This window comes from Bacteroidales bacterium (assembly GCA_035299085.1).
Classification (GTDB): domain Bacteria; phylum Bacteroidota; class Bacteroidia; order Bacteroidales; family UBA10428; genus UBA5072.
The window spans coordinates 1-115,343 of the sequence record DATGXG010000024.1; the positions used below are offsets into that span (position 1 = coordinate 1).

The 115,343-nt window shown below is 42.7% G+C and carries 76 protein-coding genes and 2 tRNA genes (1 of these 78 running past the window's edge); 36 read left to right on the forward strand and 42 right to left on the reverse strand.

Translation table 11 applies throughout. The annotated features are described in order from the left end of the window. The 3 genes from VK179_06560 to VK179_06570 all read left to right on the forward strand — a co-directional run. Positions 1–2,438, forward strand: a 2,438-nt coding sequence (locus VK179_06560) for a CheR family methyltransferase (protein ID HLO58385.1), incomplete at its 5' end; no start/stop codon positions are given. 70 nt (positions 2,439–2,508) lie between these two features. Continuing rightward, positions 2,509–4,182: a response regulator gene (locus VK179_06565; protein HLO58386.1), complete on the forward strand. Its 1,674-nt coding sequence runs from the start codon at positions 2,509–2,511 to the stop codon at positions 4,180–4,182. A gap of 291 nt (positions 4,183–4,473) precedes the next feature. Beyond that, positions 4,474–5,724: a PQQ-binding-like beta-propeller repeat protein gene (locus VK179_06570; protein ID HLO58387.1), complete on the forward strand. Its 1,251-nt coding sequence runs from the start codon at positions 4,474–4,476 to the stop codon at positions 5,722–5,724. Positions 5,725–5,992: 268 nt separating this feature from the next. On the opposite strand, the gene VK179_06575 is transcribed toward VK179_06570, so the two are convergent. The 3 genes from VK179_06575 to leuS form a co-directional block, all read right to left on the reverse strand. Next, a tRNA-Ser gene (locus tag VK179_06575) sits at positions 5,993–6,080 on the reverse strand. A gap of 214 nt (positions 6,081–6,294) precedes the next feature. Next, a complete protein-coding gene (locus VK179_06580) occupies positions 6,295–7,518 on the reverse strand; it encodes a peptidoglycan DD-metalloendopeptidase family protein (protein ID HLO58388.1) in 1,224 nt (407 codons plus the stop codon). Positions 7,519–7,636: 118 nt separating this feature from the next. Then, positions 7,637–10,291 (reverse strand): leucine--tRNA ligase, encoded by a 2,655-nt coding sequence (gene leuS, locus VK179_06585; protein HLO58389.1) that lies wholly within the window; start codon positions 10,289–10,291, stop codon positions 7,637–7,639. Positions 10,292–10,428: 137 nt separating this feature from the next. Between leuS and VK179_06590 the strand changes: the two genes are divergently transcribed. Next, the gene (locus tag VK179_06590; protein ID HLO58390.1) at positions 10,429–12,213 is read left to right on the forward strand and encodes a hypothetical protein; all 1,785 of its coding nucleotides are present in this window, start codon (positions 10,429–10,431) and stop codon (positions 12,211–12,213) included. A gap of 3 nt (positions 12,214–12,216) precedes the next feature. Here the strand turns inward: VK179_06590 and VK179_06595 are convergent, their stop codons facing one another. Then, entirely contained in the window at positions 12,217–13,506 is a 1,290-nt protein-coding gene (locus VK179_06595; GenBank protein HLO58391.1) for an NAD(P)/FAD-dependent oxidoreductase, read from the reverse strand. Between the two features lie 178 nt (positions 13,507–13,684). Between VK179_06595 and VK179_06600 the strand changes: the two genes are divergently transcribed. After that, the gene (locus VK179_06600; protein HLO58392.1) at positions 13,685–14,623 is read left to right on the forward strand and encodes a ring-cleaving dioxygenase; all 939 of its coding nucleotides are present in this window, start codon (positions 13,685–13,687) and stop codon (positions 14,621–14,623) included. Positions 14,624–14,633: 10 nt separating this feature from the next. Continuing rightward, the gene (locus VK179_06605) at positions 14,634–15,254 is read left to right on the forward strand and encodes a dienelactone hydrolase family protein (GenBank protein HLO58393.1); all 621 of its coding nucleotides are present in this window, start codon (positions 14,634–14,636) and stop codon (positions 15,252–15,254) included. Here the strand turns inward: VK179_06605 and VK179_06610 are convergent. The 8 genes from VK179_06610 to VK179_06645 form a co-directional block, all read right to left on the reverse strand. Next, positions 15,251–15,976, reverse strand: coding sequence for a hypothetical protein (locus VK179_06610; GenBank protein HLO58394.1), 726 nt, complete (start codon positions 15,974–15,976; stop codon positions 15,251–15,253). The genes VK179_06605 and VK179_06610 overlap by 4 nt on opposite strands. A 234-nt stretch (positions 15,977–16,210) precedes the next feature. Then, positions 16,211–17,779 (reverse strand): MASE1 domain-containing protein, encoded by a 1,569-nt coding sequence (locus tag VK179_06615; protein ID HLO58395.1) that lies wholly within the window; start codon positions 17,777–17,779, stop codon positions 16,211–16,213. 36 nt (positions 17,780–17,815) lie between these two features. Continuing rightward, positions 17,816–18,283 carry a chemotaxis protein CheW gene (locus tag VK179_06620; GenBank protein ID HLO58396.1) on the reverse strand — a complete coding sequence of 156 codons (468 nt, stop codon included), beginning with the start codon at positions 18,281–18,283 and terminating at the stop codon, positions 17,816–17,818. Between the two features lie 16 nt (positions 18,284–18,299). After that, positions 18,300–20,300, reverse strand: a complete 2,001-nt coding sequence (locus VK179_06625) for a methyl-accepting chemotaxis protein (protein HLO58397.1) — start codon at positions 20,298–20,300, stop codon at positions 18,300–18,302. A 26-nt stretch (positions 20,301–20,326) separates the two neighbouring features. Further along, complete coding sequence (locus tag VK179_06630; protein HLO58398.1) at positions 20,327–20,725, reverse strand: response regulator; 399 nt, start codon at positions 20,723–20,725, stop codon at positions 20,327–20,329. Between the two features lie 68 nt (positions 20,726–20,793). Then, positions 20,794–21,069, reverse strand: a complete 276-nt coding sequence (locus VK179_06635; GenBank protein HLO58399.1) for a histidine kinase dimerization/phospho-acceptor domain-containing protein — start codon at positions 21,067–21,069, stop codon at positions 20,794–20,796. Between the two features lie 115 nt (positions 21,070–21,184). After that, positions 21,185–21,826, reverse strand: coding sequence for a response regulator transcription factor (locus VK179_06640; protein ID HLO58400.1), 642 nt, complete (start codon positions 21,824–21,826; stop codon positions 21,185–21,187). 10 nt (positions 21,827–21,836) lie between these two features. Beyond that, positions 21,837–23,936 carry a PAS domain S-box protein gene (locus VK179_06645; protein HLO58401.1) on the reverse strand — a complete coding sequence of 700 codons (2,100 nt, stop codon included), beginning with the start codon at positions 23,934–23,936 and terminating at the stop codon, positions 21,837–21,839. 128 nt (positions 23,937–24,064) lie between these two features. Here VK179_06645 and VK179_06650 point away from each other — a divergent pair, with 128 nt between their 5' ends. From VK179_06650 to VK179_06735, 18 genes are all read left to right on the forward strand, one after another. Then, a complete protein-coding gene (locus tag VK179_06650; protein ID HLO58402.1) occupies positions 24,065–24,625 on the forward strand; it encodes a DUF6144 family protein in 561 nt (186 codons plus the stop codon). 104 nt (positions 24,626–24,729) lie between these two features. Then, positions 24,730–26,526, forward strand: a complete 1,797-nt coding sequence (locus VK179_06655; GenBank protein ID HLO58403.1) for a potassium transporter TrkG — start codon at positions 24,730–24,732, stop codon at positions 26,524–26,526. A 10-nt stretch (positions 26,527–26,536) separates the two neighbouring features. After that, positions 26,537–27,220 carry a TrkA family potassium uptake protein gene (locus VK179_06660; GenBank protein ID HLO58404.1) on the forward strand — a complete coding sequence of 228 codons (684 nt, stop codon included), beginning with the start codon at positions 26,537–26,539 and terminating at the stop codon, positions 27,218–27,220. Between the two features lie 183 nt (positions 27,221–27,403). Beyond that, positions 27,404–28,645: a PAS domain-containing sensor histidine kinase gene (locus tag VK179_06665; protein HLO58405.1), complete on the forward strand. Its 1,242-nt coding sequence runs from the start codon at positions 27,404–27,406 to the stop codon at positions 28,643–28,645. A gap of 42 nt (positions 28,646–28,687) precedes the next feature. Continuing rightward, positions 28,688–29,086: a hypothetical protein gene (locus VK179_06670; protein HLO58406.1), complete on the forward strand. Its 399-nt coding sequence runs from the start codon at positions 28,688–28,690 to the stop codon at positions 29,084–29,086. 103 nt (positions 29,087–29,189) lie between these two features. Beyond that, on the forward strand, positions 29,190–33,029 hold the full coding sequence (locus VK179_06675) for an efflux RND transporter permease subunit (protein ID HLO58407.1): 3,840 nt from the start codon (positions 29,190–29,192) through the stop codon (positions 33,027–33,029). Then, complete coding sequence (locus tag VK179_06680; protein HLO58408.1) at positions 33,016–34,434, forward strand: TolC family protein; 1,419 nt, start codon at positions 33,016–33,018, stop codon at positions 34,432–34,434. The genes VK179_06675 and VK179_06680 overlap by 14 nt, the downstream gene beginning before the upstream one ends. Before the next feature lie 10 nt (positions 34,435–34,444). Then, positions 34,445–35,671: an efflux RND transporter periplasmic adaptor subunit gene (locus VK179_06685; GenBank protein HLO58409.1), complete on the forward strand. Its 1,227-nt coding sequence runs from the start codon at positions 34,445–34,447 to the stop codon at positions 35,669–35,671. Between the two features lie 328 nt (positions 35,672–35,999). Then, positions 36,000–36,584 (forward strand): RNA polymerase sigma-70 factor, encoded by a 585-nt coding sequence (locus VK179_06690; protein ID HLO58410.1) that lies wholly within the window; start codon positions 36,000–36,002, stop codon positions 36,582–36,584. Between the two features lie 96 nt (positions 36,585–36,680). Beyond that, the gene (locus VK179_06695; protein ID HLO58411.1) at positions 36,681–37,718 is read left to right on the forward strand and encodes a FecR domain-containing protein; all 1,038 of its coding nucleotides are present in this window, start codon (positions 36,681–36,683) and stop codon (positions 37,716–37,718) included. A gap of 176 nt (positions 37,719–37,894) precedes the next feature. Further along, positions 37,895–41,203 carry a SusC/RagA family TonB-linked outer membrane protein gene (locus VK179_06700; GenBank protein ID HLO58412.1) on the forward strand — a complete coding sequence of 1,103 codons (3,309 nt, stop codon included), beginning with the start codon at positions 37,895–37,897 and terminating at the stop codon, positions 41,201–41,203. A 9-nt stretch (positions 41,204–41,212) separates the two neighbouring features. Beyond that, positions 41,213–42,733 carry a SusD/RagB family nutrient-binding outer membrane lipoprotein gene (locus VK179_06705; protein HLO58413.1) on the forward strand — a complete coding sequence of 507 codons (1,521 nt, stop codon included), beginning with the start codon at positions 41,213–41,215 and terminating at the stop codon, positions 42,731–42,733. A gap of 30 nt (positions 42,734–42,763) precedes the next feature. Then, positions 42,764–44,917, forward strand: coding sequence for an Ig-like domain-containing protein (locus tag VK179_06710; GenBank protein HLO58414.1), 2,154 nt, complete (start codon positions 42,764–42,766; stop codon positions 44,915–44,917). 133 nt (positions 44,918–45,050) lie between these two features. After that, complete coding sequence (locus tag VK179_06715; GenBank protein ID HLO58415.1) at positions 45,051–47,492, forward strand: fibronectin type III domain-containing protein; 2,442 nt, start codon at positions 45,051–45,053, stop codon at positions 47,490–47,492. Between the two features lie 155 nt (positions 47,493–47,647). Next, positions 47,648–48,994: a sugar porter family MFS transporter gene (locus VK179_06720; GenBank protein ID HLO58416.1), complete on the forward strand. Its 1,347-nt coding sequence runs from the start codon at positions 47,648–47,650 to the stop codon at positions 48,992–48,994. A 60-nt stretch (positions 48,995–49,054) separates the two neighbouring features. Continuing rightward, entirely contained in the window at positions 49,055–49,657 is a 603-nt protein-coding gene (locus tag VK179_06725; GenBank protein ID HLO58417.1) for a helix-turn-helix domain-containing protein, read from the forward strand. A 50-nt stretch (positions 49,658–49,707) separates the two neighbouring features. After that, complete coding sequence (locus tag VK179_06730; protein ID HLO58418.1) at positions 49,708–50,622, forward strand: ABC transporter ATP-binding protein; 915 nt, start codon at positions 49,708–49,710, stop codon at positions 50,620–50,622. 2 nt (positions 50,623–50,624) lie between these two features. Next, positions 50,625–51,404 (forward strand): ABC transporter permease, encoded by a 780-nt coding sequence (locus VK179_06735; protein ID HLO58419.1) that lies wholly within the window; start codon positions 50,625–50,627, stop codon positions 51,402–51,404. 80 nt (positions 51,405–51,484) lie between these two features. Here the strand turns inward: VK179_06735 and VK179_06740 are convergent, their stop codons facing one another. The 10 genes from VK179_06740 to VK179_06785 form a co-directional block, all read right to left on the reverse strand. Then, on the reverse strand, positions 51,485–53,839 hold the full coding sequence (locus tag VK179_06740; GenBank protein HLO58420.1) for a beta-L-arabinofuranosidase domain-containing protein: 2,355 nt from the start codon (positions 53,837–53,839) through the stop codon (positions 51,485–51,487). Between the two features lie 4 nt (positions 53,840–53,843). Continuing rightward, positions 53,844–56,273, reverse strand: a complete 2,430-nt coding sequence (locus VK179_06745; protein HLO58421.1) for a glycoside hydrolase family 127 protein — start codon at positions 56,271–56,273, stop codon at positions 53,844–53,846. Between the two features lie 33 nt (positions 56,274–56,306). Continuing rightward, on the reverse strand, positions 56,307–58,436 hold the full coding sequence (locus VK179_06750; GenBank protein ID HLO58422.1) for a family 43 glycosylhydrolase: 2,130 nt from the start codon (positions 58,434–58,436) through the stop codon (positions 56,307–56,309). 2 nt (positions 58,437–58,438) lie between these two features. After that, a complete protein-coding gene (locus VK179_06755; protein ID HLO58423.1) occupies positions 58,439–60,151 on the reverse strand; it encodes a CotH kinase family protein in 1,713 nt (570 codons plus the stop codon). Between the two features lie 2 nt (positions 60,152–60,153). Further along, positions 60,154–62,292, reverse strand: a complete 2,139-nt coding sequence (locus VK179_06760) for a DUF6055 domain-containing protein (GenBank protein HLO58424.1) — start codon at positions 62,290–62,292, stop codon at positions 60,154–60,156. A 35-nt stretch (positions 62,293–62,327) separates the two neighbouring features. Beyond that, positions 62,328–63,821 (reverse strand): DUF4859 domain-containing protein, encoded by a 1,494-nt coding sequence (locus tag VK179_06765; protein ID HLO58425.1) that lies wholly within the window; start codon positions 63,819–63,821, stop codon positions 62,328–62,330. Between the two features lie 49 nt (positions 63,822–63,870). Next, positions 63,871–65,616 carry a RagB/SusD family nutrient uptake outer membrane protein gene (locus VK179_06770; GenBank protein ID HLO58426.1) on the reverse strand — a complete coding sequence of 582 codons (1,746 nt, stop codon included), beginning with the start codon at positions 65,614–65,616 and terminating at the stop codon, positions 63,871–63,873. A gap of 8 nt (positions 65,617–65,624) precedes the next feature. Next, complete coding sequence (locus tag VK179_06775; GenBank protein ID HLO58427.1) at positions 65,625–68,870, reverse strand: SusC/RagA family TonB-linked outer membrane protein; 3,246 nt, start codon at positions 68,868–68,870, stop codon at positions 65,625–65,627. Between the two features lie 281 nt (positions 68,871–69,151). Next, entirely contained in the window at positions 69,152–70,291 is a 1,140-nt protein-coding gene (locus tag VK179_06780; protein HLO58428.1) for a FecR domain-containing protein, read from the reverse strand. A gap of 72 nt (positions 70,292–70,363) precedes the next feature. Next, the gene (locus tag VK179_06785) at positions 70,364–70,927 is read right to left on the reverse strand and encodes an RNA polymerase sigma-70 factor (protein ID HLO58429.1); all 564 of its coding nucleotides are present in this window, start codon (positions 70,925–70,927) and stop codon (positions 70,364–70,366) included. A gap of 276 nt (positions 70,928–71,203) precedes the next feature. Between VK179_06785 and VK179_06790 the strand changes: the two genes are divergently transcribed. Continuing rightward, positions 71,204–71,611: a heme-binding domain-containing protein gene (locus VK179_06790; protein HLO58430.1), complete on the forward strand. Its 408-nt coding sequence runs from the start codon at positions 71,204–71,206 to the stop codon at positions 71,609–71,611. A gap of 114 nt (positions 71,612–71,725) precedes the next feature. Here VK179_06790 and VK179_06795 read toward each other — a convergent pair whose 3' ends face one another. The 5 genes from VK179_06795 to VK179_06815 all read right to left on the reverse strand — a co-directional run bounded on the left by VK179_06795 (position 71,726) and on the right by VK179_06815 (position 84,365). Continuing rightward, complete coding sequence (locus tag VK179_06795; GenBank protein ID HLO58431.1) at positions 71,726–74,161, reverse strand: ABC transporter permease; 2,436 nt, start codon at positions 74,159–74,161, stop codon at positions 71,726–71,728. Positions 74,162–74,267: 106 nt separating this feature from the next. Then, positions 74,268–75,497: a hypothetical protein gene (locus VK179_06800; GenBank protein HLO58432.1), complete on the reverse strand. Its 1,230-nt coding sequence runs from the start codon at positions 75,495–75,497 to the stop codon at positions 74,268–74,270. A gap of 105 nt (positions 75,498–75,602) precedes the next feature. Next, a complete protein-coding gene (locus tag VK179_06805) occupies positions 75,603–78,041 on the reverse strand; it encodes an ABC transporter permease (GenBank protein HLO58433.1) in 2,439 nt (812 codons plus the stop codon). A gap of 99 nt (positions 78,042–78,140) precedes the next feature. Continuing rightward, entirely contained in the window at positions 78,141–84,077 is a 5,937-nt protein-coding gene (locus tag VK179_06810; GenBank protein HLO58434.1) for a T9SS type A sorting domain-containing protein, read from the reverse strand. A gap of 81 nt (positions 84,078–84,158) precedes the next feature. After that, positions 84,159–84,365, reverse strand: a complete 207-nt coding sequence (locus VK179_06815; GenBank protein HLO58435.1) for a hypothetical protein — start codon at positions 84,363–84,365, stop codon at positions 84,159–84,161. A gap of 184 nt (positions 84,366–84,549) precedes the next feature. On the opposite strand from VK179_06815, the gene VK179_06820 reads away from it, so the two are divergent. Then, on the forward strand, positions 84,550–84,852 hold the full coding sequence (locus VK179_06820; protein HLO58436.1) for a hypothetical protein: 303 nt from the start codon (positions 84,550–84,552) through the stop codon (positions 84,850–84,852). Between the two features lie 121 nt (positions 84,853–84,973). After that, on the forward strand, positions 84,974–86,305 hold the full coding sequence (locus tag VK179_06825; GenBank protein HLO58437.1) for an ATP-dependent 6-phosphofructokinase: 1,332 nt from the start codon (positions 84,974–84,976) through the stop codon (positions 86,303–86,305). Positions 86,306–86,334: 29 nt separating this feature from the next. Here VK179_06825 and VK179_06830 read toward each other — a convergent pair whose 3' ends face one another. Further along, positions 86,335–87,393: a hypothetical protein gene (locus tag VK179_06830; GenBank protein ID HLO58438.1), complete on the reverse strand. Its 1,059-nt coding sequence runs from the start codon at positions 87,391–87,393 to the stop codon at positions 86,335–86,337. Between the two features lie 403 nt (positions 87,394–87,796). On the opposite strand from VK179_06830, the gene VK179_06835 reads away from it, so the two are divergent. Next, positions 87,797–87,982, forward strand: coding sequence for a hypothetical protein (locus VK179_06835; protein HLO58439.1), 186 nt, complete (start codon positions 87,797–87,799; stop codon positions 87,980–87,982). Then, positions 87,969–88,547 (forward strand): GNAT family N-acetyltransferase, encoded by a 579-nt coding sequence (locus VK179_06840; protein ID HLO58440.1) that lies wholly within the window; start codon positions 87,969–87,971, stop codon positions 88,545–88,547. Before VK179_06835 ends, VK179_06840 begins: the two co-directional genes overlap by 14 nt. A 328-nt stretch (positions 88,548–88,875) precedes the next feature. On the opposite strand, the gene VK179_06845 is transcribed toward VK179_06840, so the two are convergent. The 8 genes from VK179_06845 to VK179_06880 all read right to left on the reverse strand — a co-directional run bounded on the left by VK179_06845 (position 88,876) and on the right by VK179_06880 (position 96,983). Continuing rightward, positions 88,876–88,949: transfer RNA gene (locus VK179_06845), tRNA-Arg, on the reverse strand. A gap of 82 nt (positions 88,950–89,031) precedes the next feature. Further along, entirely contained in the window at positions 89,032–90,219 is a 1,188-nt protein-coding gene (locus tag VK179_06850; GenBank protein HLO58441.1) for an alpha/beta hydrolase-fold protein, read from the reverse strand. A 77-nt stretch (positions 90,220–90,296) separates the two neighbouring features. After that, positions 90,297–91,466, reverse strand: coding sequence for an alpha/beta hydrolase-fold protein (locus VK179_06855; GenBank protein HLO58442.1), 1,170 nt, complete (start codon positions 91,464–91,466; stop codon positions 90,297–90,299). 89 nt (positions 91,467–91,555) lie between these two features. Beyond that, the gene (locus VK179_06860; protein ID HLO58443.1) at positions 91,556–92,194 is read right to left on the reverse strand and encodes a class I SAM-dependent methyltransferase; all 639 of its coding nucleotides are present in this window, start codon (positions 92,192–92,194) and stop codon (positions 91,556–91,558) included. A 114-nt stretch (positions 92,195–92,308) separates the two neighbouring features. Beyond that, positions 92,309–94,078, reverse strand: coding sequence for a family 43 glycosylhydrolase (locus VK179_06865; GenBank protein HLO58444.1), 1,770 nt, complete (start codon positions 94,076–94,078; stop codon positions 92,309–92,311). Between the two features lie 13 nt (positions 94,079–94,091). After that, positions 94,092–95,102: an aldo/keto reductase gene (locus VK179_06870; GenBank protein ID HLO58445.1), complete on the reverse strand. Its 1,011-nt coding sequence runs from the start codon at positions 95,100–95,102 to the stop codon at positions 94,092–94,094. Between the two features lie 2 nt (positions 95,103–95,104). Continuing rightward, positions 95,105–95,959: a VOC family protein gene (locus VK179_06875; protein HLO58446.1), complete on the reverse strand. Its 855-nt coding sequence runs from the start codon at positions 95,957–95,959 to the stop codon at positions 95,105–95,107. Position 95,960: 1 nt separating this feature from the next. After that, entirely contained in the window at positions 95,961–96,983 is a 1,023-nt protein-coding gene (locus VK179_06880; GenBank protein ID HLO58447.1) for a nitrilase-related carbon-nitrogen hydrolase, read from the reverse strand. A gap of 104 nt (positions 96,984–97,087) precedes the next feature. Between VK179_06880 and VK179_06885 the strand changes: the two genes are divergently transcribed. Further along, positions 97,088–97,876: a hypothetical protein gene (locus tag VK179_06885; GenBank protein HLO58448.1), complete on the forward strand. Its 789-nt coding sequence runs from the start codon at positions 97,088–97,090 to the stop codon at positions 97,874–97,876. 438 nt (positions 97,877–98,314) lie between these two features. Here the strand turns inward: VK179_06885 and VK179_06890 are convergent, their stop codons facing one another. The 5 genes from VK179_06890 to VK179_06910 form a co-directional block, all read right to left on the reverse strand. Next, positions 98,315–98,710 carry a GIY-YIG nuclease family protein gene (locus VK179_06890; GenBank protein HLO58449.1) on the reverse strand — a complete coding sequence of 132 codons (396 nt, stop codon included), beginning with the start codon at positions 98,708–98,710 and terminating at the stop codon, positions 98,315–98,317. A 282-nt stretch (positions 98,711–98,992) separates the two neighbouring features. Then, positions 98,993–99,991 (reverse strand): hypothetical protein, encoded by a 999-nt coding sequence (locus VK179_06895; protein ID HLO58450.1) that lies wholly within the window; start codon positions 99,989–99,991, stop codon positions 98,993–98,995. A 33-nt stretch (positions 99,992–100,024) separates the two neighbouring features. After that, positions 100,025–100,846: a hypothetical protein gene (locus VK179_06900; protein HLO58451.1), complete on the reverse strand. Its 822-nt coding sequence runs from the start codon at positions 100,844–100,846 to the stop codon at positions 100,025–100,027. Beyond that, positions 100,839–101,141 carry an ASPIC/UnbV domain-containing protein gene (locus tag VK179_06905; GenBank protein ID HLO58452.1) on the reverse strand — a complete coding sequence of 101 codons (303 nt, stop codon included), beginning with the start codon at positions 101,139–101,141 and terminating at the stop codon, positions 100,839–100,841. The genes VK179_06900 and VK179_06905 overlap by 8 nt, the downstream gene beginning before the upstream one ends. Before the next feature lie 28 nt (positions 101,142–101,169). Beyond that, entirely contained in the window at positions 101,170–102,720 is a 1,551-nt protein-coding gene (locus VK179_06910; GenBank protein HLO58453.1) for a VCBS repeat-containing protein, read from the reverse strand. Between the two features lie 72 nt (positions 102,721–102,792). On the opposite strand from VK179_06910, the gene VK179_06915 reads away from it, so the two are divergent. The 6 genes from VK179_06915 to VK179_06940 all read left to right on the forward strand — a co-directional run bounded on the left by VK179_06915 (position 102,793) and on the right by VK179_06940 (position 112,195). Continuing rightward, complete coding sequence (locus VK179_06915; GenBank protein ID HLO58454.1) at positions 102,793–104,985, forward strand: family 20 glycosylhydrolase; 2,193 nt, start codon at positions 102,793–102,795, stop codon at positions 104,983–104,985. Positions 104,986–105,071: 86 nt separating this feature from the next. Further along, complete coding sequence (locus VK179_06920) at positions 105,072–106,034, forward strand: DUF2807 domain-containing protein (protein HLO58455.1); 963 nt, start codon at positions 105,072–105,074, stop codon at positions 106,032–106,034. 224 nt (positions 106,035–106,258) lie between these two features. After that, the gene (locus tag VK179_06925) at positions 106,259–107,200 is read left to right on the forward strand and encodes a DUF6263 family protein (GenBank protein HLO58456.1); all 942 of its coding nucleotides are present in this window, start codon (positions 106,259–106,261) and stop codon (positions 107,198–107,200) included. 18 nt (positions 107,201–107,218) lie between these two features. Then, on the forward strand, positions 107,219–109,579 hold the full coding sequence (locus VK179_06930; protein HLO58457.1) for a TonB-dependent receptor: 2,361 nt from the start codon (positions 107,219–107,221) through the stop codon (positions 109,577–109,579). A gap of 161 nt (positions 109,580–109,740) precedes the next feature. Continuing rightward, on the forward strand, positions 109,741–111,342 hold the full coding sequence (locus VK179_06935; GenBank protein ID HLO58458.1) for an ATP-binding protein: 1,602 nt from the start codon (positions 109,741–109,743) through the stop codon (positions 111,340–111,342). A gap of 295 nt (positions 111,343–111,637) precedes the next feature. Beyond that, positions 111,638–112,195: a hypothetical protein gene (locus VK179_06940; protein ID HLO58459.1), complete on the forward strand. Its 558-nt coding sequence runs from the start codon at positions 111,638–111,640 to the stop codon at positions 112,193–112,195. Positions 112,196–112,338: 143 nt separating this feature from the next. Here the strand turns inward: VK179_06940 and VK179_06945 are convergent, their stop codons facing one another. Continuing rightward, positions 112,339–115,343, reverse strand: partial view of a multidrug efflux RND transporter permease subunit gene (locus tag VK179_06945; GenBank protein ID HLO58460.1) — the 3' portion only. Its footprint extends 181 nt past the window's final position; only the last 3,005 of its 3,186 coding nucleotides appear in the window; its start codon lies off the right edge, out of view — the gene reads right to left on this strand; its stop codon occupies positions 112,339–112,341.

The window sequence follows — 115,343 nt, forward strand, 5'->3', positions numbered from 1 at the left end:
ATATGGCTTTTGTGATTATCCAGCATCTCGATCCTACCCGAGAAAGTATTACATCCCAGCTTCTTCAGCGGGTAACGGTTATGAAGGTTTTACAGGCAACTGATGATCTTAAAGTAAGTATAAATCATGTTTATATAATACCTCCAAATAAAAGCCTTTCTTTATTGAATGGTTCCTTGCACCTTTTTGACCCGGTTGAACCGCATGGTTTAAGATTACCCATCGATATATTTTTCCGTTCATTGGCCAACGACCGGAAAGATAAGAGCATCGGCATTATTCTTTCAGGTATGGGATCGGATGGCAGTATCGGATTAAAAGCCATAAAAGAAGCGAATGGAGTTGTGCTCGTTCAGGATCCGTCAACTGCCAAATTTGATGCAATGCCACGGAATGCTATTGATTCGGTGATAGTTGATATAACGGCTCCTCCCTGGGAAATGCCGGTTCATCTGATCTCTTATCTTAAGTTTACACCCGGAAAAAGAAATTATCCCCAGGCAGATAAAGTAAAAAGTGGTACGGATAAAATTATCATCCTGCTGCGAGAACATTCAGGTCATGATTTTTCACAATACAAAAAAACCACTCTCCTTCGTCGGATAGAGAGGAGAAAAGGGATTCACCAGATTGCTAAAATACAGGATTACGTTCGTTTTCTGCAGGAAAATCCTAAAGAGGTTGAAATTCTATTCAGAGAACTCCTGATTGGAGTCACCAGCTTTTTTCGGGACCCCCCTGTATGGAAAAAGTTCAAAGACGCTATTCTTCCAAATCTTTTAAAGGAACTGCCCGATGGTTACCAGATGCGGGCCTGGGTGCCAGGTTGTTCCACCGGTGAAGAAGCCTATTCACTGGCCATTATTTTTAAAGAAGTAATGGATAAGATAAAGAAGAATAAAAATATCTCGTTGCAGGTATTTGCCACTGATCTCGATGGTTATGCTATTGAGAAAGCCAGGAAAGGGCTTTACGCGACCAATATTGAGGCCGATGTATCCCAGGAAAGACTAAACCGGTTTTTCAGTGCGGATAATGAAGGATATCATATTAGTCCTGCTATTCGTGAAATGATTGTTTTTGCTCCTCAGGATGTTATTAAGGACCCTCCGTTCACAAAACTTGATATTCTGTCATGCCGGAATATGCTTATTTATCTGGAACCTGAATTGCAGAAAAAAGTAGTTGCCCTGTTTAATTATAGTCTGAATACCAACGGGATATTGCTACTTGGTATTGCCGAAACAGTAGGTAATCAGAATGATATGTTTAAGGAACTGGATAACAAGTTGCGATTTTTCAGGAGATTGGAAACAACCACCACATCCGACCTGATTGATTTCCCCAGTTCACTTAGCTATAGTAAACCGGACTATGGTAAAATTAAAGAATCCTCCAAAGAAGTTGAAAGCATAGGAAAGATAGCGGAACAGATTTTACTGCAGCGTTTTATTCCTGCCAGTGTGCTTGTAAACAAACAGGGCGATATTGTTTATATAACCGGCAATATAGGAAAATACCTTGAACTGGTGGCCGGAAAAGCCAATTGGAATATCCATATTATGGCCCGTGAGGGCATTCGTGAACTCCTTCCGGTCGCATTCCGCAAAGCCCTGCAACTTTCAGAACCCGTAACTTTACGAAATATCAAGGTAAGTTATAATGGCGGGATACTGGTAGATGCAACTGTTCAAAGCCTCGAAAATCCTGAGGCGGTAAAGGGTCTTGTTTTAATTGTGTTTACGGATATACCATCCCGTCCTGAAGATAGAGAATTACCCGGTAACCGTTCTCATTCAAAAAGACAGAGAGAACTGGAAGAAGAATTGAAAACTGCCCGGGAAGAGCTTCAGAGTACTCGTGAAGAAATGCAAACCTCCCAGGAAGAACTCAGGTCGATAAATGAGGAATTGCAGTCGAGCAACGAAGAAATTCAGTCGGCCAACGAGGAATTGACCACCTCAAAAGAAGAAATGCAAAGCCTGAATGAAGAATTGCAGACCGTTAATATGGAACTGCAGAGTAAGGTAAATGACCTCATGCGGATGAACGATGACATGAAAAATCTTCTCAACAGTACAGAAATTGCAACCCTTTTTGTTGACCGCGAACTGAATATCCGCCGTTATACAGATCTGGTGGGAAAAATAATAAAATTGCGTGATACGGATATTGGCCGGCCCTTTACTGACCTGGTAACGCAATTACAATATCCCGATATAGGAGATATGGCTCGTCAGGTTCTCAGAACACTGATCACTGTTGAGAAAGCAATCACTACAGACAACGGGAAATGGTTTAATGTGCGAATTATGCCATACCGGACTCTGGATGATCATATTGACGGTTTAGTAATCACATTCCTTGACATTACCGAAGCCAAACGAATGGAAAGCGATTTGAAGGAAGCCATGAGGGAACTTGGAAAAAGTGCCTGAAAATATATTTATGTGTGAACTTTAATAAAAAAGAGGAGGTTTATGCAAAACATGGCCTAATGTTGAATTCATGAAATCCACCCAAGGAACAAATAACCCCGGACTCAGGCGCAAAGCCGAGCAAATGTTGGTAAAGAAGCCAAAAACCCAACCCACTGAAACGGAAAGTGAAAAATTCAAATTGCTGCATGAACTCGAAGTGCACCAGATTGAGCTGGAATTGCAGAATGAGGAACTTTCACGGGCCAAGACTGTTGCTCAGGAAGCGGCTGATAAGTATACCGAATTATATGATTTTGCACCATTCGCTTATTTCACACTTTCATCATCCGGGCGAATCCTTGAGATGAACCTCCCCGGATCGCAGCTTTTGGGCAAAGAACGTTCAAAGGTAATTAACACTCCATTTGATTTTTATATTTCCGAGGATACCCGTATTGTTTTCTTTGATTTTCTGGAGAAAGCCTTTAAAAGCCATGTTAAGGAATCCTGTGAACTGACTATAATTACAGGTGACAAGAAATCGCTTTTTATCCAGGTAAACGGTATTGCTATAGGAAATGCCAGTCAATGCCTCATTAACATTATAGATGTTACCGAACGTAAACAGGCGGAAAAAGCGCTGATAGAGAGCCAGCGGCTGGGAGCCATCGGGGAGATGACCTCCTCGATTGCCCATGATTTTAATAATTCACTTCAGGTGATTTGCGGAAACCTGGAGCTGGCCCTGCTCACAGACAACCTGTCGGAATCGGTAACCCGGTATTTAAAAACCATCCAGGTTACGGCACGGGATGCCACCAAAAGAGTGAAGATACTCAGGCGATTCGGTGACATTAAGACGGACAGGAGGAATTTTTCATTAACCGATCTGAATATTCTCATCAATGAAGTGATTGCCCAAATGCGACCGATATGGAAGGACGAAGCGGAAAGAAAAGGCCTCTCTGTTATATTGAAAACCAAGCTGCATGACATCCCCAGGATTGTTTGCGATCAAGGTGATCTGAGAACGGTATTATATAACGTTTTCATAAACAGCATCGAGGCCATGCCAAACGGCGGCGAACTCCTTGTAGAAACCGGCAGGAGAACTCATGAAGTATTTATCACCATATCAGACAATGGCATAGGGATGTCAGAGGAAATAAAAACAAGGATATTTCAGCCGTTTTTTTCAACCAAAGGACTTGACATTGGAAGGGGCCTTGGAATGAGTGGTGTTTTCACCATCGTGAAAGAGCATGGAGGAAACGTATTTGTAAAAAGTACGGTTCAGGGTAAAGGTACTGTGATTGAAATAACCTTTCCCGTTTCAGATGAAGAAACTGCCGAATCAAAACAGGATTTTGCGAAACCTGCCAATACCGGTAAACAGCTTTCCATTTTATGGGTGGATGATGAAGAGAACATCAGAAAGATGGCCGCCGAGATGGTGAAAATCCTCGGTCATACCATTGATACGGCAGGATCAGGCAAGGAAGCACTGAAATACCTAGGACAGAAAAAATACAACCTGGTGATCACTGACCTGGGTATGAATGAAATGAACGGGTGGCAACTGGCCGACACCATCCGGAACAAGTATGGAAAAAGTATGAAAATAGCCGTCATCAGCGGCTGGGGCGATCAGATCACAGAAGCCGATTTATCCTCCCACGGCATAGACTACAAGATTGACAAGCCTTTTACGCTCGTGCAATTGAAGAATACGCTGGAAGTAGTTCAGGGTGGAAAGACCTGACGGAGTTTGAAAAACCTGTCAGAGTTGGATAGGGCAATTTCAAACGAGCTTGGGTGCAAAATGGGATATTGACATCCTTAATGAAGTTGTATCCGGCACCTTTTTAAGCGGTCCTTTAATTAATTTAGCTATGAATTTGGAATTTATAGCTCAGGGTTGGAAATACTTCTCTCAAAAATACCGACTTTTGTTAGAGATAAACTGGTCTAAATTATTTATCAGATAATAATAAAACATCCCTTAAGGTTGGTAGCACTGATATCCAAAAAGTTCATACCATTCTTCATAGTTATGATTTTCGTAATAAGTTGCGAAAAAGATCCTGAAATTATTAAAGACGATAATGGTGTAATCATTAGTCAACCCTGGTTATGGAGGACCAATCTGACTGAAAGTTCCTTGATAGGAGCGATTGTGAGCGGTCCTGCATGGTATGATGGACAAGTTCTCATGGGGGCCATGGATGAGAATAATATAGCTTATCTTGCCTGCCTGGACATTCAGAATGGTAAAATAATCTGGAAACAGGATTATATTAAACAATACGATTTTTTTAGTTTTCAGGATTTCTATAAATATGATAATATTATTGTTCAACGGGATGGCACTAATCTTTTTTGTATAGATTTGAAAAATGGGGAGTATCTGTGGAAACAAAAAATGGAAGGAAATGCATGGAGATGGCCTTCCGGACTGGATAGTTTATTCTTTGTATTCAGTGTGGAACCATATCCGGAATATGGATATCCTGTAATGTCGGCTAATTTTGGAAGTATTAAGGATGGGAATACGCACCTCTTCCTGATACCTGATTTAGGAGATTTGCCTGTTCCAGATTTAAGCAGGGAAGATTTTATTGGGGGGTTCCGATATATCAAACCATTTTACGATGAAAATACACATAAAATCCTGTTGCTTTGTTATTATGAGAAATTTTATTATTTGGTTAACAGTGAAACGCAAGTAAGTCAGTCTTATGTTGGACTATATAATTTCAGCAAACGTGAATGGATATATGAACGGAAAGAGCTGGGTGACCATAATTTTCTGGAAGGATTAACTCCACAAGTGATTGGAGACAGGTTTTATCATACCTTGGGTAATGGGTTAGCAGAATGCCGGAATTTATATACCGGAGAGCTTGTCTGGAGAAAGAAGTGGGAAGGCGGCTTCTTTTCACCAATAGGATTTATCATTGTTGATAATAAGATGATCGTTATGGAGAATAATGGCCGACAGCTTATTGCGATAGATATTGTCAATGGGAATATTCTTTGGCATGAAACATCTGCACCAACTATAAGTCCTATGGTTACACTTAATGGAGTTGTTTATTATGCAAGCAGTGCAGATGGTCGTATTCATGCCGTGGACATTGAGACTGGTAAACATTTATGGCGTTTAATTTCACCGGATGCCAAAAATAATGAATCGGATTTTTTTATGCGACAATGTATGGCAGTTCCAGATAAGAATGGTGGAAAAGGAAAGATAATAGTTAGTTCATATAGTCATGGATATTGTTATGAGGCCGCTAATTAAGCTTTCTATTTTATTTGTTACACGTTTCCTATAAAAATTCAAGGAAGAGGGCAAAAAATAACCTCAATCATTTGATAAACCTTTGCGGAGAGAATGGGATTACTGGCGTGATCCCTTGGGGGAGTTCCCTGCAAAGAATGAAAATCAGGCCCCAATGCTTCGCATTGGGGTATTTTTAAATGAATACAGGGCAACCTCAAGCGAGCTTGGGTTGCCCTGTATTCATTTAAAAACCCGGGCGAGGGCCCGGGCCTGATTTCATTCTTTGCGGAGAGAATGGGATTCGAACCCATGAACCGCTTTTGGCGATTACACACTTTCCAGGCGTGCGCCTTCGACCACTCGGCCATCTCTCCTTAAAACGCAATTTTAAACGGAGCGTAAAAATAACAAAAAAATCGCTTATACAAGTTTTATCGCCAAGATTCCTCCTTTCAGTCGGAATGACAATTAAACGATATTTTAATGGTGGAGGGGAGGGACGGCTCCGCCGTCCCTCCCCTCCACCATTCTTCAATCACGATATGTTTGTCATTTCGAGCGAAGCGAGAAACCTAAAATATTGCATGATCAATTATCCAGTCTGGGGAAGAAACTTGATGTCTGAAGCGCTTTAGGAATAAAACCGGCTTCAGCTACCTGTTCCATCGACTGCCTCTGTTCAATATCATTCAGCATATCAACTGCCGCAATTTTTATATCTTCAAAGGCCTGCATGTTTTCAGGCTTTACCGGGTCAACCGAAGGCGATTCCATTTTAAGGGGATCAATAGGAGAACCGTTCATGTATACCCTGAAATCGAGGTGCGGACCTGTGGATAATCCTGAACTTCCTACATAACCAATCAATTCCCCCTGACTTACATACTTTCCGGATGTAATGCCCTTTGCAAAATTGCTCAGGTGCATATAAGTCGTCGTGTAAACCCCGTTATGCCTGATTTTAATCGTTCTTCCGCCGCCTTTCTCATATCCGGCCGATACAATGCGGCCATCACCGATTGAATGTACCGGTGTGCCCACGGGTGCCGCATAATCAACGCCAAAATGAGGCCGCCTGATTTTCAGAATCGGGTGATACCGGCTTGCCGTAAATTTTGAACTTATCCGGTTGAATTTAAGAGGGGCTTTCAGAAATGCTCTTCTGAGGCTGTTTCCTTCCGCATCGTAAAAAGCTTCCTTACCATCCTGAACAAACGGAACAGCAAGTAATTCTTTTCCTCCGTGATAAAAACTGGCGGCATACACCTTGCCTATTCCGATTGAAAAGGTATCCACGTAATTTTCGTCATACACAACCGAGAAATGATCTCCCTGCTGCAGCCCGAAAAAGTCAACGGTCCACGCATACATTTCAGACAACTGCAATGCAACCTGGGGATTAATATTGTTCTCCTTGATAGCATCCCAGAGTGAAGTTTTAATTTCACCGGTCACTTTGCGCTGTTTCGTTACAATATCCTTCGACTTCAGATCGATCTTTACATTTCGTGTGAAGTCAAAAACAACATACTCAACCGGTGAATGCTCATATACGAGGTACTGCAGACGGTTCACTGTATCTTTCGAAAGGAAGGCCGTGTACTTGTTACCCTGCCTGATTTTTCTGAAATCAAAAGAGGACGTGGAATGCTGCATTAATTCGATAAGCGCCTTTTCAGGCAGAATGAACTGTTCAAGAATACTGCCCAGGTTCTGATCGCGCCTGACTGTATTGCTCTGAACCGTGAAAGAATCAACCGGTATGCCGAATAACCGATGCACCGGTTTGTTTGTCAGTGAAGAATCAGTCATGTTTACAGACTGAGTGAACTGAGATCTTTTTGGAATAGCATTCCAAATGATGAGACCAACGTGAAAAGTGACTGCTATCGCAATCAGTGAAATTTTGAGATATTTTTTGCCCATTTTGTCAACCAACTACAACGTTAATAATTTTGCCCTGTACGAAAATGATTTTTTTAATTTCTTTTCCTTCAATCCATTTCCGCGATTGGGGGTCTTCTTTTACAGCTTTTTCCGCGTCTGCAGCCTGATAAGTTAAAGGCAACGTAAGCTTGAAGCGGAGTTTACCATTAAAGGATACCGGGTAATCAAACGAATCCTCATGAAGATAGGTTTCATTTGCCTCAGGAAAAGACTGTTCACTTATGCTGGGTTGGTTTCCGAATATTGCCCACAATTCTTCCGCAAGGTGCGGGGCGAACGGTGACAATATACAGTTGAATTTTTCGGCAGTGTCACGGGTTACATTACCCTTTTTAATGCAAAGGTTGGTGAATATCATCATCTGCGATATCGCTGTGTTGAACCGCAAGTGCTCAATATCCTGTCCCACTTTTTTTATCGATTGGTGAAGACTTTTCAATACTTCTTTATCCTCTTCCGCAGCTGTACTGTTTGCCGGATCACCAAAGAAACGGGCAACCCTGTTCAGAAAACCGTAAACACCTTTTACTCCGGTATCTGCCCATGGTTTGATCACATCAAGGGGACCCATAAACATTTCATACAACCTCAACGAATCGGCACCATACAGTTTTACCACATCGTCGGGATTAACCACGTTTTTCAGCGACTTCGACATTTTAGCCACAATCTGGCGCAGCTCTTCCCCGGTTTCCTTATGATAAAACTTTCCATCGCGATCCTCAACCAGGTCAACAGGAATTTTCGCCCCTGTTATGGTTTCATAGGCAAACGCCAGGATCATACCCTGATTAAACAGCTTCTTAAACGGCTCATCTGTGGAGACAAATCCAAGGTCAAAGAGCACCTTATGCCAGAACCGGCTATATAACAGGTGAAGTACCGCGTGTTCGGTACCGCCGATATACAGGTCAACCGGCATCCAGTAATTCTCTTTTTCCCTTGCAAAAGGCTCTTTTGTATTATCCGGATCGATATATCTCAGGTAATACCAGCATGAACCTGCCCATTGCGGCATAGTGTTTGTCTCCCGCCTTCCCCTGCGACCGTCTTTATTTATGTAAAGCCAGTCGGTGGCATTGGCAAGCGGCGATTCTCCATCGCTGCCCGGCTGATATACTTTCAATTCCGGAAGTTTTAAAGGCAGATCCTCATCGTTCAGTACTTCAATTTCACCATCCTCCCAGTGAATAACAGGAATGGGCTCGCCCCAGTAACGCTGGCGGCTGAATAACCAGTCGCGCATTTTATAATTATCTGTTGCTTTGCCAATTCCCAGTTTTTCAAGCCATGAAATTATAGTTGAAATACCTTTTTCCTTATTAAGGCCGTTAATTGTAATTCCCGAAACCTCACTCGCGGAATTAATGTATTTTCCGTCTTCGGTCCAGCAGGCTTTGCCAGCCAGTACGCGGCTTCTTAAATCGGTATCGGTTACATCCGGATCCATAATGCAGTCGATGGGAAGTCCGAACTTTTCAGCAAATTCAAAATCGCGGGTATCATGGGCCGGAACAGCCATGATGGCACCGGTTCCATAACCGATGAGCACATAGTCAGCCACCCAGACAGGAATTTTCTTTCCGTTAACCGGGTTAATGGCATAACGTCCTGTGAAAACACCAGTCTTTTCTTTTGCCAGGTCTGTCCTGTCAAGATCCGATTTCAATGAAGCGGCATGGATATAGCCGTTTACCTGGTCCGCATGTTCAGGAGTGCTGATTTCCCCGATCATTGGATGCTCCGGGGCAATAACCATATAGGTCGCGCCAAAAAGCGTGTCAGGCCGGGTAGTATAGACCCTCAGCTTTTCCGACAATCCCGGAATTTCAAAATCCACTTCGGCACCGGTTGATTTGCCGATCCAGTTGCGTTGCATATTCTTTACCCCTTCAGGCCAGTCAAGAGTATCCAAACCACTCAGAAGCCTTTCTGCATAAAGCGGAATCCGCAACATCCATTGTTTGAGGTTTCTTTTAATAACCGGGTTACCACATTTTTCATGCGTTCCGTCGGTAAGCACTTCTTCGTTGGAGCAAACAATTTTGCAGTGTTCGCACCACCAAACCTGTGCATTATCGTAATAAGCCAGCCGTTTGCTGTTTACAAATTCATCAATCGCTTCTTTGCCCTTAGCCTTAATATCGCCCGGAATTTCAAGTTCGCTGACAGGTCTTCCTTTCTGGGCTTTTTCATCAAACCAGGTATTGTAGAGCCTTATAAATATCCACTGGGTCCAGCGGTAATAGTCGGGACCCGAAGTGGTAATTTCACGATCCCAATCGTAACCCAGTCCGAGTGATTTGATCTGCCTTCTGAAAGTTGTACAGTTTTTTTCGGTTGTGATTGCCGGATGGGTACCGGTCTGAATAGCATATTGTTCTGCAGGGAGTCCGAAAGAATCCCAGCCCATCGGATGCAACACATTAAAGCCCTTCATTCGCTTGTAACGTGCTATAATATCCGTAGCCGTGTATCCTTCGGGATGTCCTACATGCAATCCGCTACCCGACGGGTACGGAAACATATCCAGCACATAGAACTTCTTCTTTGTGTAATCATCAAAGGTTTTAAAGGTTTTATGTTGCTCCCAGTATTGCTGCCATTTCTTTTCAATATCAGCGAAATTGTATTCCATTTGTTATTTGAGGCTTAGAGCCGGTTTTAAGGTTTTTTATCCGTGAACCGCAAATGTAAAAAATAATTATGCAGAAGTAAGCCGTGAGTTGTTAAAAATTGAATTCTTAAATTTGAGCAATCGATATACCCAAGTGAATGAACCCCACTGAATTTTATTCCGAACGAATTGAATATTTTTCGCAACAGGTTAACCGGTTGAAAAAACTTGAAAACCGGCTGGCCATTTCCCGTTTAATAACCTTCATTTCAGCCTTCTTATTCCTGTTCGCCTTGATCACATTTTCTGTTTCCCTGGCAGTAATGACTTCCATGTTATTATTCATTGCTTTTGGTTTTCTTGTAAAACGCCATATCCGTATTGAAAAGGAAAGGGAATTCAACCAGTATTTGGAAACCATCAACAGGAGAGAACTTGAATGCATACATGGCAATTTCAGTGTGTTTCCCGATGGAAACCAATATGCGGACTTAACACATCCCTATACATATGATCTGGATATTTTCGGTAAATCGTCGCTTTTCCAGTTTGTAAACCGAACATTCAGCAAACCTGCCTCTGATCTGATGGCTTTGTGGTTAAAAGCACCCGCAGAACAGCAATTGATCGCCGTCAGGCAGAAAGCGGTTGAAGAATTGAAACCGCTCGCCCACTGGCGTCAGCAACTGATAGCCTTAGGCTACAGCAATCCGGCCGGAAGAGATGATCCGCAAAACATACTGGAATGGCTTCAAAGCAGCGATTTATTCGCAAATCCTGTAAGGCTCAGAATAACTGCATACCTTTTAAGCCTGTTTACCTTAATTGTCCTGCTGCTTGTAATATTTGGTGCTCCATTGCAAATACTGGTCCCTGTTTTCGGAATCAATTTTCTTTATTATTTCTTCAAAGCAAAAAGAATAACCGGGCTTCACAACCGGGTAAGCCGCTCTTCGTCCATGATGGAAGGCTATGGCGAAGCGATCCGGTTAATCGAGGATCAGCCATTCAACAGTGACGGTTTGGTAAATCTGCACCAATTGTTTTTTCAGAATCAGAAAGCCTCGCAGGCTGTTTCAGGGTTGCGTAAACTCACCGGCAGGCTCGATGCGAGAATGAATATCCTTGTGGCCATACCATTGAATTTATTTTTCTTCTGGGACATCCATTGCTGCCTTGCCCTTGAAAAATGGAAAAGGGATCATGCAACAAGGGTTTCCTCATGGTTTGATGCCATGGCCGAGTTTGAAGTATTGTCGTCCTTTGCGAATACAGCTTTTAATAATCCCGGATGGACGATGCCGCTAATTCACAATGATTATTTTGTTTTAAAGGCAAAAGAAGCAGGACATCCCCTGATTGCCGCACATAGAAGGATTACCAATTCGTTTGAGATTACCGGATCCGGCAGGTCCGTTATCATAACCGGCTCGAACATGTCGGGTAAAAGCACGTTCCTCAGGACCTGCGGCATCAATGGCGTACTTGCCCTCGCCGGTTCGGTTGTGTGTGCTACTAAATTCGAAATTTCGTATGTTCATGTGCTATCAAGCATGCGCATTTCCGATTCTCTCGAAGACAACACATCATCCTTTTACGCTGAACTTAAAAAGCTGGCTTACATCATCAGGTATTCCGAAACCAATCAACGGGTATTGCTTCTGCTTGACGAAATTTTGCGGGGAACCAATTCAAATGACCGGTATATCGGTTCGGTGGCACTTATAAAACAGCTTGTACAATATGGAACTGCCTCGCTTGTTGCAACGCATGACCTGAGACTGGCCGAGATGGCGGGTGAACTGCCGGGGAAAATCGACAATTACCATTTCGATGTGAAAATCGAAGGCGAAGAATTGTATTTCGACTACCTGCTTAATCCCGGCATCTGTACAAGCCTGAATGCATCCCTGCTGATGAAGAAAATGGGAATTAAGGTTTGATCTCTATACCAGGTCTTCCCTGATCTTGGGTTTAATGATCAGCCGTAAACTCTGATCGTAAGTAAAATAATTGTATACCCAGTTGATGAAAATGAGGAACCTGTTTTTAACACCCACAATGGCCATCAGGTGAATGAACATCCAGAAAAACCAGGCCAGCAGACCGTGGAATTTCAGGTAGTGCAGATCAACAACCGCTTTATTACGGCCAACAGTAGCCAAAGTGCCAAGGTCAAGGTAAGAAAACGGTTTTGCGTCCTTGTTTTCATTCATTCTCTTAAAATTCCGGGCAAGGTTCTTAGCCTGCTGAATAGCGACCTGCGCGACCTGGGGATGCCCGTTCGGATAATCCTCTGTTTTCATTAAGGAAATGTCACCAATCGCAAAAATATTTTCATAACCGGTTACCCTGTTGTAAGCGTCAACTTCTATGCGGTTTCCGCGAACTTTCGTTTTTTCATCCAGTCCCTCAATATTATGACCCCTTATACCCGCCGCCCAGATCAGGGTTCGCGCTTGTATAACCGAATTATCGCTCAGTGTAACGGTCAGCCCGTCGTAATTTGTGACTGTTTTTCCGAGAATTACATTCACACCAAACCTGCGCAGGTAAGTCAAAACCTTTTCGGATGCGGTTTGAGACATTCCTCCAAGCAGCTTTTTACCCCCTTCCACAAGGTGAATATGCATGTTTTTAAAATCGAGTTCGGGGTAATCTTTGGGAAGTACATGCCTCTTCATTTCAGCAAGGGCACCGGAAACTTCAACTCCGGTAGGACCACCACCCACCACAACAATATTCATGTAGGAGGCCTGGTCGCAGACGTCGGTTAAATTAAGCGCTTTCTCAAAATTATTGAGAATCGTATTCCGCAACCCGAGCGATTCACCTGTGCTCTTCATGGGAAGCGAATATTTGGCTATGGAAGTATTTCCGAAGAAATTATTTGCCGCACCCATGGCAATGACAAGGTAATCATAGTGCAGGTTGCCTATGTTCGTTTCCAGTTCCTGCTGTTCAGGATTAACCTTTTTCACGCGGGCCATCCTCACATGGATATTCCTGTAATTCTGGAATGCTTTTCTAAGCGGAAAGGAAACCGCACTGGGTTCTATACCGGCAGTGGCAATCTGGTAAAAAAGAGGTTGAAACGAATGATAATTGTTTTTATCCAGGAGGACAACCTGGAAATTTGATCCGGCAAGATGGGTTGCCAGTTTGAGACCTCCAAAACCTGCTCCGGCAATGACAATTCTTTTTTGGCCTGTCTCAGGGATATTTTGCAAATACATAGTGAAAATTATGCTGCAAAATTACTCAAAAACAACTCTTAAATGCTTTTTTGGCCCCCTCCATTTTTGACAGATAATACATTAATGTAGATGAAGAGATAGGTTGGTGATGTTAAAACGCTGTTTTTGTAAACAATACTATGGTGTCGGATGTTTAGAATAGAAACAGACAAAACCAATGCAGAACAATCTGATCAAGGGATTGCATCATGTTTCGGCACTGGCTGATGATGCAGGTAAGAACGCAGAGTTTTACACAGTGGTATTGGGATTGAGAATGGTTAAAAAGACAATCAATTACGATGATCCCGGTGTATATCATCTTTACTATGGAAATGAAAACGGAGATCCGGGCACTATAATGACGTTTTTTCCCTATTCCGGTATGAGAAAAGGAAGACATGGAACAGGGCAGATGACGGTTACTTCATTCTCTGTTCCCGGAAATGCAATAGAATACTGGACCAGGCGATTCGACAGAATGGGAATCCGTTTTACAAAACCTACTGAACGGTTCAGTGAAATTTACATTGCATTTGAGGATGTGCATGGACTCGGACTTGAACTGGTTTTTAATGATAACGATAAACGGCCGGCTTTCAGCAATGGACAAATTCCTGTTGAATATTCGGTGAGAGGTTTTTATGGAGTGACACTGGCTGAGGACCGGCACGAACGCACTTCCCTGCTTCTTATGGAAGGGCTTGATTACAAATTGCTCAGTCAGAAGGAAAACAGGATACGGTACGGCGTGGAAGGAAAGTTGAATGAATTTGTGGATATTGTTTACTCTCCGGGTGCAGCACGTGGCCTCTCAGGCAGCGGAACCATACACCATGTGGCTTTTTCAACTGAAAACGATGCCGCACAGCTGGAGGCCAGGCAGCGACTGGTGCAACTGGGACGGGATGTAACGCCGGTGATCGACAGGCAGTATTTTCACAGTGTGTATTTCAGAGAACCCGGAGGTATCTTGTTTGAACTAGCCACTGTTCCGCCGGGTTTTTCGGTGGATGAAAATCCGAAACATCTTGGTGAAGAATTAAAGCTTCCGGTATGGCTTGAGCCTGAAAGGCAGATGATTGAAGATAACCTGGAACCTTTAAGACCCATCTGATATTTACAGGATGCATAAAATCGATTTTATTGAAAGCGGAGTTCCGACTGATAAAGCAACAGGCGCCCTTATTCTTCTTCATGGAAGAGGAGCTTCACCCGAGGATATTCTGGAACTTGGCGATAATCTAATTTTAAAGGACTTTCATATTGTTGCACCTCGTGCATCAGCCAATACCTGGTATCCTTATTCATTCATGGCGCCTGTTGAGAAAAACGAACCATGGCTTGGAAGTGCCCTGTCTTTAGTAAAAGAATTGACCGGCCGCCTGATAAATACAGGCATCCCTGCTTCAAGGATATTCCTTCTCGGCTTTTCACAGGGAGCCTGTCTTGCGCTTGAATTCTCTGCCCGAAATGCCATGCGCTGGGGCGGTATCTTAGCTTTCTCGGGCGGTCTCATCGGGGAAACCGTCAATGAAAAGAATTACTCCGGTAACTTTGAGGGAACTCCGGTTTTTATTGGGAACAGCGATACCGATCCGCACATTCCTGAAGAAAGGTGCCGGCAATCAGCCTCCATTATGGGTAAACTGAAGGCTCATGTTACACTTAAAATTTACCCGGGAATGGGGCACTCCGTAAACCGGGATGAACTTACCGAAGCCGATAAAATATTGAACCGGGTTTAAAAAAGCCCGTCAAGCCGTTGATAAGCTTTGTGCATGGTCAGCACAGCCTCATCTTTTGCGGTGTTGTCAGTGCCTGCCAGTTTCTCCTTGAGTGCAACTGTGGCATCATATAGATTTTTACGTGCAGCATCAAATTCAGTAAAGTCGTTATCCAGCCTTCTTTTCAGACGGTCATCATGCGGGTAATTCACAATGGCTTCAGCTTTCTGAATCATTCCATCCATAAGTCCGGCTATTGAAGCATAATCTTTTGACGGGTACAATTTATGAAAGATGATATAAAGTGACTGATGATAATTATCAATCACCTGTAATGCAGGCCTGATAACCCTTATCATCATCTCATAGTTCCGGTGAAGATCTTCTGCCGCATCAAGAAGTGCCTGTTGATTCTGTTGCTCACTGGCCTTATAATAATTCTCAGCTGAGGCATTGAGTTTGGCAAGCTGATTCTTCCAATCGGTTTCTTTTTCATGAAGAATTCCGGGCAGTGTTGCTTTATTAACCGCACTCATTTTATTTTTGATTTCCGGAACCAGGTTTTTAAGTGCCTGTATGTCTTTGGCAGGATAAGCTTCATGCCACATGGGGTATATGACTTCGTGAAATGCAGTTAAAGCGGGAACATCCGAACTTATTTCTGAAGAATCAATTTTCACCTGACCGATGCATAAAGGCAGAACCAATAATAACAGGGCATTCAGAATAAATAATCTTTTCATATTACAATGTTTAGGGTTTTAAAGGTTAAAACTAAACAAATTTAATTTACGATTTACGATTGATTCGATTTACTATTTACGATTTACGATTGATTCGATTTACGATTTAATTCTAAACGACAATCGTAAGAATCTATATCGTAAATTTCTTCTAATTGTAAATCGTAAATCTCTATATCGTAAATTTCTTCTAATCGTCAATCGTAAATCATTATATCGTAAATTACTTTTATTTTAGTTTACCGGGAATTCAATTAAGAAAGTAGTACCCTGTCCTACTGCGCTGTTCATTGTAATCCGGCCGCGCAGCATTTTAACACGTTGCTGAATATTATCAAGCCCCATCCCGCCTTCAGTCTTATCAATCCTTTGCATATCAAAGCCCTTGCCGTTATCGCGGTATGAAAGATTTACAATCCCATTGTCCTCAGAAAAAGAATAATCAATTGTAACCTCGGAGGCATTGGCATGCTTCATTGTATTGGTGATCATCTCCGTTGTAATCCGGTAAAGGATAATCTCACTCAGATTATCGTAACGGGTATTCGAATTGTAATTGAACCGGATGCTCAGCTGTTCAATTTTGTTAATTCCATCTATAAAATCGAGTAATGCACCCACATACCCATATTGACTCAGGTTAAAAGGTGAAATACCGTGCGCTATCTCACGCATCGTTCGGATGGCCGCTTTTACATTTTCATTGCTCTTTAGGGCAATAAGTTTTATCCTTTCCAGATCAGTTGTATAAAACAGGCTTTGAACATACATTTTAACCGTTGACAACAAGGGACCGAGACCGTCGTGCAACTCGCGGGAATAACGGTTTCGTTCCTTTTCTTCAATAAATGCCGTATTGATGAGAAGTTTCCGTTCAGCCTCCACAAGATCAAGATTGGCCTGGTTGCGTTCAGCTTTCATTGCTGTAATCAGCAATGAAATAACTACTATTGAAGCGATATAAAGCTGGAAAAAAGTGAAGTTTGTATGAGCAGAATGCACGAATGCATCGTTATTTACCCTCAAATTGAACACCATCACGCTTACCAGCATCAATAGCACAAGGGTCACAATTTTCATATCAAAACGCAAAATGGCCCAGATTATAAATGGGAAAGTAAGATAGTTGATGAAGAAGGTAAACAACAGGCCGTTCTTGTAATAAGGGTAAGAAAGAATGTTAAGCGTAAAAAGTGTGGCCATGAGGGCGGCAAGTTCAAGGTACCTCTTCATTTTCATTTCATTGAAATCACTTTTTGACAGGGTCGACCAGGCTGTCAGAAAAGGTACAATAAGCAAATTTCCCACACCATCAGCCACCCAAGAATAGAAGAAATTACTCAGGAAACTACTATCCGAAATAGTACTTGTATAGGCTCCCACTATCACTGAAAACACCCCGTTACACAGAACTACCGAAAGCAGGAGGTATTTGAGCAGCTTGGTACTTTTGTTGAGCCGGAAAGGATTGGAAATGAACCTTAGAAGTATCCAGGAGCTTAATACCGCATCGCCTGTGGACGTGAAAGCATAAAATATCTTGGAACTGATAGATATGCTGTAATGCATATCGGCGAAAAAATCGGCCATAAACAACAACCCGATAATAAAAGGCCTTTCTTTAGGTTTGGAAAGCAGAATCGCCGATATGAAAATTCCTACCGGCGGCCAGGCTATAGCAACTCCTTCTTCATTAACAAAGTACGTAAGACTGAAAACATTTATAATGTAATAGGCGATTGCCCATGCATTCACCCGTAAAAAACTGCCGAGGGTTTCCTTATTAAACAGGGTTGATCTCAATCAGGTATATTCTATCCACTGCAAGATAGAAAAATATTACTCAGGTTGAACGCTCAGCATGTCAGAAGAGGAAAACACTTTATCGGAATTAAGGATCATTGAAAATTTGCCGTCGATTTCTGCATAGCCTTCGAGAAAATCAGGATTATATCCGATCTCCGGTACCGGCTTTATATCCTTCCGGTTTAGTTCAACCACATCATTGACCTGGTTAACCAGGAGCCCTGTAAGAACATTTTTATTTTCATGATGAAGTTCAATCACAATGACCATCTTTTCCTCTTCACTTTCCTTGTAGTTAAACCTTTTGCTTGTTTTAAAAACAGGGACGACATTTCCCCTGAAATTAAAAATGCCTGCAATCATCTCCGAAGAATCGGGTACTATGGTAAGCTCTTCCTGAAGCAATATTTCAAGAACATTGTCCACTGCAATGGCAAAGTTCTCTTTCCCGGCAGTAAAAGTTACATAGCTTTTATTCTGTGCTTTATCTGGTGCATTCATGAGGAATATGATTAAATTAGAATCGTCCGAAATTCTCTGATAGTTCAGCCGGTTTTTCAACCACCGGTTTCTTATTAACTGATTTCCGGGTAGCTTTTTGACCAGTCTCCGGTATCTTTTTCGATTCAGAAGTTTTATGTACTTCCGTATCGTTTCTGAAAAATGAAACGACACCCTGCAATTCTTCTGCTTGTGCAGCAAGCTGTTCGGCACTTGAAGAAATCTGCTCGCTGGCTGAAACATTCTGTTGCGCTACAAGATTTAATTGCTGAACGGCTTCATTTATCTGAACTGAGCCATTCGATTGCTCAGTGCTGGCAGCTGATATCTCCTGCACCATTCTTGTCGTTTTTTCAAGTTCCGGCATGATCTCAGTCATCCGTTTTCCCGCACCTTCTGCAAGTTCAAGACTTGTGGATGAAAGTGTGTTTATTTCATCAGCGGCAATCTTACTTCTTTCAGCCAGTTTGCGTACTTCAGACGCAACTACGGCAAAGCCCCTTCCATGATCACCGGCTCTTGCTGCTTCCACTGCAGCATTGAGAGCAAGTATATTGGTCTGAAAGGCAATATCATTAATGATTTTTATTTTATTGGCAATGGTGTGTTCCGCATTAACTGTTTGATAAGACCTTTCAGCCACATCTTTCATTCCCTGGTAAGCCAGCATGGAAATCTTTTCGGTCTGAATGGCATTATCGCTTGTCTGGCTGATGTTGGATGTCATTTCTTCAATTGTGGATGAAACTTCCTCAACCGAGGCTGCCTGTTCTCCGGCACCGGTAGACAGTAGCTGGGCAGTACTGCTCAATTGCTGGCTCGCTGCAGCAATCTGATCGGCTCCTGAAATTACATTGGCTATAATTTCCCGCAGTCTGATTACCATATCCCTGAAAGCGCAACTCAGTAATCCCAATTCGTCTTTCCTGGAAGTATCGATATGTACCGAAAGATTTCCTTCTGCAATCTGCCTGGCAATTTCAATGGCATGTTTTACGGGCTTTAAAAAATTACTGCTCTGGTAAACTACCACTATGAACAATAACAATATTCCGATAATACCAATGCCCAACGCTTTTATGAAAACGCTATTGGCCATAGCAAGGGTTTCTTTCCTTGGAACAACGGTACACAGGGACCAGGGAGTGGATGAATTTCCAACCGTTACCGGGCTAACCGAAACGATCAGGTTTTCATCCGAATTTCTGGCAATCACATTCCGTGAAAGTTGGTTGCCCATTTTTATAGAAGTCAGAATTTCAGCATTTATAAAATCCGCGGCTGATGAGAGCTTTTTACTGATGAGCGATTCATCGGTATGCGCAGCGATCATTCCGTTGTTTGAAACAAGCATACTGTAACCCGACTGGTAAAGGCGCATATTGCCCAACACTTCGGGAAGTTTCTTCAGGTTCAGATCAATCCCGATTACACCCAGCGTTTTGCCATTTTCAATGACAGGCACCGCAATTGTAGTTTCATAAAACATATTGAGCGTGTCGTCCACATAGGAATAGTAATATGGCTCAAGTATGAGTTCCTTCTGGGTTTTAAAAGGTATCTGGTAATAATCTTCCTTGTACTGGCTGTCATCTACCTGTTCGTTTTTTATTTCACCATTTTCTTTATAAAAGGTAACGTTGAAACGTCCGCTTTCACCTTTTCCTGCATAAGCCCTGTCGTTTTTATCAAGAGCATTCTCTTCCCACATAGCCCAAATGGCAAGGTAGTCCTGGTTCTTTAACAGGGTTTCTTTTAAAAGGCCGGAATAAAACTCCCTGTTTCTGTTGCCTGAATTCCTGAGTGCATTAAAACTGTTAGCAAGGTCCCTGGCAGACTCCAGTGGCCTGCTTAAGAAAATACGCATCTCTGCTGCTTTTTCGACCGATTTGCTGGCTGTAAGTTCGGAAGCTGAATTAACGGCGTTCTTCCGTGCCGAAAGAGTTATTACCATTATGGTCATTGAATATATAACCATCGAAGATCCGAGCACACTCACCAGTAATCTGGTTTTCAAACTATTCCATTTCATTTTTATTGATATTAATTTCTATTTGAAGGAAAAGCAGGTTGGTTATTTACAACCTTTTCAATAATATTCGCTAAATCATCAAAAATCCTGTATTTTAAAACCATCCCCAGGAAGCCCGATTTTTTCAGGGTTTCAATATGTACAGTGTGATCGTACATGGTCATGGCGATTGGCCTGGTATTCGGGCCGGTTGATTTCAAGCATCCTGCCGTCTGAATGCCATCTAATCCAGGCATTTCTACATCCATCAGAATGATACAATGGGAATCACTGCTTATTCCGGCTATAAGTTTTTCACCCGATTCATAAAATGATAACTGATTATATCCGTTCCGTTTCAGGATAGTTAAAATGGCTTCCCGGAATATGGGATTATCATCAACAACTACTATTTCAATTGCATCACGCATGGTGAATTTTACGTGCAACTGAAAATGATGCCATAAGATATAATCTGAAAGAAAGTAAGGGTATTCCCTTATTTATAGGCTTCGCATTCTGTTTTTCGGCTGTCTGAAGGCAGGGTCATGACCACTTTCATCATCCGGTCAAAATACTCAAGCAAATACTTTGATTCGTTGAAAATAATCTGTGCATATTCCCTTGTCTCAGTATCCGTAACGGGTTGTTCATGGAGAATCTGTGCAAATCCCATAATGGCATTCATCGAATTCCGAACATCATGATTCATTGCAGAGCAAAATTCACCATTGCTTAGGGAAGACAAAAAAAGATCTGCCGGGATATTTTTCATAACTTGTTTTAGTTTAAGGAACGGCAAAAGTATACAGTTGCATTGAACGGGGAATACCCGTTCTTATCTAAACCGGCTAAAGTAATTTACCAAAATTTCTAAGGGAAAACCCTTATCAGATTTCTATATACCCGTTGCGGATAGCATAAATTACCAACTGAGCGGAGTTTTTAACGCCTGTTTTTTTGAAAATATTCGATTTATGCACTTCAACAGTTTTGGGACTGATAAACAGCTTATCGCCGATTTCGTTGTTTGACAAACCATTGCATACTTTTACAAGCACTTCAAGTTCGCGTTCTGAAAGGTATTGCTCCTTACCTGCTTTATTGCGGTTAATACGCATGGCCATTTTTTTCATGATCTCCTGGGAGAAGTAACTACCGCCGTCAAGAACTTCATGAATAGCTTTATCCAACTCATATTTGCCTGACTTTTTCAGAATAATGCCTTTCACTCCGGACTCGATCATCTGCATGCAGTAATTCTCTTCTCCGAACATGGTAACGGCAATTATTTTAAGGTCAGGAAACAGTTCAAGTGCCTGTTTGGTAGTTTCCCTGCCGTTCAGAACCGGCATATTGATATCCATTAGAGTAATATCCGGTATTTGATTCCGGATTTTCGAAAGATATTCCTGCCCGTTTGATGCTTCAGAAATAAGTGCATCCGGAAATATCTGGTTCACCACAAGCTTTAGTCCGTCCCTGAAGAGCTCATGATCATCTACAATTGAAATATTAAGCGGCATATACATGGTAAAAATTTTACAAAGGAATTTTCAGAACAGCGGTCATACCTTTATCCGGTTCACTTTCGATTTTTACCTGGCCCCTGAGAGCCTGGATACGTGCGTGAATATTGTGTAATCCTGACCCACCGGGTTTCTTATTTACAATACGATCAGGATCGAAGCCTTTTCCATCATCAATATAATGGATGCAAAGCTCCCCTCCATCCCTGCTGATCTTTACTTTAATACTACGGCACGCTGAATGTTTAACCGAATTATTTATTAATTCAGTAATAGCCCGGTATAACGTTATGCCATGATTTTCTGACAGCGGAAACTCTTCGGGGCAGGTAATTTCGATATTTACAAGTCCTGTTAATGTAATTTGGTGCGTAAACTCACGCAGTGCAGCATAGAACCCGTAATTCCGCAATACATGGGGACTTATATTATGCGAAATTTCCGAAATAAGCCGGATGGCCTCTTCAATTGTGTTTTTCAATTTCTCCATCAGAACGGATCTCTGCACCTCATCAGTAGTGTCGCTGTATACCTGGAAATAGATCTTAATGGTCGAAAGAACCGGACCCAGTCCGTCATGCAAATCCTGGGATATCCGGCTTCTTTCAGATTCCTCCGTATGGATCACCGCTTCCATGATTTTTTGTTCAGCCTGTCTCATATCGGTTATATCACGGAGCAACACGAGGAATGCATCTTCACCATTGTATTCCATTATGCTGGAATTGGTCTCCACAATGCGTAGACTGCCGTCACTGAATTTCACCCTCCATTCGCCAGGTCCGGTATCTTGTTGAGTGAGAAGAATCCGCAAACGTTTTTCAAGTTCATCATACTGATCAGGAAGAATAATGTCCTTCAGAGACATCGGCTTTTCAGCGTCATATCCTGAAAGATAAGTATACGCCCGGTTTCCTGTTATAATAGTCCCCTTTAAATCGGCAATAATGATTGGCTGCTTACTTTTGTCAAAAATAGTCCTGAATTTTTTTTCGCTTTCCATCAGGGCTTGTTCCACTTCTTTTCTTTCTGTAATATCACGTACAATGGCCAGAAGATACTTTCTGCTTTTCAGTTCGAGGCAGTTCAATGATACATCGGTATCAATCAAAGTGCCGTCTGATCTTTTATGTTTCCATTCAAATCGCAACGATTTACCCTGGCTGACCGTTTTAATTTTATCACGTGCCGAATCAAAGGATGACGATCCGTCAGGTTGATATGGTGGTGACAGGGCATATGGAGTTTTCCCTATGATATCGGTTTTATTTAAACCAAACATTTCAGTTGTTTTATAATTGCAATCCACGATCACCTCATCACGCATGATGAAGATAACGTCATTTGCATTTTCAAACAGGTTCCTGAATTTTGATTCACTCTCAACAAGTGCCGAAGTTTTGAGTTCCACCATTTGCTCGAGATGGCCCTTATATTTCTCCAGTTCGATGTTGTTTTGCTGCAGGTCTTTGTTTAATGCGGCCAGCGTTAACTCATACCTGGTATTCAAATCCTTCAGTGCATAAATGGTAACAATGATGAAAATAAATATTAAGCTTTGCGCCAGTTTATAAAAGAAATACCTTCCCGAAAGAAAATCGGGTATTTTCCGGCTTTCAGAAAAGAGAGTAAGCAGGTTATCGGAAAAGAAAGCAAGTAACAAACAGAATCCCACCAGTGCAATCAGGGTTTTCCGTTCCTTATGATCTGGAAATATCAACAGGGTGATTATGCCGAGAGTAAGACTGGCCAGAGGATAATAAAAATAATACTCCGTTTTTATTTCATGAAATACCGTTGGAAATACAATCAGAGTAATAGCTGGCAAAACTACTGACAGGATTTTTGCCATGTTGAACTTCCGCCTTGAAACGAGGTAGATACAATAAACATTGGATAGTGAAACCAGGAGTAATCGCCATGCCCCTATTCCCGGTGCGCTGCCATACTTTAACCATAATTCAGTTACAGTGAAAAGAAAACCGAGAAAGGTCACAGTAAGTCCGAACAGGTTAATCCGGTTGAGTATAATAATAATCCGCTTATCATGATCGGGAAGCCCTTGCGTACCGATGAAAGAAATCCGGTTCCATATCTGAAGCAGCCGGTTCATGATAATGATAAGATATTTTAATGTAAGTTAATAAGAATAAACTTAAAGCCAAAAAACAGATGATATAATATAGGGAAACAGGGTTCAGGACTGTCTTAAATACGACATCTAAAACCCTGCACATTATTATGAAAAGAAAAGATTTCCTTACAAAAAGCGCCTGTGCCTGCGTTGGTGCCGGAATGCTTACAACGGCCGCAAAGGCAAATTGCAACCGGGCATTAAGCGAAGGAACACCCTGTGAAGAAAAATACCGCTTTGCGCAAACTTATGTGAAACGGCTTATGGATATTCTGAACGACAAACTCGACGAAAAATCACGGGTCGAACTGGTTAGAACAATGGGAGAAACATGCGCAAAAGGAGCATACGGTGACAAAAATTCGGCAACCGATAAGATTCCGGTTGAAGAATTCGCGAATAATCTTAAAGCCCGAATAGAAGGAAACACGATTTACTGGGAATACAAAGGAAATCCCGACGGGTTGAAAATAGAGGATGGCTGGTGCCTTTGCCCGCTTGTCGAAAAGGGGCCCGAAGGACTATCCGGTTTATATTGTGAATGCTCGGTAGGATATGTCACTTATATGTTTGAAAGATACACCACGGCAAAGGTGAACGTTGAACTTCTCGAATCATTGAAAAGAGGCGGTAAAGCATGCAAATTCAAAATCACTGTAATCGATTGAATGACCAGTTTACTTAATTACAGATTGTTATAAATAAAATCGTTGGGCTGTATTTCCGGTTCTATTTCAATGTATATTTGCGCGCCATTTTCATATGAATTTGTATGTACGCCAACAGACCTTTCTTTGGCTCCCGGAATCGAACAAGGCTGGTAAATAAGAACATAAGGCCGCTGATTGAATATCTTCATCTTTTTGTTCTTCTTATCCTTTTATTTAAAGCCATTATGGTAGTGGGTTTTGAAAAGCAGGGCGAACTTACTCTTAAAGACTACCATTTCTATTACTCCCTGTTATCCGTTGTAACGGTTCTGTATTTACTGCGTTCCGTAATTTGCATAGGCTTTAAAAGTTTCCACGCTGACTTCTTTGTATACACTGCTTTAGGATTATTTCTTTTTTTCGCCATCATTCTTAACCTCGATAAGAACATCCATTTACTGAACAATGAATATTTCTATTCATTTTTAGTTGCGGGTCTCTTTATTTTCGAGTTCTCACGTTTTGATATACGGAATGTGGCGTTGGTACTCAATCCTGCCCAGCTTTTCATGATAAGTTTTGTGCTTTTGATTATTACGGGTACTGCCTTACTTGAATTGCCCAATGCAACAACCTCACACATTTCTTTTATAGATGCGCTGTTCACTGCCACAAGTGCCATTTGTGTTACCGGACTTACAGTGGTGGACACGGCTACACGATTTACTTCCCTGGGGAAAAGCATAATTCTGACTCTAATCCAGATCGGGGGCATCGGAATCATGACATTTACAAGCTTCTTTGGTTTTGTTTTCAAGGGAGGCGCCTCCTCCTTTTCAGAAAGACTTGTGCTGAGCGACTTTTTCAGTGAAAATAATGTAGCTGAAATACGAAAAACACTGGCTAAGATCATTTTCCTGACCCTCATCATTGAAGCGATGGGTGCTTGTTTTGTATATTTCAGTCTTGACATACAATACTTCACTACCATAGGATCCAGGGTACGGTTCGCTGTTTTTCATTCGGTTTCGGCTTTTTGTAATGCCGGATTTTCAACACTCACCGATAACCTCTATGATTACAGGATCAGAAATACATGGTCGATACTTTACATCCTTGGCTTCCTGATCATTTTGGGTGGTCTTGGTTTCCCGATTCTTTTAAACTTTTATAAATATCTTAAATACAATATTATAAGACTTGTTACTTTCTATCGGTATGGTCAGAAGAAGGATTTTGTACCCAAGATGATCCATATTAATTCAAGGCTTGTCATCTATACTACGATTTTCCTGATCATTATCGGCACAATCCTTTTTTATGTGTTTGAAAAAGATAATACCCTGCAGGGAATGCCCATAGCAGGTAAAATAGCACATTCTTTCTTTGGCAGCGTTACTCCCCGCACTGCCGGTTATAACACAGTAGAAATGGGGAGGCTGTCAGTAGCATGCATTGTAATGACCATATTCCTCATGTGGGTAGGGGCCAGTCCGGTTTCAACAGGAGGCGGAATTAAAACAAGTACTTTTGCTATTGCCATTTTGAATGTTTTCAGAATTGCCCGGATGAAAAACCACATCGAGTTTCACGGACGGGAAATCCATGAGCGATCCGTTGACAGGGCATTTGCGATTATAATCCTTTCCATAATCCTTCTGGGTTGTTCTGCTCTGCTGATATATATAATTGAACCCTCAAAAGGAGCTCTTAAAATACTTTTTGAATGCGTATCGGCTTTCGGAACCGTGGGCCTTTCACTCGGTATCACACCTTACCTCACGGATGCTTCGAAATTTATTCTTGTGTTGCTGATGTTTATGGGGCGAATGGGCATTCTTACCCTGCTATTTGCTTTTATCCGCAGGACAAAGACTTCTGTTTACCGATACCCGAAAGAGAATATTGTAATAACTTAATTACGGCATCATGAATTTTATTGTGATCGGACTTGGTAATTTCGGCGCTTCGCTGGCAAAAAGACTTACAGCACTTGGCCATGATGTAATTGGTGTTGATAAAGAACTTGAAAAAGTTGAGTTTTTCAAGGATGTGATTACAAACACCATCAGTATGGATATTACCGATATCCATGCATTGAAAACCCTGCCGTTGAAAGATTGTGATATGGTAATCGTTTGCATCGGTGATGATTTCGGTTCATCAGTGAAAACAACGGCACTGCTTAAAAAGCTGGGAGTTACCAACCTCTACGGACGTGAAAGCTCCCTTATTCATAAAACGGTTTTAAATGCAATAGGCGTTACGAACACGATCAATCCTGAATATGATACGGCATTTGTATTCGCAGAAAAACTCATAATGACAGGTGTAATCAGTATTTTCAGCATTACGGATGAATTGAAGATTGCTGAAATCAACCTTCCTGAAGAATGGATCGGCAAAAAACTCGATGAAGTAGACAAGACAAATATCCAGGGAATCGACATTGTATCGCTTAAATTTCCCGACCCCAAAGGGTCCCGGCAACTCCCTGAAAAATGGGTTGCGATCAGTGTAAACAAATGCAAGCCTGAAATGCTTCTGGAAAACGGGATGAGACTGGTTATCCAGGGAAGTAAAAAAGAGATCATGAATTTCATGAGAATGTAACTTCCTTGCTGAATATCAACAAAGCCAGTAAGGCAAATCACCGGTCCCCCGTTAACTCATTCAATTAACCGGCGTATAATCGGGGTTTTCAGAATATCCGGTATGCGCATTAAAGAGCAAAATTCGCTTTTATATCTTTTCTCTGTTTTACTGTTCTCAGTCTTTTTCTGCGAACTGGTAATCATGTTGTTTCTCAACCAATTCAATCTCAATATCTGGGAATACGGACTGATTGACTCGGTTCTTCTTGTTTTGCTGCTTTTCCCGGCTTTATATTTTGCTTTTTTTAAACCATTCAGAAAAGTACTTTCAGTGTATCATGAAGCTGAAAAGAGTATCCGTAAAAGTGAAGAAAGGTATAAGACAATATTTGAGAATGTGCAGGATGTTTACTATGAGGTAAACGCCACAGGTACCATTCTGGAAGTAAGTCCCTCTATCCGGGAATTTTCAAAAGGTCAGTATACCCGTGAGGAACTTATCGGAACATCGGTGTATGCTTTGTATAATGACACACACATGAGAGACGTACTTTTTGAATTGATAAAAGTAACCGGAGAACTCAGAGACTATGAAATAACGCTTAAAAACAAGGATGGCTCAATTTTGCAATGTTCGCTTTCATCGCGCTTGTTTTTTACCGAAACCGGGATCCCATCTAAAATAATCGGAATGATGCGTGATATCTCGGCAAGAAAGGAGATTGAACAAAACATCAAACAGAAGAATGAAGAGCTCCGTGTGATTAATTCCGAAAAGGACAAATTTTTCTCAATTATAGCGCATGATTTGCGCAGTCCCTTCAATGCTTTTATTGGTCTTACCGAATTAATGTCGCGTAAAGCAAAAAACATGAATGCGGATGAAATGCAACAGTTCGCCGTAACAATTAATTCTTCAGCACTTAATTTATACAGCCTTCTGGAGAATTTGCTGTTGTGGGCAGGGAATCAACAGGGAACGGTTCCATTCAATCCTCAATGGATGGTAATAAAACCGCATCTGAACCGCGCCATTGCCGATTTGAAACAGGCGGCACATTCAAAAGAAATATCCGTTTCAGTTCAGATCAACGATAAGCTGAAAATGTATGCTGATGAAAATGCTTTTCAGACCATAATCAGGAACCTACTTTCCAATTCAATTAAATTTACCTGCCGGGGAGGCAGCATCGCACTATCAGCCAGGTCGATCGATCAAAAAAGAATTGAAATATCCTGTGAAGATACAGGGATAGGAATGGATGCCCGTATTATGGAAAGGCTTTTCAAAATAGACAATAAGATAAACCGGCTTGGAACCGAAGGTGAGCTAAGCTCAGGACTTGGTTTATTGTTATGTAAGGATTTTGTTGAAAAGCATGGCGGCAGCATATCCGTTTCCAGTGAACCTGGAAAGGGAAGTAATTTTACATTTATTATATAGTTAATAAAGTTTGTATTAATTTTGTATCGTCATCGCTGTTAAATGAAGAAAGTTTCTACCATAGTGATTGCCCTGTTGCTTGCTGTAAGCGGCATGCATTTCACTATAGCTGCGCATTACTGCCAGGGAAACCTGTCGAAAACAATTATTTCACTTAACGGCAAAACAGCTGATTGCGGAATGGAGCATTCCCGCTCAGCATCTCATGTGCCTGTGTTTTCCAGAGAATGCTGTGATGATAGAATCACTGTGTACACGGTTGATAATGATTATTCTCCTTCTTTTATATCCCTTTTACTGGCTCCGGCAGTAACCGCTGTTCCGGTTCAATATATTACTGATCTTCTTTCTTTTTCGTTAAAAAAAAGACCAGAGAATCCACCGGGATATGACCTTATTACCTCTGTTGATTCTGCTGCAATCTGTGTTCTCCGTATCTGAAAACAGACATAGCTTTTATTTGTTAGTCTAAAGCCTATAGCCTTCAGGCCTATAGCCTGTTAGCCTATATCTATTTTTTTATCATTTTTTTTAATAACATGCTATGTTTTTTAACCGACTGGTAAGGTATTTCCTGTATAACCGGCTGATAACCGTTTTATTGCTGGCAGCTTTTATTGTACTGGGAATTATATTTGCCCCGTTTGACTGGAATGCAGGCTTTATGCCGCGCGATCCGGTTCCTGTTGATGCCATTCCCGATATAGGAGAAAATCAGCAGATCATTGCAACCGAATGGATGGGCAGGTCACCGAAAGACATTCAGGACCAGGTGACTTATCCGTTGACAACGGCATTGCTCGGAATCCCCGGTGTTCAGACGATCCGGAGTACTTCCATGTTCGGAATGTCGTTTATATATATCATTTTCAAGGATAATATTGAATTTTACTGGAGCAGGTCAAGGATTCTTGAAAAGCTTAATTCCCTTCCTTCCGGAACGCTCCCTGAAGGGGTACAGCCTTCACTCGGACCGGATGCCACAGCTCTTGGCCAGATTTTCTGGTATACCCTGGAAGGTAGGGATCCGGAAACAGGTCAACCCAACGGTGGCTGGGATCCGCAGGAGTTAAGGACAATCCAGGATTTTTATGTTAAGTATGGCCTGTCGTCGGCAGAAGGTGTTTCTGAAGTCGCTTCAATCGGCGGATTTGTCAAAGAATACCAGGTTGATCTTAACCCGGAAGCCCTTAAGGCATTTAGTGTAACCATTATGGATGTGATGAATGCCGTAAGGAAAAGCAACCTGGATATAGGTGCGGAAACAGTTGAACTGAATCATGTCGAATACATCATCCGCGGTCTCGGTTATGTGAAAAATCTTTCTGACCTTGAACTATCGGTTGTTGCTGTCAGAAATAACGTCCCCGTCAGAATTAAAGACATTGCCCATGTCAGTTTCGGTCCGGCCACAAGAAGAGGCGGGCTTGACAAATCGGGCAGTGAAGCGGTAGGCGCCGTTGTGGTGGCCAGGTACGGCTCGAATCCGATGGAGGTTATCAATAATATCAAGGAGAAAATAAAGGAAATTGATGCAGGACTTCCCCGTAAAACGCTGCCTGACGGATCGGTTTCAAAAGTCACCGTGGTTCCGTTTTACGATCGGACAGGATTAATAAAAGAAACCATTGGTACACTGCAGTCCGCTTTATCTCATGAAATTCTGATCAGCATCATTGTGATCATTGTCCTGGTTGTAAACCTCAGGGCATCACTTATAGTGGCAGGGTTGCTGCCTATAGGAGTTCTGATGGCCTTTATCCTGATGCGCCTGTTCGGAGTGGATGCCAATATTGTGGCATTATCCGGAATTGCAATTGCAATTGGAGTCATGGTGGATATAGGCATCGTGGATGTGGAAAATATATTGCGCCACCTTGAGATGCCTGAAAACAAAGGGGTAAAAGGTAAAAAGCTGATGGAGGTTATTTACAGTGCAACAACAGAGGTACGATCTGCAGTGGTTACCTCAATTGCAACTACAATTGTCAGCTTTCTTCCTGTTTTTGCCATGCAGGCAGCCGAAGGGAAACTATTCAGACCTCTTGCTTTTACGAAGACTTTTGCGCTGGTCTCTGCTTTTATCCTGGGCATAGTGGTGTTGCCCACAGCGGTTCATGTACTTTTCAATATTAAAGTCGACAGGAAAAAGATCAGGCAGGTCCTCAATTACCTGCTGATAGCAGCAGGCATCATTCTTACCTATTTATGGCACACAGGCCTGGCGCTGGCACTGACGGCGGTGGGTGTAAACAATCTGCTTGCATACAGGTGGACTTCTGAAAAGAAGGAATATCCCAACTATATCAATATTGGAATAGCCGTTTTTACTGCTGTTTACTTTTTAAGTATGGAGTGGCTGCCGCTGGGTGCACACAATAACGCGCTAGTCAATTTTCTGTTCGTCGCCGTTATTATTTCCTTAATTCTTTCAGTATTGTGGCTCATGGTCCATTATTATGAACCTGTTCTCCGCTGGGGCCTTGAAAACAAAGCCAAATTCCTTGCACTGCCTGCATTTGTTCTCTTTTTCGGAATCCTCGTATGGCTTGGTTTCGGAAGGGTATTCGGTTTCGCAGCCGCAGGTTTTGAAAAACTCGGTTTTAGAAATTTCAGGCAGACAGCATTGTGGCAGGCTCCAACCCGCGCTTTTCCGGGTACGGGTAAAGAATTTATGCCTTCGCTTAACGAGGGATCCTTTCTGCTGATGCCCACCAGTATGCCGCATTCAAGCATAGAAAAGAATCTTGAATACATTGAGACTCTTGATAAACGGTTGTCTGCCATACCCGAAGTGGACCTGGCAGTGGGAAAATGGGGAAGGGTGAATTCCGCCCTTGATCCTGCCCCTGTGCAGATGTTTGAAAATACGATCAATTACAGACCCGAATATATACTGGATGAACACGGCCATCGAATGCGGTTCAGGGTAGATGGTAACGGAAATTTCGTTTTAAGGAACGGTGGCGTTTACAATCCACACGACTATCAGTTTCGGGTGCTTCCTGCAGACAGCCTTATACCCGAAAGGAAGGGGGAATTTTTCAGGCAATGGAGGCCCGGGATCAAATCACCGGATGACATCTGGAAAGAAATCGTAAAAGTCACCCGCATTCCGGGACTTACATCGGCACCAAGGCTGCAGCCGATTGAGACGAGGCTGATCATGCTGTCAACCGGAATGAGGGCTCCGATGGGACTTAAAGTTTACGGGCCCGACCTCGAGACAATTGAGAAAGCGGGAATACAATTCGAACATGCTCTGCGTGATGTGCCATCAATCAACGCCCCATCTGTCTTTTATGACCGTGCGGTGGGAGCACCGTATATCGAAATTGAGCTGAACCGGGAGGCCATGGCCCGCTATGGAATGAGCATCAGTGACGTCCAGGAAATATTACAGGTTGCCGTAGGCGGCATGTCGCTCAGCAATTCCGTTGAAGGAAGGGAAAGGTTCCCGATCCGCGTCAGATACGCAAGGGAACTGAGGGACAATCCCGAAGACATCAGGCGCATCCTGGTTCCGGCGATGAATGGCGTGCAGGTGCCCCTGGGGGAAATTGCCAGTGTCAACTATTCCCGTGGTGCACAAATGATCCGAAGTGAAAATACCTTTCTCACCGGTTATGTCATTTTTGATAAACTCGAAGGAAAAGCTGAAGTAGATGTCGTTCATGAAGCGGACAGGATCCTTAAAGACAAGATAGCATCAGGCGCTTTAATTCTGCCACCGGGAGTTTCATACAAATTTGCCGGAAACTATGAGCACCAGGTAAGGGCTACAAGGCGACTGGCGATCGTGATCCCGTTAAGCCTCATCCTTATCCTTCTGCTCCTGTTTTTCCAGTTCAGAACCATAACGGCATCCGTGATTCACTTTTCAGGAGTATTCGTAGCTTTTGCCGGAGGTTTCATCATGATCTGGCTTTACAGTCAACCCTGGTTTCTTAATTTTTCAGTAGCCGGAATCGGAATGCGGGAACTCTTCCAGATGCATACGATAAACCTCAGCGTCGCCGTTTGGGTCGGATTTATAGCTCTCTTCGGAATTGCCACAAATGACGGCGTCATCATGGGCACTTATATTCACCAGGTTTTTGAGCAAAAGCATCCGTCAAGTGTGAGCGAAGTAAGAGAAGCAGTATTGGAAGCCGGTAAAAAAAGGGTAAGGCCTGCCATGATGACGACTGCAGTGGCGGTTATTGCCCTTCTTCCGGTTCTTACGTCAACAGGCAAAGGAGCCGATATCATGGTACCCATGGCCATTCCTACTTTCGGAGGCATGGTTATACAGGTGATGACCATTTTTGTGGTTCCTCTTTTCCAGGCTATCTGGAGAGAAAATGCAGTGAAAAAAAATCCATTACATCATGAAGACAGGTAAGTTCAAATTCAAAATCATAGGTAAACTGGCGCTGGCCCTGGGACTTTTTGCGCCTGCCGGTGCGTATTCGCAGGACAGCCTGATGAACTACCTGGCCATTGCGGCCCGCAACAATCCTGTTGTGATGCAGTACTATTATGAATACCAGGCATCCCTTAAAAAAGTGCCCCAGGCAGGTGCTCTTCCCGACCCTACAGTGAATGCGGGTGTATTTCTTAGCCCTATGGAACTCATCAGCGGAAACCAGGTGGCCGAATTCCAGCTCATGCAGATGTTTCCGTGGTTCGGGACTTTAAAGAGTGCTAAAGATGAAATGAGCCTTATGGCGAAGGCAAAATATGAAACCATGGAAGATGCCAAGCTCCAGGTATTCTATGATGTGCAACGGACATGGTATGAGATTTTTAAGCTGAAACGGCAGTATAACCTCGCAGCCAATAACCTGGATATTCTGAAATCAATTGAACGGATTGCGCTTATCCGGTATAAGACGGCCGGAGGCAGTAATACAGCCCAACAGGTCAATCCTTCACAGGCACTTCCCAATACTCAAAGTCCGGGATCATCCATGCAGGGCATGGGCTCTTCGGCGAGTGCACCACAGGCCGCAGAAAGCGCTGCGATGCAGACCGGTTCTATGTCAGGTTCATCGGCTGTATTCAGTCTTGCTGATTTATACAGAGTTCAGACAGAGATCGGCGAACTGAAAAACAGCATGGAACTGATTAAGAACCAGCAGAATGTTCTACTGGCCACCTTTAATAGTTACCTCAACCGTCCGGTTATGACTGCAGTGTTTGTTCCTGATTCGGTAATCGCGGATACCATCCCGGTAAACCTTGAGCTGATTGATGACAGCATGATGGTTCATAATCCCATGCTCAGAATGCTGGATTATGAGCAACAATCGCTTGAAGCAAGAAAGAAAATGAATACGAGGATGGGTTATCCGATGATCGGTATCGGACTGAATTATTCGGTCATTGATAAAAGTGCCATGTCAGAATCGGAAATGAACGGTAAAGACATGATTATGCCGATGGTGAATGTGAGTGTGCCTGTTTACAGGAAAAAGTACAGGTCGATGCGTGAAGAAACCGAACTGATGGCTTCAGCAACGGGTGAAAAAATCAGGGCTGCGGCAAATGATCTTCAGACGCAGTTGTACCTGGCTATTCAGACATACGAGGACTCACAACGCCGGATTGCATTTTATTCGGACCAGATAGTACTCACACGGAAATCGCTCAATATCCTGATGCAAAGTTTTGCCACATCGGGTACAGGTTTGACTGACGTTCTCAGAACACGGCAGCAACTGCTCGATTACCAGTTCAGGCATACTTCGGCTATGGCGGATCTGAACACTTCAGTAGCTTTATTAAAAAGATTATCGGGAGTTTAATTTAAAGATTATGAAAAACAAGAATTTTAAATACATCAATTATATCCTGTTTCTTTTGGCAGGAATTATTCTAGGCTGGATTGTATTTCATTCATCCGGGAAACACAATGCTGAACCGGCTCACGTTGCCTCATCCGATGAAATATGGACGTGCTCCATGCACCCCCAGATCAGGATGCATGAACCGGGCAAGTGCCCGATTTGCGGGATGAATCTCATTCCGCTTGAACACAATGACGAAGCCTATGATTCTCTGGCTGTTTATCTTACTCCTGAAGCGGCACAACTGGCCAATGTGATGACATCAAAGGTGACGCGACAGAACCCGGTAATGGAAGTACGATTATATGGTAAGGTTCAGGCGGATGAACGAATGATTCAGAGCCAGACAGCACATATACCAGGGCGTATTGAGGATTTACTTGTGAGTTTTACCGGTGAGGCTGTAAAAAAGGGACAGGCCCTTGTAGTGCTTTATTCTCCTGAACTGATTACGGCACAGCAGGAGTTGATTGAGGCATCAAGAACCCGGCAAAGTCAGCCTGAGATTTACCAGGCTGCAAGGGAAAAGCTGATGCACTGGAAACTTTCGGATGAGCAGATTGACGGTATTTTACAGTCGGGTATGACCATGCATGATTTCAAAGTCACTTCCAATACATCAGGCATTGTGACCAGGAAATTTGTAAACAACGGAGATCATGTGGCAGAGGGAACACCGCTTTATGAAGTGGCCGACCTCTCAAGGGTTTGGGTTATGTTTGATGCGTATGAAACCGACCTGTTGTTCCTGAAACCCGGAGATGTGGTGTCGTTCTTCATCCAGGCATTGCCGGGTATGAACTTCAGCGGAAAGATTGAATTCATTGATCCTGTGATTGACCCGGTAACCAGGGTAGCCAAAGTAAGAGTGGAATATAACAATGCAAAAGGACTGTTGAAACCCGAGATGTTCGCCACAGGACTCATCAAAACCAATGCAGGGTATCACGGAAAAGACCTTGTTATCCCAAAATCAGCAGTGTTATGGACAGGTACACGTTCGATTGTATATGTGAAAAAACCAGGAACTGAGCCTGTGTTCAGTATGCGTGAAGTCACCCTTGGGCCTGTGGTCGGCAACAGTTATGTAATCACGGCCGGTCTTAAGGAAGGAGAAGAAATTGTAACACAGGGAACATTCAGCGTAGACGCCGCGGCCCAGCTTGACGGCAAGCCCAGTATGATGTCACAATAAAGGTTTGAGGTTTTTTGTTTGAAGTTTGAAGTTCAGGTCTGGAAGTTGCGTTCAGGCTCTGCCCAGGTTTGGGGTTGGGCTCAGGCTCTGCCTGAGTCCAATTATACTTCCGGGCTCCAGCCTGGTTTTGTAAATTTATACAGGCCAGAGTCTGTAAAAATAGTCCGACTCACGCAGATCTTGAGCTTTTGCACAGCTTTCGGGTTGGAGGTCAATTTATAAAATTTAAAAATTTAATAAAAAAAACCTTCTAAATACATACCTGCTAACTTTACTCAAATAACAAATTCAAACAAAAGATTATTTTCGTAGTAATCATTCTCATGGCATGGCCAATCTTCCCAGCGAATATGAAAAATCAGTTCTTGAAAGATTAAGGAATGGGGATAAAAAATCCTTTACAATCCTGTTTAATCATTATTATAAGGATCTCGTCACCTTTGCGTTTGGTTTTTTACATAATCTTGCTGTCGCGGAAGAAATTGTACAGGAAGTTTTCATAAAGTTATGGGAGAACCGGTACCTTTTAGAAATTGACAGATCATTAAAGTCCTACCTGTTAAAATCGGTTCAGAATCGTTGCCTCAACTGGATCAATCATTTAAAAATCAGGTCAGAATTCAACAACCATATCCTGCGTTATCCTGTGTTGTCAGAAAATGAGACTGAAAATTACCTGCTGCATTCCGACCTGGAAGCCAGGCTTCAAATTGGTCTCGAAAAAATGCCGGTAGAAGCGGCACAGGCATTCCGGATGAACCGTTTTGAAAATTTAAGTTATCCTGAAATAGCAGAAAAATTAGGAGTATCAATAAGGACAATTGAAAACAGGATCAGTAAGGCATTATCGTTTTTACGGGATGAGCTGAAAGAATTCCTTATTTTAATTGCCCTTCTTTTTCGCATGTTTTAACCTGTTTCCGAAGAATTTTGAATAACAATTAAAAAAAATCAGTAACCCGAAGGTGGTATTTTAATCTACAAATGTCGTTTCATAAGAACCAGGAAAATGGAAAAAGATCACACCAGCGAAATAGATATCCTGCTTAACAGGTGCATTCAGGGAACAGGTTCCAGTGTCGATTTCGAAGCCGCTGAAAAGTGGATTTCCGAATCCCCGGAAAACAGGATACATTATCTCCATCTAAAAAATATATCTGATTCATCAGTTAATTTGCCGGTTTCAACTGAACAGGCTCTTGAAAAAGTTATCAGATCCGTAAGTCCGGTTAATAAACGCGCCTACATACTTACTCAATTCCGGAAAATTGCAGCCATACTGTTTTTCCCTCTCCTTGTCTACACAGTATGGTTGACTCTGAATTTTAACAGGGAGAACAAGATGCTGGAAAACTCCCGCCATACTGTATCAGCCGCTTTCGGTTCATATTCTTCCCTGACCTTGCCTGACGGATCAAAAGTATGGTTGAATTCAGGGAGTCAGCTTAGCTACCCTGAACGTTTTACAGGAAACAACAGGAATGTTTACCTGAAAGGTGAGGCTTATTTTGAGGTTCATTCGGACAAGAGCCGGCCTTTTTTTGTAAATACACCGTATTTTCGGGTGAGGGCAACCGGTACGAAATTTAACGTGGACACTTATAACAACCAGTCGATTGCTGCTGTAACGCTGGTTGAGGGACGGGTCTCCGTTGAACAACCAGATGAAAGGAGCCCTCATATAGCTGATCTGAAGCCGGGTGAATGCCTGAAGTATGATACACTAATGCATCTATCCTCAGTTTTTAAAACAGACACATATAAATACATAGCCTGGAAAGACGGGAAGCTTGTTTTCAGGAATGATCCGCTGAGTGAAGTAGTTCACAAGATAAGCATGCAGTATAATGTAGAGATTGAAATACTGGATAAAAAAACAAGCAATTACAGGTACAGGGCAACATTTGAAAATCAGCCCTTAAATGAGTTGCTTGAACTGTTGAAAATGTCGGCTCCTATCGATTACAGGGAAATAAGCCCTGTGACCCTTCCCGATCATACCTTTTCAAAAAGAAAGATTATAATTTACGCCACAACTGAGAATTAACCTTAACCATACTTATATGAAACAGCTTATACATAGTTCTCTTAACAGCGGCTGATTTTCAAATCTGATCCAAATTCTGATACTTTCTTTGATTTTATTGATTCAGGCAGTGTGAGTAATTACGCAATATTCCTGAACAGGTAGTTTTTTGTCTTAATTCACTAACAGAAAAAACAATGAGAATTTCCAGATTTTTTTATCTGCTGGCCTTTACTCTGCTCTTTCCGGTATTCTTGAATGCACAAACATCCCAGGTAACACTGAATATGACCAATGTGCCTTTAAACGATGTATTGAATGAGATTGAAAGACAGAGTGATTTCACATTCCTTGTAAATCAGGACATTGTTGAAACGACTTTGAAGGTAAATGCAGTGTTTGTTAACAAACCCATAAAGGATGTATTGGACGTGCTTTTTAAGGACCTGAACATCAAGTATGCGGTGAGTGGTCATCAGATTATACTAACGCAGAAGAAAACAAAGGATGGATCCGGTACCTCCCGGCTTAAGCAAATAGCGGGATGGGTTACCGACGACAAAAACAAACAGCCATTACCAGGTGTCACTGTTCAGATCAAAGGATCAGGCAGGGGAACCATCACTGATAATGAAGGTCATTATGCAGTTGATATTCAACCTGACGATTCTGTTCTGATCTATTCCTTCATAGGGTATGAACCACAGGAAGTACCTGTTAAAGACAATGGAATAGTCAACATTTCGCTTCAGGAAACCGCAATAGAACTTGAGAGCGTAGTTGTGACGGCACTTGGCATCAAACGTGAGAAAAAAGCGCTGGGCTATTCGGTACAGAATGTTGGTGGTGAAACCCTTCAAACTATAAAAACAGCGGATCCAACAACCTCACTTACCGGAAAAGTTTCCGGCCTTCTTGTTAAGAACAGCCCGAATTTTGGTACCGATCCCATTATGAACTTAAGAGGCGAACCCCCGCTGATTGTTGTGGATGGGGTTCCTTCGAGTAATGTAAAGCTAAACGACCTGTCCCAGGATGATATACAAAGTATTGATGTATTAAAAGGAGCCACAGCTTCGGCACTGTATGGTTACAGGGGAGCAAACGGAGCTATTATGGTTACTACCAAAAGGGGCAATAATACAAAAGGCATTACCATATCGGTAAATACCTCCACAATGTTTAATCTTGGATTCGTTGTTAAGCCTGATGTTCAGACATCCTATTCCTCAGGTTATAACGGCAAATACGGTAATGATTATATATGGGGTGACAAGCTTGATATTGGCAGAACAGCTACTTTATGGGATCCCTATAAAAAAATGTGGGTCGAAAATACTCCGCTGGTTTCAAAAGGTAAAGATAACCTTAAAAACTTCCAGGAACTTGGCTATGTTACAAACAATAACATCAGCCTGACAAGCCACGGCGAAAACGGGAATCTCAGATCATCTGTTTCCTATGTGTACAATAAAGGCCAGTTCCCGAACCAGAAATTAACCAAAATTACCTATTCATTGGGCGGGGATATGAAATTCAACCGGCTGACACTCGAATCGAATATTTCCTATTCAAAGCACACATCTCCCAATATCAGGGGAAGTCAGTATTCAGGGGGATATCTCTATAACCTGATCGGTTGGCTGGGCTCGGAATGGGATGTTCGCGATTACCGTGACTATTGGCTGGTGAAAGATCAGAGTCAGAACTGGTTTAATTATGAATGGTACGACAATCCTTATTTTCTTGCCTATGAAGTACTGAATACGGCTGACAGGGACATTTATAACGGACATGTTACAGCATCCTACACATTCAATCCATGGCTGAAATTATCACTGCGTTCCGGCCTGGACACATATATTGACCGATACACCTACAGGAATCCGATCGGATCAAGAAATGCCTATAGTTATTACGGGTATTTCGAGGATGATAAAAACTCAGGATACAGTACCAACAGTGATTTGATACTCACCCTCGACAAGAGTTTCGGCAAATTCAGAATAGAAGGACTGGCAGGAGGTACCCTGTTTTTCTCAAAAGATGATGAATTCAGTGCAAATACTGAAGGAGGACTTTCGATCCCCGGTTTTTATTCCCTGAAAGCTTCTATAGATCCTATCGGTTGGTCAACCTCACTATACAGGAAACAGGTAAATAGTCTTTACGGTCGTGCCGCATTATCGTGGAATAACCTTGCCTTTATTGACCTTACAGGACGTAACGACTGGAGTTCAACCCTTTCAAAAGACAGTCGGTCATATTTTTATCCTTCGGTAGCGGGAAGTCTTATTGTTTCAGAACTTCTGCCGAAAATGTCATGGCTTGATCTGTGGAAAGTTCGTGGATCCTGGACCATGTCAAAGACCCCTGCCGGTGTTTATGATATTCTGAATGCTTACATCGTCAGCAACGAAGTATGGGGAGGGTTTAATTCCGCCAGCTATCCTTCGGAATTAAGAGACAACAATGTGATGCCTCAAACTGCGCAGACTTTGGAACTGGGAACGGCAGGCAATTTTTTTCAGAATCGCCTGCGTCTTGATGTAACCCTGTTCAGGATGAGAATCTACGATTTTTTATCATCAGCCCCTCTTAGTGATGCTACGGGATTCACTTCAAAATATGTGAACACTGATGAAGAAAGAATTAAAAAGGGGATTGAAATTACTCTTGGACTTACGCCGGTGAAATCTGAGGATTGGAAATGGGATGTTAATTTCAACTGGTCAAAGGATGCAACCTATTACTCAAAACTTGACAAGCAGTATTCTCCTGATGAGCTATGGGTATACAAGGGTGCGAGAGTGGATGCATATACTACAAGTGATTGGATGAGGGATCCCCAGGGTCATTTGATAAACAATAATGGCTTCCCGGTACGTTCAGATTACAGCAGTGTTGTGGGGTACAGCAACCCCGACTGGATATGGGGTTTGAATTCGGATATCCGGTTTAAGAACCTCCTCTTGAGCTTCTCGCTTGACGGACGTGTGGGCGGTGTTTCATTCTCCAGGCTGGATGCCCTTTTATGGAATTCCGGAGCACATAAGGGAACCGATACCAAATGGCGTTATGATGAAGTAGTAAACGGGCTTAAGAATTGGGTAGGCCCGGGAGTCAAAGTTGTTTCCGGAGATGTGACATTTGATTCCTATGGTAAAATTACTTCGGATACCCGGGTTTATGCACCCAATGATGTACCCGTGTCCTATGAAAGCTATATGAAGGATAATTATCACAGGGGAGCCTGGAGTTGGTGTTCACAGGATATATTGGAAGAAACCTTTATCAAACTCAGGGAAGTCTCTCTTTCTTATGTAATTCCGAATAAACTGGCCACAAAGATTAAAATGAAAGATCTTGTCGTTTCAGCTGTCGGCCAGAATATTTTTTACTGGGGTAAGGAGTATAAAATTTCAGACCCTGACTATGGATCAGCATGGGACCTGATCTCACCATCCATCCGCTATGTGGGCTTCAATATCAAGTTTAATCTTTAACAAAGAAATATGAAAAATCTGATTGCCATACTATTGATTCTGGCAGTAAGTGCCGGCTTTTCGTCTTGTTCCAAATTCGACGAATGGAATACTGATCCTAACCAGACAACTTCAGTTATTCCCGAACTGCTGGCTACTGATGTGATTTTGGGAACCGTCAAATATCCTGCTGTCGGCAAGGATTTTCTCTATAAAGATATGCTTGCCAAGTATATTTCCTATATGGAGGGTATGACCGATTACCAGTATAATAAGTTCGACAGGACAAGTTTCGGATCACTCCTTAAACTTACAAACGTTGAAAAAATGGTTGAGCTTTCAAAGGGCTCCATTTATGAAGACTCATACCTGGCTCTTGCAAAGTTTATACGGGCTTACACTTTTTATAACCTTACCATGAGTGTTGGAGACATCCCCTATTCGGAGGCAGGAAAAGGAGAAAGCGGCGTATATAATCCTGTTTATGACACTCAAAAGGATGTGATTATCGGAATACTGGCAGAACTTGAGGATGCTGCCGGTCTTTTCGCATCGGGCCGTGACTTCCCCGGGGATCCGGTATATAACGGTGATGTCCTCAAATGGGAGAAGGCTGCTAACAATCTGAGACTTAAAATTTTGTCTCATCTCTGGAAAAAAACCGACGATAGCGAAATAAACGTGGCTTCAACTTTTGAACAGATTGTAGGTGAAGGTAACCTTATGGAATCGAATGATGACAACTTCCAGCTTGTGTATTCCGAGACTGAAGTGGAACATTATCCGTTCTATAACAGCAATTTCAGGAAATATCCCATTATGAGTTCTACAATTATTTCCAAAATGAGGGAATATAATGATTACAGGCTGTTTTATTTTGCTGAACCCGCGGAATTCCAGATTCTTGGCGGAAAGCAACCTTCAGACACTTCTGCTTATATCGGGGTTAATCCTGCGGATGATTACAATACAATCAGTGCAAAATATGCAATTGGTAAAATAAGTGCCATTAATAAAAGATATTATGCCCTGGCTTCCGGTGAGCCCACTTTCCTGTTAAGTTATCCCGAGCAGTGTTTCATCATATCGGAAGCGATTTTGCGCGGATGGTTAACAGGCGATGCCCAGGCTTATTATGAAAACGGGGTTCGTGCCGCATTGAGTTTTGTGGCTGATCATACACCTGATGATGTGCAATACCACCATGGCAGGAAAATCACGCAGGAAGTGATTGATAATTATCTGGCAGGCCCTAAAGTAGCTTTTACAGGTACAACAGATGAAAAACTTAAAAAGATATTCCAGCAACGGTATTTTCTCGGATTTATGCAGGATGGATGGAACAGCTATTTCGAATTCCGCAGGGTTGGCTATCCCGTTTTGCCGGTTAATGAATTAACCAACCTGAATGCCGTAAAAACGCAACTGCCTTTGCGATGGCTTTATCCTTCAAAAGAGCTCACGAATAACCGGGCCCAGGTTGAAGAGGCCATCAACCGCCAGTTTTCCGGGAATGACGATGTAAATCAAATATTGTGGATTCTCCAATAATCATTGCCTAATTAATTAAACTTTTTCCTTATGAAAAAAAATCTACTTGTACTCCTGTCACTGCTGTTAGTCGCTTTTACGGCTAATGCCCAATTACCTGATAGAATTGGATGGTGGAAATTTGATGATGCCGGGGATATGCTTAAAGCGGAAACCGGTTCGCCTTTAACGTTAACTGGTTCTCAGACTTCAGTAGCAGGTCCGGTTGAAACCAATCTTGCTGCAGAAATAGGACCGGGGAGCTTTCTGAGCATGCTGCACGGTATGACTGCAACCGGAGAGGATTCTCTTGTTAACGAATACAGCGTTCTGATAGACTTCTCTATTCCGGAAGCCGGAATCTGGCATTCGTTTATCCAGACAACAATAGCAAATGAAGACGATGCTGACCTTTTTACCCGGGCAAGCGACAATGCTATCGGAACCGGTGCTACAGGTTATTCGGATAATACAGTTTCGGCCTCCACCTGGTACAGAATGGTTATTTCAGTTAAAAACGGTGAATTTTTCAAAGTTTACCTGAACGGAGCGCTTTGGCTTGATGGAACTCCCCAGGATATTGATGGACGATGGGCACTCGATTCAACCTTGCTTATTTTTGCCGATAATGACGGAGATGACGGCACAATTGACTGTGCTGAACTGGCCATATGGGACATTGCGCTAACAGGCAGTGAAGTACTGCAACTTGGAAATGCATTCGGTGATAAACTGGTGACTGCAATTACGGTAACCGGTGAGGGAGATGCAAGTACTATTGAAACGGATGGCGGAACGCTGCAGATGATTGCTACAGTGGAACCGGCGGATGCCACCAATGATTCAGTTGCCTGGTCACTGACAGAAGGTGAAGACAAAGCCAGCATTGATGAAACAGGTTTGTTAACTGCCATTAAGAATGGTACAGTTACAGTTATTGCCACATCCACTGACGGTGGCAATGTATCCGACAGCATGGATATTGTCATATCGAATCAACCGGTTGTGGCTGTTACAAGTATTGAAGTTACTTCCGAAGGAGATGCTGAAACAATAGAAACTCAGGGCGGCACACTTCAAATGTATGCACAGGTATTACCTGACAATGCTACTGATAAGAGTGTTACGTGGAGCGTTGTTCCCGGAACAGGTGATGCAACAATTGATCAAACCGGACTGTTAACGGCAGTAAGCGATGGTACGGTCGGAGTAAGGGCAACTGCTAATGATGGCAGCGGGATCTTTGGTGGAACCGTTATTCAGATTTCAGGTCAGACTGTGATTCGCGAAAGAAAAGGTCTTTGGAAATTTGACGACGCTTCAGATATGCTTAAAGCTACCATCGGGCAGCCATTGACATTAACCGGAACCCAAACCTCCGTGGAAGGTCCTGCTGCAGGTAACCTGGCAACCGAAGTACCTCTCGGAAGCTATTTAAGCATGACCCATGGCATTGCAGCAAACGGTGGCGGTAGCCTTGTGAATGAATGGTCTTTACAAATTGATTTTTCATTACCTGCTATTGACACCTGGTATGCGTTCTTCCAGACACTTGACGGCGATGCCGATTTATTTGTCGCCAAAACAGCTGCAGGTGACATTGGCCGTGTGCCCAATTCAATTGGCTGCGGCAGCACTCTTTACAGCACCAACACAGTAAGCGCAAATACATGGTACCGGATGATCGTTTCGGTTAAAAACGGTGAATTCTTCAAACTGTATATCAACGGTGAATTGTGGTTGGACGCTGCAGCACAGGATATTGACGGAAGATACGGATTAGAATCTGTTCTGGGTATATTCCAGGATGATGACGGTGATGACGGAACCATTATATGCTCCGAACTGGGGATATGGGATGTAGCTCTCTCCGAAGGTGAAGCAGCCGGTTTGGGAAATCCTTTAAATTCAGAAGTTACCGGAATTCACAATATTGAAAATGAAAGCGGAAATCTGGATCAGAATTACCCGAATCCGTTCAGGCAATTCACCACATTACCCTACCAGGTAACAAAAGCCGGCGATGTAACATTCCGGGTACTTGATATGAGCGGTAAAGAAGTTCGTACAATCCGCGAAGGATACAAGACTCCTGGTAATTATAAAGTTGAATTCAGCAGAAGCAACCTTTCTGCAGGCGTATATTATGTACAAATGGCTGCAAATAATACATCAAAAACCATCAAAATGGTAATTACTGAATAATTACTGGTCCATGAAAAGTTGTTTTGAGAAGTTTGCTTCCCGAAACAACTTTTCTTTTTTATTTATGCTATAACCCACCATTATGTTGTTGAAGAAACTCTTTTCAGTATCTCTTGCTTTATTTTTCATATTCATGAATGCTCAGTCCACAATTCCTGCCAGAAAAGGCTGGTGGAAATTTCAGGATCCGGCAAATCTCACATCTCCTGAACAGGGCTATGGACAGCCGTTAGTTCTTACAGGCTCCCATACTGCAGTCGAAGGTCCCTGGGCAGACAATCACGCTGTAATGATAGGTTCAGGCAGCTATTATAAAATGAATCATGGCATACAACCAAACGGAGGCGGAAACTATGTAAACGAATATTCGCTGATGGTTGATTTCAAAGTTCCTGCCCTTGGAGTATGGCATAGTTTCTTTCAGACTTCGGTAAATAATGGAAATGACGGCGATTTCTTCATTAACACTACGGGCAATATTGGTGTTGCAGCCGTCGGTTACAGCGATTACGCCATTGAGCCCGACCAGTGGTACCGGCTTGTCATTTCAGTAAAAAACGGTAACCATTTTACCTGTTATCTCGACGGAAAACCTTTTCTTTCAGGAATCACGCAAGATATCGATGGAAGGTTCTCACTTGAAAATCAATTGCTTGTTTTCGCCGATAATGACGGAGAGGACGGAGAAATAGTCTGCGCAGAACTTGCTATATGGAACCAGTCGCTCACAGCCGCACAGGCCATGGAACTGGGAGGTTATGGCCATGAAGTCAACCCGGTTGTGATGACAAAAGTGCCCTTTTTACAGCAGGAAGGAACCAATATGATGACCGTTTGCTGGCATGATATTGATGGCTCTGCAACCATTGTAAAATACGGAACCGATTCATTACTTACTGACAAACTGGAAGGAACGAATGAATTGATCAAGGAACCCTACCGTTGGCATACAGTTAAATTAACCGGACTTCAGCCCGGTACGCGTTATTATTACAAAGTAGGAAATGGCACGGCTTTTTCACGAGTTTATTCGTTCAAAACGTTGCCTGACAAATCCTACACGGGAAAGCTTAGATTTATCCTGCTTGGCGATACTCATTGCCCTGACAGTACTGCCGTTAACCATGTGCTTAAAACAGCACGTGAAAAAATATCTGAGTTATACGGACCGGATATAGAAAATCATGTAAATGGTATTTTCCATTCAGGGGATATTGTTGTTGATGGAAGTATACTTGAACAATATACAACTGAATTTTTAAGACCTATATCCGTTTTGTCACCCTATTTGCCAACCATGGCTGTAGCCGGTAATCATGAAGGCGAAAACAGCTATTTCTACAGATATATGAAACTGGATGATTATTCAGCATTTCCTCAAAACCCTGATCTGAATGAAAAAATATGGTCGATCCAGGCAGGTAATGGCTTGTTCATCGGCATGAATTCAAATATTACCGGAACCTACGGCAACCAGGAAATAAACTGGCTGAAAAGCAGACTGAATGAAGCTGAGGCGGACACTTCAATTGACTTTGTTTTTCTTTTTATGCATCATTTTCCTTATTCCGAATTATGGAACGTTTCCGATGAGAGTATTGAGTGGGTTAAAAATTCGGTTGTTCCTGTTCTCAAAAATTTCCCGAAAGTCAGGGAATTACACTACGGACACACGCATGGTTATGAAAGAGGAACACTACTGTCGAATAAGGAAGATGGCGATTTCAATATCATTTGCGGTGGAGGTGGCGGTGGAGGACTGGATCCGTGGGAATCGTCCGACAATCATGATTACAATGATATAAACAAATCCTTTAGCACCCATTTTTTCCAGGTTTTGGAGCTGGATGCATCTAATCACTCCTATAGTACGACTGTTTATGATGTCGGTAGTGAAGGCAACTGGAAGGACGGTAAAATCATGGATGTGATTTACAGGAAAAACGACCAGCTTGCTCCCCAACAACCGGTTATTGAAAATATAACGACCCGGAATGATTCATTGTATATTGCAACATCTGAATACAAGGGCGTTGATTCCCTGATGTCGTTACATTTACAGGTATTCAGGTCAAATCAACTGCTTGTTGATACCGTGCTTCAGGGAATGAATATTTATGGATTGAACCAGGGCTTGCCTGTAAACCGGAATGCTTCTGTCGATCTGAACCGTCTTGCTTTACCTGTGTCTTCGCTTGAAACAGGTTCCTGTGTATTTAAAATCAGATACCGCGATCATAACCTGAAATGGAGTGAGTGGTCGGCTGACTATAATGTGACATTGAATTCATCCGATGCCGCATCTGCTGATGGCCTTGGTTATATGCTTTACCAGAATTTCCCGAATCCGTTTGATGACAGAACTTCAATTACCTATTATATCCCTGAAAAAAGTGATGTAAACTTCAGAATTTTCGATCTGAAAAGCTCACTTGTCAAAACAATTGATGAAGGGATGAAAGAAAGAGGGCTATATACACTTATTTTAAAAGATGAGGAGTTCCCTACCGGAACCTTGTCCTACCAGATGATTACATCAAACGGCGTATTAACCCGAAAAATGGTGAAGAATTAAAATCGTTTGAGGTTTATTGTTTGAGGTTTATTGTTAACCAATACTCCGCCGTTTGCCTTAAAACCTCAAACTTCAAACTTTAAACCCAAAACCTCAAACCTCAAACTTCAAACCTCAAACTTTTTTATTTACTTTATAGTACATTCCAAAATGACATGAATAAACGCCTGTATACCCTGCTTATCAGTATGGTGGCTGCTTTGGGTGGACTACTATTCGGTTTTGACATTGCCATATTTTCAGGAATCATTCCGTTTATCCAGCCCTATTTTCACCTGAATGATGTGCAACTAGGGTGGACAGGCAGCAGTTTATATATCGGGTGCATAATCGGTTCGCTGGCAACAGGACAATTGACCGACCGCTTTGGCCGTAAATTTCCACTGCTCGTTTCTGCATTGATCTTTTCGGTATCCTGTATATTCACCGGGTGGTCACAAACTTACTCCTCCCTCATCATCTGGCGGATTATCGCCGGTATCGGTGTAGGCTCTGCTTCGGTGCTTTCACCGTTGTATATTGCCGAAATCAGTCCGTCGGACATCCGGGGCCGAATGGTTTCATTGAACCAGCTTGCCATTGTAACCGGAATCCTGCTGGCCTATTTCTCAAACTACATACTGGCTGATTTTGCCGATAATTGGAGATGGATGTTTACTTCCGGAGCCTTTCCGGCCGGGCTGTTCCTGATATGCACGCTATTCATTCCCGAAAGTCCGCGCTGGCTTATATTGAAAGGAAATGAAGAAAAAGGAGAAAGGATACTGACACGCCTGATGGATAAAGAAGCTGTGTCCAGGGAATTGCAGGAGATTAAAATTACAGTTGCCGGTGAAGTCCGGGGAAAAGTCAGCGATCTTTTTAAAAAGGGTGTGCGTTATATCGTTTTTATCGGGATTATCCTTGCCGTTTTCCAGCAGATTTCCGGTGCCAATGCGGTTTTCTTTTATGCCCCCATCATTTTTGAAAAAGCAGGAATGAATATCAAAAGCCAGCTTTTTCAGCAGATTCTGGTTGGATTTACGAATTTCATATTCACCTTTCTTGCGATACGATTGGTAGACCGGCTTGGAAGGAAAAAATTAATGGTCGGAGGCTCCTTCCTGATCGGACTCTGGCTTTTGATCATTGCTGCCTTTTTTCATTTCGGGTGGTTTAGCGGATTCGGGCTAACCCTCTTTGTACTGCTTTTTATTGCCACCTACTCCACAACCCTGGCGCCGGTAACCTGGGTGCTCATGTCAGAGATTTTTCCGAACCGGATAAGAGGTACAGCCATGTCGGTTGCCACAGGAACCTTATGGATATCCTGTTTTGCCCTGACGTTCGGATTTCCTATACTTTTCGGAAGCAACAATGGCAAAGGACTCCTGAGCCCGATGTGGAATTTCGTGCTGTTTTCAGGGATCAACTTCCTGTATTTCTTTATTCTTCTCAGAATGGTTCCTGAGACAAAAGGGAAAACACTGGAAGAGATTGAGATGGAACTGACAAAAAAATAGATCAAATGGATTTGATTGAATGAATAAAAGTTGTACATTTGCATACCAAACGGTCGGTTTGTGAACGAGACGAAAGAACATATTTTAAGAACTTCATTGCTCCTTTTTCTTCAGAAGAGCTACAGGGATGTTACCATGCGGGAGATCGTTGAAAAAACGGGAATGTCGAAAGGAGCTTTTTACCATTACTTTACCAGCAAAGAGGAGCTTTTTAAAGAGATAGTTACCCGGTTCATGTCGTCGGGGGCGGCAAATTATGCTGCTTTCAATAAAACGTCCCTGAAGAAGTTTTATGAAGACTACATCGATTCGCTGGATACTTCTTTGAAACAACTAAGCAACATGGTGGATGAAAAGGAAAGGGAGTCATTCAATTTTAATTTCTTTCTGATCCTCTTTGAGGCTGTTGGCCGTTTCCCCGAATTTCTTAAAATGGAATTACAGCAACACCGGAAAGATATTAATGCCTGGAAAAAAATTATAGCTGTTGCCAGGAAGACAGGAGAAATCAAAAGCGAAAACACGGACGAAGAAATTGCACAGCTTTTTCTTTTCTGCTCCGACGGTGTTTTTCTAAGGTTCATAAACAGTGATAAACCGGTAACTTTCCCGGATTTCCTCAGGTCGGCATTCAATTCAATATATAAGAATTTAAAAACCTGATTTTTTTTTATTATCCAACATACCGACTGTTCGGTATTATAATAAGATCTATGGAAGAAGTAATCAGAACGGATAACATCAGCAAATTTTACAGGGATGTGAAAGCGGTTTCAAATGTATCGCTCAACGTAAGGAAAGGAGAAATATATGGCTTCCTGGGACTGAACGGTGCCGGAAAGACAACCACAATCCGGATGCTGCTTGGCATGATCAAACCCACATCAGGCACAGCTTACATAAATGGCCAGAAAGTCAAAGCAAATAGTACGAATATATGGAAAGACACCGGTTACCTGGTTGAAATTCCCTATTCATACCCGGAGTTAACGGTGAGGGAAAATCTCGAAATCATAAGGCGGCTCCGCTTTTTAAATGACAGAAAGTCTGTGGACACGATAATGGAAAAGCTATCTCTGAGCCGTTATGCGGATCGGAAAACAAAAAATCTCTCACTTGGAAATGCACAGCGTCTTGGACTGGCAAAGGCACTTATTCACCAACCTTCAATTTTACTACTTGATGAACCTGCAAATAGTCTTGATCCTGCCGGTATTTATGAAATCAGGGAGATGATGAAGGACCTGGCATACAACCACGGGGTCACTCTGTTTATTTCGAGTCACATCCTTGGAGAAGTGTCGCGGTTTGCATCACGGATCGGGATAATTCACAATGGTCGGCTTATACAGGAAATCAATAGCAGTGAATTGGAAAAGTTATGCCGGAAACGATTGCTGATCAATACAGCCAATAATAAAGCAGCCACGGATTTAATGGTATCCAGGGGCATCCGCATAAACGAAACACCCGATAAGATGATTGAAATTTCAGACAACCATTTCATTGATCAGCCCGACAGGATGGCCGAACTTTTGGTTGGTAATAATCTCCCCCTCCTGCACCTGCAGGTCACTGAAGAAGACCTCGAATCCTATTTTCTAAGAACAATCAGTCAATCCAATTAATCATGAAAGCCCTGTCAATTCTTCGTGTAGAAATTCTTAAAGTTCAAAAATCAAAAATTCTTTTTATTACCGTCGGCTTTTTCATACTCATTCCGCTTATGATGGCTCTTATGATGTTTGTATCTAAAAATCCGGATATTGCGGCAAAACTCGGATTATTCGGAACAAAAGCCAAAATGTTTAATGAAAATGACTGGACAGGATTCGGAACGGTGATCATCCAGTCAATGGCCTCTGTTGGGTTCATCGGGTACGGGTTTGTCACTTCATGGGTTTTTGGCCGGGAACACTCTGACAGAACTTTCAAAGATATGCTATCACTGCCTGTCAGCAGATCATTGATAGTTTATGCTAAAATGACGGTTGCCTTCATTTGGTGCCTGATGCTTTCTGCCATTCTTTTTCTGGCTTCTCTGCTTTTCGGTTTAATGCTTGACTTGCCCGGTTTAACAAATCAGGTTGCCGTTCATTTCTCAAAAATGTTCTTTATGACTTCCGTTCTCACCCTGTTACTGAACCCGCTGATTGCTTTTCTTTCGGGCTACAGCAATGGTATTGTAGCTCCACTGGGGTTTATGATAGTAACCCTGATAATGGCTAATTTCGCCGGATTATTAGGTATAGGGCCTTATTTCCCCTGGTCAATTCCGGGTTTGTACTCAGTTGCTTCACATGATCCGGGGCTGCAATTACATTTTTCCAGTTATATGATACTTGCTGTCACTTTCTTTATAGGAATGGCTGGTACACTTTACTGGTGGAAAAATGCAGATCACAAATAACACCTGCAACCTAAAGTCATTTGATTACAACCCTGACAGGTCCTGCGGACTCTGTCAGGTTGTGATACCAGTAGGCACTATCAGGTTGTAATGATTCGGACCCCGAATACAGGACCGGCTGTATTGCGCTCATGGGCCCGGAATGTAACGGTAACCTTGTTCTTTCCATGGGTCAGTTCTGCAGGAATTTCATACCGGGTATCAGTAAACTGCCCCTCGGCCTTTCCTTTCATATCCTCAGTGGCGATCACTTTCCCGTTGACAAGGATATCAAACGTCTTGGCGCCAGGGAAACCACCCCAGTAGTCAACAACAAGAGCCACCGGTTTATCGGGTTTTACTTTCATATCGAATGAAAACCAACCTCCCCTGGATTCACGGTTTGCCCTTTCCTTGAAAAATCCGTTGGTTGAATTTTCGCTTTTGAAGTTATGATCCCGTTCAGGCTGCATTTCACCTGGCTGCACAAAATCAACTGTCTTTTCCTGTAATTCCTTTACATGGGCCATGTGTTCCTTATAGGAGGCCTCCCTCTTATTCCAGTCGTCGTATGTGAACAAATCCCAGTAAACGGTATAGTGGTTTTCATAGATCGAATAAAATGGCACCAGTTCCACATCACGAGGTTTTCCCACATTTTTCGTAAGAAATGTGTTTGTTTTGCCTGAAACCGGTTCAAGCCATCTGGCCGGATTGCGCTCTCCTGTAATCAAAACAGGCACATACAGCGGATCCGGAACATTCGGGTCCTCTTCGGGACCAAGAATTCCAGCCATTACAACCGGGCCATACAAAACAGCCACTCTGTCGGAATCGTCCGGCATGTTTTCAAGCCTGAGTGAGAACGGCATTTTAACTTCTACCTTATCACCTTTATTCCAGGTTCGTTTGATAGTCACAAAACTGCCCGGTTCACTCTTAATTTTAATTTCTTTCCCGTTAACCAGAATGGTAAAGCCTTCCTTTGCCCAATAAGGATACCGCACCTGTAGGGTGAATTTAACCGGTTTTTCACAGTCCATCGTGAAGGTTGTACCCTGCTCATCAGGAAACGCTGTTTTTTGTTCCACCTTTACGGCCTTATCCTTCCAGGTTACCTGTGATGCGATAAACTGGCTTACAAAAAGTTCTTCATCATTATGATAGTAGATATCCCAGCCGTATTTGGAATGGTTTTCCATTCCGGTGCCCACGCAACAGGTGAACCAGTACGGATCCTCAAATTCCTTTCTTCCTCCCATATCCAGCGAAAGATTGTATATCACACGCCCGTCTACCGGGTTCTGTGCCGAATGAATGTGGTTCAGAAGCATTCGTTCATACACATCGGCTTCAGCGGCTGATGCATCCCACATGAACAGGTGGCGTGTGAGTTTGAGCATATTGTAAACATTGCAGGACTCGGTTGTATAAGGCCCCAGCCTGTCGCGCAACTTATCGGCGGGACCGAAATATTCACTGTTGCCGTTTCCACCTGTTACATAAGAATGGTGATGCACTACCCTGTCCCAGAAGAATTCAGCTGATTTCCTTTCATTCTGGTCCCCTGTAAGTTCGTACTGGCGGGCCAATCCGATTAACTTCGGAATTTGGGTGTTGGCATGCTTACCCGGAAGAACATCTTTGCCGGCCAGCAGGGAATCAAGGATGGCTTTGTGATAGAATACCTGTGAGAGTTTCAAATACTTTTCCTCGCCGGTATCACCATAAAGATCAGCCAGGACCTCATTGATTCCTCCATGCTCGCAATTCAGCATTTTCTGTACTGAAGAGTCAGGTAAATCGTTCACTATCGTACCAATCCAGCCTGCAAACCGGGATTCCACTTCAAGCGCTTTCTGATTCCCGCAAAGTTCATAGGCATCGCGTAGCCCGGCCATCACCTTATGCATGGTATAGAAGGGTGACCATAAACCATTCAGATCAAACCCTCCGGTACGTATTTTCCCTTTTGCCACTTCATTTTCAAAAATCTTTTCACCGTCCTTGAAAGCTCCTATATAACCCAGTGGACTCGCTTTCTGGCAGGTATCCAATTCTGCAACGATATAATTTACCCTGTCGAGGAACTGCTTGTCTCCGGTAGTTTTATACATAAGCGCACAGGCACTCAGATAGTGCCCCAAACTGTGTCCGGCCAGTGTATTGTCTTCCCAGCCGTGATACTGTTCCGCTTTTTGTTTTAAACCTGCTTCACGGCGAAACCCTGCCAATAGCCTGTCAGGCTCATAATTCAACAATGATTTTATGTTTAGTTCCGTAGCTTTTTTAAACGGGCCGTCAAGCAGTTGCACATCGGTTATTTCGAAAGGAATCGCTCTGAAAGAGATGACTTCCCGGCCGCCGGTTTTAATTGTACCGGCTTTATTTGTGCATGATACCAGACAAATCACGCCTATAAGAAACGAAGATACTATTCCGATTGTGGTTTTCATAGTGTTATTGTTTTTTTGAATATACTGACCATTCAAGAATTCCCTGCGCTTTTTCAAAACCGATGAAGTTGAGACGGATTTTATTGGTGAGAATTGGTTTGAATGCTGTTTTATTGAACTGATCCGGTTTGATGGTACCGGTCTTTCGGGTACATTCCGTTTCCGGAATTTTTACAAATGTGCCTGCGGATTTATCCCAATAGGACAGAAAGCAGGAATCGGGCAATGTAATTCCCTGGTTGTCGTCCCACCAGTAAACTTCAGAGGTTCCTATGAACTTATCCTCCTTAAAATCATATTGTACCCAATTCCACGTGCCCACAGTAACGCCCTCTCCCGACCAGTTCCCGAAAGCACCGCTCCCCTTGTCTGCCGAGCTTCTGGGTTCTGTCAGATCATAGATGCTGTTCAGGCTTTCCCAGGAAGATACGTAATTGGTAGAGGCCTTATCCCCTGCATTGTCCTCAATAATGATCAGGCTGTCAGGTAATGGTTTGGGCTTACGGGTCGACAGCCAGACCTCCATTTCCGAAGGTCCCCTGTTATTCCAAAGGAAATAAGGAATGAGCTTCACTGTTTTTTCTTCTTTTCCTGAAATCGGGGTTGCGCTTGTTTCAATGACTTCGGTTCCCTGAAGAAGATGCGGTTCGAATACAGGTTTCATATTAAGCTTGTTCTTATAAACAAGATTGAGCACTTTGCCACCATTGTCAGGACCTTCAGCACAGAAAACAATAGGTCCGCGCTGTACAGCAATCAATTCACTGTCTTCCTTCAGGTTTTTATCCGAAATAATTTCATGGATTAACATTGACAGCGAAAGAACGATAACATCTCCCTTTTTCCACGTCCTTGAAATCAGGGCATATCCGTTTTTTATTTCAGGTTGTATTTGTTTCCCGTTCAGGGTAATTGTATAAGCATGCTGATCAACGTCGGTAAACCGGTAAAGGTTGCCCGGAATAGCTTCATTCCTTGCCCATCCCGGGATACGGACCATCAGCGTGAAACTTTGCTTTTCTGAAGGATTAACGGTGATTTCAACTCTTCCATTCCATGGATACCTTGTGTTCTGCCGCACTTCAATATTCTTCCCCTGAAGCTTGAGCTGAGCTGTATTCTTTGCAAACAGGTTCACATAAAGCCTGTCGTCTGCAACGGCATAAAAGTAGCCCGGTACCGACGGTATGAGCCGTGCCACATTTGGCGGGCAGCAAGCACAGCTGAACCATGGACTCCGCTGGTAGCTACCTGTTGACATAAGGGGATTGGGATAGAAGAACCGGTTCCCGGACAGGGATACCCCGGCTAACAGAGAGTTATACAATGTACGTTCCAATACGTCGATATATTTAGCGTCCCCGTGAAGCAGGAATAGCCGTTGGTTAAGATATACATTACCAATTGAGGCACACGTCTCGCAATATGCCGAACCATTAGGGAGACTGTATGGAATGCTGAAGCCTTCATTTCCTCCTGAAGCGCCAATACCGCCGGTAACGTAGATCTTCTTTGTTACCATATCCTCCCATATCCTGTCAATAGCTTTAATGTATGAAGGATCATTTTTTAGGGCAGCAATATCGGCCATTCCCGCATACATATAGACTGCTCTAACCGAATGACCCACTGCTTCTGTCTGCTCAACCACCTTTTTATCGGCCTGGCAATATTCTTCGCCTCCCGGACCTCTAACATCTAGGAAAAACTTGGCAAGGTCCAGGTACCTTTCATCCCCTGTGGCCCTGTAAAGCCTTGCAAGGCCAACCTCCACGATCTGGTGACCCGGATAATCTTCGATCTTGCCCGGGCCAAAATCACTGTCAATACGGTTGGCGGCCTTAATGGCAATATCCAACAGATTTCTTTTGCCGGTGGCCTGGTACCATGCAACGGCCGATTCAAATAGATGACCTAAATTGTACAATTCATGACTGAGGATATGTTCATTTACCCACCGCCTGTCACCGGCCCATTCATGGGGTGCCGTACCGTTTTTGTTTGCAATTGTGCGGTTGGTGTAAAGGTACCCATCGGGTTCCTGGGCCATACCAATAATGGCAATGACTGAATCGATAAATTTTTCGAGTTTGGGATCGGGAAAATAATGCAGCGAATAACTGGCCCCTTCAATCATTTTATAAATATCCGAATCGTCAAAAGGAAAATCAGAGGAAAAGTTGCCGGTTTTCAGGCCTGCCGCTATCTGAAAATTTAGCAGCCTGTTGGAAGATTTTTCAAATCCATGAGGAATCGTCACATCATGGTTTGTTTTAATTTTTGGAAGCCAGAATGAATCCTGGATATCGACCGATGTAAAGGGAACCGGTTGAATGGGATAATCATTTTTCTGCGACAATAACGCCTGATTCACGGAAAGTGAAAGGCAGATCAGGATCAGACACCATGCTGAATTTTTCGTTGACTTTATCATAATTACAAGAGATAAGGTTATTCAATATTGAAATTAAAATGGGCTGGTTTTATTCATCAGGTCCTGTATTTCATTTTCCTTTAATGCACTGTCGAAAAGTTGCATACGGGCAATGTATCCGGAAAAATTCTCGGATTCCTCTCCGGAAGAACCAATCAATATATCGCCGGCGGTTACGAAAAGGCTGATCGGTAGTTGTGCATCGGGGTTTCCATCGATATAAACCTTCTCCATCATGCCATCGAACGTTACAGCAACATGATGCCATTGATTGGCGGAAGGAACGGTCTTGTATGGCAGATCCACATAGCCGTCGCCGTGCGCAACAGCGCCGAAAGGACCGGAGCCGTACATCAGCGCGGCATAGGACGACTGTAGCATATTCTCGCGTGAATTCCATACCAACAGGCATTCACCAGGGCCTATTTCAGGGTTGCAGACCCACCCGGAAACCGTATAGGCTGAATTCCAGTCAAGGCTGGCCGGTGCTTTCTTACTTAGTCTAAGCCAGCTTTTCCCGTCAAAATAAATGGCTCTGATGCCATCTTTAACCATTACTGCCGGATCACCTGATTTCATGAAATCTCCGCCGAGAGTTCCGGGATTTAAAAATCGGTCGGGAATATTACCTGTTGGCAAAACTCCTGCATTCAGATCAACCAGCAGGCTGTTCGAAGTCAAAGCACCAGGGCCTTCCTGAACTTCCCTGTTCCTTATTTCAGGAACCGGGAACAGCTGATCATATACTTTTATATTCCAGATTGCTGCATACATACCGGCTTTTTCAGTGCCTGTAATGGTTATTCTCAGGTACCGGGCGTTGGCATCAAAATCATCAATCATAGGGCACCCGCTGCGTCGATTGGTAGTTCTATCCGAAAAAACTGACCAGCTCCGGTTGTCAGTCGAAAATTCAATTTTATACTGGTAGTAAAAAGTCGGGTATTCAAATTCAGTCATTATCCTTCTGACCTGCCTTACCCGGCCAAGATCAATTGTCAGCGATTGCGGGAGCATGCCGCTGCCTGCTTTCCACAGGGTTCCGTTATTATTGTCAACAGCGTATTCTGGCATGTACAAATAATCAGATGCATTGGCAAATGCAGTTTTACCGGCCACAAGATGATAACTTGAAGTGGCTGATACAGCAGTTTTATAGGCAACATTCATACAGGGTACCTGGTTTGGCCCAAGGTAACCAATGCCAATATGATCGGCATCGATCTTACGAATAGTGCTGTCATTGTCGAAAATCAGCTTATCAACACACACCTGTCTGAATTCACCGCCTGTGCTGTGCGGATAATCATGCCTGTGATATACGATATAGCTCTCGCCGCCTTCAGTGATCACTGAGTGATGACCGGGAGAATCAACGGTACCATCTGCATTCGATTCAAGGATAGGATTATTCAGTCCTTCTTGAAAAGGGCCACGGGGATTATAAGAAAAAGCATACCGGACGGTATAAGTATTTAACCGACAATCTCCGCTTGAATACATTAATACATATCGGCTGTTTTTCCTGAGAGCATAGGCTCCCTCGAAAGCATGCGGAATTTGTTGAAGCGGGATATAACCGGCCTCCTGAATGGTTGTCATATCGGCCCTGTCAAGAATGGCCCATCCCATGCCTTTGAAAGATGTGCACCATGTTCCGAAGTAGGAATACAGCGAGCTGTCGCTGTCCCACATAAACTGTGCATCAAGAGCCGGCAAATCCTTAATGCCTGTGCCTGCCGGAATCACAGGCCGGCCGTTGTTCAGCCGGATCCATGGGCCTATTGGCGTTTCGGAAACATACCCATAAATATTGCATCCCTGTTCGCAATTTCCCTGGTAATAATAATATCTGCCATCAGTACCCCTCACTAGATCGGGAGCCCAGCAATTGGTCAACCCTTCTGGAAGAGGAATATACAATTCCTGGTTGTACCAGTTCACAAAGTCCTTGCTGATCCATACCTGCGGCTCGCCTGATGCCAGCTTGACACCGTCGGTTGTGGCATACAGGTAATACAAATCACCGAATTTCAGGATGGTGGGATCAGCAAAATATCCCGGCACCAGTGGATTGCCATTTCCCGGGGCAGTGGCCTGTGTTTCCCCGGACTGCCAATTCCCGAATAACAATAATGCAGTAAGAATGAAAATCGGGTTCATCTTCAATCAGCAATAATAAAAGTTACTGAAACAGTTACCGTTTTAGTTTGGGTCCCAGTAGTATACTGGTATTGCATAAGCACAGTATGTTCCTCTCCAACGGAACAATAGCCGGTTTCAGCCCTCAACCCGCAGCTCCATTGTGTAAGGTTATCAAACACTTCAATATACACATGACCGTTTGCCCAGTACCCGGGGTTGTTGTCCTCTTCAAACCATCCGCCATATACCCCGTTTGTGTTATTCATACCCTCTGTGCCATCCGTTTTTAGGGGTACGATCCGAAGGTTTGGGCCATAAAGCAGGTCATGTGTTATTCCTAATTTAGATATCAGGTCGCTTTCATCAATATCAACCGTTACATTCTGAGCATATCCGAGTTGAAACGATAAGGTGTCGGAAATTGACATTTCGCCACAGTCAACCTTTACCGTTGGCACAGTTCCGTCAGGATAGCCGTTGATCACCGTTGTGAGGTAATCCACCCTGGATGAAAGCCATTCCTGCATCCTGGCTGTTTCTTCCGTGTAGTCCCTGTCAATCGGCCACCGTTCAAAATCTCTTGCAAGGGCATCCATAATGACTGCGTCGTATTTCTCCATGATCTTCCAGGAATGACTGAAAATCGAATCCTTTACTTCATTCCATCTTGATTTGTATTCCGAAACAAACTGGTGGTTCCTGAACATAAGCGTGAAGAAATCGGAAATCCGGTAACCGTTTGTATGATTGGAAGGATCAGTGCCCATTACAAGCTCCTGTTGATTAAAATAGTTATGACCGGTAACCATGGTTCCCCAGTCAAAATCAAAACCGGCATCAAAATCCCAGGCCGGACCGAATACATATTTTCCGTCAGTATCTTTATACAGAAAAACACTTCGCGGAGCATCGGTTTCCACATTATACACGAATTCTTCAAGGATCAGGTAATTGATGAATGACGGAATGTCGAGCAGTGCTGAAACTGCATTGTAATCATAATCGTTTATGGCAGTTTCAAGTGCTGCAAAATCATTCTTCACTGTTATCAGCTGGTCAGCCGTTGGTTCTTCAGGATATTTAACACAAACGGGAAGTTCGAAAACCGAGGAACGGAAATTATCCGTGGCATCCGGACTTAAATCGGGTCCGTCATCCAGATCCAGGCAAATCAGCCATGCCCCTTCACCGGCAATATTTACCCGGTTTCCACCCTGTTCCACCTGTTCGGTCAGCTGGTATAGTCCGATGTAATCTCCGTTGAGAGTTAATTCAACATACCGTGTATGATTTGTAAAAGGAATCCCCAGGTACCTGGCCACCTCAAATCCGAATGCATTCATGAGGTCGGTCGGATCGCGGTAATTTGCCAGCAATACCCAATCGCGGTTGCTTTTCATGCCAAGCAGGGACCATGCCATATCAAGCTTGATCCTGTAGGGCTTTTTATCGTACCAAAACCACGAAGAATTGCCCCTGCCCCTGATGCTGCCGGTTCCCTGGTAATCGGGGGCAATTCCGTTACCATTGATTTTAATTGAACAGGTGAGATAATCTCCGGATTCTTTGGATACAACAGGAGCATTACCGTCTACCTGGATGTTCATATTATAAACCCCGAATTCGACCGGAGTCACCGGGTCTTCAGGTATATCATGACCGGAATCGGGACGTTCGCAGGACAGAATCAAACCGAACACAGCGGGCAGGAGCAAAAGTCGGGTATCAGCCACCTTTAATCGGTTATTGTAATGTTAAACTCGAAAGTGACCTGATAGTAATTGCCGGTAGAGGGCGAATATACCATTGCCTGTTTGATATGATATACATCGCCGGCCGTGCATCGTCCGGGATGCTGACCCAGGGTGAAAACAAAGTTCTTCTCATCAAATTCAGAATATACTTTGTTAGATCCTGTTGTTCCGGAAGCCCACGCACAGACATTGCCGCTGGCGTCAAACCAATGGCCATAGCCATTTGCTGTGGTACCTGTAACCAGTGAACCATCACTGTTGACTCCGTAAAACTTGATTTTCTTTGATGAAGACGGTAATCCAGTATTTGATGTGATTTCGGTTGCACTTAATATATAAGCATAGCAAAGTTTCACCACATCAACCGAAACGGTTGCCCCGCTATAAGCTGCTGCATCAGCCGGAAATGAAACATCAAAAACGAAAGTTTCATTATGCGGGTGATCTTCTGGTGTAAAATCAATGTTGCCATACAGGTTGGTTCCTGTGAACTTAACTTTGTAAGGCCACTGTTCATCATTCGAGGCGTCTTCATCCCATGCATGTTTCCAGTAGCTTGTCGGTGCACCGCTTACAACAAACCAGAGTTTGCTGCAATTTGCGGGACATGTGAACGTGGCATTGCCTGTGCTCTGTGAGAACATGTCACTGTATATACGAGTACCGTCATCAAGCAGGGCTACATATCCGTATCTCCATCCGGCGGAGGCTATATTTACAGCGTTATAACCGGCAGTTCCTGCAATTCCTTCGAAACTGGCAGTAAGTTCTGTACCGCCTGCCGGCACATTCAGCCGGATCACATTGTACCCGTGATTCTCGGGACAATTTTCAGGAGCAACCTGCCAGTAACCGTCGACTGATTTGTTCATCAGGCAGCTATGGGCACCGATAAAGTTTTTGCTGTATTCACGAAAGGCATCCAGATCCCATGTAACCATCCTGCGAGCGTAATCAAACTGCTCATCATTGTATTCCGTAAGATTTATGCCGGTTATCCTCATATAGGCCTGGGCAGGATCTTCCTCTCCTGGTTCGCCTGATTGCTGCCACAGTTTACCTATGAAATCAATGCCGTGCTTGTCAGCCCAGTAATAATGAATAAAATAACTGGCATAGCGCTGCCATTCGTGGAAGGTGGAATGATAGCAGTTGTCGATATATACAGGGAAATCATAGGACGTAAAAATCTGTTCGGGATAGCTCTGGAACGACTGCCATTGCGCGGTCTGTTCCCAGAATGCATTGCCGCCGTTTCCTCCGAATCCATAACGCCAGCCTGAATTACCGCCATTATCGCAATACACCTGGTACTGGAAACTATGACCGATTTCGTGGGCTATAGTTGAACCAACTGGCTGACAGGTATTCGGACTTACCCACAGTGCACCGATTGTATTGTCGTACCCTGCTCCCGTGGCAAGCCATTCGGTTTGATAAAGCAGGAATATCATCATCTTATATTGATCCGTTTTAGAATGACCGGGAGTAATGAATTTCAGCGTATTGACATTCATATCATAAAACTCTTCGGCCTTTGCCAGCAGATCATCTATGTTAACCCGGTAGGCAGCATTGGGATAGTTAGTGGGAGTGATTTTTCCATATTCATCATACCCTTTACCCCAGAACACGATGAAATGTTCCGACTGCTTACTGCGGCCGTAATACCAAACACTTGTGCTTGTGTATAAATCCATATTCCTTAATTCCTGGGGAATATAGATTTTACTCACATCGATATCCCCTGGATCAATGGTTCCGCCCGAAGGTGCCTGTGTGATGGCAATCTCCTTTGTGGATGCGCCCGAGCGGATCGTAACAATGGCAGTGCGCGCTGAATCAACAGTGTTTTCCTCAACAGTAAAAGTTACGGTTATCATTTCATTGGCGGCACCATTTACAGGATCGGCGCTAACCCATTGCTGGCTAATCTGGCTGATAGTCCAGCTCTGATCCGATTTGATCCGTGCTGTAACTTCACCTCCGCTACCGGTAAGCGATATTTCAGTTTTTGAAATCGAAATATAGGCTTCTGTTTCTTCAGGATCTTTTTTGCAGGATGTGATCAACAAAAGGATCAAAAGAGATAAGGGAATAAAACATAAGCCAGGTTTCACTGGCTTATGTTTGTATATGTAATTCGATTTTCCGGTCATCGGGCAGGATTAGCAATTGTGACATTAATAATTACATCGTATTCTTTCAGGTTATCCGGGTTTACAAAAGCTATTTTTACCGTATAGGTTTCTCCCGGTGTAACACCGTCAGGATACTGACCCACATTGAACAGGGCATCGGCAATGATATAATTTGCATAGAGTCCGCAACCGTCATCTCCCCAGTTACATACATCGCCTGTAGTATTGAACCAGTAACCCGGAGCCTCGGCTGTGGAGCCTGCGATGTACAGTGAATCGGTTGAGGCGTCAATACCGTAAATATCGGCATCTCCGGGAGCGATTCCGATTGCTTCTGCAATGGCAAGTGAGTCAATTTCAACCGGTGTAGCCACATAATCATTGTTCTTGTCTACTGTAATATCATAGGTCGATGTACCTTCAATTGTGGTTTCCGGGTAAACTACCGGCGCCCCTGTAATGGTAACATGGATGACCACATTATATTGCTTGAGATTATCCAGGTTTACAAAAGCTATTTTTACCGTATAGGTTTCACCGGCAGTTACGCCATCAGGGAATTGGCCGATGTTGAAGAGCTCATCAGCAATGATATAGTTGGCATATAATCCGCAGAGGGTGTCTCCCCAGTTGCATACATCACCCAGTGTGTTAAACCAGTAACCTGGTGCTTCAGCTGTAGAACCAAGAATATACAATGAATCGGTAGTGGCGTTAATACCGTAAACTTCAGCATCGCCCGGGGCAATGCCTATTGCAGCAGCTATCGCAGCTGCATCAATTTCAACCGGAGTAGCGGTATAATCATTGTTCAGTTCGGCTTCTATGTCATAAGTAGATGTACCTTCGAGGGTTGTTACCGGGTAAACAAGGGGTTTCTCATCAGCAATTGTAATATTAAAAACAAAAGCCACACTGGTGGTGTCATATTTCATAGCTTCAACAATGCTGAATTTATCACCTACTGCCAGACCACCCGGCAAATGACCGATGTTGAATTCAAGTGTGGAACCCTCCAGCTTTTCGCAATATAGAATTTGTCCATTGCCCCATGTGGTAACATCACCATTTGCATCAAACCAGTGACCTAAATTATTAGTGGATGACGGATCATTTACTTCATATTTGGTCGACCAGTTATAAGCATAGAAAGTGATATCATTACCTGTCTGAACAAGATCAGGAGGATTTCCTTCAAGGGTACCCAGAGCAGCAACCAGTTCAGGAGTTGAAGCGTACTCAAACAACTCAAGTAGTTTTGCTGTATCTTTTCCCTGGACCAGATTGATGGTAACCGGCTCCCAGTTGTCGGAGTATGGGAGCACCACATCCTGGGTAAACACGTAATCCGCAGGAATAATCTGGCGGAGTGAATCCTGGCGCCTTTTTTCAGCCAGCTCCTCGTCAGTGTATTGATGTCTTCCTGTTACATCATCCTTTTCGCATGCAGCGAAGAATGAAATAATAATGGCTATAAAAACCAATGCTGGGAAAATGCTTTTTTTCATAGGTGTAGGTTTTATAATTTTATTTGATTTGATAGTCTTTAAATAATAACTACTGTTCGTAGCCCGGATTTTGCTTCAGGTTCATATTGGCATCCAGAAATTCCTGGTAAATCGGGTACAAATTTTTGTTCACGTCATCTGACAAAGCCACGGATGATGCATCATAGCAGAATCTTGATTTTCCGTTGTACACATTGCGTGAGCCATCTTTCAGACGGAATCGTATCAGGTCCTGCCTGCGGTGATGTTCACCCACGAATTCCCAGGCAAGATCATCGAGCAACCCTCCAAGTTCAATATCGGCTCCGCCTTCATGTGTGAAAACCTGTACATCATTTCCCTGCGTATCGTGTTGAGTCTCACGCAGACCGTAGTCATATCTGCTGCCGCCCTCAAGATCAGCGACCGTGCGAACTGCTTTAGCTGCATTGGTAGGAAATGACCGCTGACGAACTTCGGTTACAAGATCTGCCGCAACCTGCTTGTCCACACCCAATCGGAGCAGACACTCAGCCTTAATAAACATGGCATCGGCAAGACGGTAGAAACAAACATCCGTTCCGGATGAACCGGTTTGTCCTGAAACAATTTCCTGCTTCCAGAACCGGGCGCCTTCCATTTTGAAAGCTCCCGGGTTATCAATGCTGTGAACAAACACGGAATAATTGAGTGGTCCGTCGCTCGTGCTGATCGGTGTGGCTACCAGTCCTGCAGTATTTCCTGCAGCCACCAAATCATTGTACTGGTAAATGGTTATGTCAGTGCCATTATTTTTATATGAATACTGCGGACCGAACAGCCAGGTATCCGTTTTTCGCTTATCATCGGAATCGTATGTGTCAATAAACTGGGGCACTGCACAGCTGCCATCCCATGGTGCGGAATTATACAGGAATGTAGCTGCACTGGCAGAATGAAGGCATTTGTTGCTCAGGTAATTCGCTGATGCATATGTTCCGTCGAGCGGTATGGCGAAAATGACTTCTTTGCAGCCGCTTGCATCAGCCATAAACGGATCTTTATAATCCGGAGCCAGTTGATAAGTCGTATTGGCCATCACCTCATCCACTTCGGCTTCAGCTTTCTGATACCATTCGTTGCCGGTAAAACCTTCGGTCTCATTGCCATAGAACCAGGCATTGTGATTAAGGTAAACTTTTGCAAGCGTCATGCAGGCCACATAATAGTTCATGCGGCCATATCCTGACGTTTTAACCAGGTCGGCCTTAGCAGCTTCCAGCTCTGAAACTATAAAGTCATATACAACAACCGGATCTTCCTGTACAGGCAGAAAACCTGCCGGAATGTCAGATGAAGTGATCAGGGGAACGTTTCTGAAAATATCAAACAGAATGTAATAGTATAGCGCCCGCATGGCACGGAATTCGGCCACTTTTTCCTTCTTTGCCTGGATTTGTGGCATATCAAGCAGTTTATTGCAGTATCCAATGCCTACATAAGGATAGTACCATGTCTGGTAGAAATGGCCGATGGAGGAATTATAGGTATGCTTGTGCATCAGGATGTACTGGGCGCCCCATCCAACTCCCGGACGTAAAGGAGTCATCATCAGGTCGCCGCTTTCCTCTGATTGATCAAATAATCCTTCCCAGGCCCAGTAGGTGTAGCGCAGGTTTGTATAAACCGGTCCCGACATGCTTTCGATTTCTTCATCGGTATACGAAATGTTATCTTCTGATAGCGAACTGTAAAGGTTTTCATCCAGGTCGGTACACGATGCAAACACCAATACAAGGGCTATAAAGGCAGTGTATATATAGTTATGCAACTTCATAATGCGTACTATTTAAAGTTTATATTGGCGCCGATTGTAAAGGAGCGGATGGTAGGATATTTATCCCTGCCGTCAATTCCGAGCGAATAGATATCGGCATTGCCCAGTTCAGGATCGAGTCCTTTATATTTGGTAAGGCATAAGAGGTTTTCACCAGAAAGGTAAATACGGAAATTATCGACAAACTTCAGCCGTGTGGTATTGAAGTTATACCCCAGGGTAACGTAGTCAATTTTTACGAAGTTTCCGTTCTCATAATACCAACTGACAATGGTTTGCGACTGGGCAGGCGACATCAGCCTTGATTCCCCGGTTTTATTTCCATTTTCATCAATAATGGGAATGGGATCAGCGGCAGATTCAAGCCTGTTATAGGATATTGAATTGTTCTCATAAAACATGCGCTGTTCATTTACAATCTGGAACCCCAGCTGTGAGCTCATCTGTACATTCAGATCAAATTTCTTGTAACGTACAAAATGATCCCAGTTGAGATATAGTTTCGGAATTGCAGAAGCGCCGAGCCATTGCCTGTATGAACTTTCAGCGGTAGCCATTGCAGCGGTAAACTCTTCATATTTGCCGGTGGCAGGATTCTGTATCATCCATAAACCGTTTTCGGACAGACCCTTCGTTTTCAGGCTATAATAGCGGCCAAAATGCGATCCCACTTCAAGTCTTTGTGTAGGAAGAGAAACCGGATCCCCGGCCCAGCCATTATCCTGGAAATTATCCGTTTTATACAGATCATTGGATAGGCTGACAACCTTATTACTGTTATGATATGCCGTAAAAGTAGTAGCGTACTGCAGGTCACCCCGCTGAATAGCAATAGCCTTTATCATAATTTCAACACCGCGATTCTGCATTTTTCCCGCGTTGGCATATGTGGTGGTAAACAAGTTGGGTGGTGACGGAACCTTGTAATAATAAAGCAGATCACTTGATACCTTGTTATAGAAATCCACAGATCCGGTAATGCGTTCTCCAAGAAGTCCGAAATCGAGACCAATATTGAACTCAGCTGATTTTTCCCATTTCAGGTTTGGATTGGGATTGGAAATCGCTTCAAGGCTGGGTGCCCATTCTCCTTTGCTGTTCAGGTAATACCCCCATGAAGAGGTGTTATAATCATAAAGGACAAGTGATTTATACGACTCACCGGCAATGATGCCGGTTACGCCGTAACCCATACGCAGCTTAAGGTTACTGATCACATCAAAGCTCTTCATGAAATCTTCATTGCTGATTGTCCATCCTGCCGAAACAGCAGGGAACATACCCCATTTGTGATTTTCACCGAATTTTGATGATCCTTCGTAACGAACGCTGGCCAGGATGTTGTATTTATCTTTGAATCCATAAGTTACCCTTCCGAAAAATCCGATCAGCCGGCTGTCCTGTGCACCGCTTCCCATACCTCCATCGGGCTTCTCTTTATTCTTAAGAGCAGCGCCCATGTAAATATTGTTATACAGGTAGGCATCTGTGGGGAAGTCATAATTTGAAGCCGACATGGATTCATACTTATCATACTGGTAGCTGTAACCCACCAAAGCGGAAATATGGTGAATGTTCTGTACCATCTTTTCATATTTGGATGTGACTTCAAGCTGATTCGATTCGGAATAATGGCTGCCTTTTGAGGCATACCCTTCAAAGCCGGCAGTTTTCCATGTATAATAATTCCGGGTTGTATAAATTTCGGAATTCCCGTTTGACCGGTTGGTGGATACTTTAAGGTTAGTCTGCCATCCAGAGATTGGTTCAACAGTGACGTTTCCTGTAAGACGAGTCCATTCACTCTTATAATCACCGACGTTTTCATAAATCATAGCCACCGGGTTATAGTACTGGAATACCGAAAAATCCTCATAATACTTCCTGAGAAGTGGATCATTGTCGACATTGTAAATGGGCTCCGTGGGATTGCGAATTACGGCCTGGCGATAGATATTATTAACACCGCCGTTGCCTGCATTGGTCACATCATTTTTATGGGTTCCCTTAACCAGGTTGAAATTGATTTTAACTTTATCATTTATAAGCCAGTGACTGAGGTCAAACAACATCTTCATTTCCTCGTTATTTGATTTCTTAATGGTCCCTTCTTCCTGGCGATAAGAGAAATTTGCGGAATAGCTTGTCTTAGGAGTACCGCCTGTGATGCTTAAACTGTGATTCTGGGTATATCCGATCTGTGATACGGCTTTAAGCCAGTCTGTATCCCATCCCCTGTCCTTTAAAGCGGTCTTTCCGAAAATAACATCCGTTGGATCCATAAAATCAGCCACTTTATAATAATTCGACATGGTACCGTAGGCTGCATAGGTCACCTTAGTATCTTCCATGCGTTTTCCTGAATTGGTTGTAATGAGTATGACGCCGTTTGCACCGCGGGTACCATAAATGGCGGCTGCGGAGGCATCCTTCAATACATCAATTGACACAATGTTTTCAGGGGCAACGCTGTTGAGTGACCCTTCGATTCCGTCGATGAGAACGAGGGGGCTGTTGTTGGCAAGCATACTGATGATTCCCCTGAGTCTGATAGTTGATTCAGCATTGGGGTCACCCGAACCCTTTGTAACTGTGAGTCCGGCAACCTTACCTTTGATCAGTTCAGCGGCATCCTGGATATTTCCGGCCAGAAAGTCTTCCTTTTTCACATTGGTGACAGCACTAGTCACATCGGCTTTACGCATGGTGCCGTACCCGATCACCACAACCTCGTCAATCTCCTTTACAGAACCTTTAAGGGCAATATTAATGGTTGTGCTTGATCCGACAGGAATTTTTTGTGCTTCCATGCCGATGTAAGAGATCATAAGGATTTCTCCGGGAGAGGCATTAATGCTGAAGTGTCCTTTTACATCCGTGATGACACCCCGGTTGGTGCCTTCAATCATAACGGTGACGCCAATCAGGGGTTCGCCGGTGGCCGCGTCTGTGACCGTTCCGGTTATAGTCTGCTGTTGTACCAGTGATTTGGGAGTGATTACAATCAGGTTATTGTCGAGCACTTTGTAAGTCACATCCGATGCAGAAAGCAGGGTATCCAGAATATCTTCGATACCTGTTTCCTTTAAATCAAGGCTGACTTTACGGTTTAAATCAGTAAAATCTTCATTATAAAAGAAGCGGAACTCGGTTTTTTCCTGGATAAAATCCAGTACTTCCTTGACGCTCTTGTCTGTCATGGTAAATGACATGGTTGTCTTCTGGGAGTAAACAGAGGCTGAAATCTGAAACATCCCTGCGAAGATTAGGATCAATACCAGTTTCATAATTAGGAGTAGTTTTTTCGTAAAGGGGCAAAGTCCCTCAATACAATTCTTGAAAGGATTTTTCATACATTTGTATGGTATTAAGGTTGATAATACTTCAGTGTGGCCGCGAACCCAGAGAAGTGTTTGTTAATCTTTTACAGTCACGCTCAGGCTTCGGCAAAGCGTGACTTTTGTTTTAAAGAACCGGTTTTATTTTTTCATTCGTTTAAGTTTAGGTTAATAGTATATCAGGGTTGAATTTTCATCTAGGGAGTCATTATACCTTTATACTGGTTCATTACCTTCTTATCTTCATAAAGCTTCACCTGCTTTCCGGCAATTTCGTAACGGATAGGAGCAGTGTATTGTATGGCCGACAGCACTTGTTCCAGCGATTCTTCAAGCAGGATACCGGTGAAAGCATAATCTTCAAGATTCTTGTCCATAAAATGAATCTCTACATCATACCGCCTCTCCAGCTTGGTTACCAGTGAACTGAGCTTTTCATTCTTAAAAAGCCAGCGGGTGTCTTTCCACGAAGTATAAAGTCGGGTATCGGCCACATTGCTGACCTTAACCGGTATCGACGCGAGCTGAACAGCTTGTTGCATCGGTTTTGTAATGTTCTGTTTTGCCGGACCCTGAACGGCAAGTTGTCCGCCTTGCTTATGAAAAACTGCGCTTTGTTTGGGTTTAAGAATAACCGGTTTATCTTTCTTATTTTCAGCCAGGTCATCAATGCGCACCACACCTTCTTCCAGAGTGGTTTCAATTGTGCCTTCATCATGATAAGCCTTAACATTAAAAGCAGTTCCAAGAGCAGTAACTGTAATATCGGAGGTGTAAACTTTAAATGGCAGGTGTTTATTCTTGCTTACTTTGAAGTAGGCTTCGCCATCCAGGTATACCGTCCGGTTTGCCGTTCCGTAATCCACGCCATACCTGAATTTTGTTCCTGCATTAAGCCACACTGTTGTGCTGTCCGGAAGGATAATGAATGATCTGGAGCCTTTTGGAGCCGAAGTTTCAACAAACAACGCAGGGGCGGCTGATTTTTGAGTTCTTACCAGGTAAAAGCTGCCTGCCACAGCAAGGGCAACGAGGACTAACAGGGCAGCTGCTATTTTATAAACGGATGATAACCTGAGGCGGACCTCCTTTTGAGGAAGAGGCCTGATCCCTCTTTCCGTGATTTTTTTACGGATTGCCTTTAATGCGGATTGTGAATCAAAATCTGTTTCGGATGAGAAATAGGAAACATGATTTAATTCGCCGATTTGCCTGAAATGAGAGAGGTTCTCTTCATTCTGGCCAATCCAGGCAAGCAGGTCATCAGCTTGCGATTGAGTTAGCCTGTCGTCATAAAAACTAACGATGGCTGCTTTGATAGATTCCGGTACTTCCAATTTTGTGCTTTTTTGTTTTCAGAAATTAAGACACAAAAATGGACTGCCGGTATTACAGAATAAATGTAAATTTTACAAATAATCTTTCAGCGCTTCTCTCAATTTGATGAGCGCTCTGTATATCTGCACTTTAACTGTGTTCTCTGAAATGTTGAGCTGTCGGGCGATTTCACGGTGGGATAACAAAAGTTTTCGGCTCATAAGGAAGATTTTGCTGCATTCTTCGGGAAGGTGACGAATGGCTTCAGCGATCTTGTCCTGCAATTCTTCCTCCATCAGCTTGATGTACGGCGATTCTTCCGGTACATGAGGATAAAGGTTATCCAGTTTTTCTAACGTTTCAGGATCATTAATGCCGGGTTTAATGCGGTTCCTGGTAATGTAATTAATACAACTGTTGTGCACGCTGCGTTGCAGGTATGCTTTGAGGGAAGTGTTAACTGAAAGCGAACCGGGCTGTTCCCATATTTTAAGGAAAAGGTCAGAAACAAGATCTTCGGCAACGGAATCAGAATGAACAAACCCCCGTGCAAGCCGGCACAGGTCGGAATAATAAGTAAGGAAAAGCATCTCATATGCCCGGTAATCACCCTTTCTGATGGCATCTACCAGGAATTGATCCGCTTTTGAAAGCATTTTTCAGAGATTAAAAACAACCAATTTACCGATTTTTTTGATTTAACCATATGTCATGCATGGCGTTTATCCTGAGTTAGCCGAAGCAAGTCGCAGCATTTTTTTAATTCCTTGCGTACCCCGGTGACCAGTCAACCTTGGCCGCCGAAGTTTCAGCGGAGGAGGCAATCACTAATTACTAATCACTAATTACTAATCACTATTTTCGAACTCTATTGAACTTAAATTGTTTTAATTTAGACAAGTACTTCTTAAACAACTTTACATCGTATTCCAATGAAAAAGTTTAATAAATCAGTATTGGTGGTTCTGCCGCTGATCCTTGTTGCCTTATTGGCTGCAGCATTCATTTCTCCTTCGTCTCACACTTCCGGAAAAGCATCCATAACGGTAGTTGCTAAATCGGATACCTTGCCGGCCGACATTAACGCATTTGTACAGAACTCCTGTACCGCCTGCCATGCCGATGGTGGTAAAGCTCTGGCCATGTCTAAACTGAATTTCTCGGAATGGAACAGTTACGATCATGACAAAAAGGTAAAAAAAGCAGGAGCCATGGCCAAAATTCTCGAAAAAGGCTCCATGCCTCCGAAATCCTTTCTTAAATCCCATCCTGAAGCAGCACCCACGCAAGCACAGGTTGATTTGGTGAAGAACTGGTCGAAGGAACTTTCGAAGGAGTAATTGTATTCGGAAAAAGCCGTCATTGTAACGTCCTGCCTGTTCGGGCAGATTGCTTCGTCGCAATTAATATTTACTATAATCATTAATTATCAGGCTCCTCGCAATGACGGGGCTTTACTCCGTCTTCACCGAATCCGCCGGATCTGCCGATGCCGCCCTGTACGATTGAATAGCAACTGTTAGCAGGCCTAATATTAGTACGCCTGCACCCACGGCAATAAAATGAAGAATACCAGGTGGCTGTTTATACACAAAACTTTTTAGCCATAAATGAATGCCCACGATGGACACCGGAATGGCTATCATAATCGCAATTATTACAAGCCATGTGAATTCACGTGAAAGGATCAGGATGATATTGCTCCCCGAAGCGCCCATTACTTTCCGGATGCCGATTTCCTTTGACCGTTGTTCCACTACATATGAAGCAAGAGCGAAAAGACCCAGGCATGCTATAACTACAGCAATTATCGCAAATGAGGATATAATGCGTCCGGTGCGGTTTTCCGATTCATACATCTGTGCATAGTCTTTATCAAGGAAAGTATAATCCAGGGGATAACCCGGATTAATTTGCTGCCATGCCCTTTCAATCTTTTTAACCGCATGATTCGTTTTGGCAGGCTCAAACCGGAAAGCTACTTTTTCACCTGACCTGGCGAGCGACATTCCAAGCGATCCAATATTTTCATGGAGCGATTCCCAGTTAAAATCGGCTACAACACCTATAATATGCATGGTTCTGATCAGGTCTTCGCTCATTGTCGAATCAAATGCTCCCTCATATACCTGGATTTCCTGTCCAACCGGATTATCAAAATCAAATCGACGGGCGGCCCTTTCATTCAGAATTATTGCTGCGGAATCGCCGGGTATGCCGGCCGAAAAATCCCTGCCTGAAATAATTTTCATCCCCATGGTTTTGATATAGTCTTTATCCACTGCCCATATCTGCATATTCACTGAAGCCCCTGGTGTGCGGTTGCCTTTTTTCCAGAAAGTGTTATTATTCCGCAATGAATTGGCAACCGGGAAAAAGCCTGAAACCGTTCCGGCTAAAAAGGTTTTATCTTTCAATACTTCATTTTTGAATTGAATTGCATTTTCTGCAGGCATTCCTGCGACATCAATTGTAATTACTTGTTCCTTCAGGTATCCTGGCTTAAAATTCCTGATGTAATTCATCTGCCTGTAAACCGTAATGGTTCCGATGATGAGAATAGTCGAGACGGTGAACTGGAAAACGACAAGAAAACTTCTTACCTTTCTTCCCCTGTTACCTTTTGAGATCTTACCTGAAAGCATGGCAACCGGTTTAAACGAGGAAAGCACTAAAGCAGGGTAAACTCCGGACATGCAACCAATCAGAACACCGCCTGATAATATCGTAATCCAGAACTGGGTATTTGAATATGGCAATTCGAGTGATTTTCCTGAAAGCAAATTAAAATAAGGGGTAAGTGATTGGGCCAATAAAACGCCTATAATCACGGCAATGAGCGTAACTATTACAGATTCAGCCAGGAATTGCAAAACAAGATATCTCTTTTCAGAACCCATTATCCTTCTTATGCCCACTTCCCTTGTTCTTTCGGATGAAATTACCGTAGACAGATTCACAAAATTGATTACAGCTAACAGCATAATTAAGACTACAGCAGCAGAGAATATATATATATACCGGATGTCGCCATTGGCTTCAAATTCCGCTTCTATATCAGAGTGTAAGTGTATTTGAAGAAGTGGTTGCAACACTTCCTCAACGAAGGTTCCTTCTTTGAATAACTGATCGATGGTTTTACCCATAAATGCAATCGCCTGCGGTTCGGAATACCTGTAATACAATTCATTTATCTTCTTTTGTAACCCTGCTGTATCAACATCCTTTTTTAACAGTATGTATGTAATATATGTATTGCTCAGCCATTCATCAGTTTTGCTTTCATCCAGTCCTGACATAGCCAGCATCATATCAAAATGGAAATGAGAAGCCGAAGGAATATCCCTGTAAACACCTTTGACAATGTAAGGCTGTTCTCCGTTTATGATGAGCTCTTCCCCCATCGGATCCTTGTCTGAAAAATACTTTTTGGCTGCAGATTCGCTAAGAAATAATGCGTTCGGATCGCTTAGTGCGGCCGAATTTCCGTTTATAAGATCTATCGAAAAAATATTGAATATATCCGGATCGGCATATATTCCTTTAAACTCCTTGTAATGCTTTTGACCGCTTTTTACAAGGAACATCCCCCAGGGTCTGAACCGTCCGGCTTCTTCAATACCGGGTATTTCATTGCGTAAAACCTCAGCTATTGGCGGTGGACTTCCTGTATAAAATGCTTCGGTTCCGCCGAATTTCACAAAGCTTATTACCCTGTAAATCCGGTCGGCTTTTGAATTAAACGTATCATATCTCAGTTCATTCAGGATGTAAACGGAAATAAGAATTGCGCAGGAAATACCGATTGACAGGCCTGTTATACTTATGAATGTGAAAAACTTATGCTTCCGAAGATTTCTTAAAGCAACAAGAATATAATTCCGGATCATTTCTGTGCCGTGTTTGGGTTAAACGGGTTAACAATGAAACAGAAACGATCGGTGGGGAGAAACGTTCAAATCCGGATGCCGGATACCGGATGGTGACCCGACTGCTTTATTCCTTATGGTGGATTACACGCGACCAGGTAGGTTCAGTGTCATCATTTTCGTAAACGTAGATCGTTGTATTTATTGATTCATAAGTAGTATCACATATCTGGGTAACGGAATCACAATTCACAACATAAGCGTTTTCAAGAAAGATCCTGTAATCGATTTCTCCTGTTTGTGTTGAAGTAAATATCCTCGATTTCTCTTCGGAATTCCAATCCCCGTAAGTCCAGCCTGTGTTTTCCTGGAATGCCGGGAAAAACCAACTGGATCCGACAATCTTTACTTTTAAATTAGATCCCTCAGGCAATATGGCAGCCAGTGAAAATATTCCTTGAGTTGAAAAAGAAATTGTATTGGTTGTATCCAGCAGATTAAGTCCATTGGCCCCTGATGCAGGATATGTTATAAATGCAGTATATTCAAAATCGCTGTTTTCAATAAAATTCTGGATATAACTTTCGAAATCAGGAACAGCGGTATTCATCCCTAATGCTTCATAACGGTTTTCCAGGTTTGCCCTGATCACACCGGCATCAATATTTCTGGCGTTGTTTATAAGTTGAGTTCCGATTGAACTGCTGTTAAGAATACCGTCCTCACGAATATCCGTGCTAATATTGGCTATCAGTTCAGAAAGATCCGAAACCGAAAGATATCCCTGGAGAATCACAGAAATGGCAAGTAAAATAGCATTATCTTCGCCTTCTTTGGTAATATCCAGTGACTCAGAGGAAGACATGTCCGGTTTTTCTATTTCAAAGATTTTCAATATCTCTGATTGTGCTTGTTTCTTAGCTTCATTAAACGTTTTGCCATTATGGATTAAATAAAGAACACGACTTCGTTCCAGGTGTGATAAAATATTAATGTTTAAACTGGTTCTGTCTGTTAAATCAGAAAGTGCAAAGAGGGTTAGCTGAGAAGACGAATTCTCATTCGTCACTTCATTGTAATAATATCCATCGGCTTTTACTTCCACAAAAGGAGAAGCCAGATCAATGTTATATACTTCAAAAGTACCTTTATTATCAAGTATCTGGGCGTTGAAAGTTCTGCCGGTGGCACTGAAATCACCGGATAATTCGGAAAGGATTAATGCAGTTCCATTCAGATAAGGACCCTTTTGAACAAAACCGTTCAATTTATCCAGGGTAAGTTCTTTATCATTACTTTTTTCAGGTTCGCAGGAAAGCAACACAATAGCCATTAACAAAAGAACGTAAGATTTCATGGTGGTTTTCAATTTATTGTTTTGGTACTGAAATATACGAATTATTTGTCCACCGGGTTATAACAAGGCACCGCTTTGCCAAAAAATCATCTGCTCATAAGAATATTATTCGGATTTCAAAGATTCCACCGGATTTGCTGCCGCGGCACGAAATGATTGAAAAGCAACAGTGAGCCATGATATCAGCAATACACCCAATCCGACCGCTATGAAATGCAGCACTCCGGGGTGTTGCTTATAGACAAAGCCCCGAAGCCACAGGTTAATGCCATAGACAGCAACCGGCAATGAGATAAGAAACGCTATCAGCACCAGCACGGTGAATTCCTTTGAAAAAATGAAGATGATATTCCTTTCTGAAGCACCCATGACTTTCCTGATTCCTATCTCCTTTGATCGCTGCTCTGTAATAAACGCAGCCAGTGCAAAAAGTCCGAGACAGGCAATAAGTACCGCCAGTATGGCAAAAGAAGTGACTATCCGTCCGGTCCGGGTCTCCGCATCGTACATCCTGGCAAAATCCCTGTCGAGGAAGGTATAATCAAACGGGTAATCCGGATTTATGTTTTTCCATTTTTCTTCCACAAGGCTCAATGCATGCTTTGTATCTTCCGGTTTAAACCTGAACATAACCTTATCGCTTGAATGCCCGAGATACATGGCCAGTGAACCAATACTGTTATGAAGAGATTCCCAGTTAAAGTTTTTGACAATCCCGATAATATGGAATGTTTTTACATCCGCTTCATTTATTCGATTATCAACAGTACCGTTAAATACCTGGATTTCTTCGCCCAACGGATTCTTAAAACCAAATAGCTCTGCGGCTCTCTCATTCAGGATGATAGCTGAAGAATCGCTCGGAAACTCCTTTGAAAAATCTCTTCCCGAAACGATTTGCATCCCAAGGGTCCTGATATAATCATGATCAATTTGCCATGATTGCATATTCACTGAAGATTCCGGTGAACGGTTTCCCTTTTTCCAATAGGTGGTATTATTCCGGTTTGAATTAGAAACAGGCAGGAATCCCGAAATGGTACCTGAAACAAACGACTGGTCGGCCAGCACCTCATCCCTGAATGTAGATGACTGGGTTTGAGAAATGCTACTGGCATCCACAATGATGACCTGTTCTTTTTCAAATCCCAGTTTGAAATGCTGAATGAAATTCATCTGGTTGTAGACGGTGATGGTACCCAGTATTAAAATGGTAGAAATGGTGAACTGAAAAATGACAAGACCGCTTCGTATTAGTCCGTTCCGGCTGCCGGCAGAAAGCTTTCCGGATAACATGGTAATGGGTTTGAAAGCCGAAAGCACCATGGCGGGATAAAGTCCGGCAATGGAGCCTATCACGAGGCCTGCAACAATAACCAATAACCAGAAAAGAGGATTCAGATCCGGTATTGAAAGTGATTTTCCTGAAAGGGAGTTGAAATAGGGCATCAGCAGATTAGCCAAAATAACACCAATAATAACGGCAACCAGGGTAACCAGGATGGATTCGGCCAAAAATTGGAAAATCAAAAATTTCTTTTCGGATCCCATTACTTTTCGTATGCCAACTTCCCTTGCCCTGTCGGCGGAGCGTGCGGTTGAAAGATTCACGAAATTGATAATGGCCAACAGGAGAATGAATATCACAACCGCTGAGAATATGTAAATATACCGGATATCGCCGTTCGCTTCAAACTCTACAAGTGCGTCCGAACGCAGGTGTATGTCGAGCAGGCGCTGTGGGATTTCTTCTACGATAGTTCCCTGTTTAAACAGCTCGTCAATAGTTTTGCCGGTAAAAGCAAGTGCCTGGGGACCGGCATATTTATAGAAAAGGTCATTGATTTTTTTCGGAACAGCCTTTGGATCGGCGCCGGGTTTCAGAAGATAATAAGTCTGGAAATTATTGCTGAGCCATTCCCCGTTCTTACTCTCATCAAGGCCGCTCATGGCAAGCATCATGCTGAAGTGAAAATGCGAATTCCGGGGAATATCCTTGTAAATGCCGGTGATTGTATAAAGCATATTGCCATTCAGCACAAGGGTTTTATTCATAGGATCTTCCTTTCCGAAATACTTTTTTGCCGCGGATTCACTGATCACCATTGTATTAGGCTCCTGCAGAACAGTGGCGAGGTTACCTTTAACGAGGGGTATTGAAAAAATATTGAACACATTGGGATCGGACCACACCGCCTCAAATTCCTTGAAGCTTTCCTTATCTTTTTTTACAAGGAACATTCCCCATGACCTGAAACGGGTTGCATCTTCAATCTCCGGGACTTCTTCACGGATGACAAGTCCGAGTGGCGCAGGGCATACTGCATAATGCGCATCATTTCCCCCGAAGTTAATGTGACTGATCAGCCTGTAGATCCGGTCGGCTTTGGTGTTATACTTATCATAACCGAGTTCGTCGATTACGAATATGGATATCAGGAGTGCACAGGCAATTCCTATAGAAAGTCCTGTGATATTGATTATGCTGAAGAATTTGTGTTTCCTGAGGTTTCTCAGCGCGATTAAGAAGTAGTTACGGATCATCTTTAACCTTTTTGCAGTTATATACTATAGACGCTGCAAAAACGGTTTAGATGCATATCAGGAGAAGAAATATTAAGATTACGAAACCAAAAATACTGGCTACTCTGAAATTACAAACTTAATTCCTGTTTCTTTTTTGTTATTTTGAAATGTAATGTAATACATACCTTTGCTCCAGTTCTGAACTATAATTTGTTGAAGACCCGGTGTCATCTTCTTACGAAAAATCGTTTTCCCTCCCGCTAATTCAACAATTGAAATTATTCCTTCTTCTTTAATATTAATATTTATATTCTCCTTAACAGGATTCGGGAAAAGTTCCATAACAGGTTCTCTGAAAATGATATCCGTTGATACAGGGTTTAGTTCAATATTCAGATAAATATTCTGAGGCAGACTTTTACATAGTGTGCTCGTATTTGTCAGGATTAAACTGTAAAGACCTTGCATTTCAGGTACCACATTTTGCAATATCAGGTTTTGACTTTCCGATATTAGGTTTCCAGGTCCTGTCCATTGATAGGATACTCCTTCAATAAGCGGGGTCGATAACACTACTGTATCTCCTGAATAAACCGGTTCGTTGTATGAAATTACGGGTATACCCGGTAGTTCATTGACAATTATTGAAACGGAATCTTTATTACTGTAACAGCCCGAATTATTATCTTTAAATCTCAGAAAATAGAATCCTGAATGGTTAACGGCTGCAGGTGCAATTACAGGATCAACTGCATTTGAATAAAATCCATCCGGTCCGTTCCAGATAAAACTTACACCTTCCGTGTTTTCTGTAAAAAGTGTTATGGAATCATTGACGCAATAATCCGATTCATTCAGGATCAAAGGATTAAGAGGCTCCATAAATATATTTGCTTCTGTAATTCCAGTGTTTGTGCAACCCGTCACTGTATCTTTCACTATAAGAGAATATGTGCCTTTATGAAATGAGCCTGCCTTTTCTATGACAGGATTTTGTTTATCGGAGATGAAATGATTTGGGCCGGTCCAATAAAAGCTAACTCGTTCCTGATCATTTGCAGTTAAAACAAGGTCGTTCCCCGGGCATAAAGGAGAATTTGAACTTATAACCGGGGAAAGCGGCAATTCATTTACGATTACATGTATTGAAGATACATCGGCTGAACATCCTGTTGATATGTCCGTAATTTCAACAATATAGTTTCCGGAATCCGACAGGTGTGCATTTTCTATCGAAATTCGGGGAGAAATAATTATAGAATCGTTGGGCAGTATCCATTGGCAGATTCTGCTAACCGAAGAATCGGTGCCAAGTTGAATATTTTCACCTGAACAAACCTCGCATGAACCAACTATCACTGGTTTTTCAGGTAAAGAGTTTATGGTTATATCGCTGCCATTGTCGGCTCCTGCTATTTCAGGATCAGATGATACAACCCTTATCCTGTAACCATTCCCATCTGGAATATCATCCGGTATGGTAATTTGTAGGGTATCTGATAACGAAGAAAATTTATTTCCCAATATTGTGGGCACAATAAAGCTGCCGGTGCTGTCTGATAATTGGGCCGTAAATATATTACCGGTTTTGTATATACCTTCGGATACATATTTAACATAATCGGTTTGTCCCTTGCAAAACCTGGCGGGTGTTTCAATTTGGATGGAATACGTGAAACTCTCCCCTGATATCCTGGTTATCCTGTTTTTACCCATTCCGTTAAAACATGTGAAATCTCCCCCGATTACTATTTTTCCGTCGGGTTGTAAAGCAGTGGCACAAACTTTCTGATTAGCTCCGGCACAAAGCGGATAATCCGGATCTGGATCACCGTCAGAAGTCAAAAATGCGATGTGGTTTCTTGGAATGTTTTCGTTTAAATATTCGAAATCTCCTCCGATTACTATTTTTCCGTTTGGTTTTATAAGTGTCGTGTACACAGGATTGTCAACGCCTTTGTTTCTGAATGTCCTGTCTGCAGTGCCGTCAGGATTTAACCTGACAAGATTTTTTATATTCAGATTGTCATAAGTGGAAAAAGAACCTCCCGCGATTATTTTATTATCTGCCTGGATTGAAATAGTATAAATAATACCATTGTTACAGTATGAAATAAAAGTATTATCCAACGAGCCGTCAGAATGCAACCGGGCTATTCCGTAAATCGAAAAAGTATTGATCTTGCTGAAACCGCCTGCGATAATGATCTTACCGTCTTTCTGCAGTTTGATCGCTTTAACTCCGTTGTTTGTTTTAATGGCTGAAAAAGAAGTATCTATTGAACCATCAGTTTTTAATCGGAGAACATTGACAATGGTCGGGTTTGTAGCGGCAATAATAATTTTTCCGTCATCCTGAAGGGCCATCGCATTTATTGGTCCCGAGAACTGCGAACTAAAAGAATTATCCAATGACCCGTCTGAATTTAAGCGGGCTATCCCCGAGTTTAAGACACCATTAATGCTTTTGAATTCCCCTGCAATAAGTACCTTCCCGTCGTCCTGAACTGCAATATTGTACACACCGCCATCCGGGTGTATTTTGGCATCAAATGTTTCATCCAGTGAACCGTCAATATGTAACCTTGCTAAAAAGGTTCTTTTTGTGCCGTTGAATGAATCAAATAACCCGGCGATAATAATCTTCCCGTCTTTCTGAAGAGCAATATCCTTTACTTCCCAGCTTGCACCGGTGGATCCTATAAACTTGTAATCTAGTTCTCCATCTGATAATAAACGGATGATTGATGGTCTGAAAATATTTAATGTTGAACTCATACTGCCTGCTGCTATGATCCTTCCATCCGGTAATATTGCACAGGTATAGAATTTATAAAAATATGAAGATTGATTTTGCTTTGCAAAACCACTATCTAATGAGCCATCCGGATTTAAACGGGTAATGCTGTAATTCGTAATTGAATTATATGAAGTAAAGTCACCTCCGATAACAATCTTTCCGTCGGGTTGTATTCCTGTTGTGAAAACATTTCCTCCTGCGCCGTTTCCTGTAGATTTAAACGTCACATCAAGTGAGCCGTCCGTGTTTAACCGGGCTATGCGACTTACGTAAGATCCGTTGACGGTTGAAAAATAACCTCCGATAATAATTTTTCCATCAGATTGCAGGCTGACCGACTGGATAAGTGCATCGGAACTTGTACCTGAAAGTACAACATTAAAAGTTCCGTCCTTGGATCCATTTTCATTTAACCGAACCAGCCCGTTTTTGGTTGTAACCAGAATTCGCCCATCCGGTTGAAGAGTTGTGGCATAAATGGTTCCTGCATAAGCCGGTTTAAATGTTGTATCCAGAGACCCGTTATAATTTAAACGGGCCAGGCTATTAATATTTGCGCTATTGTATGATGTGCACTCGCCTCCGAAAATAATCCTGCCATCATTTTGAATACTTAACGCATAGATTTTGTTATTTGCTCCTGAACCTGTATTAAAGGATGGATCTATGGATCCATCACTGTTTAATCTGGCAATATATTTACACTGTAACGAATTGAATTCAGTAAAATACCCGGCAATGATTATTTTGCCGTCTGGTTGCAGAGCAATATCCCTTACTCTTTCATTAGGTCCACGGCCTTTATAAAAGCTATAATCAAAGGTTCCGTCGGTATTCAGTCTGACAATACCTTCTCCTAATCCTGTATTTACACCATTTGAACAAAGAATTTTACCATCAGGTTGAACAACGATTTTATTAATTATTGAAAATGGATGATTGATTTTATCAAAGCCTTTATCAATGCGGTTGAAAGTAGTATCTGTTACTACAAAAGGCGCTGCCGGAAGAGAAGAATTACCGCCGATAAGCCTGGCGATTCTGTTTTTTCCCACATTATCAATAGATATAAAATTACCGCCGATCAGAATTTTTCCATCGTTTTGAATGCAGGCGGAGTTAATTGTTCCATACTTGTTAGCTCCTGACCCCGGGTTGAATGTCAAATCCAATGTGCCATCCTGGTTGATTCGCGTTATACCAAATTGGCGATGTCCATTATATATTGACGTCCCAGTCAGAATAATTTTATTATCGGGTTGAATTGAAATTGAATTAAGCCCAGAATTTGGTCCTTCTCCGGGATTAAAAGTATAATCCAGGGTCCCATCCTGATTTAACCGGGCTATATTTATTCGCTTTATTCCTGAAACTGATCCAAACGCTCCTGCAATGATTATCTTACCATCGGGTTGCAGCACCATAGCAGAAATTGTTCCATTCAATTCTTTTCCGGGATTGAAGGAATCATCAATTGTTCCGTCACTGTTAATCTGGGCAATACCATTTCTCTTAACGCCCTTATAACTTGAAAAGGAACCGCTGATGATGAATTTGCCATTTGACAACCGCGCAATCTGCCGGATAGGACCGTCAGCACCGGTTCCGGTATTGTATGTATAGTCTGTTTTCCCGTCAGTATACAATCTTCTCAGATAATAAGCGGTTTCATTAATCATAGCGTTGTGGTAATTCACACTGATCAGGATTTTACCGTCAGGCTGAATTACTGCATCCAGAATACTGTTGTACTGGTCAAACCCTGCATTAAATGCATTATCAATTGAACCGGTATTATATATTCTTGCTATACCAATTCGTGAAATACCCGTGTATGCGGTAAAATTTCCGATAATAATTATTTTATTGTCGCTTTGTAAAATTGCCTTTGTAATACTATTATTTGCTCCACTGCTGATAAAAGAATAATCAGTTGTCCCGTCAGCGTTTATCCTGCATATACGATTAAAATTCTGACCATTCATTCTGGTGAAATTTCCGGTAACAATTGTCTTGCCGCCAGGCTGAAATAAAAAACACGAAACAACACCATTTGCCCCCGAACCTTTATTAAAAGTATTATCGTGATCACCATAACTGGTTATGCGGGTCACGAACCGGACAGAAGTTTCATTGTATTCAGTAAATTGCCCAACCATGACAATTTTGTTATCCGGTTGTACGGAGAGATTATTTACGGTTGCATTAGACCCGGTACCTGCCCAAAATGTATTATCAATGGATCCGTCCGGTTTTAAACAGGCAATGCGATTTATTGATGTTGAGTTAAAAACTGTAAAATCACCTCCGATAATCAATTTCCCGTTACTTAGTAATTTGACCGTATTAATGGTTCTGTTGGCTCCTGTGCCTGTAAGAAATGTGTTGTCAATTGTGCCGTCCGTATTAAGCCGCACAATCGAATTACATGATACTTTATTGAAATATTTGAAACTGCCCACCAGGATTATTTTACCAGCGGCATCAGGGACTATTTCTTTAATATCAGAATCCGCGCCGGTTCCGCAATGAAAAGTTGTATCGACTGAACCGTTCAGATTTAACCTGGCCAACCTGTTTTTAGCACTGCTGTTGAATTGAGTAAAACTGCCTGCAATTAAAATCTTAATTCCCTGAAGAGCAATAGAAAGAATGCTATTATCTGGTCCTGTTCCGATATTGAAAGAATTATCCACACTTCCATCGGGGTTGAGCCGAACTATCCTTTTTTGTGCAATACCGTTAAAAGTTGTGAAAGATCCCCCGGCCAGGATCTTACCATCAGGTTGCATCTGTAATGTCAATACATTTCCGTTAGCTCCGGTTCCAATATTAAAAGTATTATCCAATGATCCGTCCGGATTCAGCCGGCAGATCCGATTTTTGGAAATGCCATCGTATTTTGAAAATCCGCCTCCTATTACTATTTTACCATCGCTCTGAACAATGCAGGAATAGACGTAAAAATCGGGACCCAGTTCGGTATGGAATGATTTGTCAATAGAACCATCCGAATTTAGTCGGGTTATATAATTTATGTTTGACCCATTGTACTGCTTGAACTCCCCAACAAGTATTATTTTACCATCAGGTTGAATAACTGAAGAATATACATACCCTCCGGCACCATCTCCGTTGCCGAATCCTATATCTTCAGGATTAAAAGAAAGGTCATTTGAACCGGGTTGAGCTTGAATACAGACAGTAAATAAAATGAATTGGAAGTTCAAAATAAGGTGAAGTAATCGCATCATAACTGTTTTGGGTGTATGAAGTGATTATACGAAAATTGCATTACCCAAGTTTGTGTTTACATTCAATCCTTAAAGGAGTTTTTATATTGATTGCAATGCTTCTGCCTTAAGTTCGGCCATAATAGATTTCAGGTTTCTGGCAGGGTTCCATAATGTTTTATGATTGCCATAAGAGCCATGGGCGCATTCGGGAAATTTCTGCCCGGAATCAACTGAAATCAGGTATTCATGATGAATATTGCATCTGTAATAACCACTGGCCTTACAAAGATCTCCCGATTTTTCCATAACGCTTTGATTTTTGTCTATACCTTTCTAACGTAACTTACCAAAACAAGTTAACGGCTTATTGTTGATCTGAAGCAGTTAAGATATTGATTTACATCAATGAATTGGGTTTAACATTATCAGAACAGGCTATTTGAATTAATGGTTTGTTTCTTAATCAGGATATGCTATAAACCTTAAGATCATGATTTACATAACACAGTTGATATATATCGAACCCGGTAAGGAGAAAGAGTTTGAAAATTTCGAATCTGTTGTCATACCCCTGATTGAGAAATACAATGGAAGACTGTTATTCAGATTACGTCCTGCTGAAGATGCCTATATATCTTTCCTGGGTGAAAGGCCATATGAAGTTCATTTTGCAGAATTTGACAGTGAGCAGGACTTCAGAAATTATGGCAATGATCCTGAACGCTTAGAAAATTTGTATCTGAAGGATATATCTGTCCGAACGTCAATGGTGATTATGGGAAACCGGTTATAATTTAATAATCCGACTCCCTTTTATTGCAGGCAAAGGCTCCTCCCTGAAAACCTGAAAATGTTAACTTTGAATTTTTTAAAAGGTCTTTAGGTTAAACACTTAGGTTATATAAACATTACACATGCATTCCATGATTCATGAAGATTTAGAAGTGAAAGATTTGGGTAAGAGAACGATAAAATCACCCTTGAGGCCTTCAATTTATCCTGAAGATGAATTGTCATTTGGATTTATTGAAAAGGCCGACAGGGTATTGTTCGATGCTACTCTTGAAAATTATAAGCGTTGCCGGGAAACCGGCGCAACTCCATTTTCATTTGAAATGGCCGGGCCACACAAGCATCTGTTTTTTGATCCCGCCAAAACCAAAGCTGCAATCGTAACATGCGGTGGATTGTGTCCCGGTTTGAACAATGTAATCCGGGGAATTGTAAATGAGCTCCATTACAGATATAATGTTAAGCGGATTATTGGGATAAAATATGGCTATGAAGGCTTTATTTCAAAATATAACCATCCAGTTATAGATCTTACTCCCCAGGTTGTTGAAAACATACACCTTTTTGGAGGAACAATCCTCGGGTCCTCACGGGGAGAACAGAACACCGGCCTGATAGTTGATAAACTCACTGAACTTGGTGTGGATATATTGTTTTGTATAGGAGGAGATGGAACTTTACGCGGTGCACATGCCATTTATGAAGAAATATCGCGTCGTAACCTGAAAATATCAGTTGCAGGAATTCCAAAAACTATTGACAATGATATTAACCTGATCGAAAAATCATTTGGGTTTGAAACAGCATTTACAATTGCGAACGACATCATTCGTAATGCACATAACGAAGCAATTGGCAATTACAATGGTATTGCGATAGTAAAATTAATGGGTCGCGACACAGGATTTATTGCTGCTTATGCCGCTCTTTCAATTCAGGATGTAAATTTTGTTCTTGTTCCGGAGATGACCTTTGATTTACACGGTTCAAAAGGATTTTTAAATGTATTGCGCGAACGCCTCGAAAAGCGCCACCATGCCCTTATAGTAGTTGCAGAAGGAGCCGGTCAGCATTTTTTCGAAAGCGAAACTATTGAAAAGGACGCATCAGGAAACTTAAAAAAGAAAGACATTGGATTGTACCTGAAGCAAATGATATCGGATGAATTTACCGGTAATTTTCCTTTTACACTCAAATACATTGATCCAAGTTATATAATTCGCAGCGCACCGGCAAATGCGAATGACGGCAAATTTTGTGGTCTTCTCGCCCGGAATGCTGTCCATGCAGCTATGGCTGGCAAAACTGATTTTGTCACAGGACACTGGAATAACCAGTTTACTCTACTGCCTATACCAGTGGCTGTTGCTAAAAGAAAGAATATTGATATTAAAGGTGAATTGTGGTGGAATATTCTTGAAACTACCGGACAGCCAGCTTCGATGGTAAATTAGGTTTTTATACAGGCAATTATACTACTCTTTTATTCGATAACAGAATTTGTAACCACGTATTTTGTGTCGCTGTGCATGGATATCTGGGGAAAAACAGGGTACCAGGAACCGCCTGTATTGTTATGGATTACAGAGCTGTCAATCCGTATATCCCCGGTATGGTCATTGGTAACGAAAAAAATGGCAGAACCAAAAGCATTGACTTTATTGTGTTCAATACGTGTGCCCAAAATGGTTAAAGTCATTTTATTCCCGTCGTTATAAATGGCTCCGCCGCTGCCACCGCCCGGGGTGTCATGCTGTGAAGGGTTTCCTCCGTTGCCTGTGGCCCTGTTGTATGAAAAAAGGCAATTGATTATAGTCCAGGAAACCCCGATACTGCTTATTCCACCTCCGTTTGACCCAAAATTCCCGTAATTTTTAGCACCGCCAAAAGTACTATTCACTAAATAAACCGGCAGATTATTATATTGACTGAATACTCTGATGGCGGCTCCACCTACATCGGGACCTGTGCTGTCACAGGCATTATTAAAGAACCGGCAATTGACAACCTTAAACCGGCCTCCCCTCACCCATATTGCGCCTCCTCCGTCGTACTCTTTTTCGTTTGTGGAATTTCCGTCGGCAAATGTCAGATTCTGAACGGTAAGCCTTGGGGCATCCTGGTTTTGACAATGCGAGGTTGTCCAATGCTGATCCGGATCACAGGTATTCATGTATAGTATCCTGTTTTTTCCTCTCCCGCTAAGGGTAATTAATCCCGCTCCATCAATCACCACATCGGGATTAGCATCATTAACTACTTTTGCGGGTTTGTCAAGTTTTATTGTAACCGGATCAGGTCCGCAATTGAATACAATTCTGCCGCCTTTGGCAACAGCCTCAACAAATGCATCGCATGTGCAACTTTCCGGTGTACCGTTTCCGACAACCTGGTCGGGATTAGAAACATCTTCAGGACCTGCCTCCGGCGGAACCGGATATTTACTATCAGGATTGCCTGCAGGCGGCCCGTCTTGTGGGTTTTCAAGCGGGTTATGAAAGTGTATCCCCGGATCAGGACGTTCTTTTTCGCATGTCATCATTAAAAAAGCGATCAAAAGAAACACATGAAAACGAGCCATATAAGATGCAATCCTGCCCAATTAGTATATATATTAGTTTATCAGTAATAACTTAAGGTGATGATTTTTATTGTCTCTGGCCACATCGAAAAAGGGATTACTAGCACCCATATGGCCATCGGACAAGGGATTACTCGCTACCGCTCTCCTGGATGAGTCTATATGCCTGATGATGGCGCAGCAGGCACCACTATGAAGGATACCACTCTGGACCGGTTTAATGTTTACAAAATGGCTTGTTTTTTGTTAATTAATTGACTAAATTCGTTCAGGGTTATTAACGATTGACAATTTTTATAAATTTACCCCCTGATAACAAATTTTCATTACACATCGTATATAAACACAAAAAGAACTTACAGTTATGGCAACCCCTGTAAAAAATACTCCAATTTTAGAAGGCCAGGATGCTGAGAGGTTTTTTTGTAAACTCGCACAAAGAATCGATAAGGCTAATTCGCAGGAAGGAAAAAAAGAACGTGAGATTGAAATGAAGCGGTTAGAAAAGAATTTTAATACTATCCGTTCCTTATCGCGTGACTCTTTCTGAACTTACTGAAAAATTTCCTGGTATAAGGCTTAGTCGCCTAACCCAGGACCACAACATTAAACCATTTGATTGCGGAGAAAAGGATTTAAATGATTTTCTTTTCAATGATGCAAAACAACTTCAAAGCAATCTTCTATGGGTAACATATGTATTCGAAACTGATAATTTTACTATTGCCTATTTTGCAGTTGCCAATGATTTGCTGAATATCAATGTAAACGATCATAGAGATTTTAAACATGAACTGAGAAGTAGATACAGAGGGCACCGATTTTTATATAAACTTTTTGAACAAACTAGTTTTCCTGCAGTAAAACTCGGCCGATTTGGTGTAACTGAAAAATATCATAGGCAAGGCATTGGGTCATTTCTCCTCGATTTTATCAAATATTTTTTCATTAACAATAATAAAACCGGTTGTGCATTTATTACTGTTGATGCATTGAATAAGTGTGATGCCATTAGCTTTTATGAAAAAAATGGATTTGAAATTCTCACAAACACAGATCTTACAGATCCAACTCGCACTATGTATTATTGTTTAATGCTGCGTTCAATTGGTTAAATGTTCCCCGGAGAATAGTAACCGAAGGGATTACTCGTATCGCTCGTGATCGCCTATAGGGAGCCACAAGCCTGATGATGGCGCACCAATATTGATTGGGAGAGGGATTACTCGCACCCGCTTGGCCAGCCCACTATAGCCTCCGCATCTGGCTTACTCACAACCCGCTCGTGATCACCTTATAGGGAGGGTCTTATAAGCCTGATGATGGCGCAGCAAAGGTGCTTCATTTTTTATTTGTATCCTCCATCGAAAGCACAGGAAGTGCTTTCATGGCGGCCACAAATAAAAAATGCCCGCCTTGCAGGCGGGCCATCATCATGGCTTGTGACCCCGGAGGGATTCAAACCCCCGACTTTCAGAACCGGAATCTGACGTTCTATTCAGCTGAACTACGGGGCCGGTACGATTGGTTCATTGAACCAACCGTGTGCAAAAATAGGTAAAAATGAATACAGGTCAAAAAATAATGAACATTTCATTACTATCTCCACAACCCCGGTAAAAACCGGTAATACAGCAAATGTCTCCAGGTTGCCCAGTCGTGACCGCCATGACCGCCTACATAATATTCATGTTTTATGTTATGATTGGTAAGAGCTTTATCTAATGCAACACAGCGCTCACCCATCGGCCCTTTGGCCTCTTCCGTGCCCTGGCCCACGAACAAAAACGAAACTTTTTTATTCACATCCCGATCATTCAGAAAGGCAGCCAGCGAGGTCTCTGCATTCACATCACCGGCACTTAATATGCCAAAGGAAGAAAAAAGGTCGAGCGACCGGAAACCGACAAACATAGCGTGGCGACCGCCCATAGAAAGACCGGAAATAGCCCTGCCTTTAGGATCTTTCTGTACGTTGTAAGAACTTTCTACCAGAGGAATAACATGGTTCCTCATTTCTTTTTCAAAAATGTCGAAGGTAAGCTCCGTATGTTTCGGGTTATTACGGTGAATAACCTGGTTGTTGGGCACAACGATCAGCATGGGAACTGCTTTTCCTTCAGCGAGCAGGTTATCCATGATCAGGTTTACCCGGCCGTCATAAATCCAGTTTGACGGCAATTCACCGCTACCGCCCAGAAGGTAAAGCACCGGGTATTTTTTACCCGGGTCATATCCGGGTGGTGTATACACATAGAGCTCCCGCTCCCCGTTGGTTACATCGGAATGATAAATATGCCGCGTGACATTGCCATGAGGAACATTCCGGGCATCGTAATAAGCCGGACCGTCACCATGTACCACCAGTTCACTGTAAGGTGGCATGGCAGTGAAACTTGCCACTGTATTGCCCGGATCAGCCACATCAGCACCGTCAATCATGATGTGATAGGCATACATATCGGGTTCAAGCGGGCCCACGGTCAGTGTCCATATTCCATCTGCACCTTTGACAAAAAGAACTGGTTCATTGCCCTTCCCCAGGGCGGTAAGCAGGGCCACCCCGGTAAGTTTTACCTCACTGGCCAATGGAGCTTTAACCCGAAAAGTCACCGTATGGTCATCATGAACATCCGGTGAATTCAGCGGTGCACTGAAAGGCACAAGTCCTTCCCTGTCCTTCTGCGGATTATAATCAAGATTTACATTGGCCTGCTGGCCTGAACACCAAGTTGACCCAAAAAGCAGGATCATACTGCAGGTGATGCTTATACACTTATTCCTCATATGCTTTAAACCTTATTACTTAATCCCTAGTATCCCTTCATTCTTTCATTTCTTCATTCTTTCATTCTTTCATTCCTTCATTCCTTAAAAAGCAACGGCGCAAACTGGTACAGGCTTCTTCTCCAGCTCTGCCATTCATGAGCAGTCTGCGGAGAAACATAAAATACGGCATTCATACCGGCATCTTTAATATTCTGTGTGTTTACTTTAGGATCACCACCAAAACCCATTCTTGGATTTTCAAGCTCGCGACCTCCGAAGCTTATAAATACAAGCCTCATTTTCTCCTTAAATGCAGGTGCACCGGCTAAATCTTCATTACTGATACTTCCCCCGCTAAACATTCCCATATAGGCAAAAATCTCCGGATGAGCCAGTGTAATGACCTTTGTCTGCATTCCTCCCATTGACAACCCGGCCATAGCCCTGTGCTGTGGATCGGCCATAGTTCTGAAATTGCCATCAATCATCGGTATAATCTCTTCGAGAAGAGTCTTCATGAAACCATCAGCCCAACCATCAGGCGGCCATTTTCCGGCAGGACGCTCACCCGGCTTCGGAGGTTTTGTTCCTTCCGGCATACGCCAGCTGCCGTTATCCATTACTATGATAAACGGTTTGGCTTTGCCTTCTGCAATCAGGTTATCCATGATTAGTCCGGCCCTGCCCTGTGATGACCATCCGGTTTCATCCTCACCGCCACCATGCTGAAGATAGAGAACCGGGTATCGTTGCTGCTGGTTTTTCTCATAATCGGGCGGTGTGTAAATAAAACACCGGCGCATTGTCTTATTGATCTTTGAGAAATAAATCTGTTCTCTTACCTGGCCGTGCGGGACATCTTTCAATGCATAAAAATCCTGGTCCTTGGCAGGAACTTCGATACCGCTTCCCCATCTGCTGGCTCCATAATAATAAAGACTCGACGGATCAGGGACAGAAGCCCCGTCAATATTCAGCTGGTAGTAATGAAAACCTTCGTCCTGCGGGGCCGATTCACCTGTCCATACGCCGTTTTCATCCTTTTTCAAATCATACTTTACCGCTCCTATATCCAGCTGGACCAATTTAGCATCAGGTGCTGTAATTTGAACTCTTACACATCCTTCTGAGTTTACCTGGGGATATTCTTTACCGGGTTGGTTTACCGAAGAAGGTTTAAAATCTTCGACTGGTTTTATCTGGGCAGAGCACGGTGCTCCAACCAGCATAGCTGCAATGGAAAACAGCATAACAGGGTGTTTCATAATGTCAGGAAATTTGGTTTATTAATAAAAGTAATTTTTACTCTTATAAGTAAAGGTAAAACTATTCCTGACTTAATAGGATGAGGCGATCAAATTTTCTTGGCTACAAGGATTATATCAATCAGAATAGTGCCTTTGGGTTCTATGTAATTCTGACGAACAATATATTCAACATTGAATCCACTGTCAGCAAGAGCCTTTTCCAGGTCATGCTGCATGTGATAATTGAAGTATATTTTCGAATCGCCTGTAAAGCTGGTTGATTCAAAGCCCGCCCTGGATTCATCGCCTTCCATTGTACTTAAGTAAAGTACCCCGTTTTTATTTAATACAGCCGAACAATCGGAAATGAGTTTTTGCGTGTCGGTTTTCGACAAAAACGGTAGGCAAAAAGAGCACATGATCGCATCGAATGTCAGATTCAATGATTTTATATCACGGACATCCATCAGCCTGAAATCTACACCGGTTACTGTCTGACGGGCTAATTCAAGCATTCGCGGGGCCAAATCCAACGCGATGATTTTTGCACCGGGGAATTTTTCTTTCAGATACCGCGTCACGTTCCCCGGTCCGCAGGCTAATTCAAGGATATCCGGTTGACTGATAAAAATCAGCTCACAGAATTTATCGAAATGTTCCCTGTACGAATCGATATTCATAAACCGCACCGCGTATTCTGATGCGAATTCGTCAAACCTTTTAATTGAAATATTGAAATTGTCCATGTACCGTAAATTAACTTTTATCCCAACTGAAAGCAACGCTTTCAGTGTCATTAGTGTATATTCGTCAGGGATTGTATTTGTTTTTAATTAGTGAATTCGTGGCAACTTTTTGCATCATTCAACTTTGAGCACAGGAAATTTTTCTGACACACCATTCTCATTAATACTTTCAATTGCGTAATAATACGTTTTCGTCCTGTCCATTCCACTGAACCAGTATTGGTTGACATCATGAACCATGATGCAGTTGTATAGCTTATCCGGTGCGGTTCCATAGTAAATGTTATATGCGAAAGCCGTTGATACCGGGTTCCAGCGTATCCAGGCGCTTCTCTTGTCTTTTTCGGTTCGAAGTACCATGAATTCCTTTACCGCATTCGGCTTTTCGACATGGCCATTCCCGAAAACCCTGAAACCGCTTATAGCAAACTTACCTGAAGGCATATGAAGGTTTTCCATTTTAAGATAACGGGCTTCTACAGGTTTTGCCAGTTCAATATAGTCATGCGGCACATCGGTTTTGTTTTTGCTTTTATCCACCAGCAGGTTCCACTTTTTATGATCGGTTGAATACAATATCCTGTACTGATGATATTGTTCACCACCATTGATTTTACCGAGGTGACTACTGTCCACATCCTGGTCGGCATAATTGATTTGTATGGCGTTCACAGTGCTCAGCGCTCCCAGGTCGCTGATCAGCCATTCGTTATTGTTTGATGATGAAGCGCTCCAGTACGTTTCAATATCTTCATCATTCACATTGTTGGCATGGAATCCGCCATAGGCGGATGAAACTTCAACAGGCTTTTTGTAATTCAGCAAATACCATTGCGGCCTCCACACACCGTACTTTTTTGCCGCTTCGGGCAGGTATTCCGGGTAATCGCCGAAAGATGTATTGCACCAGATCACGTCATCCTTATCAAACCCGGCTGGCCATATTCCAAGCCTCCTTTCGAAATTATTCTTCACACTGATTTTAATTGTGCTGATATGCCAGTAATTTCCTGAATTATCCTGGTAGGTACTTCCATGACCGGCTCCCCTCGCAAATCCCCCGAGCTTTAAGCTGAAAGGATCACTTTGAGGCGAAAAGGGACCAAGCGGTGCTGTGCCCACAACCACACCATCGCCATACCCGCTGATTTCAGTACCCGGTGCACCATACTGAAGGTAATACTTGTTGTTGTGACGCGTCATCCAGGCTCCTTCCATGAATCCGTCGAGGAAGGTATTATCCATGTGCTCGCCAAACCGCTGCCAGCCGTATCGTTCAGGTTCGAGCAAATACATTTCAGCCCTAGTCCCTATGGGATCAAGCGTCTTCCTTTCCAGTTCAATCCCGTAAAGCGGGTACCGGTTACTGCTGCCGTTATACATATAAAGCCTTCCGTCATCGTCGGTAAAGAAATCAGGGTCCCATCCCCCGATCTCAAACCGCTCAACCAGTGGTTTCCAGTTGTCATTCTTCGGATCGGTGCTCATCCATACTGTGAAGTCCCTTGAATAGGTTGATCCCATAACGATCATTGTATCCCCGATTATGCCCACTGCAGGTGCACACAATTCATCAAATACCTTATTCCACGGCCTGAGGAACCTGCGCGAAATAAAATGCCAGTCGCTCATATCACTGCTCCACCAATATCCCCACTGGTTGGTACTGAACAAATAATAATCGCCCTTGTAATTAACGATTACCGGATCAGCGGTGGCCCTGTGCCGGCCCCATGTGCTGAAATCAGGGATTGGGGTGTAACCGTAATCAATGTTTATGGGATTACAGAAAGTTTCCGGTTTTGATGATTGTGCCTTCAGAAAATCGGTTCCTGCATAAAGCAGCAGGGCTATAAAGAGTGTTCCTGTAAAATTATTTTTCATACTATCCCGGGAATTAAATCCAAAGTCCGTCGTGGTATCCCTGTTGCATCCAGGGTAAGTTTCTATGATTGTAGTAATCAGACAATCCCATAGCCAGCTCTTTCATTTTGTTTTCATCCAGCGGCTTAAAATTTCTTAGCAAAGTGAGATTTGATTTAAGCACCTCCATGCTGTCGGTTCCCAGAACGATCCCGTCCGGTCCCTCAATTGAAAGGGCATACCGTATGAGGTCTTCCGGTTTAAGCGCTTTATTATTTTCACGGGGCCTGACCACCTTCATCATCATTACACCCATTCCTTTGGATTTGGCGGCCGGTATAGCGCTTTCCTGGCGTTTCTCAGTATTACCGTTCCAGTGGTTCATGGCTATAAGCATAGTATCAAAAATACCGGATTCTGCCATGGCCTTCATTGCCGTGGCTTCAGAATGACCTGAAAAGCCAATAAACCGGGTGACCTTTTGCTCTTTCATTCTTTGTACGATATCAACCAGGTTGCCTTTCCTGAAAATCGAATCCAGGTCTTTCTGTTGGATATCATGGATTTTCAGAATATCAAGATGATCCGTTTTCAGTCTTTTAAGGCTTACCTCGATTTGTTTCATGGCCTCATCCGGATCACGGCTTGTGACTTTTGTTGAAAGAAAGATCTCGTTGCGTCTGTCCTTCACCACCATTCCCAATCGCTCTTCGCTCACCACTCCCAGCGAAGTGTTTTCATATATATGTGCGGTATCCCAATAGTACAAACCATTGTCGAGTGCATAATTCAGCAGGGCAACCGCATCGTCGGTTTTTTCAATATTGCAGAAACGGCTACCCATGCCCAGGGCAATACGCGGAATCCGGACACCGGTCTTGCCCAGTATGGCAGTGGGAAGACCCTTTGAATCATAACCCGAAACGATTTGAAAAGTCTCCAGGTTTTCAATGGCTTTCATCGAATTGCCTGCGGCTACAAGCCCCACAACGCCGACAGCGCCTTTTAGAAATCTTCTTCTTGAATTCTTGCTAAAATCTTCCATAATTATTTAACAGTAAAAGGTTCTGTAAACTCCACTTTTGTTCCGTCCGGATTCTGTAAGTTCAGGATCCATCGCCTCCCCTTGCCTATTGCCGGTCGGGCAAGCGGCTGACCCGGTTTCCGTGATCGCAATATGTCAAGCGTTCTTTGCATATCCTGAACAACAAAACAGGGATGACTGAAGTTTTCATCGTTCGGAGCATATTCTTCAATGCTTTCGGTGCCGTCACCGGTTGAAAAGTAGATGAGGGTCGGACTTAACTTTTTATCTTCAGGATACCGCAGAATGACAGGAAAATTCAGGATCTGTGCATATAAAGGATCGTCATCCCTGATTTCTTTTGAATAAAGACCCACATGATGAATTCGTTGTGAAATGGCGGAATCTGAAACCGGTAGTCCTCTAAGCCGGGTATGAAGGCCTTTATCGGAATAGGTAATAAATTCAATCCGGTTACCTGAATGATCATGGATACTGAATACCTGGTTTCCGGCACCGTCATCAGAAAGATTGGCCGGTACTTCAATTCCCTTTGACCTGAGATAATCAAGCATTTTTACGACATCCGTCTCAAGTGAAACAAAAACCAGCCGGTTTTTAGCGGAGGTTTGCGGATCTTCCACAAATTCAAGAAACTGCCTGTCGTTAATACGGAAACAAAGCACTTTTCCTGAAGGGGAATCATACGTAAATGCTTCCCGGAAACCCAGGAACCTGCCGTAATAATTGCGGGCCATATTAAAATCACTTGCAAGAAAAGTCATCCTGGCTATTCCCCATACAGGAGGCCTTTCAATCTGGCCCAACAGGTTCAGTGCTGAAAATACAACAAAGCATATCAATAAAAGCTTTTTCATTTCACCTTGCTTTAATCTGTGCGATTTCCGCTTCCTTCACTTGTTCGCGGTAACTTCTGATACCGAATTCCTTCAGGATATCCTTTACACGGATATCCGGATCAAGGCTTTCGATAACGGTGAACTGCTCTTCGTGAAGTGTCGATATTCTTATTTTGCGGCCGTATTTCTCCATGATTTCATGAAAATGTTCCACATGCGGCCAGGAGTCAATCAATACTTTTTCAAGGTTTAAGGCAGCACAACACAAATTTTTCTCCCATAATCCAGTTGTTTCAATCACTTCGCCCCGGATATCGCAGATCATTGAAGTATTCTTACGGGTGCTGCTCACTACGGCGTACTGGTTTTCAAGGGCTTTCATTTTAACGCGGCTACCCGCTGCAAACGCGGATGGCCAGAAAACAATTTCTGCACCCTTGTCAGCCAGCTTTTGCCATCCATCATTATAATAAATATCATAGCAAATCTGGATGCCGAATTTTCCAAAGTCGGCCTCAAAAACAGGCGCATCAAGGGGCCCCGGAGTAAGTCCTGATTCTATTTCATCAACAGTGAGATGCATTTTACGGTATTCGCCTGTTTTATTGCCTTTCCTGTCAAAAACAACAGCAGCATTAAATACTTTATTCGCATCTGAGGTGAAAACGGGACAAATCACATAACACTCGTTTTTTGCCGCAACGGATGAAAAAGCAGCAAGTGCCTTATCGGAATATTCCAGCTTCTGCTTCATATTCAGAATGGCTGAAGTATTCACAAAGGCAAACGTTTCGGGAAGGCAGATTATATCTGGTTGAAACGCAAGTGACAGTAGGGTAATATTCAACATTTCATCCAGCATGGCTTCAGGGCTGTCTGTGCGCAGGTCCATCTGGCTAAGAGCAGCAATCCAAACCTCACGCGGAAGTTTGGGTGGCGCATCAGCATGATTCAATATTCCGGTTGATCCAAAAGCCACCATTCCTGAAGACAAAGCAGATTTCTGCAGAAAACTTCTCCGTGAGTACAACTCCTTTTTCATAACCCATCCATGAATAAAGAAGTGAATTTAGGAATTTTGTAATTTAGTTAACCCGTACGCAACGTTTTTCGGCCTCATTACATCGTGTTAAAAAGAAACACCCAATGAAAAACCTGGTTTTCCATAGTATATCATTTTTCATTTTGCTCCTTTCCTGTGAAAAGGATGCCGTTGATTCCCGGAAAGTTCAGAATTCAGACATTCCGCTTATCGTTTCCGAGATGTACGAAGAAGATCTGGGATGGAGATACACTTACAACAAGTGGAATTTACCGGATGAAGTAAGGACGAAATGGAGCTATCAGAAGTTTTATTATGATGGCGAAAATCGCATTACCCGGTATGATATGTATGAGGACCAGGGGATTTACAGCAGCAACTGGGAAACTGCTGATGCCGCGCTGCACCGGACAACATGGGTAAGTCCGGAAAACTCGTTGAAAAGCCTGGTTGTCAAATATGAATACACTGATGACGCTCTCAGTCAAAAAGTTTATATGCCACAGTCACTGGATGTAAGTCGCTATTATATTTACGGATATTCAACCGATAAAACAGGTTGGATTACCCGGGAAACCAGTGACGATGGTTATGCTGAGTATGTCTATGATGAGGCAGGTAATATGAAAGAAAGAAGGCAGTATTTTAATGGAAAATTAATTACACTTAAAAAATACACCTATGACGACCATCCCAATCCTTTTATTGTATTCAAATGTACGGCAATTCCCGGCCGGTATACAAACGCAAACAATATTCTCACCGAAACTCAGATCACATACGACAATGAAGGAGCGGTAGAAACTGAATTGACAGAAACCTATTCTTATCAATACAATCCTGCCGGCTATCCGGTTAAAAGGAATGATGGGGTAATTTATGAGTATAGGTAGTTGGGTTTCTCGCTTCGCTCGAAATGACAATCTGTGATGTTGTATGAATTGATTTAGGTTTCTCGCTTCGCTATTAATGCCGACTTTTCGTAATTCGTTGTATGTTAATGAATAACCCTGAAAGGGTTCAATTTGAATAACCGCGGGTGAAACCCGTGGTACGGTGCTAGGGTTCTTGTCTGCTGGCATCATAATCCACGGGTTTCACCCGCGGTTATTCAGATCTCGCTACTTCGTAGCTATTTGTGAAAGCCATGGTTGTCATTTGCCGATTGGAGGTTTTTCTGGTTACACTATTTCATACATCAAGTAGAGGTTTCTCGCTCCGCTCGAAATGACAGTACATACAGGTTGGATTGTGTGGTTGGGCGGGGCTAAGAGGCCGGCGGAGCCGGCCTCTTAGCCCCGCCCAACCACACATGTTAGTCACGCAACCTGTCATTCCGACGGAACGGAGGAATCTGGTTTCATTGGATTAACAAATCCGATCTCTCCAAGAGCACTTGCAACTTTATGAGTAAAAGTTTCCTTGTTTCGAATAAAACCATATTCATTTACAAGTTCTTTCCATTCCGGATTCGCTTTATTTATTAACGCTTCTTTCTTTTTCCTATTCCACTTTTTCAATTCTTTTTCTCGCTGAATAGTCAGATAGAAATGCGGAAATTCCTCGAAATAAATACAATATTCAAGATTGTACTTGTCTGAAAATGAGTTTTTTATTTTGTGCGTTTTGTGTTCACAAACTCTGCGGATTAAATCGTTTGTTACACCAATATAAAGTGTAGTCCGCTTAATATTGGTCATGAAATAAACATAACCTGGATTGCTCATAACACACAATTAATGATTATTAAATAATCAAAGCAAGCATAAATAAAATAATAGAACTTTTTGATATTACCTAATCGTTTTAGGTTTCTCGCTTCGCTCGAAATGACAGGTCATATATTTTGGATTGTGTGGGGGAGAGGGGCAAGGAGGCCGGCTCCGCCGGCCTCCTTGCCCCGCCCAACCGCACATGTTAGTCCCGCAAACTGTCATTCCGACGGAACGGAGGAACCTCATTTTCATATCGTGCTTAAACAGCATGGTGCTGCGACGGAACGGAGGAACCTAATCCCTCCTGCACGTCTTGCTGATCTCACTCAGCAGGTAATCGCGATTTCTTTGTTCTTTGAAAAATCCGTTAATATAATATTCGAGCTTCTTTTTTGAACCGGAAGAAAGATATTCAAACTCATCAATGGTTTTTATAAAATCAGTCCTCAGTTTATCAAATTCCTCCAATACAGTTTTAATTTCTTCCTCGCTGATGCAATTGCCCATATAATATCTTTCGGTTACCAGTTTAATGGGCAGATTCTTTGAGGGCGCCGAATACGAGGTTTTTACAAATCCGGAGTAATCAAAATCGTAGGCTACCGGAATACCTTTGTTTGTGAAGGTATCCGCCGGTACAAGCACTTTGATATTGTGCAGCTTGGTCACTGACCAGTCGGTATTGCCGATCATATAATTGAACACGGCTACGCGTGCCATATTCTCTTCATTCATGTGTCTTTGCGAAAGCTTATCATTGTCCACAATCATAGCTTCATTGCGGGATGCCATATCATCATCGTTCTCAATCAGGAATCCATAAGCCGTAACAGATCGCCTGGGATTTTCAGAATCGATGTAATTAATATGAACAAGCCTTGTTTTGAAACTATACGGCGTAACCAGGTTGAATAATTTATAGGCAAGGTATTCCTTGAAAACGTAATTCTCATTCATCTCCGACTGGTTACAGTGGGTTACAAGCTTCAGCCTGTAATCGCCGAACTTGATCATGACCGGAGGAAAAGAACAATAATTGCGCCGCATTTCACCCCTTGCCTTCAGCTTGATTACCCGGGTAATCGAGTCGTTGTCATTCAACCTTACAGTAAGCAATCCGTCAAAATTCCGTGGATCGTTCTTAGTCCTCAGAAATTCATGGACATCAAAGTAAAGGGTTATATGCAGTAATTCATCGGAATTGAAAAAATCAATATCAGCTTCCGCTTTATTTGCGGATGCAGTTCCGGTCAAAATAAGCAACAGTAATCCTGCTGAGAGTATAATTTTCATTGCCTTTAATGTAATCAGAGTCTTTCCTTTTGTTTAAAGACCGTTAGCCTCCTGCTTTACCCTCTTTCGGTCATCCAGGTACAAATAAATGGCCATTGCAACAGGGCCTACCATGAACAATGAATAAAAAGGAGCATAAATGAATTCGTTCATGCGCAACACAAATTCAACTGCAGCAATGATAAGGGTTACAATGATCTGCCCTTTTTTACCCTTAACCGTTGTTGCCGGATCTGTTATCATGAAAAAAATAAAAAGCTGGTACATGGGACCCGTGATGGGCGCCCATTCGGAAAGAAAACTATCGCCCGTCAATACGCTTCTTAACCAGGCAAAAAAAGTAAAGGCAGCCACATAGGTTAATGTAATATGCAATCGCTTTACACGCCATACGATAATCATTCCGAGCATCCATATGACCAGCATAGGAAGGAAATTGTTTCCCCATTGAATGCTTAACCCTGCCACGCTGAAGGGTGCAAACATCAGCATCCATGAAATACCGAAATTGGAAGGATTCCAGATATGACGTCCTTTATAACGAATTACATATTTCGACATAATCGAAATAATAGCTGTGATGGCAAACGGCCAAAGAAAGGTTGAACGCACCAGTATACCCACGCTGATTCCGGTAATATAGGCACTGGCAAGGTTTTTCCATTTGCCTGTAGTTATCCGTCCGAGTATCAGGTCGGTTAGTACACTGCATGATATCGATAACAGGATGGCGCTGAAACCTTCGAGTATGCCGAATGTAAAATGTCCTGTCAGCAGGATGAGCGTGATAAAGACAGGCGGAACATACCTGAAATTCAGAAGATCGGAGAATGAAAACGTTTTTGCTTCAGTCATTTGGCTCAACAATTTTAATGAGAGAATTTACAGGTAAAGCGGAAATGATTTGCTTCCGTCCTCCGGGCCATGTGATCACAGCACTGTCTGCCTTTACTTTTCCGAGTCCGAAATGAAGCCTGCGCTGGTTCTGTGAGCAGAATCCGATTCCACCGGTTATTACCTGCGATTGTACCTGGTTATTATAATACAGGTCGATAATGGCACCTATGGCACTCCTGTTTGATTTTGTTCCGGTCAATTCAAAATCAATCCACTTATTATCTTTCGTTACATGATTTTGATAAATCTGCAACCGGTTATCCTGGTTCGCAACAATTACATCAAGTGTTCCGCAGTTCCACAGATCTGCCGATCTGTGTTCCGCAGTTCCACAGATCGGCTAGCGCAACACCACGACTGTCGTAAGATTCCTTTTCCGCCACCACGTTGGCGGCATCCGTAAAATATGCAGCCCCCTGGTTCATCCATATCTTATTTTGCTGGTATCCGGCGTGACTTCTGCCTTCGACGGCAGGCCAGTTTTTAACATCTGAAATAATGGCTGCATTTCCGCCGGTAACTTTGGCGTAATCGTACCAATAATCTGTGCCCTTTTTACCGGATATATAACCATTTGCAAGGTACAAATCGCTGAATCCGTCGTTATTCAGGTCGCCAAATTGCCCGCAATAACTCCACCCGCCGTTCTCAATACCCATGCGGCGTGCGGCATTTTCATAAATTACCTTTCCTTCCGACTGAACAGGAACCCAGAAATTATTCCCCTGGATCAGAACTCCGTCTTCCGTTATATTTGAAATATAGATCCCGAAATTTCCTTTATTTTCAACATCGGCAAACGATACATTCATACCGCTTTTGGGTGAAAAACCGATCATGGCACTATTGCTCTTTTCGATAAACCGCTTCCCGTTGTCATTAATATAAAATTCATCAATGCTGTAGTCGTTGGCTATTACAAGTTCAGGGTAACCGTCACGGTTAATGTCAACCGCACCGGCAGCCAGTGTCCACCGGGTTGTATTCAGTCCCATGCTGAATGTAACATCTGTAAAAGTACCGTCGTGGTTGTTTTCAAGAAGATAATTCCTTCCTCCGTTCTGTGCATATTCGAAACTCTCAGTAAGAACACGGGTATCTTTTAAATGCCATAAATCTACTGTTTCAGGGAAATAGCACCCGATAAACAGGTCGGAGTACCCATCGGAATTATAATCAAACCAGATTGCCGTATTCGCATTCATCCAGCCGGGAAGGCCACTTTTACCGGTAACGTCTTCAAACCTTTTTCCGCCCTCATTCCTGAATAACTGTGTTTTCCCCCACTTATATACAAGCAGGTCTTCATAGCCGTCGTTGTCAAAATCGGCCCACACACTGCCCATTGAAACACCCTCACCCTTTGTATTCAGATCCGCAATTCCCAGTTGCTGTGCCACATTCCTGAAGGTACCGTCCTTCAGGTTATGATAAAGGCAGTTTGGATATCCAAACCTGCTGTTCGTTACATAAAAATCATTCCAGCCATCGGCATCGTAATCGCAAACTGAAACTGCGGCACCCATAGATGAAATCTCAGGAAGAATCGGGTTAAAGAGCTTATCCAGCACCGGTGGATGGTGTATGAAATCAACATGAGCTTTTCCGGAGATTTCCCGGAGGTAAAATCCATACTGGCTTAATGCAGCCGTTGTATCTATTGGTACCGCTTTCTGCTCAGAATTTACCGGGTTGTGTGATACAAGGAATGGTAACATCAGTAAACCTGCAAACACACAAGCAATTAATACATTCGTTACAGGGAGAGAATTTTTTTGTGCCATTGTAGTTTTTGGGATCCCATTGTGAGACGAGATAACAATCTTGTTCATTAAATTGTTTTTTATGACCGGTTTTTCGTATACCCGAATAATTATTATCTTACCTGAATATATTTTCACATTATGAAAAGAATTCTGAAAATCACAGCTAACGTGTTGTTGGTTTTAGCCTGTTTGTTTGTGGCGCTTATCATTTTCCTGCTTGCTTACTATTCAATGCAGAGTAAACAAATCGCAAAACAGAAACAGGATCTTTCTCAAAACATGCAGACAAGAGTGATACAGGCAGATACAATAGTCACATCTGCCGGTGTGTTAAATCTGCTGCCTGTGCCCCAATCATTCCGGTTCAATTTGGGAACCTTCAGAATGCCTGAAGAATTTATATGTTCAATTTCTGATAGTCTAAAAGAAAACGCGGTATCTCTTTTTGAAATGTTTCCGTTTAAAATCTCTTTCTCGGGCAGAAAGGCAAACCTGGTGATTTCAGCAGATGAAGCCATTCCTTCGCAGGGTTATAAGCTGGACATACAGCCTGAAAAGATTTTACTGAGTTATGCCGACAATGCCGGGTTTCATTATGCACTCACCACAATAAAGGTGTTGAACCAGAACTATAACGGTATTATTCCCTGCATCACCATTGAAGATCATCCCGATCTTCCCGTCAGGGGTTTAATGGTGGACATCAGCCGCAACAAAGTTCCTACCCTGAATACATTAAAGCAAATTATCAGCCTGGTGGCCGATCTCAAATACAATCACCTTGAATTGTATGTGGAAGGCTTTTCTTTTGGCTACCCTTCATTTTCACAGCTCTGGAAAGACAAAGAGACGCCGGTAACGTGTGAAGAGATAAAAATACTGGATTCATTGTCCAGGAAATGTTTTATTGATCTTGTTCCTAACCAGAATTCGCTTGGCCATATGATGGCATGGCTGTCCCTTCCTGAATATGCAGGCCTTGCCGAATGCCCCGACGGTTATAAGTTTATGGGACTGATCGACATGAAAGCAACTATGGATCCGACAAACCCGGGAAGCCTTGATCTTGTTAAAAAAATGACTGATGACATGCTTCCCTGTTTCACTTCTTCAAAATTCAATGTTAATCTTGATGAACCGTTTGAACTGGGAAAAGGAAAAAGCAAAAAAGCGGCTCAAAAACTGGGTGTTGAAGGGGTATACCTCGATTATACCCTGAAGATTCATGATATGGTCAGCAGTAAAAACAAAGAAATGCTGATGTGGGGCGATATTGTCATGCGTCATCCTGAAATTCTCAAAAAACTTCCCAAAGATGTAACGATTCTTGACTGGGGTTATGAGGCCGGGTATCCCTTTGAACGCAATTGTAAAACACTTGAAAAATCAGGAATATCCTATATGGTTTGTCCCGGAACAAGCAGTTGGACAAGCATCACAGGAAGAACCAATAACATGCTCGGCAATATTGCTTCTGCAACTGTAAACGGTGTGCGTTATAATGCATCAGGTATGCTGCTGACCGACTGGGGCGACATGGGTCACTGGCAGTATCTGCCGGTCAGCTATGCAGGTTATGTAACAGGCGGGGCGCTGAGCTGGAACAGTAAGAGTTCAAAGGAATTCGGGCTTGTCCCGTTCCTCGATCATTACGTTTTTAAAGATGACAGGCAGATAATGGGCAACCTGGTACTTGACCTTGGTCAATACAGGCAGTTTGAAGAGGTTCCTGTGCCAAACATGACTACCACTATGCTTTCTTTACAGTTCGGACTGATGGATAACGTCATGATCCATGCCATCTACGAAAAAATTTCATCATCAATAATTGAACTGATGAAAGACCTGGCCCCAGAACTGATAACGGATTACAATGACAAGTACAACTCGCGGCATCCTTTTGATTTTTCGGGAATGTATACTTTTCTTGATGAAAAGGAAGCCCTGCTGAAAGCAGCGGATATGAAAACACCTGACAGCACGCTGGTTCTTGATGAATATCTTAATGCCATCCGTCTTTTACGAACCGGAACGACACTTCAGCACTATATTGAAAACAGGAATGATTTAAAGCCTGGGGAAAGAAAAGCTGAATTATCAAGGATCCGGATTCTGCTTGATGAGTATCTGAACGAAAACAACAGGCTGTGGCTAGCCCGCAATAAAGAAGGAGGATACGATACCAGCATCAGTGTGCTGAAAAATCTTCAGAATCAGATCACAAAAGAAATTGAAACAATGGATAAATCTTATATATCCAGGATGCTGGCTCGTTTTCGTGAAAAAATCATTACATCAGCTGCTGTAATTTACATAACAAAGATTGCCTGATCACTGATCCCTTTTTTATGCAGCGGTTTTAAACTGCTTACGTCTTTTCATATGACAGTAGATTAACCCTTACATAAATCAAGAATATGAAAAGACAATATTATTTCATAACAGCTCTCCTGGCGATTGCAATTACAGGTATGTCCTCATGCATCTCCTCGCAATCTCTCATCCCTGTGAAAGGAAATGGAATGCCGGTTGACAAATCATTTAATGTTTCAGACTTTAAAGGCATAGAAGTTTCAGGTGGATTTGATGTGATTTTATCACAGGGCAGTTCCGAAAAAGTGATATTATCCGCCCAGGAAAACCTGTACAATCATATAAAAGTTGATGTAGTTCAGGGTGTTTTACGTATCTATACAGAAGGCAACCTGATGCCTACAAGGCCTATGAAAGCCATGATCTCTTTTAAAGATATTGATCACCTTGATGTTTCAGGAGGTGGTGATGTAACCGCTGAAACCCCATTGAATTGTAAAGAACTGGGCATTGAAATAAGCGGCGGCGGAGATCTTTCATCCGAACTGAATTCAGAGGACTTTTCATGCAGGATAAGCGGAGGAGGCGATGCCAGGTTAAACGGGAAAGCCACCCGGTACAGTATAACCATGTCAGGCGGAGGAGACCTTGAAACCAATCTTGAAGCTTCCTCGGTAAATTGCGAATTATCAGGCGGAGGAAATCTGATTCTGAAGTCACAGCAGGAAGCCTCGGAAGTAAAAATTGATCTGACAGGAGGAGGCGATGCCGATGCCCTTGTAAATACAACATCCATGCAATGCTCGGTTTCAGGCGGTGGTGATCTTACGGCAAGGGGAAAAGCCGGTGAACTTGATGTTCGTCTGGGCGGAGGTGGAGACCTGAACGCATCATCACTTGAAACTGCCGTTGTTTCTTTCCAGGCAAACGGAGGTTCTGATATTTACCTTCAGGCCAGTAAGGAAATAAAAGGCACCATTTCAGGCGGCGGCGATGTCTATTATTCCGGCTCTCCTGATGTGGTTGCAATTGATACTCACGGAGGGTCAGAGGTGCATAAGCAATAGTTTAAAGAGGTTGTAGAGACGCACGGCCGTGCGTCTCTACAACCTCAAACCTCAAACAACAAAAAATCCTGTAATTCCTTGAATGGAATTGCAGGATTTTTTTTGTTTACCTTTTGCTATTACAATTTAACCGGTAAATTTGACCGTTCACCGAAAACTTAACCGGCAAATCAGCTTTGTGTAATATTTTTACTTCGTTTTACTAAACATTAAACCCAAATACAATGAAAAAATTGAGTTTCTCAGTCATTTCAATATTCCTGTGTTTAGCTATGTCAGCCCAAACATCAGTGAATCTGAAACTGAATCCTGAAAAGAATAAAGTATATCGGTTCCAGTCCCAATCAGAACAAACCACTTCGCAGACTGTAAACGGTATGGATCAGACGACCAGTACGGATAGCCGGACTTATCTTTCGATAAAAATGATTGATGCTTCACAGGGTTTATTCATTGCTGAAGCAAGATTTGATTCAATCCTAACCAAATCGAATTCAATGGGTCAGGTTGTTCAAATCAACTCTAACCTCGAAGGCAATATGGCCTCCAAGGATATGTCAGATGTAATGTCGTGCGTTATGCACAGAATATGCAAAAATCCGCTTTACGTTAAACTGGAACCCACCGGTAAAGTAACTGACATTGTCAACCTTGCCATGTTAAAGGACTTAGTTTTGAAGGATACGGGTTTGATAACCGGAATGATGGCCCCGGCAATCAAAATGCAGGCAGTTAACTCGGTTGGCAGGGATCAGCTTATTTCAATGATTCAGGGTTTCACCTATTTCCTTCCGGCAGCAGATGTTAAACCGGGTGAAAAATGGACGACCACTGATCCGCTGAATGCAGGAGGAATGTCGCTTGTAGTAAATTCCGATTATATCTTACAGACCGTTTCAGACAATACCGCAGCAATTGTCGGTGAATCTTCAATTAAAGCTGCTGAAAATGCAAAACCCATGGAGTATTCAGGTGCTAAGATCAGCTATGAAAGCATAATGGGATTGAGCAAATCCAGCATCATTGTGGATACTGCTACCGGTTTTGTAAAAGAAAATAAATCAAAAATGACAATGACAGGCAATCTTGGTGTAGCAGTCCAGGGAATGAATATGGAAATTCCAATGAAAGTTGATTCGGAAACCACTGTTGCCGCAATTCTATAATTTTTTAACTCTAATTCAATGAATAAACTTATTGTTCTGATACTATTTATATTCTCAGTTAACCTTCAGGCGCAGCAGGTTACCGGAAAAGTATGCATGCAATCGGATAAATCACCCGCGCAATTTGCATCAGTTGGTTTATTACAACTTCCTGATTCCGGCATTGTTACCGGTGTCATAACACTCACCGACGGTGCCTACACCTTTGAATCGGTCAGGCCCGGTGAATACGTTGTTAAAGTGAGCTTTATGGGATATGCAAATGCACTGAAGAGTATTTCAGTGAAAAATGATGCAAAAACAATTGTGGATACCATATTCCTCACTGAAGCCGCCACAAGTCTTCAGGAAGTCACTGTTGTGGGCGAACGGTTAAAGGGAAAGGAACTTGTTGACCGGACCACTTACAATATCCCCCCGCTTGTTGCCAAATCATCAACAAACGGATATGAGCTGCTGAAAAAGATACCCCAGGTAAATGTGGATTTTCAGAATAATGTAACCCTAAACGGAAGCAGTAATTTCATTATCCAGGTTGATGGAAGGCAACGTGACAAGGAATTTCTGGCCAAACTTCTTCCTTCGGATATCGAAACCATTGAGATCATCAGCAATCCTTCAGGCAAATATGAAGGCAATATTGACGGCGTAATCAATATCATTCTGAAAAAGGAAGCACGTTATGGTATGAACGGGAATGTAGGATTCAATATAAAACCGATCAATAAGCTCACTTATAGTGGCACAGGCAGCCTTGATTATTCAATGGGTAAAATCACATTCTATATTACCGGCTTCAAGGGAGGACAAAACCTCCATATCAATTCATCAACAAGGACGAGCTTTAAAATGCTTGACTCAATAAGCAATGCCTCCGGTTATGGAGATATTAAGGTTGGATTTGCCTCAGTAAATACTGGTTTCGACTATTATGTCAATGACAAAAACAACATCAGTTTTAATGTATCTTACAAGCCGATTCGCCAGGATATAGACATGATAAGCAATACCAATTTAAAGAGAAACAATTTGCCCGATAGTATTCTTTTCTCCTCTATCACAGGTGATTTGACCAAAAGCGATGAGGCTACCTTTTCGCTTTTCCACAAGAAGACTTTCAAGAAACCTATCCAGGAATTCACAAGTGAAACCAGCTATTATATCTTTAGGTCAAACCAGGACAGTAAATTTGTAAACACACTAGAGTCCCTGGGAACAGAACCGATTTATGCCAGGAAAGAAATCGACCACAATGAAAGGGATTATTTTTCGGTAAAGCTAAACTACGTTCAGCCTTTTGGAATGAATACAAAGCTTGAGGCCGGTTATCAGCTGTATTACCAGGATATGAACTACAATTTTACAATAAACGATACATCGGATGATAACCGGTTCAAGTATGCTGAAATGCGAAATTCAGTGTATGCCGGGTTGACTTTTAATGTCAAAAAATTCGGTTTCCAGACTACATTGCGGGCTGAAAACAGCCATATCAATGCGGACTCTGTGACATCACCCGATTATACCTGCCTGTTACCGTCGGTAAATCTGCAGTATAAATTTTCAGCCAGTCATAACCTGAAGCTCACCTATAACAGGCGCATCAACAGGCCCGGTATATACGATATGAACCCGTATGAAAAAATCGGCCAGAACTACGACGTTTCTGTCGGTAACCCTGACCTGAGACCAGACTATCGCGACAGGTTGCAGTTGACGTATACCTGGAACTTCGGAAGCAATTATTTTTCGCCGAACGTGTATTATGAATCCTTATCAAATAAAGTGGGCAGAAGATCAGAGCTCATCAAATCACCTGTTGACGGCTCCTATACTACGTTTACAAAACCGTATAACCTGCTGAGCGGTTATGAATACGGAGGAGGTGTTAATGCCATGCTGTGGTTTGTGAATATTAACGGCCGGATTTTCCAGGGCCATTATGACAAATATGAGAAAGGTTCATTTGCAATACCGGAGCGTGATTACTTTTCTTACAGCCTCACCAGTTATGCCTATGCACCGCTTGACAAGGCGAAAAAGACAACAGCCTTCGCATTCCTGCAATACAACGGGGTAAATATTGACGCGCAGACAAAGACATACAGCCTTGCTTTCTATGGTCTCGGCGCACAAAAGCAGATTAAAGATCACAGTATCGGATTCGTATGGCTGCTCCCTTTGTCAACCAATGTTGATCTTACACGTACAGAGACTGAAACGGATTATTACCATGTAAGGAATATAATTGGCTTTGATGTAGCCTGGTTTATACAGGTGATGTATTCCTACAAATTCAATAAGGGTAAAAACGTGAAGAAGATCGGCCACAAGGTTGATGTGGAAAGTGACAGCAAAAGCCAGGGAATTGGAATGTGATTTACGATTTAGCGATTTACGATTTACGATTTGAAGATCAGGAAACTTCTGTCCGGAATATCGGACAGAAGTTTTTTTATTTTATACCAGGCTTATTAAAAAACCATGGTATCAACGTAATCAAAAAAAATTATATTTGAAATGTATACTCCGACCTATAAATGAAACCTGATCCAACTTCAACGTTAAACCCTGATTATAACGTAACAAATCTGACGGAAAGCAAAATGCTCTTCAAAAACATTATTGAGCAGGCGCCAGTTCCTATGGCTATTATAGATATGAATGGCTCTGTCGAGTTTTTCAATCATAAAGCCCATGAGATTTTTGGCTATTCAATCGAAGATATTCCGGATGTATTGACCTGGTGGCAAAAGGCTTACCCTGATGAGAACTACAGAAATCAGGTCATAGAATCATGGAGTTCTAAAATTGTAAGTGCCGTGACCGGGCAAACTGAGATTGCCGGAAGTGAATACACGGTAACCTGCAAGGATGGCACGCGAAAAGAAGTCTATATATCAGGCTGTGCCATTATGAGCAAACTATTCGTTTTGTTCATTGACATGACGGAACACCGTGCAATGGAAAAAGCACTTCATGACAGTGAGCAGCATTACAGAATGATTTCTGAACTCACGTCGGATTATGTTTTCCGGTTAAAAATAGCTGAAGACGGACGTGCTGATATGGATTTTATTTCAGACAATTATAAATCGATTACAGGAAGACAAAAGGAAAAATCCGGTGTTGATTTCTGGAAATACTTTATACACCCCGATGATTATCCAGTGCTGATGTATGAATTGTCGGAAATCAGAAAGAAACCCCAGTCCCGTGAATTTGAATGCCGGTCTTTTATCGATGGCGGAAAGCAAAGATGGGTGCAGGTTTTCAGCCGGTCAGAATGGGATGAGAAAGAAAACAGGGTTGTTTATATTGTTGGTGCGGTAAAAGATATTACGGAAAGAAAAACGGCCGAACTTGAATTAATTGAAACTAACCACAAATTAAAGGAGGCAAAAGAAAAAGCAGAAGAAAGCAACCGGCTTAAAACCTCGTTTTTGCAGAATATGAGTCATGAGATCAGAACTCCCATGAATGCCATCATGGGCTTTGCCACTTTGCTGAAGGACAATCATGGTAACCAGGCCAAATTAGAGAAATTTTCTACGATCATATGTGAAAGATGCAATGATTTGCTGGAGATCATTGATGAATTGCTCGATATCTCCAAGATTGAATCAGGGCAAATGTCTGTGTCAATCGAGCGCTACAATATTGAAAACATGTGTAAGGAACTCACAGGTTTTTTCAATGAACATAAAAAACGTATTGGCAAGGAGAATATAGAATTTTCAATGAGCAAGGGTGAGAATGTTCCCGGTAAATTCATTATGACCGATCCTGTAAAACTAAAACAGATTTTTATTAACCTCATCGGGAATGCGTTTAAATTCACATCGGAGGGTTCAATTTCATGCGGTTGCAGTGTGAATGATAACGATGAGCTTGTATTTCATGTTGCTGACACTGGGATCGGGATCCCGGAAGACAAGCAGGATTTGATTTTTGAACGTTTTGTGCAACTTGATGATGAAACTTACAGCGGAACCGGATTGGGTCTTTCCATAGTGAAAGGACTTATTGCCATAATGGGTGGCCGTATCTGGCTGATATCGAAAACTGAAGATCTTGAAAAAGAAATAAAAGGCGGAACTACATTTTACTTCGCATTCCCGGACTGGAGGTGTCAGGAATAAACCTGACAGCGTCGAAGACCTGTCAGCGTTTAAAACTTTCGTTGGTGGATTAATTCAAATAAATAACGCTGTCAGGTCCTTCGGACGCTGACAGGTTAGATCCGGTGTAAAACCTGACAGCGTCGAAGACCTGTCAGCGTTTTACGTTTTCAGGATTGAACCTCTGTTTGAGTGATACTTTCAGATACCGGTAAACAATTCAACATGTTTTATTGTTAGAGATGCGTATCCTTTTATGGGATCGCATATTATTAGTAATTAGGCAAGTATAATTGTTAACCAAAATCAACTTATTATGAAATCACTCGGCTTTGTTAATTATGCCAGGTTACTGGCAGGTATTTCACTTGTAATTTTCTCATTCAATTCCTGTAAAAAAGACGACGACAACAACAACAATGATCCTGCATATGTGGGCACCTGGAGCAGGACTGATACTATTCCTGTGGACACTTTTGCTCTGCAGGTAAAGGATCTTCTTACTTTTACAAAAACCACGGTCACCAACATGGGACAGATCTATAATCCCGATACCGATGAATGGCTTGATCTGATGGGTATGAAAGGTACCTTTACAGCCAGTGGAAAAACATTGGATATTACTGTAGACCAGGTTGGAATATCCGATTTTGATACCCTTGGTATACCGTCCGGTAATATTCAATATTTTACAAAAGATGATGCTGAATTTAACCTGGTACTAAATGAACTCGATCAGAAAGAAAACTTCCAGGCAGAATACAATGTTTCCGGAAACAAGCTCACCATGAAAGTTGATGACAACGATGACGGCGACTTTACCGATGACGGTGAAACTCAGGTTTACACGAAGGAATCGGGAAGCGGCATGTAAATGAATTCAAATCACCTTTGAAAAAGTTTGAGGAAGAGGTTTGAAGAAGAGTTTGAAAACAGTTTAACGATTTCAAACTCTTTCAAACCACTTCAAACTGCTTTCAAACATCTTAAAACTGATTACCGATCACCGATTACTCCTTACTCCCTTCTCTCCTCTCTTCTCTTCTCCTCCCTTCTCACTGCGTCTCTCTTAAGTTTTTCAAGCTTATGTTCTCCATAGGTCAGTCGGATAATCAATACGAATAACACAGGAACAATTACTACTCCCAGGAAGGTTGCAGCAAGCATTCCTCCCAGAACGGTCCATCCGATTGTATGCCTTGCCACGGCCCCGGCCCCTCCGGCAAATATAAGGGGTGATACTCCGAAAATAAACGCAAAGGATGTCATCAGGATAGGTCTGAGCCGGAGTTGAACGGCTTCGAGGGTGGCGTGAACGATATCCATACCGCAATCGACCCTTACCTTGGCAAATTCAACTATCAGGATTGCATTTTTTGCAGCAAGTCCGATTAAGGTAACCAGTCCTATTTGCGCATACACATTATTGCTTAGCGAAGGGTTAAGTGTAAGCGCTGTGATTGCGCCAAACGCTCCCAGCGGAACCGCCAGCAGAACGGCAAGCGGAGCTGACCAGCTTTCATAAAGCGCCGCCAGAAAAAGAAACGCAAAGATCAGTGAAATAAAAAAGATCATGACTGTGGTATTACCTGCAATAATTTCTTCACGGCTTAACCCTGAAAATTCATAGCCATACCCGGCAGGAAGCGTTTCAGCAGCCACCTCAGTCAGTGCCTGGAGCGCCTGTCCGCTGCTGTAGCCTTCTGCGGCATTCCCGTTAAATTCGGCTGACCGGTATAAATTATAATGAGGAATAAGCTGGGCATTTTCAGTAATGTTATAGTTTATAAGCGTACTCAGTGGGAGCATGCTTCCTGCTTCATTTCTTACATAATAATTGCCAAGCTGGGAGATCGAATTCCGGTACAGGGTATCGGCCTGAACAACAACCCTGAAATTTCTTGAGTACAACGTGAAATCATTCACATACCGGCTTCCGAGGAAGGTCTGCAGGGTGCTGTAAACATCAGACAGGTTCACACCCATTTTTTTGCATTTCTCCCGGTCGACCTGGATTTGATATCCCGGAGTGCGTGCGGTGAAGAATGTAAATGTGTTTGAAAGTTCCGGCCTCTTCCTTGCGGCATTCATAAAGTCGCCTGCGACTTTTTCAAAAGCATGGATATCATCGGTACTTTCGCGTTGTTGCAAAATGAAGCTGAACCCGCCGGTTCTGCCCAATCCCGGAATGGCCGGGGGCGGAATAATGACAATCCGGGCATCATGAATCTCCGCAAAACGTTTTTCAAGTGTATTAATTAGAGAAAACAACTGGAGAGATTTCGATTTCCGCTCGTCCCAGGGATCAAATGAGCAAAATACGGTGCCGGCATTCGATTTGTTTGAAAATGATACCACATTCAAACCTGTAATGGCAGCGTAATGCCCTATTCCCGGAACTTCATCCAGTATCTTCATGACCCTTTGAAGCACTTCAGTTGAACGGCTGATAGATGAAGCTTCAGGCAATTCAAACGTGATAAATACCCGGCCTTCATCTTCAGTAGGGATGAAACCTGTGGGTTTATTTTTAAAAAGAAGCAATGTTCCGGCAAGGAGGCACACAAGGAAGATAACCACAAGTTTGGTATGACGGAACGTCTTTTCCACGAACCGGGTATAGCGACCCTGAACTTTTTTATAGCCATGGTTGAAAACGTCGAATACCCTGATATGCCTTGCCTCTGCAGGATTCGGGTTTCTTTTGAGCAGCAGGGAGCAAAGTGCAGGAGTGAGGCTAAGTGCCACAAATGCTGAAATCAGCACAGAAATAGCAATGGTTATGGCAAACTGCTGGTATAGTTTTCCTACAATACCGGGTATAAAGCCTACTGGTACAAACACAGCAGCAAGAACAAGCGCAATGGCAACGACAGGGCCGGAAATTTCCTTCATGGCCCTGTATGCTGCTTCGCGTGGTGACAGGTGAAGCTCGTCAATATTGTGCTGTATAGCTTCCACAACAATGATCGCATCATCCACAACAATGCCGATGGCGAGCACGAAGCCGAAAAGCGTCAATTTGTTTACAGTGAAATCAAGCGGAACAAAAAAAGCAAAAGTCCCTATAATGGAAACCGGTATGGCCAATATGGGAATGAGTGTGGCACGCCAATTTTGCAGAAAAATAAAAACGACAACGGTAACCAGCAACAAGGCAATCAGCAGGGTATGCACAACCTCATTGATTGAAACCCTGACAACCGAAACGGTTTCAAAAGGGACAAGGAAATCGATATCCTCAGGGAAAGAAGATTTCAGCTGGTTCAGGGTGTTCAGCACACCGTTGGCTGTTTGAATGGCATTGCTGCCGGGGCTTTGAAAAACCAGGAGGAAGGAAGCTCTTTTTCCGTCAACATATCCGCCGCCTGAATACTGGAATCTGCCCAGTTCAACACGGGCAATATCACGCAGGTATAGCATGGATCCATCACGGGGATCTGTTTTAACTACAATATTCCCGAATTCTTCCTCCGATTTCAATCGTCCGTTTACAAAAGCGGTGTATTCGAATGCCTGCTCGGCAGCCTGTGGTGCAGCACCTACCGAACCGGCAGCTACCTGTACGTTCTGTTCCTGGATGGCACGGATCACATCGCCGGCTGTGATGCTTTGCTGAACCATTTTATCAGGCTGCAGCCAGATACGCATGGCAAAATCCTCAGCCCGTGTAAAAACATCACCGACACCCTTAACTCTTGATATGGCCTCACGGATAAAGATATTGGTATAATTATCGACAAATCGAACGTCATGGGTTCCATTCGGTGAAAATATGCCGACAACCATTAGAATGCCTGTATTACTTTTTCTCACTGAAAGTCCCAGCCTGCGTACATCATCCGGAAGCTGGGGCAAAGCCAGGTTCACCCTGTTTTGTACATCCAGGGCGGCAATATCCACATCGGTTCCCAGGTCAAAGTTCACACTCATACCCATGCGACCGTCGCTTGTACTGGTGGTCGACATATAGGTCATTCCCGGAACCCCGTTCACCTGGGTTTCGACCGGAATCGTTACAG

What these genes read in the sequence shown, in the direction of transcription:
- VK179_06565 (HLO58386.1), top strand. Translation starts at nt 2,509, where the DNA reads ATGAAATCCACCCAAGGAACAAATAACCCCGGACTCAGGCGCAAAGCC.
- VK179_06570 (HLO58387.1), top strand. Translation starts at nt 4,474, where the DNA reads ATGATTTTCGTAATAAGTTGCGAAAAAGATCCTGAAATTATTAAAGAC.
- VK179_06580 (HLO58388.1), bottom strand. Translation starts at nt 7,518, where the DNA reads ATGACTGATTCTTCACTGACAAACAAACCGGTGCATCGGTTATTCGGC.
- leuS (HLO58389.1), bottom strand. Translation starts at nt 10,291, where the DNA reads ATGGAATACAATTTCGCTGATATTGAAAAGAAATGGCAGCAATACTGG.
- VK179_06590 (HLO58390.1), top strand. Translation starts at nt 10,429, where the DNA reads ATGAACCCCACTGAATTTTATTCCGAACGAATTGAATATTTTTCGCAA.
- VK179_06595 (HLO58391.1), bottom strand. Translation starts at nt 13,506, where the DNA reads ATGTATTTGCAAAATATCCCTGAGACAGGCCAAAAAAGAATTGTCATT.
- VK179_06600 (HLO58392.1), top strand. Translation starts at nt 13,685, where the DNA reads ATGCAGAACAATCTGATCAAGGGATTGCATCATGTTTCGGCACTGGCT.
- VK179_06605 (HLO58393.1), top strand. Translation starts at nt 14,634, where the DNA reads ATGCATAAAATCGATTTTATTGAAAGCGGAGTTCCGACTGATAAAGCA.
- VK179_06610 (HLO58394.1), bottom strand. Translation starts at nt 15,976, where the DNA reads ATGAAAAGATTATTTATTCTGAATGCCCTGTTATTATTGGTTCTGCCT.
- VK179_06620 (HLO58396.1), bottom strand. Translation starts at nt 18,283, where the DNA reads ATGAATGCACCAGATAAAGCACAGAATAAAAGCTATGTAACTTTTACT.
- VK179_06630 (HLO58398.1), bottom strand. Translation starts at nt 20,725, where the DNA reads ATGCGTGATGCAATTGAAATAGTAGTTGTTGATGATAATCCCATATTC.
- VK179_06635 (HLO58399.1), bottom strand. Translation starts at nt 21,069, where the DNA reads ATGAAAAATATCCCGGCAGATCTTTTTTTGTCTTCCCTAAGCAATGGT.
- VK179_06640 (HLO58400.1), bottom strand. Translation starts at nt 21,826, where the DNA reads ATGTATATGCCGCTTAATATTTCAATTGTAGATGATCATGAGCTCTTC.
- VK179_06645 (HLO58401.1), bottom strand. Translation starts at nt 23,936, where the DNA reads ATGAACCGGCTGCTTCAGATATGGAACCGGATTTCTTTCATCGGTACG.
- VK179_06650 (HLO58402.1), top strand. Translation starts at nt 24,065, where the DNA reads ATGAAAAGAAAAGATTTCCTTACAAAAAGCGCCTGTGCCTGCGTTGGT.
- VK179_06655 (HLO58403.1), top strand. Translation starts at nt 24,730, where the DNA reads ATGTACGCCAACAGACCTTTCTTTGGCTCCCGGAATCGAACAAGGCTG.
- VK179_06660 (HLO58404.1), top strand. Translation starts at nt 26,537, where the DNA reads ATGAATTTTATTGTGATCGGACTTGGTAATTTCGGCGCTTCGCTGGCA.
- VK179_06665 (HLO58405.1), top strand. Translation starts at nt 27,404, where the DNA reads ATGTTGTTTCTCAACCAATTCAATCTCAATATCTGGGAATACGGACTG.
- VK179_06670 (HLO58406.1), top strand. Translation starts at nt 28,688, where the DNA reads ATGAAGAAAGTTTCTACCATAGTGATTGCCCTGTTGCTTGCTGTAAGC.
- VK179_06675 (HLO58407.1), top strand. Translation starts at nt 29,190, where the DNA reads ATGTTTTTTAACCGACTGGTAAGGTATTTCCTGTATAACCGGCTGATA.
- VK179_06680 (HLO58408.1), top strand. Translation starts at nt 33,016, where the DNA reads ATGAAGACAGGTAAGTTCAAATTCAAAATCATAGGTAAACTGGCGCTG.
- VK179_06685 (HLO58409.1), top strand. Translation starts at nt 34,445, where the DNA reads ATGAAAAACAAGAATTTTAAATACATCAATTATATCCTGTTTCTTTTG.
- VK179_06690 (HLO58410.1), top strand. Translation starts at nt 36,000, where the DNA reads ATGGCCAATCTTCCCAGCGAATATGAAAAATCAGTTCTTGAAAGATTA.
- VK179_06695 (HLO58411.1), top strand. Translation starts at nt 36,681, where the DNA reads ATGGAAAAAGATCACACCAGCGAAATAGATATCCTGCTTAACAGGTGC.
- VK179_06700 (HLO58412.1), top strand. Translation starts at nt 37,895, where the DNA reads ATGAGAATTTCCAGATTTTTTTATCTGCTGGCCTTTACTCTGCTCTTT.
- VK179_06705 (HLO58413.1), top strand. Translation starts at nt 41,213, where the DNA reads ATGAAAAATCTGATTGCCATACTATTGATTCTGGCAGTAAGTGCCGGC.
- VK179_06710 (HLO58414.1), top strand. Translation starts at nt 42,764, where the DNA reads ATGAAAAAAAATCTACTTGTACTCCTGTCACTGCTGTTAGTCGCTTTT.
- VK179_06715 (HLO58415.1), top strand. Translation starts at nt 45,051, where the DNA reads ATGAATGCTCAGTCCACAATTCCTGCCAGAAAAGGCTGGTGGAAATTT.
- VK179_06720 (HLO58416.1), top strand. Translation starts at nt 47,648, where the DNA reads ATGAATAAACGCCTGTATACCCTGCTTATCAGTATGGTGGCTGCTTTG.
- VK179_06730 (HLO58418.1), top strand. Translation starts at nt 49,708, where the DNA reads ATGGAAGAAGTAATCAGAACGGATAACATCAGCAAATTTTACAGGGAT.
- VK179_06735 (HLO58419.1), top strand. Translation starts at nt 50,625, where the DNA reads ATGAAAGCCCTGTCAATTCTTCGTGTAGAAATTCTTAAAGTTCAAAAA.
- VK179_06740 (HLO58420.1), bottom strand. Translation starts at nt 53,839, where the DNA reads ATGAAAACCACAATCGGAATAGTATCTTCGTTTCTTATAGGCGTGATT.
- VK179_06745 (HLO58421.1), bottom strand. Translation starts at nt 56,273, where the DNA reads ATGATAAAGTCAACGAAAAATTCAGCATGGTGTCTGATCCTGATCTGC.
- VK179_06750 (HLO58422.1), bottom strand. Translation starts at nt 58,436, where the DNA reads ATGAACCCGATTTTCATTCTTACTGCATTATTGTTATTCGGGAATTGG.
- VK179_06765 (HLO58425.1), bottom strand. Translation starts at nt 63,821, where the DNA reads ATGAAAAAAAGCATTTTCCCAGCATTGGTTTTTATAGCCATTATTATT.
- VK179_06770 (HLO58426.1), bottom strand. Translation starts at nt 65,616, where the DNA reads ATGAAGTTGCATAACTATATATACACTGCCTTTATAGCCCTTGTATTG.
- VK179_06775 (HLO58427.1), bottom strand. Translation starts at nt 68,870, where the DNA reads ATGTTTCAGATTTCAGCCTCTGTTTACTCCCAGAAGACAACCATGTCA.
- VK179_06785 (HLO58429.1), bottom strand. Translation starts at nt 70,927, where the DNA reads ATGCTTTCAAAAGCGGATCAATTCCTGGTAGATGCCATCAGAAAGGGT.
- VK179_06790 (HLO58430.1), top strand. Translation starts at nt 71,204, where the DNA reads ATGAAAAAGTTTAATAAATCAGTATTGGTGGTTCTGCCGCTGATCCTT.
- VK179_06795 (HLO58431.1), bottom strand. Translation starts at nt 74,161, where the DNA reads ATGATCCGGAATTATATTCTTGTTGCTTTAAGAAATCTTCGGAAGCAT.
- VK179_06800 (HLO58432.1), bottom strand. Translation starts at nt 75,497, where the DNA reads ATGAAATCTTACGTTCTTTTGTTAATGGCTATTGTGTTGCTTTCCTGC.
- VK179_06805 (HLO58433.1), bottom strand. Translation starts at nt 78,041, where the DNA reads ATGATCCGTAACTACTTCTTAATCGCGCTGAGAAACCTCAGGAAACAC.
- VK179_06810 (HLO58434.1), bottom strand. Translation starts at nt 84,077, where the DNA reads ATGATGCGATTACTTCACCTTATTTTGAACTTCCAATTCATTTTATTT.
- VK179_06815 (HLO58435.1), bottom strand. Translation starts at nt 84,365, where the DNA reads ATGGAAAAATCGGGAGATCTTTGTAAGGCCAGTGGTTATTACAGATGC.
- VK179_06820 (HLO58436.1), top strand. Translation starts at nt 84,550, where the DNA reads ATGATTTACATAACACAGTTGATATATATCGAACCCGGTAAGGAGAAA.
- VK179_06825 (HLO58437.1), top strand. Translation starts at nt 84,974, where the DNA reads ATGCATTCCATGATTCATGAAGATTTAGAAGTGAAAGATTTGGGTAAG.
- VK179_06830 (HLO58438.1), bottom strand. Translation starts at nt 87,393, where the DNA reads ATGATGACATGCGAAAAAGAACGTCCTGATCCGGGGATACACTTTCAT.
- VK179_06835 (HLO58439.1), top strand. Translation starts at nt 87,797, where the DNA reads ATGGCAACCCCTGTAAAAAATACTCCAATTTTAGAAGGCCAGGATGCT.
- VK179_06850 (HLO58441.1), bottom strand. Translation starts at nt 90,219, where the DNA reads ATGAGGAATAAGTGTATAAGCATCACCTGCAGTATGATCCTGCTTTTT.
- VK179_06855 (HLO58442.1), bottom strand. Translation starts at nt 91,466, where the DNA reads ATGAAACACCCTGTTATGCTGTTTTCCATTGCAGCTATGCTGGTTGGA.
- VK179_06860 (HLO58443.1), bottom strand. Translation starts at nt 92,194, where the DNA reads ATGGACAATTTCAATATTTCAATTAAAAGGTTTGACGAATTCGCATCA.
- VK179_06865 (HLO58444.1), bottom strand. Translation starts at nt 94,078, where the DNA reads ATGAAAAATAATTTTACAGGAACACTCTTTATAGCCCTGCTGCTTTAT.
- VK179_06870 (HLO58445.1), bottom strand. Translation starts at nt 95,102, where the DNA reads ATGGAAGATTTTAGCAAGAATTCAAGAAGAAGATTTCTAAAAGGCGCT.
- VK179_06875 (HLO58446.1), bottom strand. Translation starts at nt 95,959, where the DNA reads ATGAAAAAGCTTTTATTGATATGCTTTGTTGTATTTTCAGCACTGAAC.
- VK179_06880 (HLO58447.1), bottom strand. Translation starts at nt 96,983, where the DNA reads ATGAAAAAGGAGTTGTACTCACGGAGAAGTTTTCTGCAGAAATCTGCT.
- VK179_06885 (HLO58448.1), top strand. Translation starts at nt 97,088, where the DNA reads ATGAAAAACCTGGTTTTCCATAGTATATCATTTTTCATTTTGCTCCTT.
- VK179_06890 (HLO58449.1), bottom strand. Translation starts at nt 98,710, where the DNA reads ATGAGCAATCCAGGTTATGTTTATTTCATGACCAATATTAAGCGGACT.
- VK179_06895 (HLO58450.1), bottom strand. Translation starts at nt 99,991, where the DNA reads ATGAAAATTATACTCTCAGCAGGATTACTGTTGCTTATTTTGACCGGA.
- VK179_06900 (HLO58451.1), bottom strand. Translation starts at nt 100,846, where the DNA reads ATGACTGAAGCAAAAACGTTTTCATTCTCCGATCTTCTGAATTTCAGG.
- VK179_06910 (HLO58453.1), bottom strand. Translation starts at nt 102,720, where the DNA reads ATGAACAAGATTGTTATCTCGTCTCACAATGGGATCCCAAAAACTACA.
- VK179_06915 (HLO58454.1), top strand. Translation starts at nt 102,793, where the DNA reads ATGAAAAGAATTCTGAAAATCACAGCTAACGTGTTGTTGGTTTTAGCC.
- VK179_06920 (HLO58455.1), top strand. Translation starts at nt 105,072, where the DNA reads ATGAAAAGACAATATTATTTCATAACAGCTCTCCTGGCGATTGCAATT.
- VK179_06925 (HLO58456.1), top strand. Translation starts at nt 106,259, where the DNA reads ATGAAAAAATTGAGTTTCTCAGTCATTTCAATATTCCTGTGTTTAGCT.
- VK179_06930 (HLO58457.1), top strand. Translation starts at nt 107,219, where the DNA reads ATGAATAAACTTATTGTTCTGATACTATTTATATTCTCAGTTAACCTT.
- VK179_06935 (HLO58458.1), top strand. Translation starts at nt 109,741, where the DNA reads ATGAAACCTGATCCAACTTCAACGTTAAACCCTGATTATAACGTAACA.
- VK179_06940 (HLO58459.1), top strand. Translation starts at nt 111,638, where the DNA reads ATGAAATCACTCGGCTTTGTTAATTATGCCAGGTTACTGGCAGGTATT.